Source organism: Corynebacterium sp. KPL1995, assembly GCF_000477935.1.
Taxonomy (GTDB): Bacteria; Actinomycetota; Actinomycetes; order Mycobacteriales; family Mycobacteriaceae; genus Corynebacterium; species Corynebacterium pseudodiphtheriticum.
Window position 1 is genome coordinate 870,141 of the sequence record NZ_KI515715.1, and the last position, 82,830, is coordinate 952,970.

Consider the following 82,830-nt stretch of genomic DNA (forward strand, 5'->3'; position numbering starts at 1 on the left):
AGTGACTTTAATGTCACTACTGACCAGGATTTTTTCTGGCTGGCGCAGGCGTTTGTCTGTGTTCTCGTGGCACACCCGTGTCGCGAGTCGGTAGCTGTGTGAAGGAGGGTTGATGGAAATTCCGTCAGCGCATTTTGGCCGTAAGGCCCATCGGGTAGTGCCCGACGACGCGATTGTGCGCGTCGAATTACGCTTGCCTGCGCCATTCGTGGCGAAGCTTTCTACTGAGTCAGCGAAGCGCGGGTGCTCCATGTCGCATGTGATGACGCAGTGGCTTTCCGAAGCAGGTCGCTTCCGTGGTGATGATAGTCAGGGTGCAGGGGGTGCATCTGTGACCTAAGACTGCTTATCGGACAAATCCGAAAACAAATTCAGGGCCCGATCCTGCAAGATCGTGCCCTGCGGTCACGAAAATTTTTGTCGAAATTTTCGTGAGTATATCCATTCAACACGTTCTACCTATGTGAAGGAGATGGCTCAATCTTGTCATGCCTAAATGCGTTTTGCAATCGCGAATTTTCCAGTGCTCCCGTCGTCGTGGAATCGGGGTGCGATCATGGGGCGTTTTAAGGCCTTAGCAGCAGCACCAAGCTCCGAACCAACCAAGAGTGGTCGAGCTGGTGGTACGGCGACGTTGACGGTGGTGGCCGGAGATATAGCACCTGAGCGTGTGCGACGCTTGACCCGCCGGACCGTCCCTGATGCAGATCGGTATGCCCGACTTCGGGATGTGGGGATCCGGCGTCCTGTAGGCCCGTTGCGTTCGCAGGCAATCGAGAGGGCCGCGCTGGTCCAGGCCCATACGCGCGAGCTTGATGAGGTCGCCGATGCGAAAGCGTGCCGCGTGTTAGCGCGGTATCTGTACGACGAGGGGCTGGTATATGGTGTGGTCGATGAGGAGCGAGCCTTGGTCAGGGAGGCTGTCGATCGATGGCTTTTTAGAGATGACGTTTTCAATCGTCGAGCACAGCGCACCTATCGCACTATACTGTACGCCGCAGGTAGGGCACTGTATCCGAACCAATTTCCAGAGCCGCACCGCTCACGCGGTCCGCGTCGGAAGGCTGTCGCGCCAGCTTCCGAGCCACTGGCAGATGAGCTGTACGCCATCGTGCCCTCGCTGAGCGGCTCTTTGCGCCAGCAGCTGCTCGTGATTTTGGATCTCACCACCGGAGCGGGTTTGTCGGCAGGAGAAATCCGACGTCTCCGCGGAACCGATATCACTGCGCTAGAACTTCAGGAAAGAACCGTCGTCGTTGTTGCGGTACGCAAAAAGGGCGTGGTTAGTCGGGTGGTGCCGGTCGTGTGCCCTATTCGTGGGCACCGTCTGCTCACCCGCGCCCAAGAGGCTGGCGGTGGGTTCGTCTTTCCCTGTGTGGGGCAGACCATGCCACGCAACGCAATTTGTCATGTTGCAGATAGGTTGGATGAGCAGGGTTTTCCGCGTTTTAATGCGGCCGCATTGCGAAATCGTTGGGTGGTCGATTTGGCCACAGATCCGGCTATACCCGCAGCAATGCTGCTTAAGCTCGCTGGCATCGCGGATTTACGGATTCTGCACGACCTGGATGAATCGCTGCCGGACTATTCGTCCGCGGATATCGCGCATGCGCTGCTGCGGACCAAGGAGGCTGCAGAGGTATGACGATCGCACTACAGGAACAAAAGTTGACCTTTTCGCGCACCTACCTGGAGGAATGCGCACAAGTGATCGACAAATCTGGAGCACATACGTTCATCGATTTTTATCGACGGCAGGCAAAAGGAATCGGTGGGCGCACGGCAACTGGCCCACGCTACTCCATCTTTGCCGTCTTAACGATAGGACTAGCGCTGATTGGTACTCAACGTGCGCCGTCCATGGCAGAGATCTGGCGTACCCTCTGGGATCTGGATAGCGACACTCAGCAGCGACTGGGTCTTGACCTGCACGGATATAGTGGGGAAGGAACCTACCGCGCATTCGCCATGTGGCTGACCAGATATCTGGAACCGCTGGATTCTCTACCGGATATCCGTGCCCGCCGAGACAAAAACGGAGCTCATCGTCAAACGATGGCTGCGCGGACCGAGGAGCAGCAGCAGGCCTCAGTGGTCGCCAGTGAGCGCCTCCACCAAGTTGTTAATGCCATCGTAGCTGGGTCTATCGATGACCCGTCCCCGTCGGGATACAAGGGCGACGTGGTTGCGGATGAGACGATCATCGATTTGGCTGGTCAATCCCAAGGGCTGGGCAGCCGCGACGATAAGCAACGCGGTGCAGCATACTCCGGCGCCTTCTACATCCGCGATCGCGAGGACCACTCCCTGCATGCCGAGGCCGGAAGCCGACGCATCACCAAAGGCGGTGTAGGCCTCGGTGTGACTGCAGTCAGTCGGGTCGGGCCACCCCAGGCGGTCTATGGCATACCGTCGGTGATCACCGCCATATCAATCGACAAACCAAGCTCCGGGTCGGTGATGAGCTTGGAGCTTGCTCTTCGCTTCCACCAAGAAAATGGCTTTGACCAGCGCACGAAACGCGGTCGGATCCCTTTTCTCACCGTGGACATGGGCTACAACGTCAAACGTCAGTTTTCTGATGTTGTACTCGATGCGGGGTACGCGCCTATTGTGCGGTATCCAATCTCGTGGCGCACCATCATGGCCTCAGATGCGCCAGGAACGACTGACATGTCGAGCGGCCCAGTCCAGATCGCAGGCGATTTCTACTGCCCCATGGCCCGTCACCTGGCAGGTGACGGGAAAATCACCCGCCGTACTGTGGATCTTCTCGACGAACCGGACGGTTTCGAACAGCATGATGCACAGATGGAAGCCCTATTTCCACTGCTGATGGGCACGAATTCGCGTCCGTATCGTAAACGGGCGACCCGCGGTAGACCCAGTAAACAAGAAGTTGAAGGTGATCTTCCGGTGAAAATCGATCTGGTTTGTCCCGCCGTCCAAGGCAGGGTGAAATGCCCGCTTAAGCCGGCTTCCATGGTTTCTGCCGAAAATGGAGCCCCTACTGTTGCACCGTCCTGGGATGCCACACGGTACCGGTGCTGCTCAAGCTCGAGTATTACTCAAACCTACACGCCTGAGCAGTGGAAACGGGCCCAGTGGGGGCTAGTGCCAGGCTCGTGGGAGCACACCGTCTACTACGAATCCGCACGTGCCATTACTGAACAACGGTTTTCCATTATGAAATCCCACTACGTCACAGGTATGGATAACCTGAGGCGCGGCGTTCGGCGAGAGCCAATGCTCTATATCACCATTGCTCTGTGGATAGCTGCAACAAATCGGGCTATTCAGGATTCATACGCTAGGCGGCGGCCATCGGAGGATTCGATGAAAAAGCGCCTGCGCATGATTGAAGAAGACCTTGGTCGTACCCCGGTAAAGGCTCCACCTCGAACCTAAAAGGTCTGGAAACTATTTAGCACGCATGTACTAACACTCGTCCTGCTTCGGCAGGGCGAGTTTCTTCTGCCGTCAACGGGAGGGCAAAAGTAAAAAAGTTTGCTTGCTGAGGCCACTTATAGCACGGTCTTTCATCGACTTTTTGGCCTAGTTGAGGCGGAATTTATTCTCGGGAGATTACATAAGTGCTGCTCGGGAGCTGTACACAAGAATTACCGTGTGACCATGGGATGTGAACAGCACACCATGAGCAGTTGAACAAACTGCACCACCGGAAGTAACAAACTCGAAAGGGTATGTTACCTCCGGTTTCTTTCATTTTTCAATCTTTGAGGTGCGAAGATTGCACGCGTGGGGATTGAGGGTGTGAATCCCACTGTCGTGGGTTTGATGAGGTAGTCGATGTTGCGGAAGCTTTGGCATCGGCGTGCGTTGTGCTCCGTACGTTGTTTCAAAAACGGGTTTCATCAAACGGAACAAAACCTGGGACACTTCATATCCCACCCCAGGCCTAATGACTTGGGTGCAGCGGCAACGCTCATCCGATTTAGGCAGAGTCGTTGCAGGATCCAGTGGGTCACCTGGTCCGTGGTCTTTGAATTGTCGGGCGTGCAGGCAAGGCCAGCACGGAAGATCTTCTGCAAGCAACGCTTGTTGGTGCACCGGTAGCGTGGAAGGCGCACATGAAGTTGTTGGGTGGCCGACGATGGGCAGATCGACCAGGCTGCGGATGACGTGGTCGCGGAATACTCCAGGCTGCCCGCAGGTAGGGCATTCATTGATCGGCTCGACGGGTTCGGCTTCAATAACAGTGACGTCACCGTTTTCTGTGGCACCGGTGATAGTAGTTCCTAGTTTTGCGGTGCGGCAGATGGTATCGACGATGACATTTCCGTTAGGCTGCACAGTAGGTCCTTAGTTTTGTACGGATGGATTAGATACCTTTTTCCTACAAAGCCAAGGACCCCAATATCTTGTGCCACGCCCGAACCCCCGGCGAACTAATCAATGCACTCTAAAACCGGAAGAGCCCTTTTAGTACTACTGGTGGATTTCGGTTTTGGTGGGGATTAACGCCGCCGGCTTCGGTTTTTCCGTTGAGGAGGTCGTTGACTACTTCCCGATGGTGAAATGGGTCGATGGTGAGGTAGAGAGGAACCAGTCACCTGGAAGAGATCGATCCAGTCGTTGGTGTGCAATCTGGGAGGTAGGGTCGCGGGGTCGATTCCTCGCGAGCGCAACCATGATTGTGTTTCTGAACGTGATGAAAACAACCCTGCCCTTCGGAGAATTTCCCCTATCCCGCGTCCCCGGGCAGTGAAAACGGTGTGCACCATCGCCTGAAAGGCTTTGCGCTGCTCTATCGGAATCTTCGGGTCACCCACCCGGCGGATCACTAAGATCCCCCCGTCAACGTTTGGCTGTGGCCGGAAAGCAGGCCTTGGTACCCGAGAACCCAGGTGAAATGTGAACCATGGGGACCACTGAGCCGTCATCATCGTGCTTGCGCCTACCCCGGCCCGGCGGCGAGCGACTTCCCACTGCATGAGGAGTACAGCGTCAGTCCATGCTGGCGCATGCAGCAACTTTCGAAGAATGGCAGTGGTGAGGTGAAAGGGAATGTTTCCCACAATGACGCAGGGAGTGGCGGGTAACCGGAAGTTAAGGAAATCATCATGGACCACTTCGACCGCCGCCGAGGAGGTTTCTTGTGTGATTTTGGCAGCTAGTTTTGCGTCCACTTCAACTGCCGTTATCGCCCTCCCCAAGTGGGCCATCGGGTGAGTGAGGGCACCGCTTCCTGGTCCGATCTCAATGATGGGGCCGGAGGTTTGTTTCACAAGGTCGATGATGGAGTTGATGATCTTGTGGTTGGTGAGAAAATTTTGGCCATGCTCGTGACGGCCGTGTCCGTATGCAGACATCAGGTGTGCTCCTTGGATTTGAAAGGGAGCCGGGCATGACAAATAGCCGCCCGGCTAAAGGACCGGAGCGGTTTTTAACCTACGGGGTAGGAAACCGCCTTAGCGGTTGGTGCGCAACCGCAAGAAAGCGGTACCTGAAATCAACATGGGTCTAATTATATCCATTTAAAGGTGCTGTTGCAACTTGGGGCGGGAGCCAAGAAAGCTCCGTTTTTATTGTGTGATCAACGCTATGTGCCTGTGTTGTCAGGCCGTCTCGAATACCCGGCTAACAATCACTGCATCCGGATTCGGGTGACCATAGGCAAACATCGTGCCCTGCCCCTTCCGCAATGAGTGCATCGCTTCCATCCCTTTCAACGTCCGGTAGGCAGACGTTTGGTTTTTGAATGCTCCTTTCGGCCCCAGGATCCGCTTTAACCGGCCATGATCGCCTTCAATGACGTTGTTGAGGTATTTCACCCGACGATGCTCGACCGTCGATGGACAGACGCCTTCCGCCTTCAGCTCAGAGATTGCCCTGGCGAGTGAGGGGGCCTTGTCGGTGCTGATCACCCGCGGATAGCCTGCCGATTTATTCGACCGCAGCGTCTTCGCCAGGAAACGCTTCGCTGCCGCGACGTTGCGTTTTGGTGAGAGGTAGAAGTCCAGGGTCTGGCCACCTGCGGTGATTGCCCGATAGAGGTAGCACCACTTTCCCCCGACCCGGATATAGGTCTCATCCACCCGCCAGGACCTGGCCTGCCAGTCAGGAACTTGCCGATACCACCGGGTCTTCTTATCCAGCTCAGGAGCATATTTCTGCACCCAGCGGTAGATCGTGGTGTGATCGACCGGCACTCCCCGCTCGGTCATCATCTCTTCGAGGTCGCGATAGCTCACGCCGTAGCGGCAGTACCACCGCACCGCCCACAGGATGATTTCACGAGGGAACTGCCGACCGGAGAAGATGCCCATGGACCTGATTATTCCACGCCGGTCTTCCTACTGCCCCAACTTTGCAACAGCACCGTGTGAACGAACATAAATATAGCTCGCCTAATCGGGTGGACAGGCTATGAACCTTCGGGGCCCTGATGTGGAACTGCTAACAACGTAATGGGATAGCCCGTTAGGGGATGAGGGGTAGTGCCGGCGGTGGTTAGGGCATTAAAAAACGTCGCATTGACTCTGAAAAAATGCGGAAATGTTGCGTTGGCTACAAACCACAATAAAAGATGCATCTGAGATAGATCTTTTATTGATTGACGCTTAGGGTGGAATTATGCACTTGACCACGTTCGCAGATCTGGGCTTGCGGACCCTCATGGTTTTAGGGGATCTGCAGCCAGGACAGAGAGTGACGATCTCTGATCTCGCGACGCGCATCAACGGATCAACCAACCACGTGGCAAAGGTAAACGCCCGCTTGGTTGAACTGGGATGGGTAGCTGCCGTGCGGGGCAGAAACGGTGGAGTGTATCTGGCGGATGACACCCGCCAAGCAAGCGTGGGAAAAATCCTGCGCCAATTGGAAGGCCCCGGCGAAGTCGTGGATTGCGAAGGGGGCCAAAACTGCCCTCTGGCCTCGCGCGACTGTGCTCTCCGGAGCCGCCTTGCTGCCGCCCGTGAAGCCTTCTTTGCGGAGCTGGATGGAGACACAATTGGCGACTTGATCGCGAATACCGCGCCCGCGCCATTCGGAGAAAACCCAACACGACAGGCTCTGGGCTTACCGCGCACTCAGCAGAGCTCTGGCGTGACGGCATAAGGAGTTCGAAGCAAACACCATGTATATCTCAACTCAGCCACAGACGACCGACATCGCCCTGACCCCCGAAAACGAAGAGATCGTCAAGGCGACCCTGCCCATCGTCGGCGGTGCAATCGAAGACATCGCTCCCGTCTTTTACCGCACCATGTTCGGCAAGCATCCGGAACTGATTTCGGACCTGTTTAATCGCGGCAACCAGCGCTCCGGCGAGCAGCAGAAAGCCTTGGCCGCCTCGATTGCTACCTTCGCCTCCATGCTGGTCACCCCGGATGCCCCGGACCCGCGCGACATGCTCTCTCGCATCGGCCACAAGCACGTCTCTCTCGGTATCACCGAGGCCCAGTACCAGATCGTGCACGACAACCTGTTCGCCGCGATTGTTGAAGTGCTGGGTGAGGACGTAGTCACCCCCGAGGTCGCCGCTGCCTGGGATGAGGTCTACTGGCTAATGGCCAAGGTCCTCATCGACTTCGAACGCAACCTCTACCGCTCCGCCGACGTGGCCGACGGCGACGTCTTCCGTACCGTGACCCTGCAGGAGAAAAAGCAGCTTTCCGACAATGTCGTGGAGTTCACCTTCAGTGGTGTGGACTTCAGTGATGCGCTACCTGGCCAGTATGTTTCCGTCGGTGTACAGCTCCCAGATGGTGCTCGCCAGCTGCGCCAATACTCGATCGTCGGCACCACTGCGGAAAGCTTCACCATCGCCGTGCAGCGCGATGGTGAGGTCAGCTCCTTCCTCATGGATGAGGTGGAAATCGACGGGAAGGTGCAAGCCACACTTCCGGCTGGCGACCTGGTGCTGCAGGAAGACGACGCGCCCGCGGTGCTCGTCTCTCAGGGAATCGGTTCGACCCCAATGACCGGCATGCTGGCCGCACTGGTTGCCCGCTCTGCCTCCAGCGCGGTACCCGCCGTCACCGTTATTCATGCGGACGCCACCCCAGACTCCTACGCTCAACGCGACATCACGGACTCCCACGTTGTCGGCCTGGCCGATAAGGGCGAAGCCCGCCATATCGCCCGCTACCGCGACAATGGAGAATCGGTCGATCTGAAGGCACTGGCCGAAGAGGGGCTGATCCCGCAGGGCGCCCGCTGGTACCTCTGTGGTGGCAGCAACTTCCTGCAGAACCAGCGCGACCAGCTGGCCGAAAACGCCGATGCGCTGGCACCGAAGGGAATCCACTTCGAGCTGTTTAGCCCTAATGACTGGTTGATTTAAGGTGCGCAAGACTTATGACCCGTGACTGACGCATCGAAAACCCCAGCTTTCAACGTTCCAGAACAGCTTCGCATCCGGCGCGACAAGCGTCAGCGGATTCTCGAATCCGGGAGGATGCCTACCCAGTAGAAGTGCCGCGGACCCGCTCCCTGTCCGAGGTTCGCGCACGTTGGGCTGTGCGGAAAGATGACGGCGAAGCGGAAGCTACGTCGGCGGAGAATGAGGGCATCACTTACCTCGCCACAGGCGAAGAAACCCAAGATGTCGACCTCGGTGACTTCATCGGGGTGACCGGTCGCGTTATTGCCTCCCTCCGGGGCGAGCTATCCGTGATGGCCAGCGAGTGGGTCATAGCCGCGAAGTCCCTGCGCCCGCTACCCGTGGCCTTCGCTGAAATGAACGAAGAAACGCGCGTGCGATAGCGCTACAACGATCTGGATATCGACCTGTACCTGCGCATTGCTCCAGAGCTATTCCTCAAGCGCGCTGTGGTCGGCGGCATAGATCGCGTCTTCGAGATCAACCGCAACTTCCGCAACGAGGGCGTAGATAAGTCGCACTCCCCGGAGTTTGCAATGCTCGAGACTTACGCTGCCTGGGTCGACCACGACGACTGTGCCCGCACCACCCGCGAGTCCACCCAGTACATCGTGGAGCAGCTAAACAAAGGCACCGACCTGGAGGGCACTGGCAAGGTTCGCCTGGCAGACGGCACCGAATACGACTTCGGTGGCGAGTGGAAAGAAATTGAAATGTATCCCTCGCTGAACGAGCCGCTTGCAGCAATCCTGCTATTCCGCCTCACCTTGTACCTGCTTCCAGCTATAGTGCAGGCGAGGAGAGGATTCGAATATGGACAATCGCCCCAATAGCCGCATTCACTTCGTCGTGCACGAGGCCTTGAGGCCCCCGGGGCTTATGCGCAATGGGCGCAAGCTCGTGGCCATGAGCTGTCCTACTCACGTGTATATGAAGGTGATGGGCTGCCAGCTCCGGATCATTTCGACTGGTTGATTGTGATGGGCTGGCCGCAATCACCAACCACCACGACGGCGGAATGTCCGCACTTCGTTTTGTCGTTTAACCCCCAACAGTGATCGTGAGCTCTTGCGTTAAGTTCTCACATAGTGCGTGACCGCCACGCCTCAGCAACCGAATCAAGGAAAGAATTTCTGTCGTCGCAGTAAATTTCGACTGCAGTCACATCGACCCGTCCTTTGTGCAGGTCTTCCGCCGAGACCGGTGGCTCCATCTCAAGTCTGACGTTAACTTCGCTCAGAACTGGGAGCCTAACTTCTCCGTCTTCATTGATAATGATGTCACCGCCCTGCCCGGGACCAGCCTTTTGCGCCCGTGCCAGGTTTTCCCATGGAATCTCACACACGAATCTGTGGCCACGTCGAATTTTTAAGCCCCGCGGTGTGAGAAGATGCGGATTGACCTTAATAGAAGTGTAAAACCCGATTAATAATAAGAGTGCGTAGATGCTCACCACCAGCAGCAGAAGGCGCCAAAATTGGCTTGGCACAGCCAGGTGTATGACAATGATTTCAACGATGACTAGAGCGACGATTAAGGTAACCACGGTTCGTAGGTTCTTGTACCCGGGGTGAGCGTCGACACCGGCAGGGGAAGAGGGACGTATAAAAATTTTGGTGAGCGACCACAGCGAACTGATCTCCGAAACCAGCAAAGCCAGTGCCAGTCTAGAAACCCCGAAACGTCCGGCAGTTTGAGAGAGTGAAACCGACCAAGATCCTTTCTTCCGCCGGTCCATAGCCATCCCAACAAACAACAGCATGAAAGCTACGGCGATGACGGAGATAGGGGCTAATACCCACCAGCCAGAGAGTGACGGCAACGTCACCGAGAGGGTCACCACTGCGATTTCGGAAATGACTCCGAGAGCCAGCAGCGTTCTAAACACGGTTTTCATTTATTTTCTCTCGTTACTACTCGGGTGCACGACTTTGCCGGTTAACCCTTGTCGTTTAACCCTTGTCGTTTAACCCGACTTTGTCGCATATCCCCATAACCCGCATAACCCAACCCTTACAAAGCAGGTAACAAAAACGGACCCCGCGCACCCGCCAGAGCCTCCGTACCCTTGCTGCATTCCTGCCCTGGGGGAGTTGAGAGGATGAACGCCACGCGAGATCCTGCAGACAAACCTACCACATCGCCACCGCTGTGGTCTAACCTCACGGCATCACGAGACCACGGAAACATGCACTGAACCAACGCTCTGCCACCAGATTTTTAGGCAACACTGCACGCAGGCGATATTCTTAGCCCATGGGTCGCCATCACCGCACTAGTTCGTCGCAGTCCGCACAATCGCTGCTTGCACAGCAAAAACAGTCCGCCAACCAAGCAGCGCCCGCCCCGCAAACAACGGAGACCACACGGCCGGGCCAACAATCGGCGCAACCCGAACATCAGCCATCCGGTCGCAGCCTCAGCGCCATCAAAACCTGGACGTGGCCTCAGCGCGTACTCGCAGCCGGGCTCATCCTCGCGGCTGCGGCGACCATCATTGGGTTTATCATCCAATGGCCGCCCAACGAAGAACCCCCAGTCAGCGAACAATTCGAACAGACGTCCTCACTTTCCGGTGAGCTTGTCGACGGCACCGTCGCCATCGTCCAGCCCGGTATGTGCGGCTCCCCGTCGAATGGCCAGGTCTTCGAAACGTCACCACAGACGAACCCTGCTGCATCCAACGATTGCACCCACGCGATTATCGACCTAACTTCCGGCGAGCATGAAGGTCAACGCACGCTGCTGGAGATTCACCCAGAAATCCCAGGCAATCCGCAATTGGAAGAGGGCGACAAGATCGCTCTTTCCAAGCACGACGCCGGCAGCTATGGTTTTCAAGATTTCCAACGCAGCACCACTATGTGGCTCTGGCTGGCAGCAGCGGTCATCCTGATCATCGCGGTTGGCGCCTGGCGCGGCCTACGCGCGGTATTCGGCCTGGTCATCACCCTGGCTGTGATCGCGGCGTTTCTTATTCCCGGGCTCATCCACGGTGGTTCCGCTATTCTGCTCGCCCTCACCTGCGGCGCCGCGGTGCTGTTCTTGGTGCTGTTTTTGGTACATGGTTTCAGCTGGAAAACCGCTAGTGCCATGGGCGGCACACTGTTGGCATTGTGCCTATCCGTAGGCTTGTCGACGCTTGCGGTGGCCACCGCCGGCATCCGCGGCCTGGGCGATGAAAACAACTTGAATATCCTGATCTACCTGCCGGGAGTCAGCATTTCCGGGTTGATGCTCGCAGGCATGATCATTGGTGCGCTCGGTGTTCTGAACGACGTCACCATCGCGCAGGCCTCCACCGTCAACGAAATGCGTGAACTGGAACCCGGCGCGAAACCTCTACGCTTGTTCGCTGGTGCCATGCGCGTCGGCCGTGACCATATTGCGTCGATGGTATACACGCTGGTTTTAAGCTATACGGGTGTGGCCTTGCCGACGCTTTTGCTGCTGAGTATTTCTGGTCGTCCGCTGGGGCAAATTCTCAGCAGTGACATCATGGCTACGGAAATTCTGCGTTCGGTGACCGGCGCGATTGCCCTGGTCTTGGCGGTTCCACTCACCACCGCCATTGCGGCTTTGACTGTACGCGCCCCTGCCGCCGTCGATGCTGCCCCGCGGGAAGCATAAATGAGCAACCGACATACGACACCTACATACAACATAGGACATACGACAGGCGGCGCAGAACATACGCCACTGAACACAAGACATAGTGTCGTATGTGTAGTATGTTTATCATGAATCACACTTAAGGGGGTTGTTTCATGATCGACATCAACGCTATTCACGAAAAAATCGCATCACTACGAGCACTCGGAACAGACACACAAGACGTCGAAGTTAAAGCTGCATTCGGGGGCTTGCCCAAAGAGTTACCGGAAACTATTTCCGCATTCGCTAATGGCAATGGCGGTTTACTCATCCTTGGGCTCGACGAGAACAATAATTTCACTACCTCGGAAAAATTCGATGCCCAGGCCATCACCGACGGCCTACAAAATACGGCCGCCACCAAGGTCTATCCGGCAATTCGTCCGTTATTCATCGAGACTATCCCTATCGACGGTCATTCCATTGTCGTCGCACAAATTCCAGCTATTGCAGACTACGACAAACCCGCGTATGTCACGAATAAGGGAATGTACCGTGGATCATATATTCGTACCGCTGATGGCGACCACTTGTTGCAGCGTTATGAAATTGACCGGCTATTGGAACAATCTCATCAGCCGTCGTGGGATTTGGAGATTGTGCACCGCGCAAGCCTGGATGATCTTGACGACGAGCTCACAAACCGCATCATTGCGCGCGAGAAAGAAATACACCCACGAATTTTCGGCAAAGCAAGTACGTTGCAGGCCATGCACCGGCTCAACATCATAGCCACTGATTCTGTTGGCACGGTTCGCCCAACCCTGGCTGGCTTGCTTGCTCTTGGAACCTACCCACAGCAATTTTTTCCACAGCTATCGATTACCTTCACCCATTATCGTGGCATAACTAAGGCCAGCGACGCATCCGGAATCCGCTACACGGATACATTGACCATTGAAGGGCCGATACCGCTGTTGATCGAAGAGGCTACCCGCAAGGTGCAGGCGGCCTCGCCCCGGGGCGCTATCATGCGCGGGGCATTTCGGTATGATCTTTTTGATTTCCCGCCGGTTGCGGTACGAGAAGCCATTACCAATGCTGTCATGCACCGCGATTATTCACCGGAAGCTCGTGGCACACAGGTCCAAGTAGATTTGTTCGCCGACCGCTTGGAGGTCCGTAATCCAGGTGGACTGTACGGCGCTGTCACTGTCGATACTTTGGGAACGGATGGCATTTCGAGTTCACGGAATCTTGCACTATCACGCATTTTAGAATCCACGCCGTATCTTGACGACGGCTTCGTGGCCGAAAATCGCGGCTCCGGCTACCAAGAGATTTTAGATAAATTGCACCGCGACCTCCTGCCGCCACCGGAAGTTCGGAACAGTCTTACACGCTTCGCTTTGCTGTTTTATAAGCGCGGCGAGACAGAACACACAACGCTCACAAAACACGCGGAATCCTCAGCTCATGCGCATTCCATAGCGCACTCTAAGCCCGCGGCAAATAGCTCCACACGCGAGGCGATTGTGGATTACTTGCGCGCGCATGATTCTGCCAGCACCAAAGAACTAGCCGACGCTGCGGATGTGACCGCAGAAACTATCCGCCGTAGTCTCCGCCAGTTATTAACCGAAAATCTTGTGAGCACTACAGCCCCGCAGCGGAGCCCGAAACAGCGTTACCGGTTGGTGCAATTGGCACCCTGCAGTACCCCGGGTTTTGTTCCGTCTGAGTAGATGGAAAAGCTGGACTATGCCCAAAAATTGCTCAACCGAGCGGCACGTCCAGCATGGCATCATCACTTCTACCGGAACCTGCGACCCCCTCGGGAAGGTTGACAAAACTCAAGGAGAAAATTATGAAACCAGCTATTGTTTCACCCGGTTTTTGTCGCAACATTGGTCATTATTGCTGCCACTGGATGACTTATATATCGCTGGGGATGTTAGCGGTCTCTTCGTCTCTATGGGCTATCTACATGCAAGACAACGCAATTGTGCTTGTTGGCCTGCTTTTTGGGACAGCGCTCACCGCCTGGCAGATTCATCATTACAGAACAACGATTCCAACCGCTGTTAATTCCATTGCGATAGCTGCCGGAGCTCTGTCAGCCTTAGGCTTTGTAGTCCGGGAGAACTTTTCAAGTTCTGCAATTGCATTCCTTAGCTTTGGCACTGCTGGTGCATTAATCGCCTACGTTGTTTTCGCCGCTGTAATGATTATCAAATCCCAGCAAAAGTCAAGACCATAGAAATTATCAAACTCCTCAAGCTCAGCAGCATCATGGTCAGTCAACTTTTGGGTCAGCCGCGCAACGCAGCAAAGCTATTTCCGTTGACTGCGTAGCGCGCGTTCTTCGTCTTCGACGCTTTGATTGAACTCCATCTTGGATGCCTGCCATTCATCTTCGGTCATGCGCAAGCGCCAATACCCAGAAATGGAAGTGTCCTCTTTCGCGACATTGCCGTCCACGTACAAAAACTTTCGGACGTCTTTGATCATTTCGGCAACACCATGGACAAACCAGCTGGTTCGCTTCGCTGGGTAACCGGCCTCACGGATAGCAGAAACCAAAGCAGTTCCTGGCATGCGCCCATCCCGCAGCACCCAATGTAGGTTGGCGCCAGCAGGTTCCGGCATGGGCACGGTGCACTCTGCATCGGCGATCTCCAGGTACACATCAGCAGTGGTGTTGTCCGGCAGGTTTTCCAACGCGGCGGCAATCGCAGGTGCTGCGGCTTCATCACCAGCCAAGACAAAATGTTCGTAGTCATCGCTTGGGTGCCACTTGCCACCAGGCCCCAGAAAACCGATGCGTTCACCGATCTCCGCGTTCTGCGCCCACACCCCGGCAACGCCGTGCTCGCCATGCACCACAAAATCGATCTCAAAATCTCCTGTGGCCGGATCAATTCGGCGGAAAGTGTAGGTCCGGCGCACCGGCTGGTGCTCCCTCGGCTGGGTTTTCTTTACCTCTTCTACGTCAAACGGCCAACTATAGTCAGCCCCTGCTGGCGCAAAAAGCAGCTTGACATAGTGGTCAGTGAACGGAAATTCGCCTCCGGCCAAGCTTGGGCAAGAAAAACTGAGGCGCACCATCGTGCGGGATAACTGAGTACGCCCCGTGACGGTGGCTTCCCGTACTTGCCGTTTTTTCTTTGGCTTTTCCGACTTCTCTGGCTTCGCGGTATTGTTCACTAGCTTCTCTTCAGCTGTCGCGTTCATCTCCGAGGAATTCATAAAGCATAGCCTACCTTTCCAGAACACAGCCGACCTCGTCTACGCCACTTCGGCAAACCCCATCAGAGACAAAACCCAGCAGCGACAAACCCCATCAACCGCGCCGAGAATCTGCAGCGACTACATCTTCCAATAAAGCGGCAAAGCGCTGACCAGTCTTTTCCCACGAAAACTGTTCCGCGAATTTCCTCGCACCCGCACCGAGCTGTGCACGCAAGGAGTCGTCGTCAAGAATTTTTTGCAGCTGTACCGCCAGTTCCTCTGGAGTATCAGCGAGCAATCCAGTGCGCCCGTGCCCGACGGAATCACGCAGGCCAAAGCTATAACCGACTGTCGGGACGGCATGCTTACCTGCTTCGACGACGGCTAAACCCCAGCCTTCTTTCCGCGACGGCATCACATGCACTTCGGCACGCTCCAATAATGCGTGCTTGTAGTCGTCGGTGACTTGCCCATGAAAAAACACGCGCTCGCCCACCCCAGACGCCGCCGCGTAGGCCCGCAATTTGTCTTCCCACCAGCCCGAACCGATGACATCCAGCACGACGTCGTCGGCAAGCTCAGCCGCTCCGTCCAACCCAGCTAGCGCATCGATGGCGTGCTCGATTTGTTTATGCGGAACCAGCCGCGACAGCGTGACAATGTGCACCCCACGACGCTCCAAGCGCGGTATGAGCGCGGGCACCTCATCCACACCGTTTTCAATGATCGCAGCATCCGGCACCCCGAGGGACTGTAAATCCTCCTTGGAGGCCTGCGAAACAGTCACATAGGGCGCGCCCCGGTACACCTTCGGCGCGATTTTCGATTCCAACAACCAACCAACCCGCGCCAGCACCGGCCCAGCAACCGGCCATTGTTCCTTGTGCCAGTGGTGCGTGAGCAGCACCGTTGGGCGAAACACCAAGCGCGCAAAAAAAGGAATTCCATTTTGCGTATCGACGACCACATCAAGGTTCGCCAACGTGCCCAGCCCCAGCTTGCCGACGAGTATGCCCAACAGTGCTTTCGGATACACCGTGAACTTCCCGCCGCTGCGTGAATAACGCACGCCATCGCGCACCGAACGCCGTGGCATATCAGTGTGCGCCGCGGATCGGTAAATCACCTCATGCCCTGCTCGCGCAAGGTATTCCCCTACCCGCTCCAAATACAGCTCGGAACCGCCACCTTGCGGGTGGGTGGAATCGCGCCAGCACAGCAATAAGATCTTCATATTCCGTACCAGCTTAGCGGGGTAGGGCTGCATCCACATCAGAAGGACTAGAACTATACGCAGTCAGCACAAAACACTGGCCCGAAATATTCCCCGAGCTGCCAGACTACTTGTGAATGGGGCCATTCTTAATTAGTGGAACCTGATTACCGTACGTGCGAACCTTTTTTAATTCCATGACAAATGCAACCAAAAGATTGAGAAAGAAGAGAGCAAACGCAGAGTAAATATAGGTGACCATTGTTCCAAGTCCAATGAACGAATCAGGATATTCGCTAGCTTCAACAGCAGCCATAGGCACTGCAAGGCCTGCGGCGACAGCAATCGATGCGAGTACACAACCCCGAAAAGGGTGCTGTTGCAAAGTTGGGGCAGTAGGAAGACCGGCGTGGAATAATCAGGTCCATGGGCATCTTCTCCGGTCGGCAGTTCCCTCGTGAAATCATCCTGTGGGCGGTGCGGTGGTACTGCCGCTACGGCGTGAGCTATCGCGACCTCGAAGAGATGATGACCGAGCGGGGAGTGCCGGTCGATCACACCACGATCTACCGCTGGGTGCAGAAATATGCTCCTGAGCTGGATAAGAAGACCCGGTGGTATCGGCAAGTTCCTGACTGGCAGGCCAGGTCCTGGCGGGTGGATGAGACCTATATCCGGGTCGGGGGAAAGTGGTGCTACCTCTATCGGGCAATCACCGCAGGTGGCCAGACCCTGGACTTCTACCTCTCACCAAAACGCAACGTCGCGGCAGCGAAGCGTTTCCTGGCGAAGACGCTGCGGTCGAATAAATCGGCAGGCTATCCGCGGGTGATCAGCACCGACAAGGCCCCCTCACTCGCCAGGGCAATCTCTGAGCTGAAGGCGGAAGGCGTCTGTCCATCGACGGTCGAGCATCGTCGGGTGAAATACCTCAACAACGTCATTGAAGGCGATCATGGCCGGTTAAAGCGGATCCTGGGGCCGAAAGGAGCATTCAAAAACCAAACGTCTGCCTACCGGACGTTGAAAGGGATGGAAGCGATGCACTCATTGCGGAAGGGGCAGGGCACGATGTTTGCCTATGGTCACCCGAATCCGGATGCAGTGATTGTTAGCCGGGTATTCGAGACGGCCTGACAACACAGGCACATAGCGTTGATCACACAATAAAAACGGAGCTTTCTTGGCTCCCGCCCCAAGTTGCAACAGCACCTCTTTCCGCAGTCAGTATGGGCGGGCGGGAGGCGTCCTGGAACGGTGCCTCGCTGGAGCTTATTCCGGTTTGGTGTGCTCGACGTAGACTACGCTGCCAGCTGGCGTGGTGCGGTCATAATCCACATCGGGATCGTTTTCTAGCTCGTCGTCGATTTCTTCTTTGATGCTTTCTAAGAATTCCTCGGAATTCATATTGGATTGGGCAGCTAGGGTGGTGAGCTCGCGGTCGTGCTTCTTACTAAAGCGCACGCGTGGATCCACTTTGCGGGCCATCAATTCACGGCCGCGACGACGGCGCTGGCCTTCGGTGCGCATGGTGCGGAAATTGCGTACCCAGGCCCAAATCAGGACGATGATCAGCAACATGCCGATGTATCCCAGTACTGGGTAGACGTAGCTGACGAGTTGGCGGAAGCCAACGAAGGAAAGCACGAAGCCGACCAAACACGCAATCACATAGACGCGGAAGAATTTCTCTGGCGAATTACGGGTCAGACGCTTAGCCAGCGCATAGAACATACCGATGGCGGTGTTAAAGACCATGCCGTAGAGAACCACGGTCATGATGTGTCCCAGCACCGGGTGCAGGCTAATCATCAGCGCCAGCATTGGCATGTCGGCATCTTTGGTGGTTTCGACAGTGAAGTACATGCTCATTACCAGCAAGAGCAGCAAGGAAAGGAAAATTCCGCCGCCGATGGCTCCACCAATGCCTGCTTCGCGGGTATCCATGAAACTACCGCCGATAACGATGGCCATGGACACTGCCACGATCACCTGGAAAGCGATGTTGTTGATGGCAGATACCCACCAGTTGGGTAGCGTGGTTTGGACTTCGGTAGAAGCCTGCTGAATGTTTTCCCAGTTCGGGTCCACCGTGATTATAGTGTAGATCGCGGTGCCCAAGACCATGATGATCAAAAATGGTGTGATCATTCCGATCACCGCGGTGGTTTTTTCCACATCAAGCAAGCCAACCAGGATGGTCAGCACCAACATGAGGGCAGCACCGATCCAGGTCGGCCAGCCCCAGGCTTCCGTCAGGTTCGAGCCACCACCGGCGAACATAACAAAGCCGATAGAAAATAGGGTCGCAATGGTGCCCCAGTCAAGGATCTTGGCGATGATTGGGCTGTTAGTGATGCGGTCGATCACCGCGGTGTGCTCGCGTGCCTGGTAATAGCTACCGAGCTGCAAAATGGCGATACCGCAAATGATCATGACAACGGAGCCGAGTAATGCTCCGACAATTCCCCAGTTACCGAAGGCTACGAAATACGTCATGGCCTCCTGCCCGGATGCAAAACCGGCACCGGCGAGGGTTCCGACGAACGCCATCGAGATGGCTAACGATCGTTTGAGCATGAAGACAACAACTCCGAATCTGTGATCACGCTGTGAAAGCGCGTCCGAAAATCTATGAACTTTTAACGGAATATAACAGTTTCTGTGATTAATTGTCGTATTCTGCGAGAATATCTTTCCGGGCCCGGGCTACTCGAGAGCGAATTGTCCCGATACGTACCCCCGCGATTGCCGCTGCCTCTTCGTAGGAATAACCCAGTATCTGTGTCAGAACGAGTGCTTCGCGACGCTCGTCGGGTAGCGAAGCGATCATGGTGCGGGCATCGATCCATTCGCTCCATACCGACGAATCTTCGTGTACTGGGTCTAAGTCTTCTAGTTCCGAATGTGACTTCCGGGGGCGGGCGCGTTCGTGACGAATGTTGTCGATCCACACGCGACGCGCGAGTGAAAGTAGCCAGGTGCGTGCAGTGGAGCGTCCGGCAAACCGGGGGAGTGCCCCCATTACGCGTACATAAGTGTCTTGGGTGAGGTCGTCGGCAAGTTCGGGCCCGGCTAGGTGAGCGAGAAACCGCCAGACGTCGTCATGGGTTTCTTTCACGAACGCGCTCAGGGCTGTGCGATCACCACGACCGGCCTTCAGGGCCAGCTGGGTGGTGCGTGCATCGCGGCTCGCAGAGTGTCGTTGTGCGTTCACTTAGCTGAGATTACCAGCGCCGATTTTTATTCCTGAGCAGAGTTTGTGGTGTGCCAGTGCGATTGCGTACTCTGATGTATGCAAGTAAACTATCAATTGACCTCATCCCCATAAGAGTGTCTAATTAATTCCCAACAGGAGTGAGCATTCCATGACTAAGAACATTGATGACAAGCTGGATCTTGGCCAGCGGGAGGACGCCCCAGGCACCACCACTCGCCAGGGTGGACAGCCAATCGCCTCGGAAAACATTTCCATCACCGCTGGACCACAGGGTCCAAATGTACTGAATGACCTGCAGTTGATTGAGAAGCTGCAGTCCTTCAACCGTGAGCGTGTTCCAGAGCGCAACCCTCACGCTAAAGGCCACGGAGCATTCGGTGAATTCCATGTCACCGAAGACGTATCCGCATACACCAAGGCTGACCTGTTCCAGCCGAACAAGGTCACCCCGATGGGTATCCGTTTCTCCACCGTTGCCGGTGAGCAGGGCTCCCCTGACACCTGGCGTGACGTCCACGGATTCGCTCTGCGTTTCTGGACCGAAGAAGGCAACTTTGACATCGTCGGTAACAACACCCCGACATTCTTCCTTCGCGACGGCATCAAGTTCCCAGATTTCATTCACTCCCAGAAGCGCACCGGGGCTTCCGGTTTGCGCGACGCTGATATGCAGTGGGATTTCTGGACTCGTACCCCTGAGTCCGCACACCAGGTAACCTACCTGATGGGTGACCGCGGCACACCAAAGACCTCCCGTCACCAGGACGGCTTCGGTTCCCACACCTTCCAGTGGGTTAACGACAAGGGCGAGGCTTTCTGGGTGAAGTACCACTTCAAGACCCAACAGGGTTGGGAGTGCTTCACTGACGAAGAAGCTGCCGAGATGGCAGGTCAGAATGCTGACTACCACCGTGAGGATCTGTTCAACGCGATCGAGAATGGCGACTACCCACGCTGGGACGTCTACGTACAGATCATGCCGTTCGAGGATGCAGAGAACTACAAGTTCAACCCATTCGATCTGACTAAGGTCTGGTACCACGAGGATTACCCACTGCAGAAGGTTGGTTACTTCGAGCTGAACCGTAACCCTCGTAACCACTTTGCACAGATCGAGCAGATCGCCCTGGATCCATCCAATATCGTTCCAGGTACAGGCCTGTCGCCAGACCGCATGCTGCAGGCCCGCGCATTCGCATACGCGGATCAGCACCGTTACCGCATCGGCACCAACTACCGTCACCTGCCGATCAACCAGCCAATCAACCCTGTGAATACCTATAATCACGAGGGCTCGATGCAGTACAACTTTAACGGTCCAGACCAGCCGGTATACACGCCGAACCGCTTCGACAAGGGCGCTGGCTACCTGGATGATGGCGAGACTTCGTCGTCGAACCACACCAGCTACGGACAGGCTTCTGATTACTACGTCAACCCTGATCCTCACGGCACCGACTTGGTTCGTGCGGCATACGTCAAGCACGAGCAGGACGATGACTTCACCCAGCCACGCAAGCTGTACGAAGAAGTCATGAACGACGAAGAGAAGGACCGCCTGGCGCACAACATCACCAACGCCATGGCTGGTGTTTCTGAGGGCGTCGAGCAGCGTGTCTACGAGTACTGGGACAACGTTCACGAGGACTTGGGGGCAGCCGTACGCAAGAAGTTTGCTGAGAAGTACAAGAACTAATTTTCTCAGGCTTTGTAGCTGCTGGTTGTTGCCGGTATTCAATGTGCGTGCCGGCTAGCAGCACCACAGCCCCAGTGCTTTCCAGCAACCCTGTAGGGCAAAGAGGCCGCACCGATAAATCGGTGCGGCCTCTTTTGGTGTTTGTGATTGGTGTTGTTTATGTGACTCGCCGAGAACGTTGTCCCATAAGCTGCGGATTTAGCACTAAAGTGCCGTCGTATGAACGATTCTTCGTCAGTGGTGAATAACCGAGCTGCCACGCCAGATGGTGCATCGTCACATGCATCGATGGGATTAGGGGAATCTCGGTTCGGTGAACCACGCGTGCCGGGATCCCGCATGCGTGGCATCGTGGCGCTGCTAGCGGTGGTGTTGCCGCTAGCAGTTGGTGCGGTGATTGCCGCTGCAGCTTCTTTAAGCCCGAGTGACAGTTGGTCAGCGCCAGAAGAACCAACTGGTGCTCCGGCCGTGCAAAACCCAGGGGTGGACAACAGTAAGTTGATTGATGCCCGTCGCGCCGCTGGACAAGCTTCTTCCCAAGCGGGAATTTTGTACAGTGCAATCGACGAACTGCTTTCTGGTTTGGAAGGCGTGGACGGCAATACTGAAGAATTGGTGGGTGCAGTTGGCGAAGCTGCGGATGGCGCGGATCGACTGCGCCAAGGCATGGTGGAGCTACAAGCGGGTACTGGTCAGCTGGGTCGTGGTGCTAATGAGCTGGCTGACGGCGTCGGGCAAGCAGTGGATCAAGTTGTTGGCTTTGGTGCGGTACAAGGGCAGTTACTAGAGGCTGCGGACCGGGCGATTGAAGAGCTGCGCGGTGTGCAAGGGCCGGAAGCAGAACAAGCAGTGCGCGATCTGAGAAGTCTGCGTCAGCAAATCGACAACTTTAACTTCCAACGCGAAGTTGCTGATGATCTTTTGGCTATGAAAAACGGATCAAGGGACCTGGCGAATCAACTAAATGTCCCTGGTTATGGTTTCCACGACGGCGTGTATGAGCTGACGAATGGCTCCAAGAATTTGTCTGCTGGTTTACAGGAACTGCGAGCTCGGATTGACGAAGCTACGGCAGGTCTAGACGAATTTGATGGTGGTGCAGAACGGCTGGAAGCTATGGCGCAAAGCACCAAGCAAAAAGCTGATGCAGTGAATCGCGCTATCCCAGCGGGCCCGAGTGGGGCAGAACCTGGCGACGCAGAACCAGCCCGCGGGGTTTTGCCTCCAGTGGTGGCAATGTTGGTTGCAGCACTAGTTATGTTGGCAGGCGTAGTGATGGCAGCGATGAGCAACTTCTTTGCGACTCGTTGGGCTGTGCAGTTAAGCGGTGGTCTGTTAGCTGCCGCTAGCGGCGCTGTGCTTGTCGGCCTGTTGGGGGACGGGCTAAGCATCGCTACGATCGCGATTTCGGCCGGTGTTTCTGCATTGAGTGCCTGGGTAGCTGCCGGGTTTACTTCGGTACTGATGCAGTTGGCTGGGTTGCGTAGTGGCCTTGTGATTGCAGCTATTGCGGGCATTGGACAGGTCGCTGCGGTTGGATGGGTCTGGCAGGCTGCTGCGAGTGCGGAAATTTCTCAAGCATGGTCGGCCCTGGCTGGTTTCTTGCCGTTACATTGGGCGACGACAGCGTTGAGCACTACCGCGAATGACGGTGCAATTCTGGGACTTTGGGTAGCGCTCGCGGTACTGGCAGTGAGCGCATTTGTAGGCCTGGTGGTGGCGCCACTGCTTAACCGCCGCTGCGTGAATTAATGCTTGCTTGCTAGTTGCTAGCAGCCATGGTGGCAAGGCAGTACTGCACTTGCCGCTGTTGAATTGCAGCGCTACAGCGCTAGTGAATTACAAAGATATATCTTCGGGCTCACCATAAAACTCTTCTGGAATGGAGAGTGGGGTGGGCCCTTCTTTTTTGAATGCTTCCAGCCGGGGCTTCCACTCTTTCGGGAGCGAACCGAATTGCTCGAGCTCATTGGTTTTTCGGTTGATCATGATCGGTCCCTTGCCGGGCTCAGGTGATGCGGGTGCGAAAAGCCACCAGGATTCCGTTTCCGCAGCGCCGGAAAGTTTGCCACGGCGTTGATAGACCCATTTAGCAGCGTCGTAGAAGCTCAGTGCATTTGCAGATTCCATGGGGTTAGCTTAGTGCTACAGGGTGATCTTCGCTACATCAGGTGAGATGTTGGTAGTGGCTTATGAAGCTGTGGAGAGCTTTAAAAATTCCGCATAATATGCATAACGATGGAATTATGTAGTGAAGATCATTGTCGATTGTCTTGTTTTCTGAATCGATTAAGTGTTTAGTTGTTTTCAAATCTGTTTTGCTTGCACAAAATAGATTTTGTGTACCCACAGAAGTGGTGTTGCACTTGGCTTTTGAAGAGAAACTCGGAGACCACACTGTGGCTAGAAAGAAGTCAGTCGGCGTAACTGCATGCGCAGTATTCGCCCTGAGCCTGGGGCTGCTGACCCCAATCAATACTGCTCATGCGCAGGAAAATGTTGAGCCCACCGCAACGACTGAAACCCAACTCTGTCCAGTCGTCGATTTCGCTGTCAAATCTAGCGCTTTCTCTTGGCAGATTGGACCTGACCAACAAGAATATTTCGAAGATACTAGTCAGGTGATTGATCGTGATGAACACGGAAAACCAGTAAGTGTTGGTTTCCGAAGCGATAATGACCAATCGCTGGTGGCTGTGGATAGTCAAAACCACATTACGCGAGCCACGATGGTTGGCCGTGGCCAATTCAAAGTGGGCGATGAAACGATTGCTAACCCTGTAGTAACGGTAAGCTCAGATAAAAAGGTTTCTGTTTTAGCCGGATATAACGGTGTTACACAGACACTGGCAACCGGAACTTTATCTAATGAGCAAGCTCATGAGCATAAAGTCCTTGATAGCCACACGGTTTTTTTCCAGGGTGAAGTCCGGAACCTGAGTTTTAGGGGTCCAATCTCCGAAAATATAAAAGCGGCCTTGTCTGGGGTATTCACCGTTTATGGTGAAATTGCGCCAATCCGCAAAGAAAATTGCACCGAGGAAGAAAAGAAGGGGGTGCAAGGACCGCGTGGCCCAATCGGTCCACAAGGTGACCGTGGCCCAGCAGGTCCAGCAGGCCCTCCGGGCACCCCAGGTAAAGACGGTGAGCCAGGTAAGGATGGCGAGACCGGCCCACAAGGTGATCGTGGCCCAGCTGGTCCGGCAGGCCCTCCGGGCAGTGAAGGTAAACCAGGTGTGCAGGGACCACAAGGAGAACCTGGACAGCGGGGACCGGCAGGCCCTGCAGGTCAAGACCTGAAGATCAAAAAGCAGTACGATGATGCACAAGGCAACATCGTCGTAGAGTTCACCAATGGCCAAAAGATTGTCATCCCGAAGGGCAAGGATGGTGCTGCTGGTAAAGACGGTGAAAAGGGTCAAGATGGCAAAGATGCCAAGCCGTTGACCATCGTCGGCCAGGAAATTAAAGACGGGAAAGTCATCGTCAAGTTCTCGGATGGCAGCACTGTCGAAATCCCGCTGCCGAAAGATGGCAAGGATGGACAAGACGGTAAGGATGGCCGGGATGGTAAAGACGGCAAGGACGCCGAACCAGCACCAAAGAACCCACAGGAAGATCAGTCCGATGTGTCGTCGTCAAGCGCTGGCGGTATTTTCGGCTCCATCCTGAAGACGCTGGCGAGCTTGTTTACCGGGCCGACGTTACTGGGCAGCTTCTTCAGCAAAATCATGGATCTGCTGAAAACCCTAAGCGGTATGCGGATCTAAATCACTGATTTCGCCTGCTCCTAGTCAAGCCTCCTGGTGAAATCCACCAGCGAAACCTCCTAGTGAAAACACGGGGAAGTGTGCGCCCCCGGTGGGTGGCAATAAAAGCTTAGAACACCAATTGTGCATGCGGTCGCATTCTGCTCTTAAGGGTTGGGTGCGACCTTCAGAGATGTAGGGGTATACGAGGGTTTATAGCCTAAACGATAAAAAGCGTGGGTTAAACCTGGGTTAAGCCTCAAAAGTGTGTCTGGGTTTCAGGGGTCGGGTTAGCCTGCATACGAAAAAAGACCGAGAAGCAAAAGCTTCTCGGTCTTTTCTATTGTCGGGGCGACAGGATTTGAACCTGCGACCCTCTGCTCCCAAAGCAGATGCGCTACCAAGCTGCGCTACGCCCCGCCATCGCGTTGAAGTATTAATTTCTGCGACTTGGATATCTTATTATATCGAGCTTGCAGAACACAAATCGAAGGTCCTGTAGGGGAGAATCCCCAGCGTATGGCGGGAAACGTCGCCAAGTATTAAGTTGTTCTTTCGATAATTCGTAGCAGTGTTGCCGACGGGCGGCAGAACAAACGAACTGGGGCATACTTTGAGGTCCCTAAGCCATTGGAGACGTGCATTGCCATGCCGTCGAAGTCATGGAGTCCCTGCACCCGCTCGCGATCGATACCACAATTGGTCACCAACGCTTTGGAACCCGGCAAACACACTTGCCCGCCGTGCGTATGGCCAGACAACGAGAGCTGGTAGCCGTCGGCAGCAAAGCGCTGTAACACGCGTGGCTCAGGGGAGTGCAACAGCGCCAGAGCCAGGTCCGCATCCGGGTTTGGGGCACCAGCGATCTCGTCGTAGTCATCAAAATCATGATGCGGATCATCTACCCCGGCCACCGCCAGGCGCACGTTACCGACCCGGAATTCGTGGCGCCGCTGATTCGCATCAAACCAGCCCCGCTCAATAAACGCGGCACGCATATCCCGCCACGGCAAATCCACATACGACGGCGTGCGTTTCTTGCCCGTCAGGTACTGGAAGGGGTTGACCGGCTGGGGCGCCCAGTAATCATTAGTGCCCCATACGAACAACCCCGGTGTGTTCAATAGCGGGTCCAGTGCGCGCAACACATCCGGAACTGCGTGCTGGTCAGAAAGATTATCTCCGGTGTTAACCACTAAATCAGGCTGCAATCGGGCTAGATCGCGTACCCACGCAATTTTTTTGTCCTGGCCGGGGATCATGTGCAGATCCGAGACATGCAGTATCCGAAACTCTGCCTGGCCGTGCGCGCTGCGCTTTTTGCCCAAGGTGCCTTTGGGTAGGAGCGCAACGGTGTGTTCTTTGAGCTCAAAGCGATTGAGTTCCGAAACCGCCCAGGCCAGTGTGCCCGCACCCGCACCGAGGGTGGTCACGGTGGTGGTCATTAGTGCAGTTTTCCACGAAATATTCACCCCGCCTAGTCTAGACGGACTTTAGGTGGAATCTTGTCGTGATCTCGTTGCCCGGTCGGGACAAGCGAGTATCTTTGGGACTATGACTGAGAACAACATGACAAGCGAGAACAGCGCCCAGGCATCATTAAAAGAGCACATCCGCCAGGATCTGACTACCGCTATGAAGTCCAAGGACAAGGCGACGACGTCTGCGTTGCGTATGCTGCTGGCAGCTATCCAGGCCGAGGAGACTTCCACCGGTACCCGCACCGAGCTCACCGACGATGACGTTCTCAAGGTTATTGCTCGGGAGATCAAAAAGCGTCGCGAATCCGCAGAGATTTACCGCGACAATGGGCGCGATGAGCTTGCCGACGCCGAACAGTCTGAAGTCGAAGTCTTCGAAAAATATCAGCCACAGCAGTTGGATGATTCCGAACTTGCCGAGTTAGTAGATGGCGTTATTACTGAAGTTTCGGCTGCTGCTGGCGAAAAATTGAGCATGAAGCACATGGGCCAAGTGATGAAGGCTGCAAACGCAAAAGCCTCCGGACGCGCAGATGGTAAGCGCATCTCGGAGGCAGTAAAAGACCGCCTGCAGGGCTAAAAGTTAAACAGGTTACGCAACTCTTCGGTGGCGTTTTCAATTTCCTGTTCTAGGTTGAACTCCAGCGCCGGTGGTTGGCTGCCGCCACCGGTGTTGTTTTCTGTCTGGGTACCTGGGTTTGACTGGCGGCGTGTTGGCGGGGTGCTGCGGGCTGAGCCATCGGAAATTCGCAAAATTACCACGCTATTAGCTGGTCCTGCGAAATCCGCACTGACTACTCGGCCGGCGGGCATTCCATTGCCAGCCACTCGCTCCGTACGCACTTCTAAACCGGCCTCGGCCAAACGATCCCGCGCTACGGATTCACGCAATCCGCGCACTTCGTTGAGTTTGGCGGCGTCGAGGCCTTCATTAAAAGCTGGATCGTAGTCTTCTGAAACGCCACCGTTGAGCGCCGGTGGTAGGTTGTTGGCCATGTTGTAGAACGAACGCGCCGGTTCAGTACCACCAAAGAGGTTTCCGTTGCTGCACTGGCGCACTGGGCTGGTGCATAGCGACATCGTGGTGGTGCTGTCGTTGAAGATATATGGTGCCGCTGCGATGCCAGAGTTGAAGGCCAGGAAAGCAGCGGAATAGTTCTCGTTGGTGGTACCCGTTTTGGCTGCCATCGTGCCGGGGAAGCCCTCGGCATTACGAGCGTTGGCGGCGGTACCGGATTTACCGTCCTCGGTCATTGCCTGTGATAACGCATCGGCTGCGTTGGAGTCCATGACGTTTTCGCACGGGGTGCGCTCTAGGTAGACTTCCTGCCCATTGCGGTCATAGACGGCGTCGATTGGATTCGGTTCACACCAGGTTCCGCCGGAGGCCAACGAAGCACCGACATTGGACAGCTCCAATGCGTTGACCGGGGTGGAGCCCAAAACGTAGGAACCAAGGTTGGCGTCTTTCTGGAACTGCGCGATGGAGCGCTCACCGTCGTGCGTGCCTTCTTCTGCGTAGCTGCGCAGTCCTAGGTTTACCGACAGATCTACCACGGCAGGTACCCCGACGCGTTCCATCAGCTGGACGAACGGTGTGTTTGGTGAATGCGCTAGTGCGTCGCGCAGAGTCATGGAATCGGCAAATTCACCGAAGTTTTCCACGCAGTAGCGGTTGGCCGGGCAGTTTGGTGCGCCACCGTGACCCAAACCTTCTGCCTCGTAGCGCGATGGAACCGACATGTATTGTTCGATGCCCATGCCGTCTTCGATAGCAGCGGCAGCAGCAAAAACTTTGAAGACAGAACCTGCGCCGTGGCCGACCAGCGAGTACGGCTGTGGGAGAATCGTTTCCCCGGCTTCTTGGTTCAGGCCGTAATTGCGTGACGACGTCATCGCTAGGATGCGACGAGAATCTTTGCTGGGTTCAATGACATTCATGACCTCGGCGACGCCGTTCGCCTGCGGGTCGGTATAGCTGGAGACCGCCCGCCGCGCTTCATGCTGCACGCCCGGATCTAGAGTGGTGTGGATGTCATATTTTCCGGCAACTAGTTCGTCGGTAGTAATTCCGCGCTCGTCTAGATACTTCAAGGCGTAATCACAGAAAAATCCGGCATCGCCTGCCGCGATGCAACCGTTGGCCAAAGTCTCGGGGGTTTCTAGCACCCCAAGAGGCTCATTCTTAAAGCCATCGGCTGCTTCTTGATCCAAATATCCATGATCGACCATTGCCTGCAAGACGGTATTCCGGCGATCGGTTGCACCGTCTGGGTTGGTGTACGGATTTAAATATTCCGAAGACTGCACCATTCCAGCCAGCATGGCGGCCTGGGGCACTGACAATTCAGCAGCTGAAATACCAAAGTAGGTGCGTGCAGCGGATTCAATGCCGTATGCGTGGTTGCCAAACGGTACCAGGTTCAAATAACCAGCCAGAATATCTTCTTTGCTCAGGCGGTCATCCAAATCGGCAGCGACACGGATCTCACGCAATTTACGCGCAATTGTTTGTTCAATTGCTTCTCGACGCTCTTCGTCGGTGTCGGCGTCGACAAGCAAAGCCCAGTTCTTGGCATATTGCTGGTGGATCGTCGACGCGCCTTGCTGTACGCCACCGGCTGCAATGTTAGTGGCCAGCGCACGCAGGTAGCCCTGAAAATCGACGCCCTCGTGTTCGTAGAAACGGTTGTCTTCGATCGCGACGATGGCATCCTTCATGGCCTGTGAGATTTCCTCTGGCGGAACCTCATGGCGGCGTTGGCTGAAAAAATTTGCCAACACATTGCCCTCACTGTCATACATGGTGGACACGCCCGGGGCGCCGCCCTCCTGAATGTCGGTGAGATCAGATTCCATAGCCTTTTCGGCACGTGCTGCACTCGCCCCAGTGATGCCGGCAACCGGTGCGATGGCCGCGGCAAAAACCGCAGACACACCGAGCGTCGCCAGCAACATGGTGATCATCGATTTGGAATAAGACACGATAGATACTTTACGCAGTAAAGGTGTGTGGCAAAAGCACTCACACCCCCTGGAAGTGTGACGCATTCGACAAGATTGGTCACGCGCCCTAAACTATCTGGAACACCTCAGCGAAAAATCACGCCCTCGCTGTCAACAATGAGGAGTCGATTCATGCCCGCCACTCCAGGCAACCACCAATACAACTCAAGCTACCGTGGCGCCTACAGCCGGAAAACGGCGAAAACTTCCTCCGCAACTGTCGAGCGTGGTGAGTGGGTAGCCCAGGCCAAGTGCCGCAATGGTGACCCTGACGCATTATTTGTGCGCGGAGCAGAACAACGCAAAGCTGCGCTGATTTGCCGTCACTGCCCCGTGGTCTTAGAGTGTTGCGCCGATGCGCTGGATAACGAGGTGGAATTCGGTGTCTGGGGTGGGCTAACCGAACGCCAGCGTCGGGCCATTTTGCGCAAAAACCCGCACGTAACGGATTGGGCGAGTTACCTTTCCAACGGTGGCGAGTTTTAGGACCGACTGTGTACCCGTGACACTGTGCACCCGTGACCTAGTCGTCGGCGCGGAGCAGGCGGTAGAATTGGGCCCATGAAGAAATGGGAATACGCAACTGCACCTGTCCTTGTCCACGCTACCCAGCAGATTTTGAACAGCTGGGGTGAAGACGGTTGGGAGCTGGTGACCATCATTCCGGGGCCAAACCCAGAAAATCTGGTCGCTTACTTCAAGCGCGAGCTGGTTTAACATGGCCGGCGATGCTGTGAACATTAATGAGCGGCTGGCAGAGCTCGGTATTGAACTGCCAAACGTGGCCAAGCCGTTGGCTGCTTATGTGCCCGCGAAGCGCGTCGGAAAGCAAGTCTGGACCTCCGGCCAGCTGCCGCTTGTCGACGGTCAGCTGCCGGTAACCGGGCTGGTTGGTGACGAAGTTTCTGCTGACGAGGCTTATGGGTTGGCGCGTATCTGCGCTCTTAATGCATTGGCAGCGGTGGATGCAGAAGTAGGGTTGGACAACGTCGCTAGCATTTCTAAGCTGGTCGGCTTTGTTGCCAGCGCGCCGGGGTTTTACGAGCAACCAGCCGTCGTCAATGGTGCATCCGATCTGGTGGGCGAGATTTTTGGTGATGCAGGCCAACACGTTCGATCCGCCGTCGGCGTGGCCGTCTTGCCGAAGAACGCACCGGTTGAAGTAGAGATGGTTGTTGAACTGCGCTAGCTTTTCGTGACCAACAGCGCAGCCGGCAACGGTGGCGTATAGCCGGGAAAACTGGAAGTTCTAGTACGGTAGGAGGCATGAAGCATCCTGCTTATAGTCAGCTTCGTCCCGTAACCCCTTCGGTGGGCGTGGTGCTATGCGCTAACCCGAGTTACGCGGCATTGGAAGGCACTAACACCTGGATTATTCGCGCAGGTGAAGACGATAAAGCAATTGTTGTCGATCCTGGGCCAGAAGATGAAGGTCACCTCAATGTGGTTCGTGGAAAAGCCGGCGAGGTGGGGCTGACGTTGCTGACCCACCGTCATTACGATCACGCCGACAGCGCTGATCGGTTTCGGCAGCTGACCAACCAGCCAGTACGTGCTTTTGACCCAAGCTACTGCATTGGCGGCGAAGCCTTGCAAGACGGCGAAATCATTTCTATTGAGGGAGTAACTCCGCAGGTAGAAGTTGTGCACACACCGGGGCATACCTCGGATTGTGTGTGCTTTTTTGTGTGGTCGTCCACCCCACACGAATCCCAACTTGAAGGCATCATTACCGGCGATACCATCGCTGGGCGCCACACTACGATGATTTCCGAGACGGATGGCGACCTCGGACAATACCTGGATACGCTGCGTATGTTGCAGAACCGAGGGCAAGGGGTGCCACTTCTGCCAGGGCATGGGCCGGACCAAGACAATGTGGCTGAGTGGGCCGAAAAATATTTGGAACGTCGGCAGTACCGTCTGCAACAAATCCGAGAACTGCGCGCTGAGCATGGTAATGATGTGGAATTACAGACGTTGATTGATGCCATGTACCAGGATGTGGATCCGGTGTTGCGGCATGCAGCAGAACAGTCGACCAGGGTTGCGTTGCGGTATTTGGATGAGCAGAGCGCCGAGGCGCAGGCTTAACTCCTGGAAGTGCAGCTGTGGCCATAGGACACGCCATGCCGGGGCTGCTGAAGTTAAAAATAAGAAAAGCGCTAGTCGGATGTGTTTCCGCTAGCGCTTTTTTCTGCAAGCTCTGGCTAGGTGCTAGGTGCTTAGTTTTTCCCGCCCGAACTTGCTTAACGAGGCTTGGGAAGCGAATTCTGCTTAACGGGCGCGACGTGCGAGGTGTTCGGTATCGACGATGAGCACGGACTTGCCCTCCAGGCGAATCCAGCCACGGTGTGCGAATGTCGCGAGAGCTTTGTTCACTGTCTCACGGGAAGCACCGACCAGCTGCGCAATCTCTTCCTGGGTCAGGTCGTGGTTCACGCGTAGTGCTCCACCTTCCTGGACACCGAAACGGTTAGCCAGTTGCAATAGGGTCTTGGCCACGCGACCAGGCACATCGGTGAAGATCAAGTCCGCCAAGGAAGCGTTAGTGCGGCGTAGACGGCGAGCGAGTACGCGCAGTAACTGTTGTGCAATCAGCGGATGGTCAGAGACCCATTTCTGCAGCATCTCTGAATTCATCGTGGCCGCGCGGACTTCGGTAACACAAACTGCGGAAGAAGTACGTGGGCCAGGATCGAAGATGGACAGCTCGCCGAACATATCGGAAGGCCCCATGACCGTCAGTAGATTTTCGCGGCCATCTGGGGCGTGGCGCGCGAGTTTAATCTTGCCGGAAGTGATGATGTACAGGCGATCGCCCGGCTCACCTTCCTCAAAAATGGTGGTTCCCCGCGGATATTTGACGGTTTCCATCTGCTCGATGAGGTTGTCGACTGCTTCTGGGTCGACACCCTGGAAAATACCCGCGCGCGAGAGAATCTCGTGTACTTCTTCCACTTCTGACTCCTTGGACTAGCTTCGGTTAGCTGAAATAGCTGTAGTAATATACCCCACCTTAGTGGGCTGACTGCATTGGCGGGTGCAAATGCGAAGATTGATTATATTTACGCTTTTGTCACACCGCTAGGGTTCTCCGCTGCGCTAGCCAAAACCCCCGCTTCTAGCTTTTCCATTGCCATAGCAAAAACAGCTAAGGCGATGGGAACGATTATAGTGAGAGCAATCATGCCTTCATTCTAGTAAACGCGACCTACTTTTGTGGTGCTCGCATCGCACATTCTCGTGGGCGGGTGTTGTTTCGGCAGGTTATGGCTTTGTCTGGGGCCCGTGTGACGTGGCTGTATTAGTCTAGTGCATGATGAATAAACAGATCGCACTTATTAGTGTTATTGGCCTTGTGCTTAGCGCCGCGGTGGGCTTTGGTGCTTATGCCATGCTGCATAGTTCGACAGGTCACGTCGCGGGAGAAACGGCTGTAAGTAATAAAGCTGAGAGCCCAGCTGGCGAGGCAATGAAGGGTTCCGTGTCTCAGGATGAGGGGGCGGGCTTACGACGCCCGGCCTGTCCGAGCTTGGAAATTCCTGGTGCGCAAGTGCAGCTGCCGTGTTTATCGGAGCAGGCAGTGACCGACGTTGACAAAAATGATGAACTCTCAACTGATGAGAAGAACGAGGCCATTGGCGGCGATGCCGGTGCGGCTGGCGACGAAATTACTGTTGTGAATGTGTGGGCTTGGTGGTGCCAGCCTTGCCGGGAGGAAATACCTTATCTGCAGGAAGTCCAAGATAAGCACCCTGAATGGCAGGTCGTCGGCGTGCACGCCGATAAAAACGCGAAAAACGGCGCCGGGATGCTGGATGAAATGGGCGTAGATTTTGTCAGTTACCAGGATTCTCACAATACCTTTGCTTCCGAACTCGGTTTACCTGGCGTGATTCCGATTACCATTGTGTATGTAGGAAACGAGCAGAGGAAAGTGTTTGTCCAACCATTCCGCTCAACAGAGGAAATTATCGAAAGCATAGAAGGTGTTTTGTAGTGATAGCGAACTCTGATCATCCTGGCTGCAACATTGCAGTCCAGCCAGAGCAAGCTCCACAATGGTTAGGGAAACTCGCCGGGCTGCACGAAGATAGCCTGCAGAAGTATCTGCCAAACCGAAGTGCAGAGGAATTCAATCTGCCAAAGCCGAAAACCATCAAAAAGGCTGCGGTGTTAATGCTGTTTGGGGGCTCCCAAGCCCCTGCTGGCGACGGTGGTGCCCCGGACGATGCCACAGTCTTATTGACCCACCGCCACCCCGGGATGCGTAGCCATTCAGGCCAAATTGCTTTTCCTGGTGGCCGGATTGATAACACCGATCTTTCGCCGGTTGATACTGCGTTGCGGGAAGCCTGGGAAGAAACGGGGTTGAACCGGAACAACGTGACCCCGCTGAAGCAATTTAATGAGCTGGCTATTCCAGTGACAGGAAACCAGGTGCACCCTGTGTTGAGCTACTGGGATAAGCCATCCGAAGTCGCCGTGACTAGCCCGGAAGAAGCAGATGATGTTTTCACTGTCCACGTCGGCGAACTATTAACTCCGGAAAATCGGTTTGTCATTGGCCACGGGAACTGGGTCAGTCCGGCCTTCCGGGTGCGGGATTATGTGATCTGGGGGTTTACCGCAGGATTATTGAATGCGGTTTTCCACTATTCGGGGTGGGAACGAGATTGGAATAAGACAGATGTTTTCGACTTGCGCGAAAGCTTAGCAAAATCGCGTAATAATGAAGCGCTTCGTTAGCGGTGGCTGGCGCAGGAAGCGAGTAGGATTTCCCCGTGGCAGAATCAATTTTCGTTGACCTTATTATTCTTCTGGTCATTGTGACCAGTATTGGCATCGGTTGGCGGCAAGGCGCAATTGCGTCCATCCTGTCTTTCATCGGAGTGATCTCCGGATTAATCATTGGAGGCGCCGCCGCGCCGATGCTGATGGGACTGACTGAGCACACATTGGCGCGCTTTGTTTTGGCGATCGGCAGTCTAGTTATGAGTGCTGGTATTGGCCATTTAGTAGGTATTTCGCTTGGGCTGAAATTGCGCGAAAGCATGCGCCTGAAATCATTACAGACGGTGGATTCTGCGATCGGTTCGGTGGCCCAAGCCGTGGCTGTTTCAGTCTTGATCTGGCTGGTGTCGATCCCGCTTGTGACCGGTACTAGCGGTGCGTTTAGCCAGATGTTACGTAGCTCTGCGGTGCTTAGTGCGATGAATTCGCTAGCGCCAGAACGCGCGGGGCAACTGCCAGCCCAGATTTCAGCGATGCTCAACGAATCTGGGCTGCCGCCACTGGTGTCTCCGTTTGAAAACCACCCGGAACCCCACGAAGTTGAAGCCCCACGTATCAACGTCGACAATGAACAGATGGTGCATGCTGTGCGCCCTTCGGTCATTCATGTGATGGGAGAATCCGATCAGTGCCGCAGGCGGTTGATGGGCACGGGGTTTGTGGCGCAGGATGATTATATTCTCACCAACGCCCATGTAGTTGCCGGAACCCAGAGCGTACGCGCTGATACCGTGGTCGGGCTCCGTGATGCTGAGGTGGTTTACTACAACCCAGACATTGATATTGCGGTACTGCATGTTCCGAACCTAGGGTTACCAGTTCTGCCATGGGCAGAACAGCCAGCATTAAGCGGTGACGATGCAGTGGTGATGGGCTTTCCACAATCCGGGCCCTTTGAGGCTTCGCCTGCACGTGTGCGGGACCAGATCCGGATTTCCGGCCCTGATATTTATGCTCAAGGCCGGGTAGAACGTGAAGTTTATACACTGCGCGGAAATATTCGACAGGGAAATTCTGGCGGGCCAGTCACCACTGATGACGGGCGCGTGATCGGCATGGTTTTTGGTGCTGCAGTGGATAACTCAGATACCGGCTATGCCCTGACCGCTGAAGAAGTGCGCCAGCAAGTTGGCGAGTTCGGTGCCCTGCGCGCACCAGTAGAAACCGGTGCTTGTGTTGCTCAGTAGCCGGTTGGCAGGTATGCCGTTTTAGTTTTCATGCTTTATTAACGACCGTCCTGGCTGCTGCCAGTACTGGTTAGCTCTGCCTGTTGCCACTGTTTAATTTGTTCACGCACCATCCGCACGAATGCTTGGGGGCGCTCTATATGCGGCAGGTTTTTTGTTCCCTGCATAGTCACGGCGGTCCAAGGAGCGCGCATGCGTTGTGCGCTGCGTGCCGTGAGTTTTTTCCACAGGCTTTGATCCGCGTGCACCATGGTTACGGGCACCTTTACCGGCTGATCCAGCCAACTACCAGAACCAAAACTGAGCAAGTGCCGGTTATGCTGTAGGGCCACCGCACGGGTGTGGCCAATCTTAGATGCCCGCACACGCAGGTTTAATTCGCTAGCAAATTCCGGAGTGTCGTGGAATTCTGCGGTGGTTTCGCTGCGCAAATTGCGCCGGTATAACCATTCGAATCGTTGGGGAAACGGCAGGTAGAAAAAGGATGGCAAACGCATGATCGCGGCGCGCAGCAGAATCCATAAAAAATTCCAGGGTTGGGTTTGCACGGTTTTTCGAAGATCGACCGGGTGCGGGCTGGCGATGGCGATGAGACCACGGACCTGGTCTGGATATTTGCTAGCAAGCGCCCAGCTTAGAGCACCGCCAACGTCGTAGCCTATGAGATAAGCGGAATCGTATCCCAGAGCCGAAATGATGCCAGAAATTTGCCCGGAATCGCTGCGAATATCTTGGCCTGCGGAAACCGGTGGATGGTCCGACATGCCGTAGCCACGTAAATCCACAGCGACGACGTGGAAGCCGGCGTCGGCAAGTTCTGCGATGATGTGGCGGTATTCAAACCAACCACTAAAGGCCCCGTGTAACAACATAATCAGCGGATCAGTAGTGGAACCGGCGCTGACGGTGTGCAAACGGAGGCCATGAGTATGAACGTGTCCGTGCTGGAATGGACCGTCTAATTCAACGATGGACGGCGAAAGCTTAGCGGAACGTTTGGGCATGCCCACACTGTACCCCAGGCACCTAAGCCTGGGGTGGTGGCATAGCTGGGGTTTATGAGATTAGGTGTACATTCCCGATGGGCCTTCCAGCGATTTGCTGGCCGAACCCGGACGAAGCTTCTTCAGCTCGCCTACTGATTCAATGGTTGCTTTTGGCGCTTGGATCTTCTTTACCTTCTTTACACCAATCAGCGCGACGACGGCTGCAATAACCAACATCACCAGGAAGACGATGAGAAATGCTGCCCAGCGCTGCAGCCACAGGTGGGCCAGCAGTTCTGCGAGGAAGAAGAACAAGAAAAACGAGCTATACAAGGCGACGGTGCCTGCTACGGCAAACATGCCACCGCCGATGGCGCCCTTTTTTGCTTCACCAGCAAGCTCCGTTTTGGCAAGCTCAATCTCTGCGCGTACCAGGCTAGAGATTTGGGTAGTGGCATTAGAAACTAAATCGCCGATAGAAGTTTCCCCTGGTTTGGCGGTATCAGCATCACTTAAAGGGATTGAATCCACTTTTGGGTTAAAATCATCGGTGCCATCGGTGAAAAGTCCTTGCTTGCTCACGCTATACCTTCCCTTGCTTTTCGCAGAATATTCGCAGAAATCGTGTGTTGGTTAATAATTGTACGTCGTATGGCTCTAGCTGTGGAGTTTAGGTATCTCCCGGTGTTTTCTGTGAGTGCTTGCGCTGTCTCCAGGACAGATGCTTCCTGCTTGTTTGGTGCATAACACTTGCTAAGCAGGGTCCCTGCGGTGATTAATGCGATGACTCCAGCGAGCAGGCCAGCGCCGATGCCGATTTCTTTTGCTCCGGGCATTTGGAACAGTGGTGCCGGATCTTTGAAACTGCGGATTTCCCAGCCACGTTCTAGGGCAAGCTTTTTTAGTGGGCGGTCCGGGTTAACTGCAACCGGGTTACCCACTAGTTCCAGCATGGGCGCATCCGTCACAGAGTCGGAATAAGCAAAGCTTTGTTGCAGTTCATAGCCGTGTTTGCCGACAAGTGTCGTGATCGCTTCGGCTTTTGCCGTGCCTTTGCAATAAAACTCGACTACCCCGGTGAACGTGCCGTCAACAATTTCCAGTTCGGTGCTGATGACCTCGGTGATGTCAAGCTCTTCCGCGATCGGTTCCACGAGCTGCCGGGCCGATGCTGAAATGATAATGACCTCGTGGCCTGCTTTTTTGTGAGCTTGGATCAGTTCCCGGGCTTCGCTATAAATCGCTGGGGTCAGCACGTTGTGCATGGTCTCGCGTACGATCTCGCGGACTTGTTTTTCTGACCAACCGGTGATCATGGAGGTCAGTTGGTCGCGGGTGGAGTCCATTTGCGTGCTGGATTGCCCAGCGAGCATATAGCTGGCTTTTGCTAGCGATAAGCTCAGTGCATCCTGCGGGGTGATCAGTCCGTTGTGCAGGAATTCGCGGCCGTAAGCAAACGCAGAAGAGGTGGCAATAATCGTTTTGTCCAGGTCAAAAAACGCTGCCACTTGACCGGGCTGCGCCTCGGTGTCGCTGGCGGCGGTGCTGTGAGAATTGTCCATGAAGACCTGCCGTAAAACGTATGTGATTGTTGGGGTAAAAGTTAACGATTGTTGCCTGCTGTTACAAGAACTATCTTAGTTGGCTTATCTCTGCAATGTTTGGGCTTGTTACAGATTGGATGGTGGGGTGAAGGATTTTAGGGGGAAGCAGCAGGGTTTTTGAGGGGTATTCACAGCTATCTAGTTGATAAGGCAACAAATTCGACGGGTTGTCCACAGAATCACCCCAGGTCATTGAGCTTCTATTCCATTCCGGCTTGGCTAGAGACCATGAGCGCACAAGATTCATCCATCGTCATCGCCATTGCGGATCCCACTCTGCGTACTGAGGTGATTCATATTGCGGCAGCCACCGGTCATCGGGCGGTCACAGCCACTGATGAACGCGATATCTACCGGCTTGGTGCACGGGCCGAAGCAATCATTCTTGATGCTGATTACGCCGATCTTTTGACGGAATCTGCGGCACGCCGCGACCAGCAGAGCAGCCCTATTTATCTGGTGTGTTTAGATCCGGGGCCGGTCGACGAACAACTAGTCCGCGATTGTGGCGCGGAAGTCGGGTACGTGATTCCTTCACAAAACAAAGAATTTCTCATTACTTTAGGAGAACAATCGCGCCCCGCAGAGGCACAGACACCCGCACCCCGCCCCAGGGCAGCTACGGCATTGCCCAATTCCGCACGTTTGCAGCGACCCTTGTCCAACCGCATTTCTGAGCAACGCTATCCAGCACAGTTTGCACCGCCGCAGTCTGCATCACGACGCCACCCACACTTGACCATCGCGGTGCTCTCATCCGGCGGCGGAGCTGGAGCTTCGACGGTGGCAGCAGCGATTTCCCGGGTGGCTGCACATGAAAACGTTGGTGCAGTAACGCTGATTGATGCAATTGATCATTCTGGCGGTTTGGACCTGCTGTTGGGGATTGAAAAACATGATGGATTGCGGTGGCCAGATTTGAACTTGGGTGACGGCCGCGTCAATGCCAGCGACCTCCGTGCCTGTTTGCCTACTACCGATGACGGTATCGCCGTGTTGACCGAACGACGCACTAATGACGGAACAGCAAGTTTTGGCGACCGGGAAGAAATTGAAACTGTGCTTTCCACGCTGCACAGCGAACCCGGGCTTTCCGTTATCGATGCTAATCCCTGGCACATTCCGCGTTCGATTGATGCGGCAGTGTTGATCTGCCCGGCAGAGCTACGCTGCGCGGCCCGAGCAGCACATTTAAGCACGCAGCTGTCTGGAACGCATACCCCACACAGCCTGGTGGTCCGGCACCGCCAGTGGTCAGCACTCAGTATCGAGGAAATGGAAAACCTCGTACGAAGCCAGGTCATTGCAGAAATCGGCACCATCAAACGTCTGACAAAAAGCACTGAGAGCGGTGGGCTGCCAGACAGAATTCCGAAACCACTGTCGATCGTCGCTCACGCTGTACTCGCGGAATACGGGTGGAATACCGCCGAGACTCACTAACTCCACATCTCATCTATTAGATGCGCAGACATCAGCCGTCGGCTGCAGGCGTGAGTGTTCTCGAAGACCAAAACCTCTATGAACTGAAAGTGAAATTATGTCCGTTGCACCGCACATAGTCGAGACAATCCAGCGTCGGGTTGCTACCGAACCCAGTCTTGTCGACGACCCTGCCCAGCTAGCCCGCTTGATCCGTAAAGAATCGGGAGTGATAAGCGATTTCGACGTATTAGAAATTCTACGGAAACTGAAAAATGACACCGTCGGCATCGGCGTTTTGGAACCTTTATTATCGCTAGCTGGAGTGACCGACATTGTTGTGAATGGTCCCGAATCCGTATTTTTTGATCGAGGCGACGGTCTAGAAAAAGCTGAAATTGAGTTTTGCGACGATGAAGAAGTCCGAAGACTAGCAGTACGATTGGCTAGCCTATGCGGTCGGCGATTGGATGATGCCCAACCGTGTGTGGACGGCAGGATTCGTCGGGAAGAAGGTATTGCACTGCGATTTCATGCAGTGCTCAGCCCACCAGCGCAACAAGGCACTTGTATTAGTTTGCGAGTTTTGCGTTCGCATTCTGCAAGCTTGGACTCGTTATTTCAGCACGGCAGCTTGGACGAATATTCCAGACAGTATCTGCGTGAGGTTATTGCACAGCGTCGTTCTTTTCTTATCGTTGGTGGAACCGGTAGCGGGAAAACTACCTTGCTTTCTGCTTTGCTCAGCGAAATTGCCCCGCAACAGCGTCTGGTTTGCATTGAAGATACCCCAGAACTGACTCCCAACCATCCGCACGTGGTCAACCTGACTGCACGAGGTGCTAATAGCGAAGGGGGTGGTGCGATCAGCATTTCTGACCTGTTGAAACAGGCTCTGCGTATGCGGCCAGATCGAATTATCGTTGGCGAAATCCGTGGGGCTGAGGTCGTAGATTTGTTGGCTGCGCTGAATACTGGCCACGACGGTGGCGGTGGAACTTTACACGCTAACCGGCTCACAGAAGTGCCTGCACGACTGGAAGCACTGGGCGCTCTTGGTGGGTTAGAACGTATGGCTTTGCATTCGCAGCTCACTGCTGCCGTGGAAGTGGTGCTGGTGATGCAGCGCCGCCCTGATGGAACCCGCCGGCTAGCGCAGATTGGTCAATTGCAGGCAGATCCTTTACGGATCGAGACTATCTGGGAATACGGCGACAACGATTCGAACCACAACGATTCGAACAGCAACGATTCGGATAACGATGATAAGCACGATGATCATCTGCAGGACGCCGATCCGTGTGGCGTGGATACTCATGACAGTATTTCTGCTGAGGTGCCAGCATGAGCGCAGCAATAATAGTGCTCGCAGTAGCGGTGGCCTTGCATCCTGGTTCGGCAAGTGCGCGCATCGGCACGACATCCACAGCGCTGGTTTCGAAAGAATTTTTGCTAATGATCGCTGTGGTTTTCCTGGTAGTGACCGTGCTTATGGCAGTTGGCACCATAGCATTGGCGCTTGCCGGTGCGATGGCAGCGGCAACGGTGATCATCACTATGCGACAGCACATGCGTCGACGCCGGATCATCGCTGATACCAAGTCATTGGGGGCCTATATTGGCCAATTGGCAGCAGACATTGATTCTGGAGCACACCACTTTCACGCAGTGGAAACCGCAGCGTCCCAGCTACCGGAAGATGCCTCCCCACGAGTACGCACGGTGGCAGAATCTGCAGCCGCGCAAGCCAGATTTGGCCACAGCCCGGCGCATGCTTTCGCCCAGCACAGTTCTTCTGAATTACCGCAATTACAGAGGTTATCGGTGTTGTGGCACGCGGCAGGACGTCACGGCATCGCACTGTCCGGTTTATTAGATTCTGTGCATCGAAGTATCGATGGTGCCAACCGGCATCGCAGCGCTACTGAGGCGAGTCTGCAAGGACCACAGGCGACAGCGGTAATTCTCACGTGCTTGCCACTGGCAGGAATCCTCATGGGAATCGCCATGGGTGCAGCCCCACTAAGGTTCTTGCTTACGACGAACTTAGGCGGTATTGCCCTGGTTACTGGTGTCGGATTGGCTTGCACAGGATTCGTTTGGTCTCGGAAAATTACCGCGAAAGCGGTGGGGGAGACGTCATGACGGAGCCCGTAATCCTCGCTACAGCGCTCGTCATTCTGGCTACAGCCTTGTGCATTCCCGCTGCGCCTGTCACCGGCAGAGTGGGATGTGGGACAAGCACAACGAAAAACCCGCGAGAGCCACCGAAAAAACTGCACCCTATGCACATCGCTGCTGATATCGAACTGTTTGCGGCCTGCGTGGAATCCGGGTTAGCGCTGCATATTGCTACCAGTGTGGTAGCAGAAGCTGCAGCCAATGATACTGCGCCGGTATGGCAGGCAGTCAGCCAGCTGGAAGCCGTGGGCATTGCTGACCGCGAAGCTTTTCGTGGGATGCGTGCGCATGAGGGGTTCGCAGATCTGGCGGCGATTATTGAATCAGCTCGGCATTCCGGGGCGCGTATCGCGCCACGTTGTCGTGAATTAGCTGCCAACTTGCGTGCGGATGCCACAGATCATGCCCGGGCAGCTGCAGAACGTGCAGGGGTGTTAATTGCTTTGCCTCTCGCGGTGTGCTTTTTGCCCGCGTTCATTGTCCTTGGCCTGGCCCCAGTCGTTATCAGCTTGGCAACAGACCTGCTCGCCACCACACCGGGGTGAAGCAAAAGACCATTTCATCTGACTCAAAGGAGACAAAATGACTACACGATTTCGAACTTCCCACACGAAACAACCAGATAACATTCTCGATGCCACATCGCAGCCTAACCAAGGCGCTCAGTGTGCTGGAAACGACGATCTCGCAGCACACACGACGACACGGAAAACGAAGGGCGGAGTGCGAATGCTCGTCGACGATTCCGGCATGAGCACGATTGAATACGCCATGGGATCGTTAGCTGCTGCCGCACTGGCTGCGGCACTGTACCTTGTGGTCAGCAGTGGGGGAGTGACTGATGCAATCGAATCGATTATCACTGATGCGCTGTCTGATACCCCGTCCTAATCCGAGACGACGCGCAGGCTGGCCGCAGGCAGGGCCTTTCGGCAATGACCGTGGTTCAGTCACCATTGAAGCCGCGTTTGCATTGGCCGCGCTGGTGATTGTGACAGCACTAATCATTGGAGCGATTGCAACGGTCAGTGCACACATCTCGGCACTGGATACAGCAAGCGCGGCTGCTCGTGCGCACGCGATTGGGGTGGATTACCAACCGTCAGGAAATGCACAGATCAGTGTGCAGGAGTCAGCCGGGTTGGTGACAGTAACTGCGGAGGTTCCCGCGGTATTCGGAACTCGCAGCGCTAGCGCAATATACCCTGTGGAGACGCGATGACGATGCACAACCACGGTGACAGCAGCCTTTATCGCCGGTTCCGGCATGCTCGCGATGATGATGGTTATGCGACCGTAGCAGCCATCGGAATCATTCTGGCCATTGCGGCCGTGGCCTTGGCACTGGTTGGCGTGGCAAGCCATGTCGTCGCACGGCACCAAGCCCAATTGGCGGCGGATATGGCGGCGGTTGCTGCAGCCGAAGGTTTGTCACGAGGTGATCTGCCGTGCCCTGTTGCACAACGCATCGCAGGGCTAAACCATGCCAGTGTGGTTTCTTGTCGGACAGATAACCGCGATGTGCTCTTAGAAGTTACCGCAGGCGTATCCGTCACGAGTGCGCATGCGAAAGCGCGTGCCGGGCCTGTCTAATATCGGGTAATGCAGTGCAAATTGCGAGTTAAGTTAACTGACTGCACTGGCATCCAGGGAAATGAGCAGTGCATCCAGCACCTTGATAGCACCGGCTTTGTTGAGCGGCTCATTACCGTTACCGCATTTCGGTGATTGCACGCAGGAGGGACAGCCGTGGGCACAAGTGCACGCGGATACCGCTTGCAAGGTAGCGGCAATCCAGTTGCGGAAGCGGCGAAACCCCTCCTCGGCAAAGCCCGCTCCGCCTGGATAGCCGTCGTAGACGAACACCGTTGGTAACTGGGTATCAACATGCAATGCAGTGGAAACACCGCCAATATCCCAGCGGTCGCACGTGGCCAGCAGCGGTAACAAACCAATAGCGGCATGCTCGGCAGCATGCAAGCTACCAGGAATATCGGCTTCTTCCACCCCGGCGGCAGCCAAAGCTCGTGGGCTAATGGTGTAAGCCGCTGCCTGCGTAAATAGGCGTTGTCGCGGCAAATCTAAAGGTACTTGTTCTGCGATGGAACCATCAGGAAGCCGCACCATAAAGCCGGTGACTTGGTCAATGACCTCCACATCCACCAATGCGACTGAAACATCAGGAGACAATTGTCGTACATGATCATTGGGCGGGCTGGAGACAATACGGATTTGCGTATCGGAGAGTGCTTGCGTGGAATAATCAGGTTGCTCTGGACGGGCAACAGCGATGTAATCGTCGAAATCCAAATCGTCGATAAGAAAACTTTCCCCTTGGTGCAAATACACCGCGCCGGGATGCAGCTGGCTGGCAGCGCGTGCGGAATCCACTGTGCCCAACAACCGTCCGTCAGACGAATCCACAATCATGACTTGTTGGCCGGAACCACCTCGGATATCGACAGCCGAGTGTGCAGTATCAGGGCGCAATCGGCCTTCCGGAAGCGGCGCGGCAAACCAACCTTGTGCCCGCGCTCGCAAAAAACCGCTGTCCGTTAAACGCCGTACGACATCATGGGCTTGCCACTGTTCAATATCGAAGGCGGAAAGAGGCTTTTCCACGGTCGCGCAATAAACGTGACCTTCCAGGACATAGGGATTTGTTGGATTAAATACGCTGGCCTCAATTGGACGTTCCAAAAGTGCTGCTGGGTGATGAACCAGATAGGTATCCATCGGGTCATCGCGGGCAACGAGCACAACTAAGGAACCTTGCCCCCGGCGCCCAGCCCGGCCTGCCTGCTGCCAGAAAGAGGCCACAGTGCCGGGAAAACCAGCCCCAATTACCGCATCAAGCCCGCCTACATCAATGCCTAGTTCGAGAGCAGATGTTGTAGCCACGCCCAACAACTGGCCGTTGTCTAAATCGTGCTCCAATTTTCGCCGATCCTCGGCTAAATAACCGGCGCGATAAGAAGCGATTCGGGCGGCGAAGTCCATGCGACCACGTGCACTGAGTTCTTCAGCACAACGCAAAGCGGTGGTTTCTGCTTGTCTTCGAGAACGCACGAACGTCAATGTGCGGGCACCCGCGGCGACCAAATGCGCCATGATCGCCGCGGCCTCCGTCGAAGCGGCGCGCCGGACCGGTGCGCCATTCTGGCCCGAGACATCGTCGCGGAAACCCGGTTCCCATAAAGCCACGGTGCGCGTTCCCTGCGGGGAACCGTCGTCCGTAACCCCCTGCATAGCCCGCCCGGTGAGACGCTGTGCCTGGGCGACTGGATCTGCTGAGGTTGCGGAAGCACAGATAATCGTCGGTTCTGAACCGTAGTGGGCGCATAACCGCAGAAGTCGGCGAAGCACCAAGGCGACGTGGGAGCCAAACACTCCGCGATAGGTATGGCATTCGTCAATGATGATGAATTCTAAATGTCGTAATACCCGCGCCCAGCGTTGGTGAGCACCCAACAAAGAAGCATGCACCATATCCGGATTGGAAAAGATAAAACGCGAAGACTCACGGATTCCCGCCCTGGATTCCGTGGGGGTGTCGCCGTCATACGGCGCTGGGGTGATTGTCGATAAATACGGCAAGCCCTCCGCCGCTGCACGAAGTAAACGTTGGATCGATAACAGCTGATCTGACCCCAGCGCCTTTGTTGGGGTCAGATACAGTGCGCATGCTGTGCGGTCGGTGCCTAAACGAGAAAGCACCGGAAGTTGGTAGCCGAGTGATTTTCCCGAGGATGTGCCGGTGGCAATCACTGTATTTTGCTTGGAGTGAATTGCCTCAGCGGCTTCCGCCTGGTGGCTAAATAATCGCGTAACACCCTGATCCTCGAGTGCCGTGCGCAATGCCGGGCTGACCCAATCCGGCCATTCCGCATAGCGGGCAGTTCGCGCCGGGATCACACGCTGGTGGGTCAGGGTGGAATTGGGGAATACGGATACGAGTTCGTCGAGAAGCTCTCGACCAAAAGTTGTATCCGGCTGCTCAAAAGCGCCCATTTCTACCCCCTTGTGGGTGTGCTTGACGGGGTTTTCTTGAATATATTTCTTAAGAGTATCTTCTGCGCCGAAATCGTGCGAGACTAATTCCTGAACGCGGTTTCTAGGTTAGTTCGAGAAGTGCTCGCAGCAAGGTTAGATTCGCGGACACTTTGCAGATCCGTCGCCAAAAGAAAAGGTTTTAACATGGCAAAAGGAACCGTTAAATGGTTTAACGCTGAAAAAGGTTTCGGCTTCATCGCTCCGGAAGATGGCTCGAAGGATGTCTTCGTGCACTACTCCGAGATTCAGGGCAACGGATTCCGTAGCCTGGAAGAAAACCAGCAGGTTGAATTTGAAGTCGGCGAAGGCGCTAAGGGCCCACAGGCTCAGCAGGTTGTAGCCCTCTAATTTGGGTGGCCTGTAAGGTCACGCAAACACCGGGAAAATAACGTCGGGATTCTCCGGCATGTAGCCTCGGTAAATCTTGCCGAATAAGCAAGAAAAACATCACCCAGCATTGCCACAAGGCATGCTGGGTTTTTGCTTTAGTGTAGAAGCACCATATATTACTGTGTAAACGAAGTAGCGCACTAGTACTCCGCACGCTAATTAAGCACGAAAGAGACGTGATCCCGTGGCAGGCAAGACGCTCGTTATCGTCGAGTCACAAACCAAAGCAAAAAAGATCCAACCCTACTTAGGTAACGACTACCTGGTCGAAGCCTCCGTGGGACACATTCGTGATCTGCCACGCGGAGCCGCTGATGTTCCCGCGAAATACAAGAAAGAGCCGTGGGCGCGTTTGGGTGTCGACACGGACAATGGCTTTGGTGCGTTGTACGTGGTCAGTCCGGATAAGAAGAAAAAAGTTACGGACTTAAGAGCTAAGCTCAAGGATTGCTCCGAGCTTTATCTGGCAACGGACCCGGACCGCGAAGGTGAAGCTATCGCGTGGCATCTGTTAGAAGTGCTGAAGCCAAAAGTGCCGGTACGCCGGATGGTCTTCAACGAGATCACCAAATCCGCCATCCTGGAGGCTGCAAGCAATACCCGCGAGCTTGACGAAGACCTCATCGATGCACAAGAAACCCGCCGTATCCTGGACCGCCTGTACGGCTACGAAGTTTCGCCGGTGCTGTGGAAAAAGGTCATGCCGCGGCTGTCGGCAGGCCGTGTGCAATCCGTGGCCACCCGCGTGATCGTTGAGCGTGAGCGCGAGCGCATGGCGTTTGTTTCTGCTGATTATTGGGACCTCTCGGCCACCCTGAACACAGGTGCGGCAGACTCTGCGGAAAATCCGGCGTCCTTCCCGGCACGCTTGGCTACCGTCGACGGGCTACGAGTGGCGCAGGGGCGCGATTTCGATGATCGTGGACGGCTGAAAGGTTCGGCCACCATCGTCGACAAGCAACAGGCCAACCGGCTTGCCGACGGCCTGCAGCAAGCAAAACTCACCGTCACCGCCGTTGAACACAAGCCGTATACTCGCCGTCCGTATGCGCCGTTTATGACCTCCACGTTGCAGCAAGAAGCCGGCCGCAAGCTGCACTACAGCTCTGAGCGCACCATGCGTATCGCGCAGCGGCTCTACGAAAACGGCCACATCACGTATATGCGTACCGACTCGACTTCGCTGTCACAGCAGGGGCTGTTCGCCGCCCGCAATCAGGCGACCGAGTTGTACGGCAGTGATTTCGTTTCTGAGGCACCACGCCGTTACGACCGGAAGGTGAAAAATTCGCAGGAGGCCCACGAGGCGATTCGTCCAGCAGGCGAGTCATTCGCGACTCCGGGTGCGTTGCACAATCAACTGGATACCGAAGAATTTAAGCTTTATGAGTTGATCTGGAAGCGCACGATTGCCTCACAGATGGCCGACGCCAAAGGGACGTCGATGAAAGTCACCATGGCTGGATCTGCCAGCACCGGTGAACAGACCGAATTCCAGGCCAACGGGCGCACCATCACCTTCCCAGGGTTCCTGCGGGCCTACGACGATGATTCTGCTGACAGCAGCGAAAAACGCTTGCCGCAGCTGGACAAGGGCGACGAGCTGTCCGTCGATAAGGTCAGCGCAGAAGGCCACTCTACGAACCCACCGGCACGCTACACAGAAGCCTCGCTGGTGAAAAAGATGGAAGAACAAGGCATTGGCCGTCCGTCAACGTATGCCTCGATCATCAAAACCATCAAAGACCGTGGCTACGTGCACGCCCGCGGTAATGCGCTGGTGCCGTCGTGGGTGGCATTCGCGGTGGTTGGTTTGCTGGAAAACAACTTCGCTCCGCTGGTGGACTACGATTTCACTTCTTCGATGGAAGACGAACTCGACCAGATCGCTACCGGTGAGCAAGACCGCACCGAGTGGCTGACCGGCTTCTATTTCGGAAATGAGGTTAATAGCGAAGACGACAATAACACCGCGGAATCGATTGCTCGACATGGTGGCTTGAAATCACTGATCGACGTCAACCTGGAAAAGATTGATGCGCGTGAAGTTAACTCGTTGCATCTTTTCGACGACGAGGACGGCCGTGCAGTTGTCGTACGTGTGGGGCGGTATGGCCCGTATCTGGAACGCCGTATCGGAACGGATGCCGATGGTGAGCCGGAATATCAGCGTGCGAATTTGTCTGAATCAACGACCCCGGACGAGCTGAACCTGCAGATGGCAGAAAAGCTATTCGCCACCCCACAGGGCGGCCGTGAGCTGGGTGAAAACCCGGACAATGGCCGGATGATTGTGGCTAAGGAAGGCCGGTTTGGCCCGTATGTCACCGAGCAAGTGCGTGACGACGAGCAAGAAAAGGCTGCCGCTGAGGCAGAAGAGATCATTCGTGAAGAACGTGCTGCTGAGGACGCCCAACGCAAAGAAGAGGGCAAACGTGCGAAAAACTGGGACACCAAGACTGCAGAGAAACAAAAAGAAAAGCGCATTACCGAGTTGGTCGAAGCCAAGCTGAAACCAGCCACGGCCTCATTGTTCCAGTCGATGGAGCCGGCCTCAGTCACCTTGGAAGAAGCGCTGCGCTTGTTGTCGCTGCCGCGCGAAGTGGGCGTGGATCCAGCTGATGGCGAGATGATTACTGCGCAAAACGGCCGTTATGGTCCGTATTTGAAGAAGGGCTCGGATTCGCGCTCGTTGGCCGATGAAGAACAGATTTTCTCTATTGATTTGGATGAGGCGCGCCGAATCTATGCTGAGCCAAAACGTCGCGGGCGTGCTGCTGCGCAACCACCGTTGAAGAAGCTTGGCGATAACGACGTTTCCGGTAAACCAATGACGGTGAAAGACGGCCGTTTTGGTCCGTACGTCACTGATGGCGAGACCAATGCCTCGCTACGGAAGGGCGATAAACCTGAAGCGATGACAGATGCGCGGGCAAATGAGCTGCTTTCTGAGCGCCGCGCCAAAGAAGCCGCTGGCGAGGTGGGCAAGAAGACCACCAAGAAGACTACAGCGAAAAAGACTGCTACGAAAAAGACTACAGCCAAGAAAACGACGGTAAAGAAAACCACCAAGAAAGCTGTGAAAAAGACGGCGAAAAAGACCGTCAAGAAAACGGCTAAAAAGACCGCGAAAAAGCCTTCACCAGGAACGAAAAATGTGGTGAAGGCGGGTTCGCGGCGGAGCTAAGGCGCTACGGGCTCGGAGTTTCAGCTGCTAAGCGTGCGCGCTTTTGCCGTTGAGACTCCAAGCGCGGGCGTGAACCAGGGCCGTAGCCGAGACGGCGGTGGATAGTTTCTAGCGGGCCATTCCACCCGAATGCTTCCCACAGCCACGCCCACAATAGCGTGGCCAACCACACCAAGAATGCAAGAACTGTCAGCCCAGTTACCGTTTGGCCTTCTGCCAAGTTCAGTGTGAACGGCAACACCAGGATCACGAAAAATACTGACTGGGCGACATAGCCCGACATGGAACGCTTCCCCAGCGCGATAAATGGCCGCAACAAGAATGGCACGCGCTGGGTTTCTGCATACTGTTTTTGCACACCATTACAGCCCAACGCGATAGCAGCAAGGATGCCTGGGCCGGTAAAAATCCCCAGAAAAACGTTTGCTGTCATCAGTGGATTGGCCAGCTCATGGTTAATGATCCCTAGTTCCGCCAGGCCCCACGGCAAGCCGATGCCGAGGCATATCAGAGCAGCGATAATGGCCCAGATTACGAGTTCTTTTCGGTGTGCATCTACGTCGGCAAGCACACCACGGCGCGCCCATATGAAGCCCAATAAAATCACTGGCAGTAGCGTGAAGGCGACAAAAAAGGCTTCCAAGGGGGCAAAGACAGCTAGAAAAAAGTTCCCGAATATGTATTCCAAGTAGTTACTGGTCGGCTCTGAGGCCTCCCCGACTGCAAAATTGGAAGGGCCTGCTACGTTGACCAGCGTAGAACCCATGCTGGCCAGCGCAATACCGATACCAGTCAAGGCATTGAGCGCAAAGAGAACCACAATAATCCAGCCCAGGGTCTTATTACGCAATGACAGCATGGTGGCGACGATCATCCCCATGACGCCGTAGGAGAACATGATGTCGCCGAAAAACAAGAAAATGATGTGCAGCAAGCCGAAGACGGCTAGGAAAAAGTAGCGGCGAGCGATGACCTGGCGGGCTCGAGAAAGTGGGAAGGATTTCTTCCACAGACTGATGGTGATCAAACCGATGCCGAATCCGAGCAGTGTGGAAAACATTGGTAGGCCGCGCACGTGCACGAACATTGCAGAAAAAAGCGTGAAGACGGTATCGAGTAGTGAACCGTCGGCATAGCCGCCGAAATAGGAAGACTCGATGTTCTCCGCGTGTGAGCTCGAGGTCTCTAGCGTCCACGCAGTCTGTATGTTTGCCAGCGCGATGCCTAGCAGTGCGATACCACGGGCGAAATCGGGGGCGATCATGCGTGGGGCAGGCGACGGTGGGTTCTGTGGTGCCGGGTTTTCCGGCGGTGGGGTGCTTGTTTGCGGGTGTGGTGCAGGCTGATTCTGCATAAAGGCTCCCAGTGTGGGTACTTCAGAGTTGAGTGTTTCGGCGCCATCCAAGCGCTAAAGGCAGGTTAGCAAAACCACAACACCGACAAGTGCGACGCTGCTAGGAACGATCCGCCAACGTCGCACGTACAGGACGAGCCAGTTGCGTCATCTCGCCTCGCCCGCGCAGCTCGATGGATTTCAAGAATGTCCAGCGGGATTGTTCTACTTCATTGGCTCCGCGCAGGGTGACGGCGTTGGTCAGGATTTGCCCGGGGGTGTCTTTAGCGAGTTCGGTCAGGCGCGCAGCCTGGTTTACGGCGTCGCCGATGACGGTATATTCGAAGCGATCTGATCCTCCGATATGACCGGCGACGACGTGCCCGGCGGCCACGCCGATCCCAGCGTGCAGTGCCAGGCCTTTCAGCTCTTCTCGTAGCTCGCGCGCCGCCTGCAGTGCGAGTGAATTTGCATCAGTGAGCTGGAGCGGTGCACCGAATACAGCGAGTGCAGCATCGCCCTGGAATTTGTTGATGATGCCCCGGTTACGATGGACACATTCGACAACGCGCTCGAAAAATTGGTTGAGCTCATCGACGACTTCTTCCGGGGTGTGAGTGACGGCAAACGTCGTCGAGCCAATCACGTCGACGAACAGGACTGCAACCTCGCGATCTTCGCCGCCCAACTCGGGGCGTTCCTCTAAGGCTTTGGTTGCGACTTCCGTGCCCACATAGCGGCCAAATATGTCCCGCACACGTTCACGTTCTCGCAGGCCCTTCATCATTTCGTTAAAACCGGCCTGCAGAACGCCCATTTCGGAGCCGTCGTAAATATCGACGGCCACGTTGGATTCACCGCGGCGTACACGGTTGATGGCCTCCTGGAGCTCCTTAATCGGGTCAATTACGCTCATCATCGCAAACATGGTCCCGGTCAGGCCTGTGACGATGCCGGTGACTGCCATGAGCAGTACCGGAGGAATCAAATCAGCGGCGTTATCGGTGAAATAATTAGCTTGGTGTGCGAATAAGAGCAGCACGATGCCTAGGATTGGCACGCCGGTGGTCATGACCCAAGTGGTCAATAGCCGCACCTTAATGGGTGGTTCCAGAGTGGAGTCTTCAAAGCGCCTAGCCAGAGCTTCGGCCGCAACTGGGCGCACCAGCCGCTCTGCTTGCAGGTAGGTGATCAGGATGGTGATCATGCCCGTCAGGGAGGTTGCAACTGCGACGACGAGCCCTAGGCGGGCAGCGTAGTTTCCGGTCAGGATCGTGGCGACTAAGATGCCGATGATCCAGACGAACGCCGCCACCCCGGCTTGGTAAACCGGTATGCGCATAACGAGGTACCGCACCATGTTTCGGTCATGTTCCTCGGGGTTGCGTTGCCAGTCCAGAACCGGGCGGAACAATAGGTAGGTGGCGCCCATGCCGACGAATACCGCGAAGACGAGGTAGGCTACGCCGACTGAGAGTAAATTGGGCACTTCGTCGGTGAAGTCCATGATTTCCGGCATTGGCAGGAAGAACCGCACGAATAGCATGATCGCGACGGCGCCGGTGATGTTTGCCCCTAGAACTGCGGTAGCAAACAGTGGCCATGAGGTGCCCCACAGCCATTTGATGCCACGCAGAAATCTGTTCATAACTTACTACAATAACTGTCGACTGCCCGGCTAGACTAGTGGCGTGAGTTATACGCGAGCTGCCACGGCAACCGACGACACACCTGCAACCGCAACACCAGCACCATCTGCCACAACTGGCACCGATTCTGCACCTTCGGTCACTATCGCGGACCGCTTGCGGGACCACCCCCGGGTGCAAGAGACCATCATGGCTGCCGCTCGGGCAGCAGCACGGACACGGTCGCGGTCAGGTGTCGACAGTGGCGCAGTGCTTGCCGACGGGGCTGCAGCTGGTGCGTCAACTCAACCCCAATCCCAAACCCAGATCGAGACCCGAGCTCAAGCACATGCGATGTCACATGCCTGGTTGTTCACTGGTCCGCCGGGGGCGGGCCGTTCCACCACGGCGTTGAACTTTGCCGCGGCTCTGCTCTGCGAAACCTCGGGAGCATATGGTTGTGGGGAATGCCAGGCGTGCCGGACTGCAATGACTGGCAAACATACGGATGTTGTGCATGTCGTGCCGCAAGAGTTGTCGATCGGAGTGGATTTCGTACGCGAGAAAGTCGTGGCTTCTGCTGCTAAGCGGCCCACGGTTGGTGCCTGGCGTGTGGTGATTTTCGAAGACGCGGACCGGCTGACCGACGGTGCCGCCAATGCACTGCTGAAAACCATCGAGGAACCGCCCGCGCACACCGTGATCATTCTGTGCGCGCCGTCGACAGATCCCGAAGATTTCCCGCAGACGCTCCGGTCCCGTTGCCGACACTTGTATGTGCCTGCACTTCCAGTGGAGACGATTGTGCAGATGCTTGTCGACGAAGGCGCGAGCGAAAATCACGCCCGATTGGCAGCGCATACTTCGTTGCGCCATGTTGGCCGCGCCCGCAAGTTGGTCAACACCCCGGCGATCCAGCAGCGGCGTGCGCAAGCCATCAACCTCGCGGAAGCAATTTTCCACGAATCTGGGGGCTTCCAAGCCGTTGGACGGTTGGTAAAAGCGGTGGAAAAAGAAGCGAAAGAAAGCTATGCCGAGGCGGATGAGGCGGAAAAAGAACGCCTGCGCAACGCTTTGGGTATGGGGGCGAAAGGCAAGGGTACGCAGAAATCTGTTTCTGGTGGTGCTGGTGACTTGCGCGAGTTGGAAAAGCAGCAGAAAAAGCGACAGACTAGGCGTTTGCGGGATGTATTGGATCTGGCCTTGGTTGATCTGGCTGGGATCTACCGGGACGCGCTGATGGTGAAACTGGGTGCACAGGTGGATCTGACGCATCCGGATTTTCAGCCACTGGCCTCGGAGTTGGCTGAGCATTTGGATGAAGCGGGGCTGGTGGAATGCCAGGATGCGATTAGTCATTATCGTGAGCTTTTAGGCTTTAACGTCTCGCCGCAGATTGCTTTCGACGGGCTGGTGGGGCGTTTGCGCTGCGCATACCGGGTGCACTAACTGTTGCAGCCTCGCTGGTGTGGCGGTGTTAGTCCTGCCATTTTTCATTGACGGCGACTATCGGCTAGAATGCCAGTGTTGCTGTGATTGTGCAGGAAACCTGCTATGCGGGAATCTTTCACGATTCCACACGAGCAACGTGCCATCTTAGCTCAGTCGGTAGAGCAGCTCCCTCGTAAAGAGCAGGTCAAGGGTTCGATTCCCTTAGATGGCTCCACTACTTAAGTTCTTATTCCGCAGTGATTTTGTTGCTCCGTGTGCCATGGGGGATTGGCACAACGGCATGAGTTTTTCACCTTTCAGCCGAAGTGCGGCCCTTGACGACAAGGTGAACGCTGGAACAAAAAGGCGCAATATTGATCAAATCTTCAAGCAGGCTGCATCTCGTAATTCATTTTATGGGGCACAGCTTGGTTATCCTTTGGTGGATCGATTTATACGATAACGCGTAGAGCGCTGCCCTTGTCGTCCTTCCATCACCACGATTCCGGTTGTTTGTAGTTGTTTGAGTGCATACCGAATTTGGCCAGGACTGAGTCCTGGTATTGCCTCTACCAGCTCGGGAAATCTCATGGGTGCATGGTTTAGCTGAGCGACGATAGCTGCGGTATTGCTTCCGTGCCTTGATGAAAAATCTGACGTTCTACGCTGCTGCGTACCTTTATCCCGTGGTGTCTCGTGTGAAGTATTCCGCGGACGAAGTACCCCGTCTTGGTAAGAAGCTAGCTTGAGTGAGCTTAGTTCTGTGAGCAGGTCATCTGCTTCGGACTGCCTGAGTGGGGCAAATTGCTTCCGTATTTGTCCTATTGACCAAGTCGCACCTTGCTCTAATGAAAGCAGTACCTCCATTTGAATAAGTGAGAGTTCTTGGTTGTGCGCGAGTTTTTGCGCGTGCTGGCGTTGTTCCGCGGATAATCGAGACTGTCTACGGAAAATTACTTTGAATTGTGCGCCGTTATCAAAAAATTGTGGACAAGTGAGATTGCTATCTCGGCAAGCTCGCAAGATTTCGGCGATGCCATCACCTTCACCTTTGATCACCGAGCTGCCGTCTGAAGTCTTGACGTGTCGCATGAGTTCATACAAGCGTTGGTTGACCGCAGATTTTGCCAGGTCTGAGCCCGTTAATTGTTCGATGCTGAGGCCATGAAGCCCGCCTGGGTTGGTGATGATGAGACGTTCACGGGTTAATCGAATTTCTACGCTTTTATCACCACCTAACGAGGCAGCGCTGAGATCGCGGTGAACCAACGCATTGGCTATCGTTTCTCTTATTGCGCGCAGTGGAAATTCGCTCCGTTTTCATATGTCCACTGGTTTGATATTCGTCGATGGTGTCTGCATTGCGCGCTACCCACGCAACTGCATCTTCCAAAAGATCTGGAACAGCACCCTCAAAAGTTTCGATATTACGGTTTCGTGGTCCACCAAATCCTTCTGGCATTCGCACTGCGGCTGTAACTCGTAAAGCCGGCTCAGCCGCTTGTGGGAAAAATCCGAGCCCATACAGGCCAGAAACACTTAAAGTGCCGTCGGGAAGAATAACTTTTAGGGTACGTAGCAAATCCGTATCATTAACTACCTGGGATAAACGCCGAGAATACTGGCGAACTTCTGCCATATATCGCGCAGTTAATTCACTATTCAAATCAGCGCGAGTAGTGCCAGGTACCGATTCAGAATCTGTTTCGTGGCTTCTTGCTGCTATGAGTGATGCATTCCGGATGAGCTGCAAATCGTTCGCGTTCATTTCATAATCGCCATCGTTTTGCCTCAGATATGCTTTGCCACGGCCTTGATTATTTTTGCTGGTTCATTTATTCCAGTGACACTGAAGTTTGTGCCTTCATCGACACCGAGCAGCACCGTCCCATTTCACACTGTAAAGGGTGCAGTCACAGTGTAAAAGTGTCTAGTGGTCTCGGACGTTTTTGCACTGTGATGTGCACTGTTGTTTCAGTGCTGGTGCCGGGTGATAACTTGGTGTTCTTACCAGTGTTTTTGTTACTTCAGGCGTGTTCGGCGAAAGTGAATATTCCGGTTTGTGAGTGACAATGGTGTCATTGGTAGACCCTCAAATCAGGTCACAGTGTGAAACGACAGTGCAAGACTGACTTACACTGTAAAACGCACATTGTAAAACACACTCTGAAAGTTGCAGTCTGAAAATTACACTGTGGATCCGCAGTGTGGGCTAGGTAAGGGGCCCGGCCGTGATGGCGGCGCCCTGTTACTAGCAGTGAGCGGGTTTTAAGCCGATAGCTGGCGCGGGATTACCTTGCCGGTGGCGTTACGCGGCAATTCATCGACAAAGTGCACGTCGCGCGGCACGGAATGCTCAGCTAAACGGGTGCGCACCCATTCGCGGACATCGTCGGCAGAAATTTCCGGCCCGTCGGGATCTTTGACGATCCATGCTGCAACGCGGCTAAACGTCTCGTCGTCATCGACGCCCTTGGAATAGTGATCAGCAATGCCAGGCATAGTATCAAGCACGTTATCCACCGACGATGGGTAGACGTTTTCGCCGCCAACGATGATCATTTCGTCGGCACGACCCAAAACGTGCAGCATGCCGTTGCTGTCGATATAGCCGAGGTCTCCGATGGACTGCAGCATGCCGACGCGATCGAGCTTGTGTTTCGGGTTGGTGTAGCCGACCATCGTGGTCGCGTTGCGCAGATAGACTTTGCCGACTTCGCCGCGCGGTAGCTCTTTGCCGTTATCGTCGAGGATCTTCAGCAACGTGCCGTTGGCGACGGCACCACCGATAGTGGCGTCTTCGGCAATCTGCTGGGCAGTGGCTGCGCTGGCCAAGGTAAGTTCTGTGGAGCCGTAAATATTGGCCAGAATAGGCCCGAAACGAGCGATAGTATCGGCCGCGACCTGTGGAGTTAGCGCGTGGCCGGAAGAAGCGATGACGTTGAGCGAAGAAGCGTCATAATCCCAGGTGTTGTCGAGAGCAACCATGGATTTATAAAACACGGGTGAAGAGATGAGGACTTCACAGCGGTGTTTTTGGATGTCGTTCAGGCAGGCCTCGGCGTCGAAAATCCGACGGGTGATGACAGTAGAACGCAGCGCAAAGGCGATATTGAGCATTGCCCAACCCCACGTGTGGAAGATCGAAGCCGTCATCTGCACGTTTTGGCCAGCTTCCCACGGTATGGCGTCCAGGATCGTCGTCAATACCGTGGGCAGCTTTGGTTCCGGGCGGGCAATACCCTTGGGTACTCCGGTGGTGCCGGATGACATGAGCACGATATTGCCGTGCTTGGGAAAGCGCGGCAGTTTCACATCGGTGCGGCGGTGAACGATCTCAGATAGCACTGGGTGCTCGCCGGTCTCCTCACCACCTTCGTGGGCGATGACGACGTGTAGGCCGTCTGCGGCAGTGGAACCAGCTGCTGGCAGACGGTCAGCGAATTCACTGTCGATGACTAGCACGTTGATGTCATTTTCTTCGATGCACCCGGCAAGCTGTTCTGGCGAGGAACCGATATTGAGCAAAAATAGCGTCGCGCCCACGTATCCCTTGGAGATCAATGGGGTGACGATACCGCGACCATTGCGGGCCATGATGCCCAAGCGGATCTCCTTGACAGGCAACTGGTGTAGGTATCGAGCGAAATTTTTGCTCTGTGTTTGCAGGTCACGGTAGCTAAGGGCGCCGTCGTCGTCGATAAGAGCGGTGCGGTCCGGTGACACTAGGGCTGCTTGCTCGATCTCACGGGCGGTGGTTAGCCAATAACGGGCGAGAATGCCAGGGCTGTACACAAGCGCGGATATACCCTGTTGTGGTGCGATGATGCCGGACTTCCACAGAGCGGGAACGAGCTTTGCTAGCCCTTTGCCGTTGGTGGCAAGGTATTCCAGCCGGTCGCGCAAAGACACAAAATCACACCTTTAATAATCAGCTTGTCGGGATCAATACATATCCATGGCGCACGCCGAGACGCTGCGAGTACCAGGTGGTTACCGGGGACCCAACTAATGGCCAGGATAATAGTTTCTGCTTGGAAAATTACACTACAACTATCGCCACATTAGCGATAATTCGTTACAGATTTCAGGTCAGAGGGATTCGGTACGACTCCGGGCGGATGTGGCGCATTCACGATTAGTGACGGGACAACAAACACAGGTAAGATTGTTGGCATGACACATAGTGAAGCTCTTATAGAAGACCAGAAAAACACCTCTGCTGGCCAATCCCAGCAAACCGTTAAAGGCGTCATCGCGCGCTCGAAAGGTGCAGAAGTCGAGACCGTCGACATTGTCATCCCGGCTCCTGGCGCACATGACGTCGTTGTTGCCGTGAAAACTTGTGGTATCTGCCATACCGATCTGGCTTACCGCGATGGCGACATTGAAGACGCTTACCCATTCCTGCTGGGCCACGAAGCTACTGCAGTCGTCGAATCCATCGGCAGCGAAGTTTCCCACGTCAAAGTTGGCGACACCGTCGTACTGAACTGGCGCGCTGTGTGCGGCGAATGCCGGGCCTGCAAGAAGGGTCAGCCACGTTACTGCTTCGATACCCACAATGCTTCCAAGCCAATGACGCTTGCCGACGGCACCGAGCTCACCGCAGCGTTGGGTATCGGGGCTTTGGCAGAAAAGACACTGGTACACGAAGGGCAGTGCACCGTGATTGATTCGGAGGCCGACGCGGCTGCTTCTGGCTTGCTGGGCTGCGGCGTTATGGCTGGCCTCGGAGCGGCCGTGAATACCGGTGAAGTTACTCGTGGTGAATCCGTGGCTGTTTTCGGCGTCGGTGGCGTCGGCATGGCAGCTATCGCCGGTGCCAGCTTGGTGGGCGCACGCAAAATCATTGCGGTGGACCTGGATGCGCAGAAGCTTGAGCGTGCCCGCGAAGAATTCGGTGCGACCCACACGGTGGATGCCAGTGGCAAATCGGAAGAAGAAGTTATCGAAGCAGTCCGCGAGCTCACCGACGGCTTTGGTCCTGATGTCACCATCGATGGCGTAGGCATCCCAGCTACCACCCGACAAGCTTTCTACTCCCGTGATCTTGCCGGACGCATGGTCATGGTGGGCGTTCCTGGGCCGGATGCGAAATTCGAGGTTCCAGCTATTGATTTCTTCTCTCGCGGCGGCGCATTGAAGCCATCCTGGTACGGCGATTGCCTGCCAGAGCGCGACTTCCCGTTGTACGCCGATTTGGCTAAGCAGGGACGCTTCCCACTGGACAAATTCGTGGATGAGCGCATTACCCTGAATGATGTAGAGAAAGCATTCGCAACCATGAAGGCAGGCAAAGTCCTGCGCAGCGTAGTGGAGGTGTAACACACATGCGTATTGACCATCTAGTGACTTCTGGAAAGTTCAAACTCGACGGCAATGAATGGGACGTCGACAACAACGTCTTCATCGTCGGCGACCATGATTGCTGGATCATCGACCCTTCCCATGAATTCGATACCATCGTCGGTGCCGTGGAAAACCGTAACGTCAAAGGCATTATTTTGACGCATGGCCACAGTGATCACGTCGATATTGCCCCGCAGGTCGCGGATCATTTCGGGGTGGAAATGTATATGCACCCAGATGACGAGATGCTGTGGGAAGAAGCTAACGGCGATCGTTCATTCGCCCGTCTTGCCGACGGCGACACCTTCGACGTAGAAGGCAGCACGCTGAAGGTTCTACACACCCCGGGACACTCGCCAGGTTCCTGTGTGTTGTACTGCGAAGATGAAGCAAAGATCTTTGCCGGCGATACCCTGTTTTCTGGTGGCCCGGGTGCAACCGACAAGAAGTACTCGGATTTCGGGACTATCATTGAGTCGCTGAAATCCAAGGTATTCACCCTGCCGGACGAGACCACTGTCATGCCAGGGCATGGTGATTTCACCACTGTGGGAGAGGAATTCTCCCACCTGGATGAATACATCGAGCGCGGCTACTAACAGTTAAGTCAAAGCCGCAATCGCGTCCAGTGGACGCTTATTGAGAGGCGTCAGCAGCTGAAGATTCAGTGTTGCTGGCGTCTTTTTCGTATTTGTCGTCTTTTTTCCGTAGCCCCATGAACAAGACGATGACGATGAGCACCACGATGGCGATGATGGCCAACGTCAGGTCAGACAAGTTTGCGAACTGCATGGCCCATTCTTGGATGCGTGCCTGGGTATCGGTACTCAGCGGCCCACCCCAGGCCGAGGTGCCGTGGCTGATGATAAACAGCACACCGATGGCGATGAACAGCGCACCGGAAATCATGGACACCACGTGCGTGGTGAAAGGACCGATTGTGATGGGTTTCGGGCGCATCTTGGAACCCAGATCCAGCTTTTCCCACAATAGCGCCAGGATGAACAGTGGGATGGCCATGCCGACGGCATAGGCTGCCATGATCGCTGCGCCATACCAGGCTGAGGCGGATACCGCGGCGGTGGTCAGCACAGCGCCCAGCAGAGGTCCGGCGCAGAAACCGGCGAAGCCATAAACTGCGCCTAAGAAAAACACTGCGCCTGGGCCGGAGCCTTTGGCTTTCGACGACAGGTTAGAAAAGGGCAGGCTGAAGCCTCCACCAAAGAAAGTGTAGATGCCGAGCGCAATGATGATGATTCCGCCAATCAGGATGATCGTGGACCGATGATCAACCATGAATGCGCCGATGCTGCCTACACCAGCCCCAATAGGCACCAGAACGGTGATGAGACCAGCCAAAAAGATCAAAGTCTTGAATACTAGGTGGCGGAGTGAATCGAAGGCATAAGCGAAAAATGCTGGTAGCAGTAATGCTGAGCACGGGCTGATCAGCGAGAGCACTCCCGCGAGCAAGGCACCAAAAAGACCAACTTCAATCATCTATCAGCCCAACCTTTCTACTTGTTTTTAGGGTGAGGCACGGTGCCGTCGGCAACTTTGGCTAGCTGGCGGTAAACCTCATCTTCGAAAACTTCGTAGGGCTGCGCACCAGAAATGAAGCGATCGCCAAGAATAAATGCTGGGGTACCGCGCATGCCGATGGACGATGCGTAGTGCAGAGCCTGGCGCACTACATCGCGGTATTCCTCGTCTTCGATTTCTGTGCGGAATTTCTCCAGATCTTCTATGCCAGCCTCTTTGGCAAAACGTACATAGTCAGTAATGTCATAGCCAGGGTGGCCGCCGGTCTGGTTGTCGTAGGTGTTGTTGTAGAGCACATCGTGGAATTCATAGAACTTACCCTGGTTACCAGCGGCGCGCCCTGCTTGTGCACCAGTTTCCGCGTGTGGGCCATTAACCGGCAAGTCGTTCCATTCGATGCGCAGTAGACCAGTGTCGACGAACTTTTCTTTCAACTTCGGAGCGGTCTCTACTGCAAATCGTGTGCAGAAAGGGCATTCAAAATCAGAAAATTCTGACAGCACCACCGGTGCATCGAGAGCGCCCATCGCAAAAGGATCTTCGGCGTTACGACGATGCACGTTCAAAATGTCGTCATTCGACGTGATCTCGGCACCAGGGCCGATGATGGTCGGATCCGGGGAATTTGGTTGTGCGAAATCTGTGCCGGGCTCCACCTGTTTGGCGAGCTCGCGGGCTTGTTCTGGGGAGTATTCACCACCCGGAATAGGCGTCGACTGCGAATCCGAATTACCAGACTGTGCGGAGCTTGGGGCCTGTGGGCCGTGCATCGCATCTTGGCCACCGGCGCTCATGGATTCATCGTCACCAGAGCGAACCACGGCGACAACAATGAGCACGGCCAGAGCCACTACCAGGGCTATTAACGTCCAGAGCAGCGCGGGCTTGCGCTGGAAAGCGTTACGTGAAGAGGACATTTCAACCTTCGTCTATCGGGAACTGACAGGCGGGTTGGGCCTGCGAGCACATTAATCTTCCCGGGCTGCGCGCTCTAAATAAGAGCCATAGCCGGACTTGATTAATGGTTGCGCTAAGTCCAACAATTCCCGGGCGCTAATAAATCCCTCTCGGTAGGCAGAAACTTCCGGGGACCCGATGATAACCCCAGTGCGTTTTTGCAAAACCTCCACGTACGCTGCAGCTTCAGACATCGAGTCCACGGTTCCTGTGTCTAACCACACATCTCCGCGTTGCATCCGTTGCACAGATAATTGCCCCCGGTTGAGGTATTCCTCGTTGATTGCTGTGATCTCAAGTTCGCCGCGCGCCGAAGGCTTGATCGATTTGGCGATCTCTACAACTGAGTTGTCGTAAAAATACAAGCCGACCACAGCATAGGGTGACGTTGGGGCGGCCGGTTTTTCTTCGATGGATAGCGCACGGCCTGTTGGGGAGAATTCGACGACGCCGTAACGCTGTGGGTCGGCAACTTCATAGGCGAAAATAATTCCCCCTTGGGGGGCGTGGCATTGTGGCAGCGCCCCAGAAAATCCATGACCATCAAAAATATTATCCCCGAGCACCAAAGCGACGTCATCATCGCCAATGAAGTCTTCGCCGATCAAAAATGCTTGCGCCAGCCCCTCTGGACGCGGTTGAATCTCATAATCCAACAGCAGCCCCCACTGCGAGCCGTCGCCAAGCAAGCGCTGAAAAGCAGGCGCGTCCGCTGGGGTGGTGATGATCAAAATTTCCCGAATCCCGGCTTGGATTAGCGTGGACAGCGGGTAGTAGATCATCGGCTTGTCGTAGATCGGCATGAGCTGCTTAGAAATCCCCTGCGTAATCGGGTACAGCCGCGTGCCGGATCCGCCGGCCAGGATGATGCCTTTCATAGCCACCTATGTTGCCAGATACAGCGCGAGGCTGGCGCGCCAATTGCTGGGCTGAAAACCAGTAGCTTTGATTTTGCTTAGGTCCAGGGTAGATTCTGCCGGTCGGGCGGCCTGGTCCTGGCCGTATTCTGCACTGCTAACCGGAGTGACATCAGCAGGGTCGCCACCGCAGCCAATGAAAACGGCCATGGCGATCTCATCCCGCGAAGCCGTGTCACCATCCGAGCTCAAGTTGTACACGCCATAAGGAGCACCGGTATCTAACAAATGCATGATGCCCCGTGCCAGATCCCGGGCATCCGTTGGCCGACCGCGCTGGTCGCAAACCACCTTGGGCTTTTTTCCGGCACGGGCGAGGGCAGCCATGGTGGCAATGAAATTTCCGCCATCGCCAAAAACCCAAGAGGTACGCACGACGTAATGCCGTGGGGTTGTCTGCGCTGCGGTATCTCCGGCGGCTTTACTAGCACCATAAGCAGACAGCGGGGAAGCGATTTCATCCTCTCCGTGGATCTCGTGCTGGCCGTCGAAGATATAATCCGAGGACACATGCACCAAAGTCAGGTTGTGCTCGTTAGCGATCGTGGCCAGTTTGGCCGGGGCAGCAGCGTTGACGGCCCAGGCGCCAGCCCGGTCGGTTTCGGCACCGTTGACGTCGTTATAAGCAGCGGTATTGATGATTGCCTGGTACTGGCGCCAGTCTCGTGCCGGAGGAGCAGTGATGTCGAACTCCGCGCGTGAACAGAACTCCACGTGGTTGTGGTTCCGCAGGGCCTGGCGTAATGCCTTTCCTAGTTGCCCGTCGGCACCGGTCACCAGAATCTTCCGGGGTGGCATTGGGGTAGCGTCGGCAAGCTGCGGATGTTGCCGATCTTTGGCGGAGATTTCGCTCGGCTCCAGCGGCCAATCGATCATATCCAAGTTCACGCTGGTGTAGCTGGCCTCGGGCGAATAGTGGTCATTAACCAGGTAAGTGTAGCTGGTGGCGTCGTGCAGAGCTTGAAAACCATTCGCGACACCCCGGGGAACAAAGACCGCAGTATCTGGTTCGATGCGCTGCGTGACGGTTGCGCCGTACGTCGGTGAGTCTGCGCGCAGATCACACCAAGCACCAAACACAGCACCGGTGGCTACAGAAACGAGCTTATCCCACGGTTCAGCGTGTAAACCGCGGGTGACACCGGCTTTTTCGTTAAACGAAATATTGTTTTGTACTGGTCCGAAATCAGGTAGCCCCGCGGCGACGAAAGCTTGCCGCTGCCAGTTTTCTTTAAACCACCCGCGGGCATCTTTATGCAGCTCGAGATTAATAATCAGCAGGCCATCGATGCCTGTGGTGTGTACTTGTGCACCACGATGCTCTGGTGTCATTTTCGTTGTCACTGCTTATTGCCCTCGCTTTGCGTAATTGTTTTCCACTGCTTCTTTCGCGTCCTGCCACCACGTGCGGTGACTGCGGTACCAGTCGATCGTGCTCTCCAAGCCCTCCCGCAAATCAGTGTAGTGTGGCCGCCATCCCAGCTCTTCAGTGATTTTTCTGGGGTCGATAGCATAGCGTTGGTCGTGTCCCGGGCGGTCGGCGACGTGTTCGAAGCCTGTGGCGCCATCGCTGCCCATGAGTTCACAAATGAGCTGGATTACCGAGAGATTGTTGGCTTCGCCGTGAGCGCCAATATTGTAAGTCTCGCCAATCTTGCCACGTTCTAGGATTGCGTGCACCGCCCGATTGTGGTCGTCGACATGAATCCAGTCGCGTACTTGTGCACCCGTGCCGTAGAGCTTCGGCGTGCGGCCAGACAGAATATTGGTAATTTGCCGAGGGATGAATTTCTCTATGTGCTGGTAAGCGCCATAGTTATTGGAGCAGTTCGAGATTGTTGCGCGGATGCCGAAGGAACGCACCCAAGCACGGACCAGGTGGTCGGAACCGGCTTTGGTTGCAGAATAAGGGCTGGAAGGCCGGTATGCGGTGGACTCGGTGAATTGCTCGCCGGAATCGAGTGCGAGATCACCGAAAACCTCGTCGGTAGAGATGTGGTGAAAACGCTTATCGTACTTCCGCACCGCCTCGAGCAGGCAATACGTGCCGACGATGTTGGTCTGCACGAACGGTGATGGGTCGCGCAGAGAATTGTCATTGTGGGATTCGGCGGCAAAATGTACCACGGTGTCCGCACGTTGCACTAGCTTGTCGACGAGTCCCGCATCAGCGATATCGCCAACTACAAGTTCGCAGTCAATTCCATTCAGGTTGGCGCGGTTGCCGGAATAAGTCAGTTTATCCAGCACGATTACGTGGATTTCGGGATACAGTTTGCGGGTTAGGCGCACGAAATTGGTGCCGATGAACCCGGCTCCGCCGGTGACAAGCATGGTGGACATGCCACTAGTTTAAGGCAGGTCCGATAGCTGGCAAGGGATAGTAGAAAGTTCGGCAAGGCCTGGCAGGACCTGGCATGGCGGGGCCTTGCTGAGCATGGCATGACAAAAAATCACTAGCCGTGCAATGCACAAAGACCACAATCACCGGGTGCCTGGCGATTGTGGTCTGCTGAATCAGCGATGCTATTTGATGCTGTTCCTAGCGCTGGTTCTGGTCTTATTGCTTATTGCTCGATGCCGAATGCGTTTGCAAAGGTTGGCCAGGAGGTGCGCAGGTCATCCTGCCAGTAGGACCAAGTGTGGGTGCCAACTGCTGGCTTGTGGTGATGCACCGGAATGCCCAAGTGGTTCAGCTTGGCCACGAAGCGGTGGGTGCAGGCGTTGGTGACAGCTTCGATACCGCCGCCGGCGATAGCGAGGTTGGCCTGGTTGGCCGACAGAGCTTGTTCTGGGATGCCCTGTGCGCGCAGACCTTCTGCAGTCTCGCGTTCACCAATCAAACCGGTGGCGTTAGAAACGTAGATCGCGGTGCCACGCAGGAACTCAGCCTGTAGCAGGGCGTCGTTTTCCAGTGCGCGTTGTGAACCCATTGGGCCCCAGACCTGATCTGGGTGTGCGCCGCCGCGGTTGACGGTCAGCCCAACAGAAGCACGTCCAATAGGGGAGTTGGTTTCAGCACAACCCGAGAACGAGCCGGTGGCGTCGAACATGCCTGGGTTGTGAGCGGCCAGCAAAAGCGAGCTGGTGGCAGACATCGACATGCCAGCAATGCCACGCTTACCGTTTGCGCCCAAGTAATTCTCGATTGGTCCAGGAAGCTCGTTGATCAGGAAGGTCTCCCACTTCTGTGGGCCTTGCAGGTATTTGCTACCGGTAGGGGTTTCGTTCCAGTCTGTGTAGTAAGAAAACGCACCGCGCATAGGAATGACGACGTTGATGTTCTTTTCCAGGTAGAAATCAACCACATCGGTTTGTGCGATCCAGTTGGCGGACTGCTCGCCACCACCGGCACCATTAAGCAGGTACAGGGTTGGGCGTGGGCCAGCTGATTCATCAGCCTTGATTGTTACGACCGGGATCTTCCGGTCCATGGAAGGCGAGTAGACCGTGACTTCCTGTACGCGGTTGCCCTTCTCCGCAATGACTTGACGCCAAGATTCGTCGTCGAATTCTGCTGGCAGGATTTCCTCGCTGACAGTGCCAGCCGGAATGGTGTTCTCGGCGGCTGGTTGCTGAACAGCACCTTGGGCGATGCCAGCTTGTGGGGCCGGTTGGGCAATGCCAGATACCGGGGTCAGCGCCAATGTGCTGATTGCAGCGGCGGCAACGGCGACGTTGCGAAGTTTCATGCGTGATCCTTACACAGTGTGAAGACTTAAACGGTGAAGACTTAAACGTGGAAACGTAAAACTCAATAACAGTTGGATAGTAGCTTAGCGTATGGCGAGTATTAGGGACATGTCTTCCGCTAATCGCGTGCGCTATTGAATATGTCGTCCTAAGCGGGCTCTTTGTTACTTCGGTGTTTTGTTACTGAACTGTTCTGGTACTGCACTGTTATGTTGCTGCACTGTTTTATTACTCCACTGTTAAGACTTTGTCGGACAAAAGGGCATGACCAAAAACGTTTCGAGCAAAAATCTTGCAGTTGGGGTGGGCCTGGAATAGGCTAAATTCTGCTTCACCCAGAGGGTGCCGTTTTCTGTACTTCTGCAGACTTTTGTATTTTCCCGGCAGCTCCGTAGAAAATTAGTTCCGTAGCCAACGCGGACACGACGTTGCCGATGGTGCACAGGATGCAGAAAATTCTTAGACCTGAATCAGACCTGAAAGAGTATTGACAATGCAGCTAGATAACCTGATCGTGATGTCCAACAACTTCTTCGGCCCAGCTATCCACGAGTTCTTTGCTGGTTTTGCAAAATTGAGCGCAGTACTGCACCTGATTTAATTCCTGCAGTTCGCGGCCAGCGGATTCTGGTTGTTGCAGCAACGACGCGGATTAACAACCGCCAAGATTAGCAACGACCACTATTAGCGAGGGCGAAGACTTACGGCGAACGTAATTAGGCACCTGCGGTAGCTCCGGTAGACTCTCGGAATTTCTTCCCGCGGGTGCTTTCACATGTCTGCAGGGATTACGTATGCTGGAGACCGTGACTAAAGAACATTATGATCTCGTTGTACTCGGCGCCGGACCAGGTGGATACGTTGCCGCCATCCGCGCTGCCCAGCTAGGCAAGAAAGTTGCTGTCGTCGAAAAGCAATACTGGGGCGGAGTCTGCCTCAATGTTGGTTGTATCCCTTCGAAGGCGCTGCTGAAAAACGCTGAGGTTGCCCACACTTTCAACCATGAGGCCAAAGACTTCGGCATCTCCGGTGACGTTTCTTTCGACTTCCCGACTGCGCACAAGCGTTCGCGCAAAGTCTCGAAAAAGATCGTCGGTGGCATCCACTATTTGATGAAGAAAAACAAGATTCAGGAAATCAATGGCCTGGGTCATTTCAAAGATGCCAAGACCATCGAAGTGAAAGAAGGCGACGATGAGGGTAAAACCCTGACCTTCGACGACTGCATCATCGCGACTGGTTCCGTCGTTAAGACTCTTCCTGGCATTGAGCTGGGTGGAAATATTGTCTCTTATGAAGAGCAAATCCTGGATGAAAATGCGCCAGAATCCATTGTAATTGTGGGTGCTGGTGCCATCGGCATGGAATTTGCTTATGTTTTGGCAAACTACGGCGTGGACGTCACCGTCGTTGAATTTATGGACCGGGTACTTCCAAACGAAGATGCGGATGTATCCAAGGAGATTGTTAAACAGTACAAGAAGCTTGGCGTGAAGCTGCTGACCAGCTATAAGACCACCTCTGTGAAAGACAACGGCGATAACGTCACCGTTGAGGTGGAGTCTAAGGATGGCAAGAAGCAAGACACGCTGACCGTTGATCGCTGCCTGGTTGCGGTTGGTTTTGCCCCACGGGTGGAGGGCTATGGCCTGGAAAACACCGGTGTGGAACTGACCGAGCGAGGCGCTATTGCAATCGACGAGCGTATGCGTACCAACGTGGACGGTATTTACGCCATTGGCGATGTTACTGCGAAGCTGCAGTTGGCTCACGTTGCTGAAGCGCAGGGTGTAGTTGCTGCCGAGACCATCGGCGGAGTGGAAACCCAGGAATTGGGCGATTACCAGATGATGCCACGTGCAACTTTCTGTAACCCACAGGTCGCTTCCTTCGGTTACACCGAAGAAGCAGCGAAGGAGAAGTGGCCGGATCGCGACATTAAGGTTGCCACCTTCCCGTTCTCTGCAAACGGTAAAGCGCTTGGCCTAAATGAGTCTGCAGGTTTCACTAAGCTCATCGCTGACGGCGAATTTGGCGAGCTTCTCGGCGCCCACTTGGTTGGTTCCAATGTTTCCGAGCTACTGCCGCAATTGACTCTTGCGCAGCGCTTCGACCTGACCGCGGGCGAAATTGCGCGCAACGTGCACACGCACCCAACGTTGTCCGAGGGTATGAAAGAAACCGCGCACGGCGTTGCTGATGGCCACATGATTAACCTCTAGAGCCTGTCGCTTAAAGAAAGTTTTACGGCCGCTCTACCGTTTTTGTTGACGGTAGGGTGGTCGTTTTCTTATGGGGTACTGTCCGAAAGTTTGACGCAGTATGGGTGAATGCTGGCTAGCTAAAAAATTGCTGTGCGTAAAGTCACATATCTTGCGGTTGAGTGATGGGCTCAGGTTGGCTTGCAGCTAAGGGTCGTGGCAGTAGCGATATTGTTGTTGTCGTTTAAGCCAAGCCTCACATAAAGCACCCCCGAAAACGTGACCGAAGTAGGCTAAAAACGCACCCAGCACGGTATTTTGGTTCGCGTCAACACCCCCGATCACCGTATGGTTAAAGCGACAATGGAGGTGCCATGACAATAAAGAATCCTGATCGTGAGGCAATCGCTCACGGAAAAATCTCGAACGAAAAAATTCGTGAATCGCCAGCAGTGCCAACTTGGGCCATTAAGCTGATTATGGCGATCACTGGCCTGTTGTTTGTGCTGTTCACGCTCGGACATATGGCTGGAAACTTGAAGCTCTACGCTCCAGCACATGATGGTGTACCGGCGCTAGATGAATACGGTGAGTTCCTTCGTAGCCTTGGTTCGCCATTGCTGCCGGAAGAAGCTTTCCTGTGGGGCTTCCGTCTCGTCTTGTTGGCTGCGCTGATTCTGCACGTTTGGGGTGCGTTTGCCCTGATCAGCCGCGCAAAGCAATCCCGCGGTAAGTTCAACCGCACCAACCTGATGGGCGGCGTAGATTCCTTCGCTACCCGCACCATGCTGGTCACTGGCCTGTTCCTTCTGCTGTTCGTCTGCTTCCACTTGCTGGACCTGACTTTGGGAGTTGCACCAGCGGCGACCGAACAGTTCGTGCACGGTGAAGTTCACGCCAACATGGTGGCTACCTTCAGCCGTTGGCCAGTCACCATCTTCTACGTGGTTGCCATGTGCTTGCTGTTCCTGCACATGTCTCACGGTATTCGCTTGGCCGTCTCGGACTTGGGCATCACTGGCCATAAGTGGCGTCAGACTTTCGTCGTGATTGCTTATGTCATCCCAGCAGTGGTTGTCATCGGCAACATCGTCATGCCTTTGTCCGTCCTGTTTGGTTGGGTGAGCTAGAACCTCACCAAGCGCTGACATAGTTCACGCGCCGCTAAAGTTCTAGCCAGATCGGAAAGATAGATTATGAGCAACACAGATACTTCGACTCGTAAAGAGTTCCGCCAGCCAGACTCTATTGTCGATGGGGTCACTCCGGGCGACATCCTGGAAAACGCGGAACCAAAAGGCGTTCCCATGCGGGACATGTGGAATTACCACAAAGACCACATGAACTTGGTTTCTCCACTGAACCGCCGCAAATTCACAGTCATCATCGTCGGCACCGGCCTATCCGGTGGTGCAGCTGCCGCAGCTCTCGGTGAGCTGGGCTATGACGTGAAGGTTTTCTCTTACCACGATTCACCTCGTCGTGCGCACTCCATTGCAGCACAGGGTGGTGTGAACTCTGCTCGTGGTAAGAAGGTCGACAATGACTCCGCTTACCGGCACGTGAAAGACACGGTTAAGGGCGGCGACTACCGTTGCCGTGAATCTGACTGTTGGCGCTTGGCGCTGGAGTCCGGTCGCGTTATCGACCACATGAACGCCATCGGTGCGCCGTTTGCCCGTGAATATGGCGGAACCCTGGCCACCCGTTCCTTCGGTGGTGTGCAGGTTTCCCGAACCTACTACACCCGTGGACAAACTGGTCAGCAGCTGCAGCTGTCGACCACCTCGGCTCTCTACCGGCAGATCGGCCTGGGCAACGTAGAAATGTTTGCACACCATGACATGCAGGACATCATCGTCCGCGAAGTTGATGGTGTGAAACACTGCGATGGCATCGTCACCCGCAACCTGATTGACGGTGAGATTAAGGCCTTTACCGGTCACGCGACCGTCATCGCAACCGGTGGTTACGGCAACGTCTACCACATGTCGACGCTGGCTAAGAACTCAAACGCAGGCGCCATGATGCGTGCGTATGAGCGTGGCGCTTACTTGGCATCACCTGCTTATATTCAATTCCACCCAACTGGCCTGCCGGTCAACTCCACCTGGCAGTCGAAGACGACACTGATGTCGGAATCGTTGCGTAATGACGGTCGTATTTGGTCGCCAAAGAAAGAAGGCGACGACCGCGACCCGAACTCCATTCCAGAGGACGAGCGCGACTACTTCTTGGAGCGTCGTTACCCAGCCTTCGGCAACTTGGTTCCGCGTGACGTGGCTTCCCGTGCACTGTCGCAGCAGATCAACGCCGGCCTAGGCGTAGGTCCTATGCAGAACTCCTGCTACCTGGATTTCCGCGATGCTATTGAGCGTCTGGGTAAGGAAACCGTGCGTTCGCGCTACTCCAACCTCTTCCAGATGTACGAAGAGTCGATTGGTGAGGACCCATACGAGACTCCGATGCGCATTGCACCGACTTGCCACTTCACCATGGGCGGTTTGTGGACCGACTTCAATGAAATGACTTCGATCGACGGGTTGTTCGCTGCGGGCGAAGCTTCGTGGACCTACCACGGCGCTAACCGTCTGGGAGCGAACTCGCTGTTGTCGGCATCGGTTGACGGCTGGTTTACCTTACCGTTCACGATTCCGAACTATCTGGCTGAGCACCTTGGCGAAGAGAAGCTGGCAGAGGATTCTGCAGAGGCTCAGGAAGTCGTCGAAGAGGTCAAGGATCGCTTAAACCGCCTGATGAATATTCGAGGCGAAAATCCACACGGTGCGGAGCACTACCACCGCCAGCTCGGCGAGATTCTGTACTGGGGTTGTGGTGTTTCGCGTAACGTCGACGACCTCAAGACCTCCATCGAAAAGATCCGTGAAATCCGTCGCGATTTCTGGGCGAATGTTCGTGTGACTGGCCAGTTGCATGACATGAACCAGGATCTCGAATACGCACAGCGTGTAGCCGACTACCTTGACCTCGGTGAGCTGATGTGCGTCGACGCACTGGATCGCAACGAGTCCGCTGGAGCTCACTACCGCGACGATCACCTTTCCGAAGACGGTGAGGCAGAGCGTGACGACGAAAACTGGTGCTTCGTATCCGCATGGCAGCCAAATGGCCCAGAGAAGTTCATCCGCCACGCTGACCCGCTGTACTTCGACTCGATCCCGCTGATGACAAGGAACTACAAGTAATGAAATTGACACTTGAAGTCTGGCGTCAGGCCGGACCTACGCAAGAAGGCAGCTTCGAGACCGTCCAGGTCGACGACGCCGTCGAGCAGATGTCCATCCTGGAGCTGTTGGACCACGTCAACACCGGACGTATCGAAGACAACAAAGAACCATTTGCATTCGCATCGGACTGCCGTGAAGGTATCTGTGGAACCTGTGGTTTGCTAATCAACGGTCGCCCACACGGGCCAGGCCAGAACACCCCGGCATGCCAGCAGCGTTTGTTCCAATTCAATGACGGCGACACCTTGCGCTTGGAGCCACTTCGCTCCGCAGCCTTCCCCGTCATCAAGGACATGGTTGTAGACCGTTCCGCTTTGGACGACATCATGCACCAGGGTGGCTACGTTTCCATGGATGCCGGTACCGCACCAGATGCCGATACCTTGCTGCAAAACTCCCAGGACAACGAATTGGCACTGGATCATGCAGCCTGCATCGGCTGCGGTGCTTGTGTGGCCGCTTGCCCGAATGGTGCTGCACACTTGTTCACCGGCGCCAAGCTGGTGCACCTGTCAATGTCGCCACTCGGAGCTAAGGAACGTGGCAAGCGCGCCCGTAACATGGTGGACGAGCTGGAGCGGAACTTCGGTGGTTGTTCGCTATACGGAGAATGTGCCGATGTTTGCCCAGCTGGTATCCCGCTGACCGCGGTTTCCGCAGTTACCCGTGAGCGTGCCCGTGCGGCGTTCCGCTCGAAGGACGACTAAGACGAATTAAAAGTGCCGGCGCAGCGTGTTATGCACAGCTATTTTGCTTGTTCACACACGGTTCGGCACCACTTTTGCTGGCAGCAAATCTAGACTAGAGTTGTCACTAGTGATACAGAAGAAAGGCTTTGGCACCCCATGAGCACCAATGAACAAGTAGCGGACTTCGCTGCGGAGACCTACCCAAGCTATTCGCAGGAACTACACCACAGCTACATCGAGGGCTACAACCCAGTTTCCTTGGGCGCGCCGCACTCGTCGCTGTTGCGTAATTCGACTTGGATTGGCATGGGCCTTCTTCTCGGCTTCTTCCCATTCGCTGGCACCCTGATTTGGGGCATCAGCACGGGTATTTGGGATGCCGGTACCGCAGCTAATTACTCCACTATTTTGACCATCATTGGCGCCATTGGTGTTGTTGTTACTTTGGTCGGTGGTTTTGGTTCGATCCACTTTGGTCGCCGGTATTACCGTCAATATGTGAAGGAAACCGGCCGCACCTCCTAACGCGCCTTTCCTGCCAGCCTCGCCCCGTACCTGCTAGATGCCTACCGCGTCTAGGCAGGGCGGGGCTTTTCGTAGTTCGAGACAACGCCCTCAAGAATCCGAGCGGAGACCACGCAGAATATGAATCCCCCGAAACACAGCATCGCCGCTAAACGCACGGCCGCGAAAAGCACGGCTGGCAAAAACGCTTTTGCAAACAGCTCTTCGGTAAACCACGCAGCTGCTAACAATGCTGCACCCACAGACCAGCAACGTGCTCTTGAACTACGCAAGCACAAGATATTCGTTACCAGCCTATTGGTGCTGGCTGCTGTGATATTTCTGGGCTGTTCCTGGTGGCAAAGCCAGCCGGGCGATACCCCAGGGTGGGTTGGTTATGTGCGCGCCGCCGCAGAGGCCGGCATGGTCGGTGGCTTGGCGGACTGGTTTGCAGTGACCGCTTTGTTCCGGCACCCGATGGGCCTACCGATCCCGCACACGGCATTGATTCGCAAAAAGAAGGACCAGTTAGGTGATTCGCTGTCGCAATTTGTTGGCGATAATTTTCTCAATGCTGAATTAATCACTTCCAAGGTGCGTGCAGCCAAATTGCCGGAATGGTTGGGGGCGTGGCTAAGCGAACGCGAAAACGCTGAGAAAGTCTCCCGGGAAGTGGGCAAGCTGACCACGAATATTGTGCGAGCCATCGACGCGCAAGAAGCCGAAGAACTTATCCAGCGGCACTTGATCGATAAGGCTGCCGAACCGATATGGGGCCCGCCACTAGGACGTACGCTCGACGCCTTGATCGATGAAGGCAAGTTAGAACCAGTTGTTGACGAAGTTGTGACCTGGGCGAAGAGCAAGATTGACGATTCGGAGGAGTCGATTGTCACCTTGATCAACGATCGCATGCCGACTTGGGCTCCGCGTTTTGCTCGGCAATTGGTGGGAGAGAAAGTTTTCCGCGAGATGGCGTCGTTTATCAGGGAAGTGGAGGCCGACCCGCAACATCCTGCACGGAAATCCATTCGCAAAGGGCTACGCCAACTGTCGTATGACCTACAGTTTGATGCCACGATGATTAGCCGGGTAGAAGAATGGAAGGCAGAGATCCGCGGTTCACGCGCGGTGAAGACATTACCGGAAATGTTGTGGGATAAGGCTTCAACAGGTTTGCTGAGCGCTGCCGAAGATCCAGAGTCGACGCTGCGCCAGAAGATCGTGGAACTGTGCGTGCGCTGGGGAGAAAATATCCGTGCCGATGCTGAACTGCGTGGTTCGTTGGACCGGAGAATCAACTCTGCAGTGGAGTTTTTGGCGAATAACTACTCTTCGGAAGTCACAGGACTCATTTCTGAGACAATCGCGCGCTGGGATGCTGATGAAGCCAGCGAGAAAATTGAGCTTATGGTGGGTAAAGATCTGCAGTTTATTCGGCTTAACGGCACCGTTGTTGGTGCGCTGGCTGGCTTGGTTATCTACACTGTCAATCAGCTACTGTTTGGCGCTTAAACAAAAAACACAACCGGGGTGAGCGCCCACCATGTCAACCCCACCATGTCAACCCCACTAGGCACGACCCCCAGAGGACAGATGGAGTACCACTATGACTGATAAGCGCAAGCGATTTTCGGCAGACGACATTGTAGATTCGCTCAAGCAGACTGGTTCCTCTTTGCGTTCTGTAGCTGGCGAATTTGCGGAAAATGCCGCTCAGAACTATCACGATCGTGATGCCATTGGCACAGCGAAAAACGCAGCGCGCCAAACCGCGCAGGATTTCCGCGGCATTGATAGTTTCGACGATTTGAAAGAAACCGGTTCGAAGCTGTGGAAGCGTGGTAAATACTTGGGCAGCGAATTCGGTTCTGAGTTACGCGATGCCGTCGCGAAAACCCGCCATAGTGAAGCAGTAAGCGAGGCCAAAGCAAGACTGCGCAAGTTTCCTAGGCGGGGGAAAGATGCTGATGCTGCCGCGAAAAACAGGCAGCCACATATTATTGAGGGCGAAGTTGTTGATATCGACGGCCACAAGCCGGACTAAACCGGCTCCCCGGCGCCGGCTGATGGCGCCCGCCAGTATCTCGCGCGAATGCGCGTGCGTGTGATAATTTTCGCTAGTTAGACTAATCGTATTCCGAGGGACCCCGACACCACATGATTGTTGACGTATTATCGCAAGCCAATTTCGCTGCTGAACAGACCCAGCACTTGGCACAACTGCCACCTAGTGGGCCTTCGTTAGAGCCTTGGCAGTCTAATCTCTTGTACGGCTTGTTTTGGCTGCAACAGGGGCTTTATTCTCTGGTGGCCATTGCCGGTTTGGCTGGCGCTATTTCGGCGGCTATGACCCGTGACGACGCCTTTGATGCGGATTCCCGCCAATCAAAGATGGTGTGGGTTGCGATGTTGGCTGCCTCCGCATTTATCGTGCCGATGCCGATTCCGATTTTGCCGTGGGTCGGCATGGTGGTTATCGGTATTTACTGGTTTGACGTTCGCCCTTCGCTCAAAGCCTTGATCAACGGCGAATATCGCTGGGATTAGGCCTGTGCGCTTCGCCCTATAGCAGCAGATGATGTGGAACTAAAAGATGGAAGAAAACTGGTTACATCAGTTTCTTGCGTGGGATTTTCGCGCCCCGCACGTCGGCTTAGCTGAAGTGCGCAATGGTGTGGCCGCCGCTATTGCTGCAGGGGTTGGGGCGGTTGTTGTGAGCCCGAATCACGTAGCGACAGCGGCAAAAACGCTGGACAGATACGTGCGGCAACACGGTGGAGATCATTACGACGACGATGCGGATGAATCCTCCGTGTTAACGATCATCACGGCAGTTGGTTTCCCGACGGGGCGCCACCATATTTTGGTAAAAGCATCTGAGGCGCGGCTGGCGGTTTCGCAAGGAGCGCATCGTGTCTGGGCTTGTGTGGACACGAGTAATACTGACGCTAATGCCCTTCTCAGCGACATGATTAGCCTTCGGGAAGCCGTACCCGCCCCGGCACAACTCGGCGTGGTGGTGCCGGATTATTCCGCGCCAGAGCAGCAGTCTGCATCAGCGCCAAAGCAGCAGTCTGCATCAGCAGCGGGACAGCAGTCGGGGCAGCTGTTAGAGCAGCAGTCGGGGCAGCTGGCAGGGGAGGAAACGTGGAAGCCGGAAACCCGGCGTGGCGAATTGGTATCTACTTGTGATTTCGCGAAGGTGGATCAACTCGTAGTAACTTCCCAAACGAAGTACCCGGCACAATGGACAACGGCGCAGCAGTTGCCTGATCGCATTCCAATAGTTTTGGACATGGGAGCGGGTACAAAGCTAGCTGAATCCCCGGCTGCTGATTCTTCATTAGTGGAGTGGCTGGTTGCGGAATCCGCAGACCTTGCAGCCAACAAAAAGGCCTTGGAAAAAACAGAAACCGCCAAGCAAATCTTGGCGGTAATTCCTGTACCCGTTGGGGCTACTCGTAAAAATAAAAACTCTTAGCTAGCCAAAGCTAGGTTAACAGTGCATCTACCTAACTTTTACGGACTGGTGCCGTCGAATTTGCTCCGGCATCCTGTTCAGCGTCCTTGCCCGAACCACCAGGATTGGCCCCCGGCGTTGCGTTAAGCTCTTTGCTCATATCCGAAGGATTCACGTTGCGACCCTCCAAGGTGATTACCAAACCGTGGTCATTGAATTCAATTGCAGTGATATCCAACTGCCCACCGGTAGCCTCGCGCAGGTTTTGGTTCAAGGAATTCGCGATACCGTCAGCGGCGCCCTCCGGGAGTGAAAAGCCCAGGATTTTTGCTTCAGAAGCATCGAAAGAGACATTTCCGTTGTCCCCCACCAGTGGGCGCAGCGTCAGATTCGCAGCGCCGGACAGAAACTTCACGGTGATGGTACCGGCTTCGTGATCCGTTGAGATGTCTGAGACCACGAGCTCACCCAAAAATGCGGCGCCACCGAGTTGTTCCCGCAGCCCCTCTTGGATGGTGTGAGTGAGGTACTCGTCGGGAAGCTCCGAGCGGGTGCGCAGGAATTCTGCTTCCCCAGATTCAAGCGCCATGGATTCCATGTGTACGTGTGAGGCGGGCATTCCCTTGTAGTTGCCCTCGGCATCCTGCTGCAGCGTGGATGGGGTATCGATGTTGACTTCGCTGAGCTTCCCACCGACCAGGCCGAACAACACTGGGCTGGAACCGAAGGAGACTTCTGGGTCTTCGGTCATCTCAATGCCTTGGGCCTCGATGTCTTCACGGAAGCTCGCGCGCAGTTGTTGACCAATGAAATAACGCGCGCCAAATTCCGCCAACAACACCAGGATCAGTACCGCCACCAAGACGGCGACGATGATTTTCCAGGCAGTTGCGGCGGATGCTTGTGCTTTAGAGCTGACTGGGGCTTGAGAGCTAGAAGGCATAGGCACAGTCTAGCGTGAGACGGCCGGGATTAGAGGTTTTCGTTAATCCACTTTTCGGTCAGCTGGCCTTCGTTGTCGAAGAGCTCTTCTAGTGCTTCGCCAACCTTGGGCTCGATAGCGGCACCCATCATTGGGATGTTGACGGAAACGTCGTTGGTGTAGCTCAGGGTGGTGGTTTCACCTTGGCCTGCTAGCTGAACGGTGCCTTTGAAATCGACCGGGGTGCCTTTGACGTCGGCGTTGTAGGAAAGTTCTGCTTTGTCGTCGGCAAGCGCGCCAACTTTGACGGTGCGCTTAACCTTCAGCGACTGCGAGACCATAGCGCGTACGGCCTCCGGCAGGATGGTGACGGGAAGCAGCTCGAACAGGGTGGCTTCGTTGTTGGAGAACTCGTTGAGCTCGCCTGGTTCTGGCGAAAGGTTTTCGGCGATATAAGCCCAGTACTTCTCGTTGGTCAACGCCTGGTGGACTTTTTCGGCGGAGTGATTGATGGTCACTGTGTTTTCGCTACGGGTAGACATGCCCTACAGACTACCCTGTGATAGTGATGAATGATTTTATGACTCAAGCAAATACGGCCTTGGATACCCCGGAGTTGCAAACGCTTGCCGACGCCGGAGTGCTCGAACGCCTCGATGGCGTGGAATTTTCTCAATTGACGACGTTTCACCTGGGTGGTGCCCCGCGGGCTGCCGTGCGAGCCGCGACTGGTGAGGCCGCCGCGGCGGTGGTTCGCGCCCTGGATGCTGCCGGGGTGGAGCTGCTGATTGTCGGTGGTGGATCCAATTTGCTGGTGACCGACGAGCCGCTGGATGTGGTTGCGGTAATTATGGGCGATGACCACCTGGAGATCGACGCCAGCACCGGTGTGTTGCGCGCGGGCGCGGGCGCTATCTGGGATGAGGTCGTCGCTGCCAGCATCGATGCGGGGCTTGGTGGCTTGGAGTGCTTATCGGGCATTCCGGGTTCTGCCGGTGCCACCCCGGTGCAAAACGTCGGCGCCTATGGCGCGGAGATCGCGGATGTACTCACTCGTGTGCAGTTGTTAGATCGTGCGACCGGTACCGTCGAATGGGTGCCTGCCAGTGCGCTGGATTTGGCGTATCGCTATTCCAATTTGAAATTCACCTCGCGCGGGGTGGTGTTGGCCGTGGAGTTCCAGCTGCGCACTGATGGTTTGTCAGCGCCGTTGCGTTTTGGCCAGCTGGCGGGCGAGCCGGGCCAGCGTCGCGATCCAGCGGAGGTGCGTGAGGAGGTGCTGGGCCTGCGTCGTTCCAAGGGAATGGTGCATGATCCAGCAGATCATGACACGTGGTCGGCGGGTTCGTTTTTTACCAACCCAGTAGTGCCGGAGACGCTTGCCGACGAGATCACCCAGGTGGTTGCCGCTGAGCTGGGTGCCGACGAAGCAGCGGGCATGCCCCGTTTCCCGGTGGCTGCAGGCAGTATGGCCACTGAGGGGTCTGATACTGGGGGTTCTGGCACTGAGGTTTCCGACACTGAGGGGTCTGGCACTGAGGTTTCCGGTGGTGCCGCAGGGGCTTCCGGTGGGGCTGGAAATGGAGCCGCAGAAGCACTGGTGAAGCTGTCTGCCGCCTGGCTGATTGATCGCGCCGGTTTTGCCAAAGGCTACCCGGGTGCGGATGCCCCAGCGCGCTTGTCGACGAAGCACACCCTGGCCCTGACCAACCGGGGCGCGGCGCGGGCTGCGGACGTCGTCAAGCTAGCCCGTGATGTGCGCGCCGGGGTGCAGGAAAAATTTGGGGTACAGCTTGAGCCCGAACCGCTGTGGATCGGGCTGGAAATCTAGCCACCATCGTGGCGAAAGACTGCGCGAAACGGGCTAGCGCGGGACTTCGATGGTGACGGTTTTGCCGCCGTAGCCGTGTTCTTGGTCGTGGCCTTCGACGGTGACCTCGTTGACGTTGTCCGGGATCTCGAAGGGGCCGCGGGAGCGAGTAAATGGCTGCTCGTTGGCGTGGTCGTGGCCGAGTTCGTGTTCGGCTAACACGGTGCCGTCTTCGTCGAGCACGCGCCAGCCGTCGGCGTAGCGCTCCGGGGAATCATAGGGCGAGGACACCGTCACGGAGATGCGGTATTCGCCATCGGAACCGGATAATTCGGCTTCCAGAATGTCCGGGTATTTCTGGTCGGCTGTGTCTGAAGCAGCATCTTTTGCATCGTCTTTCGCCTTGTCGGCCATGCTGCCTGCGGCGTCAGTAGCGGATTTAACCGTGCTCGAGGCTTGCTCACTAGCGCTATTAACAGTCTCATCGGCGCTGTCCGCGGCGTTCGAGCATGCTGCCACGGTAAGCATGGAGGTCGCGGCCAGGGCAGTGAAAGTACGTGAAAGTTTCATGCCCGCCTAGTCTAACTGCAGCTCACGCGTCTAGCAGGGTTGTTACTATTCTCCCGGGGTCGGGTAGGTGTATTTGCCTTGGGTTACGCTGGCCCAGGCCACGGGGAGCTGTTGCTTGTAATACGGCCAGTCGTGGATGCCGGTTGGTGCGTGGTCGAACTCAATGCGCTCGTGCATCAGGCCCTTTTCCTGCAATGAGTGCTCCAATTCCGCGGTGCATTGGTTCGTGAGTTTTTCCAGCGTGATATTGCCGAAGAACGTCGGAATGCCCTCGGGGCGGGCCAGCTCAATATCATGTTCAGTGGCGTAGCCATTGGCGGAATAGATATAAACCGGCATGCTGGCGATACCCTTTGGGTCCGAGACGACGTCGCTACGCAGGCGCTCCGGGGTGTTGCCCGGGCCCCACATCAGCTCTGGGTTGCCACCCATGACAAGCGCTGCCAGGTCGAAATAAGCACGACCAGCAGTGCTGATCGACGAATAGCAGCCCGAAACCGAGAAAGTACCGGAATACAGCTGTGGGTACAGATTGGCCAGACGGACGGCAGCCGAACCGCCCATGGACAAGCCGCCGATATAGCGCTCACCGTTAAAAGGGATACCGGTTTGTTGTTCCATGACGCCAGGCAGTTCCTGGGTCAGGAAAGTTTCCCACTTCGCGCGGCCCAAATACGGGTCGGTGGCGTTCCAATCCGTGTAGTTGGTGCCACCAGCCTCGACAGGCATGATCGTGGTGACGTGTTCATTCGCCATGGTTCCTTGCACGTCGCCTTTTCGCAGCCATCCGGACTGACGCGGGGCTGACACGCCGTCGAGAAGATACAACATCGGTGCGGCTGCGTTGCGGTCCTTCGGGTACTGCACTTGCACCTGGACGACGCGGCGCATTGCCGGGGACTCCACGTAGAGACGTTCGACGTCGAAACGCTCGTCTGCTTCGCGGTGGATCAGGCGCGGCTGTGCAAAATCCTGCTCCTTGTCGATGGTGTAGGGGGTTTGCTCGCCCCATAGGTTCCACATCGGCAGTTGATGCCAAGGGGTGTGGTTCTGGAAAAATTGAAGAACATTTAGCACATGTCCCTGCACAGCTGGGTCTTTGGACCATTCCGCCATTGGCGCGGAAGAACCATCGAAAGCGATCCGGGAGCTGGTTTCGCTGGAAAACTGTTGCGCGTGTGCTTGTGGGGTGGCCACGGCAGACGAGACAGCAGCGGCTGCAGGCAGGCTGAATGCCGCAGTCAGAGCAAGGGCAGCTGCGCGCTGGAATAACGAGGATGACATGGGCTGGCTCCAAAAGGATAAGTCGAGTGGGGGAGATCTCGCGGCTACGTGGAGTGCGAGCCGATGAGCTTTGGAGACATCATAAATGGGGGCGCCGAGAAATGTAGAATCCCAAAAGCTTTCGCGAGTATCTGGGTACTCTAGGTTTATGTGACGCTTTAACCCCGGAGGTGTAATCCCCTATGGCGAATCAACAATCTCGTCTACATTCACAAGTTTTTGGATACAATGCTGCTCGCTGGGTTTGGATCGCAGTGACAGTAGCTATCACCATCTGGTTTTTGCTCATGATGAGTTGGGTGGCGTTTCTCTTGGTCATCGTGCCGGCAATCGTCGTGTTGTTTCACATCGATACTCAGTTGGACCAGGAGCAGCAGACTCTAAAAATCAAAGTTTTGTGGGTCCCTGTAAAAACCTGCAATCTTGCAGATATCAAGGAAGCTGCTATCCCACGGGACCCTTTGCCATTGGAACGTAATACCTTCGGCGTGCACTTCATCGGAGGTGCATTGTCTATGCACGCGGGCGCGGCCAACTTGGCGCTGGAGATGAAAGATGGCAAAACCTACCGCGTGACGGTGGACCGGCCACAGCAGTTTGTGAAGCGGTTGAATAACGCGGCTCAACGCGATGCGTAGCCCTAGCGGGTACCGTAGACCCGTCCAGGTTCCGGCGAGCCGTGCAGGCGATCCAAAGTCACTGGTTCTAGGCCTTTGGCGCGCAGCCCGTCGATGATGCACGTGGTCGCGTCAGCGGTGGTGTTGTGAATATCGTGCAGCAGCACGACCTCACCGCCGTTGGCTTGGTTGACCGTGCGTTCGCAGACTGTGTTGGCGTCACGATCGCGCCAGTCGAAAACGATGACATCCCACAGCGCGACCCCCATCCCGTGCGCACGGGCTGCCTGCACGACGTTGTCATTGTGAGCGCCGTACGGCGGGCGCAACCAGCGTGGTGTCGCACCGGTGACTGCCTGCACGGCCTTGGTGTTTTGAGAAATCTCAGTATGCACACGAGTTGGGCTGCTCAGGGCGAAGTTCACGTGCGTTGTTCCATGATTGCCGATGGTGTGGCCCGAATTGACGATGCGACGCGCCGTATCTGGCAAGGCATGCACCATCGGGGTCTGCACGAAAAACGTAGCTTTTGCGTGTTTGGAGTCGAGAGTATCCAGAATTCGGTTGGTCGGCGGCTGCGGGCCGTCGTCGAAAGTTAAAGCTACGCAATTCGAGCAATCACCGGCTGGAGTAACAGGAGCTGGTGGTTGATAACCAGGCTGCAAGTTTGGTGGGGTCGGTTTGCTGCGTGGCTGCGGTGTGGAAGAAAGCTGCTGGACTTCCTTAGGCAAGGAAGCGAAAAACGCACGGTAGGCCTCGTCGGTGGAGTTATGGAAAAACTCCAGGATCTGTGATCCCAACTGGAACTGATCCCAGCGTGGCCCAATCGAGCTACCGGGAAGAGCAGGTGCGGAAGAAGCAAGATTCACTACGGCGCCAGAGCGCGCCGAATTGCTGGAACTCGCAGGATTAGCGTGTGCTTCGATCGGAGACGAAAGCAAGCTCGCAATGATGGTGCACGAGCCGAAAATTACGGCGAGTTTCTTCAAGTCTGGTGCCTTCCGGAAAATATGGGAGTGGTTGGTGAACCGACTATAACAAGTTGCGGAAGTTATAGAAGTGAAAGAAACTCACTAGTGGTGCATTCAAGAAGTTTTAGATGTAAATAGTCGGTAGATCTGACTTTTGGGTTTTGAAGCGGGGCCGAATTGTATTTTTAAAATTTTCGTGATGAGCGGGATTTACAACCTTGACATGCCGCGACCTGCGGTATGAGAAACAATTTCCGCTGGGGTTCAGTTCTCATTACCCCTGATATACTTCACACCCAGGACCGGATTAATGACTGGTAGCTGGGGTTCAGTTCTCATTACCCCTGATAT

The 82,830-nt window shown here is 55.4% G+C and carries 76 protein-coding genes, 2 tRNA genes, 1 other RNA gene and 2 pseudogenes; 45 read left to right on the forward strand and 36 right to left on the reverse strand.

What is annotated here, in order from left to right; genetic code table 11:
- Positions 1 to 112: 112 nt before the first annotated feature.
- The 3 genes from HMPREF1292_RS03840 to HMPREF1292_RS03850 all read left to right on the forward strand — a co-directional run bounded on the left by HMPREF1292_RS03840 (position 113) and on the right by HMPREF1292_RS03850 (position 3,408).
- Positions 113 to 340: a hypothetical protein gene (locus tag HMPREF1292_RS03840; RefSeq protein WP_018121660.1), complete on the forward strand. Its 228-nt coding sequence runs from the start codon at positions 113 to 115 to the stop codon at positions 338 to 340.
- A gap of 156 nt (positions 341 to 496) precedes the next feature.
- Positions 497 to 1,645, forward strand: coding sequence for a hypothetical protein (locus tag HMPREF1292_RS03845; RefSeq protein WP_018121661.1), 1,149 nt, complete (start codon positions 497 to 499; stop codon positions 1,643 to 1,645).
- On the forward strand, positions 1,642 to 3,408 hold the full coding sequence (locus HMPREF1292_RS03850; RefSeq protein ID WP_023018826.1) for a hypothetical protein: 1,767 nt from the start codon (positions 1,642 to 1,644) through the stop codon (positions 3,406 to 3,408). The genes HMPREF1292_RS03845 and HMPREF1292_RS03850 overlap by 4 nt, the downstream gene beginning before the upstream one ends.
- A 488-nt stretch (positions 3,409 to 3,896) precedes the next feature.
- Here HMPREF1292_RS03850 and HMPREF1292_RS11230 read toward each other — a convergent pair.
- From HMPREF1292_RS11230 to HMPREF1292_RS03865, 4 genes and pseudogenes are all read right to left on the reverse strand, one after another.
- Positions 3,897 to 4,314, reverse strand: a pseudogene (locus HMPREF1292_RS11230) (transposase family protein); the annotation flags it as partial.
- A gap of 164 nt (positions 4,315 to 4,478) precedes the next feature.
- Positions 4,479 to 5,333: a 23S ribosomal RNA methyltransferase Erm gene (gene erm / locus HMPREF1292_RS03860; protein WP_016459102.1), complete on the reverse strand. Its 855-nt coding sequence runs from the start codon at positions 5,331 to 5,333 to the stop codon at positions 4,479 to 4,481.
- A gap of 99 nt (positions 5,334 to 5,432) precedes the next feature.
- A complete protein-coding gene (locus HMPREF1292_RS11550) occupies positions 5,433 to 5,498 on the reverse strand; it encodes an erythromycin resistance leader peptide (protein ID WP_071569110.1) in 66 nt (21 codons plus the stop codon).
- 81 nt (positions 5,499 to 5,579) lie between these two features.
- Complete coding sequence (locus HMPREF1292_RS03865) at positions 5,580 to 6,290, reverse strand: IS6-like element IS1628 family transposase (RefSeq protein ID WP_011069225.1); 711 nt, start codon at positions 6,288 to 6,290, stop codon at positions 5,580 to 5,582.
- A 307-nt stretch (positions 6,291 to 6,597) separates the two neighbouring features.
- Here HMPREF1292_RS03865 and HMPREF1292_RS03870 point away from each other — a divergent pair, with 307 nt between their 5' ends.
- The 3 genes and pseudogenes from HMPREF1292_RS03870 to HMPREF1292_RS10740 all read left to right on the forward strand — a co-directional run.
- A complete protein-coding gene (locus HMPREF1292_RS03870) occupies positions 6,598 to 7,083 on the forward strand; it encodes an Rrf2 family transcriptional regulator (protein WP_023018828.1) in 486 nt (161 codons plus the stop codon).
- Between the two features lie 19 nt (positions 7,084 to 7,102).
- Entirely contained in the window at positions 7,103 to 8,311 is a 1,209-nt protein-coding gene (locus tag HMPREF1292_RS03875; protein ID WP_021353505.1) for a globin domain-containing protein, read from the forward strand.
- A 21-nt stretch (positions 8,312 to 8,332) separates the two neighbouring features.
- A pseudogene (locus HMPREF1292_RS10740) lies at positions 8,333 to 9,093 on the forward strand (amino acid--tRNA ligase-related protein); the annotation flags it as partial.
- A 338-nt stretch (positions 9,094 to 9,431) separates the two neighbouring features.
- Here HMPREF1292_RS10740 and HMPREF1292_RS03885 read toward each other — a convergent pair.
- Together HMPREF1292_RS03885 and ffs are read right to left on the reverse strand one after the other, a co-directional pair.
- Positions 9,432 to 10,247, reverse strand: a complete 816-nt coding sequence (locus tag HMPREF1292_RS03885; protein WP_023018832.1) for a hypothetical protein — start codon at positions 10,245 to 10,247, stop codon at positions 9,432 to 9,434.
- Between the two features lie 132 nt (positions 10,248 to 10,379).
- An RNA gene (gene ffs / locus HMPREF1292_RS10745) (signal recognition particle sRNA small type) lies at positions 10,380 to 10,474 on the reverse strand.
- 132 nt (positions 10,475 to 10,606) lie between these two features.
- On the opposite strand from ffs, the gene HMPREF1292_RS03890 reads away from it, so the two are divergent.
- The 3 genes from HMPREF1292_RS03890 (at position 10,607) to HMPREF1292_RS03900 (ending at position 14,204) form a co-directional block, all read left to right on the forward strand.
- Complete coding sequence (locus HMPREF1292_RS03890) at positions 10,607 to 11,980, forward strand: YibE/F family protein (protein ID WP_023018834.1); 1,374 nt, start codon at positions 10,607 to 10,609, stop codon at positions 11,978 to 11,980.
- Positions 11,981 to 12,117: 137 nt separating this feature from the next.
- The gene (locus tag HMPREF1292_RS03895; protein ID WP_023018835.1) at positions 12,118 to 13,689 is read left to right on the forward strand and encodes an ATP-binding protein; all 1,572 of its coding nucleotides are present in this window, start codon (positions 12,118 to 12,120) and stop codon (positions 13,687 to 13,689) included.
- Between the two features lie 122 nt (positions 13,690 to 13,811).
- On the forward strand, positions 13,812 to 14,204 hold the full coding sequence (locus HMPREF1292_RS03900; RefSeq protein ID WP_023018836.1) for a hypothetical protein: 393 nt from the start codon (positions 13,812 to 13,814) through the stop codon (positions 14,202 to 14,204).
- 74 nt (positions 14,205 to 14,278) lie between these two features.
- Here HMPREF1292_RS03900 and HMPREF1292_RS03905 read toward each other — a convergent pair whose 3' ends face one another.
- Together HMPREF1292_RS03905 and HMPREF1292_RS03910 are read right to left on the reverse strand one after the other, a co-directional pair.
- Complete coding sequence (locus HMPREF1292_RS03905; protein WP_023018837.1) at positions 14,279 to 15,193, reverse strand: siderophore-interacting protein; 915 nt, start codon at positions 15,191 to 15,193, stop codon at positions 14,279 to 14,281.
- A gap of 94 nt (positions 15,194 to 15,287) precedes the next feature.
- A complete protein-coding gene (locus HMPREF1292_RS03910; RefSeq protein WP_034645076.1) occupies positions 15,288 to 16,409 on the reverse strand; it encodes a glycosyltransferase family 4 protein in 1,122 nt (373 codons plus the stop codon).
- 405 nt (positions 16,410 to 16,814) lie between these two features.
- Here HMPREF1292_RS03910 and HMPREF1292_RS03920 point away from each other — a divergent pair, with 405 nt between their 5' ends.
- Positions 16,815 to 17,525 carry an IS6-like element IS1628 family transposase gene (locus tag HMPREF1292_RS03920; RefSeq protein ID WP_011069225.1) on the forward strand — a complete coding sequence of 237 codons (711 nt, stop codon included), beginning with the start codon at positions 16,815 to 16,817 and terminating at the stop codon, positions 17,523 to 17,525.
- 135 nt (positions 17,526 to 17,660) lie between these two features.
- Here the strand turns inward: HMPREF1292_RS03920 and HMPREF1292_RS03925 are convergent, their stop codons facing one another.
- Both HMPREF1292_RS03925 and HMPREF1292_RS03930 read right to left on the reverse strand, forming a co-directional pair.
- Positions 17,661 to 18,968: a hypothetical protein gene (locus tag HMPREF1292_RS03925; protein ID WP_021353528.1), complete on the reverse strand. Its 1,308-nt coding sequence runs from the start codon at positions 18,966 to 18,968 to the stop codon at positions 17,661 to 17,663.
- Between the two features lie 88 nt (positions 18,969 to 19,056).
- Entirely contained in the window at positions 19,057 to 19,605 is a 549-nt protein-coding gene (locus HMPREF1292_RS03930) for an RNA polymerase sigma factor (RefSeq protein WP_021353529.1), read from the reverse strand.
- Positions 19,606 to 19,756: 151 nt separating this feature from the next.
- On the opposite strand from HMPREF1292_RS03930, the gene HMPREF1292_RS03935 reads away from it, so the two are divergent.
- Both HMPREF1292_RS03935 and HMPREF1292_RS03940 read left to right on the forward strand, forming a co-directional pair.
- Positions 19,757 to 21,304, forward strand: coding sequence for a catalase (locus tag HMPREF1292_RS03935; RefSeq protein WP_023018839.1), 1,548 nt, complete (start codon positions 19,757 to 19,759; stop codon positions 21,302 to 21,304).
- A 219-nt stretch (positions 21,305 to 21,523) separates the two neighbouring features.
- Positions 21,524 to 23,056 carry a hypothetical protein gene (locus HMPREF1292_RS03940; protein ID WP_023018840.1) on the forward strand — a complete coding sequence of 511 codons (1,533 nt, stop codon included), beginning with the start codon at positions 21,524 to 21,526 and terminating at the stop codon, positions 23,054 to 23,056.
- Between the two features lie 87 nt (positions 23,057 to 23,143).
- Here HMPREF1292_RS03940 and HMPREF1292_RS03945 read toward each other — a convergent pair whose 3' ends face one another.
- A complete protein-coding gene (locus HMPREF1292_RS03945; RefSeq protein ID WP_023018841.1) occupies positions 23,144 to 23,434 on the reverse strand; it encodes a hypothetical protein in 291 nt (96 codons plus the stop codon).
- A gap of 269 nt (positions 23,435 to 23,703) precedes the next feature.
- On the opposite strand from HMPREF1292_RS03945, the gene HMPREF1292_RS10410 reads away from it, so the two are divergent.
- Entirely contained in the window at positions 23,704 to 25,074 is a 1,371-nt protein-coding gene (locus tag HMPREF1292_RS10410) for a collagen-like protein (RefSeq protein WP_232218008.1), read from the forward strand.
- 325 nt (positions 25,075 to 25,399) lie between these two features.
- On the opposite strand, the gene HMPREF1292_RS03955 is transcribed toward HMPREF1292_RS10410, so the two are convergent.
- Together HMPREF1292_RS03955 and HMPREF1292_RS03960 are read right to left on the reverse strand one after the other, a co-directional pair.
- Positions 25,400 to 25,473, reverse strand: a tRNA-Pro gene (locus tag HMPREF1292_RS03955).
- Between the two features lie 122 nt (positions 25,474 to 25,595).
- Entirely contained in the window at positions 25,596 to 26,498 is a 903-nt protein-coding gene (locus HMPREF1292_RS03960) for a metallophosphoesterase (protein ID WP_023018843.1), read from the reverse strand.
- Between the two features lie 109 nt (positions 26,499 to 26,607).
- Here HMPREF1292_RS03960 and HMPREF1292_RS03965 point away from each other — a divergent pair, with 109 nt between their 5' ends.
- Positions 26,608 to 27,114 carry a GatB/YqeY domain-containing protein gene (locus HMPREF1292_RS03965; RefSeq protein WP_156912281.1) on the forward strand — a complete coding sequence of 169 codons (507 nt, stop codon included), beginning with the start codon at positions 26,608 to 26,610 and terminating at the stop codon, positions 27,112 to 27,114.
- Here the strand turns inward: HMPREF1292_RS03965 and HMPREF1292_RS03970 are convergent.
- On the reverse strand, positions 27,111 to 29,519 hold the full coding sequence (locus HMPREF1292_RS03970) for a transglycosylase domain-containing protein (protein ID WP_051137359.1): 2,409 nt from the start codon (positions 29,517 to 29,519) through the stop codon (positions 27,111 to 27,113). The two genes, HMPREF1292_RS03965 and HMPREF1292_RS03970, sit on opposite strands and share 4 nt — an antisense overlap.
- Positions 29,520 to 29,672: 153 nt before the next feature.
- Here HMPREF1292_RS03970 and HMPREF1292_RS03975 point away from each other — a divergent pair, with 153 nt between their 5' ends.
- The 4 genes from HMPREF1292_RS03975 to HMPREF1292_RS03985 all read left to right on the forward strand — a co-directional run bounded on the left by HMPREF1292_RS03975 (position 29,673) and on the right by HMPREF1292_RS03985 (position 31,634).
- A complete protein-coding gene (locus HMPREF1292_RS03975; protein WP_023018846.1) occupies positions 29,673 to 30,026 on the forward strand; it encodes a WhiB family transcriptional regulator in 354 nt (117 codons plus the stop codon).
- Between the two features lie 75 nt (positions 30,027 to 30,101).
- Entirely contained in the window at positions 30,102 to 30,257 is a 156-nt protein-coding gene (locus tag HMPREF1292_RS11040; RefSeq protein ID WP_021353538.1) for a DUF4177 domain-containing protein, read from the forward strand.
- A gap of 1 nt (position 30,258) precedes the next feature.
- Positions 30,259 to 30,729 carry a RidA family protein gene (locus tag HMPREF1292_RS03980; protein WP_023018847.1) on the forward strand — a complete coding sequence of 157 codons (471 nt, stop codon included), beginning with the start codon at positions 30,259 to 30,261 and terminating at the stop codon, positions 30,727 to 30,729.
- Positions 30,730 to 30,806: 77 nt separating this feature from the next.
- Positions 30,807 to 31,634: an MBL fold metallo-hydrolase gene (locus HMPREF1292_RS03985; protein ID WP_021353540.1), complete on the forward strand. Its 828-nt coding sequence runs from the start codon at positions 30,807 to 30,809 to the stop codon at positions 31,632 to 31,634.
- 183 nt (positions 31,635 to 31,817) lie between these two features.
- On the opposite strand, the gene glxR is transcribed toward HMPREF1292_RS03985, so the two are convergent.
- Positions 31,818 to 32,501, reverse strand: coding sequence for a CRP-like cAMP-activated global transcriptional regulator GlxR (glxR, locus tag HMPREF1292_RS03990; protein WP_021353541.1), 684 nt, complete (start codon positions 32,499 to 32,501; stop codon positions 31,818 to 31,820).
- A gap of 107 nt (positions 32,502 to 32,608) precedes the next feature.
- Positions 32,609 to 32,731, reverse strand: a complete 123-nt coding sequence (locus HMPREF1292_RS11475) for a hypothetical protein (RefSeq protein ID WP_021353542.1) — start codon at positions 32,729 to 32,731, stop codon at positions 32,609 to 32,611.
- A gap of 128 nt (positions 32,732 to 32,859) precedes the next feature.
- On the opposite strand from HMPREF1292_RS11475, the gene HMPREF1292_RS03995 reads away from it, so the two are divergent.
- Genes HMPREF1292_RS03995 through HMPREF1292_RS04005 form a run of 3 tightly spaced genes read left to right on the forward strand, consistent with a single transcriptional unit; the run spans position 32,860 to position 35,524 of the window.
- Positions 32,860 to 33,543, forward strand: a complete 684-nt coding sequence (locus HMPREF1292_RS03995; protein WP_023018848.1) for a TlpA disulfide reductase family protein — start codon at positions 32,860 to 32,862, stop codon at positions 33,541 to 33,543.
- On the forward strand, positions 33,543 to 34,292 hold the full coding sequence (locus HMPREF1292_RS04000) for a CoA pyrophosphatase (RefSeq protein ID WP_021353544.1): 750 nt from the start codon (positions 33,543 to 33,545) through the stop codon (positions 34,290 to 34,292). Before HMPREF1292_RS03995 ends, HMPREF1292_RS04000 begins: the two co-directional genes overlap by 1 nt.
- Positions 34,293 to 34,327: 35 nt before the next feature.
- Entirely contained in the window at positions 34,328 to 35,524 is a 1,197-nt protein-coding gene (locus tag HMPREF1292_RS04005) for a MarP family serine protease (protein WP_023018849.1), read from the forward strand.
- Positions 35,525 to 35,562: 38 nt separating this feature from the next.
- Here HMPREF1292_RS04005 and HMPREF1292_RS04010 read toward each other — a convergent pair whose 3' ends face one another.
- From HMPREF1292_RS04010 to HMPREF1292_RS04020, 3 genes are read right to left on the reverse strand one after another with little or no spacing between them, the layout of a single operon-like run.
- Entirely contained in the window at positions 35,563 to 36,528 is a 966-nt protein-coding gene (locus tag HMPREF1292_RS04010; protein WP_021353546.1) for an alpha/beta fold hydrolase, read from the reverse strand.
- A gap of 60 nt (positions 36,529 to 36,588) precedes the next feature.
- Positions 36,589 to 37,092: a phage holin family protein gene (locus tag HMPREF1292_RS04015; protein WP_021353547.1), complete on the reverse strand. Its 504-nt coding sequence runs from the start codon at positions 37,090 to 37,092 to the stop codon at positions 36,589 to 36,591.
- Positions 37,089 to 38,072: an HAD family phosphatase gene (locus tag HMPREF1292_RS04020; RefSeq protein WP_023018850.1), complete on the reverse strand. Its 984-nt coding sequence runs from the start codon at positions 38,070 to 38,072 to the stop codon at positions 37,089 to 37,091. The genes HMPREF1292_RS04015 and HMPREF1292_RS04020 overlap by 4 nt, the downstream gene beginning before the upstream one ends.
- A gap of 270 nt (positions 38,073 to 38,342) precedes the next feature.
- Between HMPREF1292_RS04020 and HMPREF1292_RS04025 the strand changes: the two genes are divergently transcribed.
- The 7 genes from HMPREF1292_RS04025 (at position 38,343) to HMPREF1292_RS04055 (ending at position 43,310) form a co-directional block, all read left to right on the forward strand.
- A complete protein-coding gene (locus HMPREF1292_RS04025; RefSeq protein ID WP_023018851.1) occupies positions 38,343 to 39,557 on the forward strand; it encodes a helicase/secretion neighborhood CpaE-like protein in 1,215 nt (404 codons plus the stop codon).
- Between the two features lie 97 nt (positions 39,558 to 39,654).
- Positions 39,655 to 40,884, forward strand: a complete 1,230-nt coding sequence (locus HMPREF1292_RS04030; protein WP_021353550.1) for a TadA family conjugal transfer-associated ATPase — start codon at positions 39,655 to 39,657, stop codon at positions 40,882 to 40,884.
- Positions 40,881 to 41,681 carry a type II secretion system F family protein gene (locus tag HMPREF1292_RS04035; RefSeq protein WP_023018852.1) on the forward strand — a complete coding sequence of 267 codons (801 nt, stop codon included), beginning with the start codon at positions 40,881 to 40,883 and terminating at the stop codon, positions 41,679 to 41,681. The genes HMPREF1292_RS04030 and HMPREF1292_RS04035 overlap by 4 nt, the downstream gene beginning before the upstream one ends.
- Positions 41,678 to 42,262 (forward strand): type II secretion system F family protein, encoded by a 585-nt coding sequence (locus HMPREF1292_RS04040; RefSeq protein ID WP_023018853.1) that lies wholly within the window; start codon positions 41,678 to 41,680, stop codon positions 42,260 to 42,262. The genes HMPREF1292_RS04035 and HMPREF1292_RS04040 overlap by 4 nt, the downstream gene beginning before the upstream one ends.
- Positions 42,263 to 42,446: 184 nt before the next feature.
- On the forward strand, positions 42,447 to 42,608 hold the full coding sequence (locus HMPREF1292_RS10755; RefSeq protein ID WP_024272867.1) for a DUF4244 domain-containing protein: 162 nt from the start codon (positions 42,447 to 42,449) through the stop codon (positions 42,606 to 42,608).
- Positions 42,583 to 42,939 (forward strand): hypothetical protein, encoded by a 357-nt coding sequence (locus HMPREF1292_RS04050; RefSeq protein ID WP_024272868.1) that lies wholly within the window; start codon positions 42,583 to 42,585, stop codon positions 42,937 to 42,939. Before HMPREF1292_RS10755 ends, HMPREF1292_RS04050 begins: the two co-directional genes overlap by 26 nt.
- On the forward strand, positions 42,936 to 43,310 hold the full coding sequence (locus HMPREF1292_RS04055; RefSeq protein WP_021353555.1) for an Rv3654c family TadE-like protein: 375 nt from the start codon (positions 42,936 to 42,938) through the stop codon (positions 43,308 to 43,310). The genes HMPREF1292_RS04050 and HMPREF1292_RS04055 overlap by 4 nt, the downstream gene beginning before the upstream one ends.
- Positions 43,311 to 43,343: 33 nt before the next feature.
- Here the strand turns inward: HMPREF1292_RS04055 and HMPREF1292_RS04060 are convergent, their stop codons facing one another.
- A complete protein-coding gene (locus HMPREF1292_RS04060; protein WP_023018856.1) occupies positions 43,344 to 45,728 on the reverse strand; it encodes a DEAD/DEAH box helicase in 2,385 nt (794 codons plus the stop codon).
- Between the two features lie 186 nt (positions 45,729 to 45,914).
- Between HMPREF1292_RS04060 and HMPREF1292_RS04065 the strand changes: the two genes are divergently transcribed.
- On the forward strand, positions 45,915 to 46,118 hold the full coding sequence (locus HMPREF1292_RS04065; protein ID WP_021352804.1) for a cold-shock protein: 204 nt from the start codon (positions 45,915 to 45,917) through the stop codon (positions 46,116 to 46,118).
- 226 nt (positions 46,119 to 46,344) lie between these two features.
- Positions 46,345 to 49,347, forward strand: coding sequence for a type I DNA topoisomerase (topA, locus tag HMPREF1292_RS04070; RefSeq protein ID WP_023018857.1), 3,003 nt, complete (start codon positions 46,345 to 46,347; stop codon positions 49,345 to 49,347).
- A 4-nt stretch (positions 49,348 to 49,351) separates the two neighbouring features.
- On the opposite strand, the gene HMPREF1292_RS04075 is transcribed toward topA, so the two are convergent.
- A complete protein-coding gene (locus tag HMPREF1292_RS04075) occupies positions 49,352 to 50,701 on the reverse strand; it encodes a DUF418 domain-containing protein (RefSeq protein WP_023018858.1) in 1,350 nt (449 codons plus the stop codon).
- Positions 50,702 to 50,801: 100 nt separating this feature from the next.
- Complete coding sequence (locus tag HMPREF1292_RS04080) at positions 50,802 to 52,328, reverse strand: adenylate/guanylate cyclase domain-containing protein (RefSeq protein WP_021352807.1); 1,527 nt, start codon at positions 52,326 to 52,328, stop codon at positions 50,802 to 50,804.
- Positions 52,329 to 52,371: 43 nt separating this feature from the next.
- Here HMPREF1292_RS04080 and HMPREF1292_RS04085 point away from each other — a divergent pair, with 43 nt between their 5' ends.
- A complete protein-coding gene (locus HMPREF1292_RS04085; protein ID WP_023018859.1) occupies positions 52,372 to 53,757 on the forward strand; it encodes a DNA polymerase III subunit delta' in 1,386 nt (461 codons plus the stop codon).
- Between the two features lie 141 nt (positions 53,758 to 53,898).
- Positions 53,899 to 53,974, forward strand: a tRNA-Thr gene (locus HMPREF1292_RS04090).
- Positions 53,975 to 54,171: 197 nt separating this feature from the next.
- Here the strand turns inward: HMPREF1292_RS04090 and HMPREF1292_RS10760 are convergent.
- The 3 genes from HMPREF1292_RS10760 to HMPREF1292_RS04100 form a co-directional block, all read right to left on the reverse strand.
- Positions 54,172 to 55,008 carry an ATP-binding protein gene (locus tag HMPREF1292_RS10760; protein ID WP_023019820.1) on the reverse strand — a complete coding sequence of 279 codons (837 nt, stop codon included), beginning with the start codon at positions 55,006 to 55,008 and terminating at the stop codon, positions 54,172 to 54,174.
- Positions 54,968 to 55,507, reverse strand: a complete 540-nt coding sequence (locus HMPREF1292_RS10420; RefSeq protein ID WP_023018861.1) for a hypothetical protein — start codon at positions 55,505 to 55,507, stop codon at positions 54,968 to 54,970. Before HMPREF1292_RS10420 ends, HMPREF1292_RS10760 begins: the two co-directional genes overlap by 41 nt.
- 500 nt (positions 55,508 to 56,007) lie before the next feature.
- A complete protein-coding gene (locus tag HMPREF1292_RS04100) occupies positions 56,008 to 57,651 on the reverse strand; it encodes an AMP-binding protein (protein ID WP_023018862.1) in 1,644 nt (547 codons plus the stop codon).
- Positions 57,652 to 57,915: 264 nt separating this feature from the next.
- On the opposite strand from HMPREF1292_RS04100, the gene HMPREF1292_RS04105 reads away from it, so the two are divergent.
- Positions 57,916 to 59,067 (forward strand): S-(hydroxymethyl)mycothiol dehydrogenase, encoded by a 1,152-nt coding sequence (locus tag HMPREF1292_RS04105; RefSeq protein ID WP_023018863.1) that lies wholly within the window; start codon positions 57,916 to 57,918, stop codon positions 59,065 to 59,067.
- Positions 59,068 to 59,072: 5 nt separating this feature from the next.
- Positions 59,073 to 59,690 (forward strand): MBL fold metallo-hydrolase, encoded by a 618-nt coding sequence (locus tag HMPREF1292_RS04110; protein ID WP_023018864.1) that lies wholly within the window; start codon positions 59,073 to 59,075, stop codon positions 59,688 to 59,690.
- Between the two features lie 37 nt (positions 59,691 to 59,727).
- Here HMPREF1292_RS04110 and HMPREF1292_RS04115 read toward each other — a convergent pair whose 3' ends face one another.
- From HMPREF1292_RS04115 to HMPREF1292_RS04140, 6 genes are all read right to left on the reverse strand, one after another.
- Entirely contained in the window at positions 59,728 to 60,591 is an 864-nt protein-coding gene (locus HMPREF1292_RS04115) for a cytochrome c biogenesis CcdA family protein (RefSeq protein ID WP_023018865.1), read from the reverse strand.
- A gap of 17 nt (positions 60,592 to 60,608) precedes the next feature.
- The gene (locus HMPREF1292_RS04120) at positions 60,609 to 61,550 is read right to left on the reverse strand and encodes a thioredoxin domain-containing protein (protein WP_023018866.1); all 942 of its coding nucleotides are present in this window, start codon (positions 61,548 to 61,550) and stop codon (positions 60,609 to 60,611) included.
- A gap of 51 nt (positions 61,551 to 61,601) precedes the next feature.
- A complete protein-coding gene (gene rfbA, locus HMPREF1292_RS04125) occupies positions 61,602 to 62,468 on the reverse strand; it encodes a glucose-1-phosphate thymidylyltransferase RfbA (protein WP_023018867.1) in 867 nt (288 codons plus the stop codon).
- A gap of 6 nt (positions 62,469 to 62,474) precedes the next feature.
- Entirely contained in the window at positions 62,475 to 63,839 is a 1,365-nt protein-coding gene (gene rfbD / locus HMPREF1292_RS04130) for a dTDP-4-dehydrorhamnose reductase (protein WP_023018868.1), read from the reverse strand.
- A 15-nt stretch (positions 63,840 to 63,854) separates the two neighbouring features.
- The gene (gene rfbB, locus HMPREF1292_RS04135; RefSeq protein WP_023018869.1) at positions 63,855 to 64,841 is read right to left on the reverse strand and encodes a dTDP-glucose 4,6-dehydratase; all 987 of its coding nucleotides are present in this window, start codon (positions 64,839 to 64,841) and stop codon (positions 63,855 to 63,857) included.
- Between the two features lie 233 nt (positions 64,842 to 65,074).
- Positions 65,075 to 66,199 (reverse strand): alpha/beta hydrolase family protein, encoded by a 1,125-nt coding sequence (locus HMPREF1292_RS04140; protein ID WP_021352819.1) that lies wholly within the window; start codon positions 66,197 to 66,199, stop codon positions 65,075 to 65,077.
- Between the two features lie 795 nt (positions 66,200 to 66,994).
- Here HMPREF1292_RS04140 and lpdA point away from each other — a divergent pair.
- The 9 genes from lpdA to HMPREF1292_RS10425 all read left to right on the forward strand — a co-directional run bounded on the left by lpdA (position 66,995) and on the right by HMPREF1292_RS10425 (position 76,326).
- Entirely contained in the window at positions 66,995 to 68,422 is a 1,428-nt protein-coding gene (gene lpdA / locus HMPREF1292_RS04145) for a dihydrolipoyl dehydrogenase (protein WP_023018870.1), read from the forward strand.
- A gap of 353 nt (positions 68,423 to 68,775) precedes the next feature.
- Positions 68,776 to 69,531, forward strand: a complete 756-nt coding sequence (locus tag HMPREF1292_RS04150) for a succinate dehydrogenase cytochrome b subunit (RefSeq protein WP_021352822.1) — start codon at positions 68,776 to 68,778, stop codon at positions 69,529 to 69,531.
- 66 nt (positions 69,532 to 69,597) lie between these two features.
- Positions 69,598 to 71,607, forward strand: a complete 2,010-nt coding sequence (locus tag HMPREF1292_RS04155) for a fumarate reductase/succinate dehydrogenase flavoprotein subunit (RefSeq protein ID WP_021352823.1) — start codon at positions 69,598 to 69,600, stop codon at positions 71,605 to 71,607.
- On the forward strand, positions 71,607 to 72,356 hold the full coding sequence (locus HMPREF1292_RS04160) for a succinate dehydrogenase/fumarate reductase iron-sulfur subunit (RefSeq protein ID WP_021352824.1): 750 nt from the start codon (positions 71,607 to 71,609) through the stop codon (positions 72,354 to 72,356). The genes HMPREF1292_RS04155 and HMPREF1292_RS04160 overlap by 1 nt, the downstream gene beginning before the upstream one ends.
- A gap of 138 nt (positions 72,357 to 72,494) precedes the next feature.
- A complete protein-coding gene (locus HMPREF1292_RS04165) occupies positions 72,495 to 72,863 on the forward strand; it encodes a hypothetical protein (protein ID WP_021352825.1) in 369 nt (122 codons plus the stop codon).
- 120 nt (positions 72,864 to 72,983) lie between these two features.
- Complete coding sequence (locus HMPREF1292_RS04170; protein WP_023018871.1) at positions 72,984 to 74,357, forward strand: DUF445 domain-containing protein; 1,374 nt, start codon at positions 72,984 to 72,986, stop codon at positions 74,355 to 74,357.
- 94 nt (positions 74,358 to 74,451) lie between these two features.
- A complete protein-coding gene (locus HMPREF1292_RS04175; protein ID WP_021352827.1) occupies positions 74,452 to 74,889 on the forward strand; it encodes a hypothetical protein in 438 nt (145 codons plus the stop codon).
- Between the two features lie 113 nt (positions 74,890 to 75,002).
- Positions 75,003 to 75,392 (forward strand): DUF2516 family protein, encoded by a 390-nt coding sequence (locus HMPREF1292_RS04180; RefSeq protein ID WP_023018872.1) that lies wholly within the window; start codon positions 75,003 to 75,005, stop codon positions 75,390 to 75,392.
- A 46-nt stretch (positions 75,393 to 75,438) separates the two neighbouring features.
- Positions 75,439 to 76,326, forward strand: a complete 888-nt coding sequence (locus tag HMPREF1292_RS10425) for a hypothetical protein (RefSeq protein ID WP_023018873.1) — start codon at positions 75,439 to 75,441, stop codon at positions 76,324 to 76,326.
- A 31-nt stretch (positions 76,327 to 76,357) separates the two neighbouring features.
- On the opposite strand, the gene HMPREF1292_RS04190 is transcribed toward HMPREF1292_RS10425, so the two are convergent.
- Together HMPREF1292_RS04190 and HMPREF1292_RS04195 are read right to left on the reverse strand one after the other, a co-directional pair.
- Positions 76,358 to 77,248, reverse strand: a complete 891-nt coding sequence (locus HMPREF1292_RS04190) for a DUF2993 domain-containing protein (RefSeq protein ID WP_023018874.1) — start codon at positions 77,246 to 77,248, stop codon at positions 76,358 to 76,360.
- Between the two features lie 29 nt (positions 77,249 to 77,277).
- Positions 77,278 to 77,769, reverse strand: coding sequence for a DUF2505 domain-containing protein (locus HMPREF1292_RS04195; protein WP_023018875.1), 492 nt, complete (start codon positions 77,767 to 77,769; stop codon positions 77,278 to 77,280).
- Between the two features lie 38 nt (positions 77,770 to 77,807).
- Between HMPREF1292_RS04195 and HMPREF1292_RS04200 the strand changes: the two genes are divergently transcribed.
- Positions 77,808 to 79,058 carry a UDP-N-acetylmuramate dehydrogenase gene (locus HMPREF1292_RS04200; RefSeq protein ID WP_023018876.1) on the forward strand — a complete coding sequence of 417 codons (1,251 nt, stop codon included), beginning with the start codon at positions 77,808 to 77,810 and terminating at the stop codon, positions 79,056 to 79,058.
- A 33-nt stretch (positions 79,059 to 79,091) separates the two neighbouring features.
- On the opposite strand, the gene HMPREF1292_RS04205 is transcribed toward HMPREF1292_RS04200, so the two are convergent.
- On the reverse strand, positions 79,092 to 79,607 hold the full coding sequence (locus tag HMPREF1292_RS04205) for a hypothetical protein (RefSeq protein WP_023018877.1): 516 nt from the start codon (positions 79,605 to 79,607) through the stop codon (positions 79,092 to 79,094).
- A 45-nt stretch (positions 79,608 to 79,652) separates the two neighbouring features.
- On the reverse strand, positions 79,653 to 80,891 hold the full coding sequence (locus HMPREF1292_RS04210) for an alpha/beta hydrolase family protein (RefSeq protein WP_023018878.1): 1,239 nt from the start codon (positions 80,889 to 80,891) through the stop codon (positions 79,653 to 79,655).
- A gap of 182 nt (positions 80,892 to 81,073) precedes the next feature.
- Between HMPREF1292_RS04210 and HMPREF1292_RS04215 the strand changes: the two genes are divergently transcribed.
- A complete protein-coding gene (locus HMPREF1292_RS04215; RefSeq protein ID WP_023018879.1) occupies positions 81,074 to 81,529 on the forward strand; it encodes a hypothetical protein in 456 nt (151 codons plus the stop codon).
- Positions 81,530 to 81,531: 2 nt separating this feature from the next.
- Here HMPREF1292_RS04215 and HMPREF1292_RS04220 read toward each other — a convergent pair whose 3' ends face one another.
- Positions 81,532 to 82,497 carry a polysaccharide deacetylase family protein gene (locus HMPREF1292_RS04220; RefSeq protein ID WP_023018880.1) on the reverse strand — a complete coding sequence of 322 codons (966 nt, stop codon included), beginning with the start codon at positions 82,495 to 82,497 and terminating at the stop codon, positions 81,532 to 81,534.
- Between the last annotated feature and the right edge of the window lie 333 nt (positions 82,498 to 82,830).

What these genes read in the sequence shown, in the direction of transcription:
- HMPREF1292_RS04155 (WP_021352823.1), top strand. Translation starts at nt 69,598, where the DNA reads ATGAGCAACACAGATACTTCGACTCGTAAAGAGTTCCGCCAGCCAGAC.
- HMPREF1292_RS03935 (WP_023018839.1), top strand. Translation starts at nt 19,757, where the DNA reads ATGACTAAGAACATTGATGACAAGCTGGATCTTGGCCAGCGGGAGGAC.
- rfbB (WP_023018869.1), bottom strand. Translation starts at nt 64,841, where the DNA reads ATGCTTGTCACCGGCGGAGCCGGGTTCATCGGCACCAATTTCGTGCGC.
- HMPREF1292_RS04115 (WP_023018865.1), bottom strand. Translation starts at nt 60,591, where the DNA reads ATGATTGAAGTTGGTCTTTTTGGTGCCTTGCTCGCGGGAGTGCTCTCG.
- HMPREF1292_RS04030 (WP_021353550.1), top strand. Translation starts at nt 39,655, where the DNA reads ATGTCCGTTGCACCGCACATAGTCGAGACAATCCAGCGTCGGGTTGCT.
- HMPREF1292_RS04105 (WP_023018863.1), top strand. Translation starts at nt 57,916, where the DNA reads ATGACACATAGTGAAGCTCTTATAGAAGACCAGAAAAACACCTCTGCT.
- HMPREF1292_RS03940 (WP_023018840.1), top strand. Translation starts at nt 21,524, where the DNA reads ATGAACGATTCTTCGTCAGTGGTGAATAACCGAGCTGCCACGCCAGAT.
- lpdA (WP_023018870.1), top strand. Translation starts at nt 66,995, where the DNA reads ATGCTGGAGACCGTGACTAAAGAACATTATGATCTCGTTGTACTCGGC.
- HMPREF1292_RS03840 (WP_018121660.1), top strand. Translation starts at nt 113, where the DNA reads ATGGAAATTCCGTCAGCGCATTTTGGCCGTAAGGCCCATCGGGTAGTG.
- HMPREF1292_RS03980 (WP_023018847.1), top strand. Translation starts at nt 30,259, where the DNA reads ATGGCCGGCGATGCTGTGAACATTAATGAGCGGCTGGCAGAGCTCGGT.
- HMPREF1292_RS04080 (WP_021352807.1), bottom strand. Translation starts at nt 52,328, where the DNA reads ATGAACAGATTTCTGCGTGGCATCAAATGGCTGTGGGGCACCTCATGG.
- HMPREF1292_RS03905 (WP_023018837.1), bottom strand. Translation starts at nt 15,193, where the DNA reads ATGAATTCCTCGGAGATGAACGCGACAGCTGAAGAGAAGCTAGTGAAC.
- HMPREF1292_RS04110 (WP_023018864.1), top strand. Translation starts at nt 59,073, where the DNA reads ATGCGTATTGACCATCTAGTGACTTCTGGAAAGTTCAAACTCGACGGC.
- HMPREF1292_RS04200 (WP_023018876.1), top strand. Translation starts at nt 77,808, where the DNA reads ATGACTCAAGCAAATACGGCCTTGGATACCCCGGAGTTGCAAACGCTT.
- HMPREF1292_RS03995 (WP_023018848.1), top strand. Translation starts at nt 32,860, where the DNA reads ATGATGAATAAACAGATCGCACTTATTAGTGTTATTGGCCTTGTGCTT.
- HMPREF1292_RS04205 (WP_023018877.1), bottom strand. Translation starts at nt 79,607, where the DNA reads ATGAAACTTTCACGTACTTTCACTGCCCTGGCCGCGACCTCCATGCTT.
- HMPREF1292_RS04195 (WP_023018875.1), bottom strand. Translation starts at nt 77,769, where the DNA reads ATGTCTACCCGTAGCGAAAACACAGTGACCATCAATCACTCCGCCGAA.
- HMPREF1292_RS03945 (WP_023018841.1), bottom strand. Translation starts at nt 23,434, where the DNA reads ATGGAATCTGCAAATGCACTGAGCTTCTACGACGCTGCTAAATGGGTC.
- HMPREF1292_RS04060 (WP_023018856.1), bottom strand. Translation starts at nt 45,728, where the DNA reads ATGGGCGCTTTTGAGCAGCCGGATACAACTTTTGGTCGAGAGCTTCTC.
- HMPREF1292_RS03895 (WP_023018835.1), top strand. Translation starts at nt 12,118, where the DNA reads ATGATCGACATCAACGCTATTCACGAAAAAATCGCATCACTACGAGCA.
- HMPREF1292_RS04180 (WP_023018872.1), top strand. Translation starts at nt 75,003, where the DNA reads ATGATTGTTGACGTATTATCGCAAGCCAATTTCGCTGCTGAACAGACC.
- HMPREF1292_RS03975 (WP_023018846.1), top strand. Translation starts at nt 29,673, where the DNA reads ATGCCCGCCACTCCAGGCAACCACCAATACAACTCAAGCTACCGTGGC.
- HMPREF1292_RS04055 (WP_021353555.1), top strand. Translation starts at nt 42,936, where the DNA reads ATGACGATGCACAACCACGGTGACAGCAGCCTTTATCGCCGGTTCCGG.
- HMPREF1292_RS03965 (WP_156912281.1), top strand. Translation starts at nt 26,608, where the DNA reads ATGACTGAGAACAACATGACAAGCGAGAACAGCGCCCAGGCATCATTA.
- HMPREF1292_RS03870 (WP_023018828.1), top strand. Translation starts at nt 6,598, where the DNA reads ATGCACTTGACCACGTTCGCAGATCTGGGCTTGCGGACCCTCATGGTT.
- HMPREF1292_RS04075 (WP_023018858.1), bottom strand. Translation starts at nt 50,701, where the DNA reads ATGCAGAATCAGCCTGCACCACACCCGCAAACAAGCACCCCACCGCCG.
- HMPREF1292_RS04140 (WP_021352819.1), bottom strand. Translation starts at nt 66,199, where the DNA reads ATGAAACTTCGCAACGTCGCCGTTGCCGCCGCTGCAATCAGCACATTG.
- HMPREF1292_RS03925 (WP_021353528.1), bottom strand. Translation starts at nt 18,968, where the DNA reads ATGCTCAAACGATCGTTAGCCATCTCGATGGCGTTCGTCGGAACCCTC.
- HMPREF1292_RS04175 (WP_021352827.1), top strand. Translation starts at nt 74,452, where the DNA reads ATGACTGATAAGCGCAAGCGATTTTCGGCAGACGACATTGTAGATTCG.
- HMPREF1292_RS11040 (WP_021353538.1), top strand. Translation starts at nt 30,102, where the DNA reads ATGAAGAAATGGGAATACGCAACTGCACCTGTCCTTGTCCACGCTACC.
- HMPREF1292_RS04120 (WP_023018866.1), bottom strand. Translation starts at nt 61,550, where the DNA reads ATGTCCTCTTCACGTAACGCTTTCCAGCGCAAGCCCGCGCTGCTCTGG.
- HMPREF1292_RS03865 (WP_011069225.1), bottom strand. Translation starts at nt 6,290, where the DNA reads ATGGGCATCTTCTCCGGTCGGCAGTTCCCTCGTGAAATCATCCTGTGG.
- HMPREF1292_RS03875 (WP_021353505.1), top strand. Translation starts at nt 7,103, where the DNA reads ATGTATATCTCAACTCAGCCACAGACGACCGACATCGCCCTGACCCCC.
- HMPREF1292_RS04040 (WP_023018853.1), top strand. Translation starts at nt 41,678, where the DNA reads ATGACGGAGCCCGTAATCCTCGCTACAGCGCTCGTCATTCTGGCTACA.
- erm (WP_016459102.1), bottom strand. Translation starts at nt 5,333, where the DNA reads ATGTCTGCATACGGACACGGCCGTCACGAGCATGGCCAAAATTTTCTC.
- HMPREF1292_RS03845 (WP_018121661.1), top strand. Translation starts at nt 497, where the DNA reads ATGCGTTTTGCAATCGCGAATTTTCCAGTGCTCCCGTCGTCGTGGAAT.
- HMPREF1292_RS04065 (WP_021352804.1), top strand. Translation starts at nt 45,915, where the DNA reads ATGGCAAAAGGAACCGTTAAATGGTTTAACGCTGAAAAAGGTTTCGGC.
- HMPREF1292_RS04020 (WP_023018850.1), bottom strand. Translation starts at nt 38,072, where the DNA reads ATGGACAATTCTCACAGCACCGCCGCCAGCGACACCGAGGCGCAGCCC.
- HMPREF1292_RS10420 (WP_023018861.1), bottom strand. Translation starts at nt 55,507, where the DNA reads ATGAACGCGAACGATTTGCAGCTCATCCGGAATGCATCACTCATAGCA.
- HMPREF1292_RS04170 (WP_023018871.1), top strand. Translation starts at nt 72,984, where the DNA reads ATGAATCCCCCGAAACACAGCATCGCCGCTAAACGCACGGCCGCGAAA.
- HMPREF1292_RS04160 (WP_021352824.1), top strand. Translation starts at nt 71,607, where the DNA reads ATGAAATTGACACTTGAAGTCTGGCGTCAGGCCGGACCTACGCAAGAA.
- HMPREF1292_RS04050 (WP_024272868.1), top strand. Translation starts at nt 42,583, where the DNA reads ATGCGCTGTCTGATACCCCGTCCTAATCCGAGACGACGCGCAGGCTGG.
- HMPREF1292_RS03960 (WP_023018843.1), bottom strand. Translation starts at nt 26,498, where the DNA reads ATGACCACCACCGTGACCACCCTCGGTGCGGGTGCGGGCACACTGGCC.
- HMPREF1292_RS04150 (WP_021352822.1), top strand. Translation starts at nt 68,776, where the DNA reads ATGACAATAAAGAATCCTGATCGTGAGGCAATCGCTCACGGAAAAATC.
- HMPREF1292_RS03900 (WP_023018836.1), top strand. Translation starts at nt 13,812, where the DNA reads ATGAAACCAGCTATTGTTTCACCCGGTTTTTGTCGCAACATTGGTCAT.
- HMPREF1292_RS03890 (WP_023018834.1), top strand. Translation starts at nt 10,607, where the DNA reads ATGGGTCGCCATCACCGCACTAGTTCGTCGCAGTCCGCACAATCGCTG.
- HMPREF1292_RS04010 (WP_021353546.1), bottom strand. Translation starts at nt 36,528, where the DNA reads ATGCCCAAACGTTCCGCTAAGCTTTCGCCGTCCATCGTTGAATTAGAC.
- HMPREF1292_RS03850 (WP_023018826.1), top strand. Translation starts at nt 1,642, where the DNA reads ATGACGATCGCACTACAGGAACAAAAGTTGACCTTTTCGCGCACCTAC.
- HMPREF1292_RS04215 (WP_023018879.1), top strand. Translation starts at nt 81,074, where the DNA reads ATGGCGAATCAACAATCTCGTCTACATTCACAAGTTTTTGGATACAAT.
- HMPREF1292_RS03885 (WP_023018832.1), bottom strand. Translation starts at nt 10,247, where the DNA reads ATGAAAACCGTGTTTAGAACGCTGCTGGCTCTCGGAGTCATTTCCGAA.
- HMPREF1292_RS03985 (WP_021353540.1), top strand. Translation starts at nt 30,807, where the DNA reads ATGAAGCATCCTGCTTATAGTCAGCTTCGTCCCGTAACCCCTTCGGTG.
- HMPREF1292_RS10425 (WP_023018873.1), top strand. Translation starts at nt 75,439, where the DNA reads ATGGAAGAAAACTGGTTACATCAGTTTCTTGCGTGGGATTTTCGCGCC.
- HMPREF1292_RS04210 (WP_023018878.1), bottom strand. Translation starts at nt 80,891, where the DNA reads ATGTCATCCTCGTTATTCCAGCGCGCAGCTGCCCTTGCTCTGACTGCG.
- HMPREF1292_RS04035 (WP_023018852.1), top strand. Translation starts at nt 40,881, where the DNA reads ATGAGCGCAGCAATAATAGTGCTCGCAGTAGCGGTGGCCTTGCATCCT.
- HMPREF1292_RS04025 (WP_023018851.1), top strand. Translation starts at nt 38,343, where the DNA reads ATGAGCGCACAAGATTCATCCATCGTCATCGCCATTGCGGATCCCACT.
- rfbA (WP_023018867.1), bottom strand. Translation starts at nt 62,468, where the DNA reads ATGAAAGGCATCATCCTGGCCGGCGGATCCGGCACGCGGCTGTACCCG.
- HMPREF1292_RS04190 (WP_023018874.1), bottom strand. Translation starts at nt 77,248, where the DNA reads ATGCCTTCTAGCTCTCAAGCCCCAGTCAGCTCTAAAGCACAAGCATCC.
- HMPREF1292_RS04165 (WP_021352825.1), top strand. Translation starts at nt 72,495, where the DNA reads ATGAGCACCAATGAACAAGTAGCGGACTTCGCTGCGGAGACCTACCCA.
- rfbD (WP_023018868.1), bottom strand. Translation starts at nt 63,839, where the DNA reads ATGACACCAGAGCATCGTGGTGCACAAGTACACACCACAGGCATCGAT.
- HMPREF1292_RS11475 (WP_021353542.1), bottom strand. Translation starts at nt 32,731, where the DNA reads ATGATTGCTCTCACTATAATCGTTCCCATCGCCTTAGCTGTTTTTGCT.
- HMPREF1292_RS03920 (WP_011069225.1), top strand. Translation starts at nt 16,815, where the DNA reads ATGGGCATCTTCTCCGGTCGGCAGTTCCCTCGTGAAATCATCCTGTGG.
- HMPREF1292_RS03910 (WP_034645076.1), bottom strand. Translation starts at nt 16,409, where the DNA reads ATGAAGATCTTATTGCTGTGCTGGCGCGATTCCACCCACCCGCAAGGT.
- HMPREF1292_RS10755 (WP_024272867.1), top strand. Translation starts at nt 42,447, where the DNA reads ATGCTCGTCGACGATTCCGGCATGAGCACGATTGAATACGCCATGGGA.